The sequence below is a fragment of the Mesomycoplasma hyopneumoniae J genome (assembly GCF_000008205.1).
In the GTDB taxonomy this organism is placed as follows: Bacteria; Bacillota_I; Bacilli_A; order Mycoplasmatales; family Metamycoplasmataceae; genus Mesomycoplasma; species Mesomycoplasma hyopneumoniae.
The window spans coordinates 115,344-230,686 of the sequence record NC_007295.1; the positions used below are offsets into that span (position 1 = coordinate 115,344).

Sequence of the window (115,343 nt, forward strand, 5' to 3'; positions counted from 1 at the left end):
CCGCATTTCTTGTCGCTCATTAATAATCCGGGAGTTATCCCGAGAGATAGTCTCACCGTCAATATAAACCGGATCACAAGGAATTTTTTCATTTGTTTTATAAATTTCTTGATTGTACATTTTAAAAACTTGACCGTTTTCAGGGATAATTACATTTTTTGGATCAACTCCGGATTCAATTGCGGTCCGCGAGTGGGCAAGGCACATTCGATATTCACCATGATAAGGGAAAAAGTACTTTGGTTTTGTTAGTTGAAAAATTTTTTCATGTTCGGCTTTATAAGCATGACCGGAGGTATGAAGATAACCATCAGGTCCATTTTCCTTAATAATTGCGCTTAATTTATATAATCTATTGATCAAATGTTCAATTTTAATTTTATTTCCAGGAATTGGCGAAGAGGAAAAAATAATTAGATCCCGAGGTTCGATGCTGATTTTTGGATGTTTTCTGTTTGACATTCGATCCAAAGCTGCAAGTTGTTCGCCCTGGGATCCTGTTGTTAAAATTAACATCTGATTTTCCTCAACACCTTCTAAATTTTTACCAAGAAAAACATTATCATCAACATTTATATATCCTGAACGACGACCAATATTAATTCCGTTTACCATCGAGCGCCCGAAAACAAGGATTTTTTTTTCTAATTTTATCCCAATTTCAATTAGTGCTTTAATTCTTGTTAAATTTGAAGCAAAAGCGGTGATGATAATTTTTCTTGTAGCAGATCGCATATGCATTTCAATATCACCCAGAATATCCCGTTCAGAAGGTGAATGGTTTGGCCTCATTGCATTTGTTGAATCAGAAAAAAGCACTGTTAATTTTTGGTTCCCAATTTCTTTTAGTCTTTCAAAATCGGTATAATTTCCAATTGGGGTATAATCAAAACGAAAGTCGCCTGTGCACATAATCGAACCATGTCTAGAGGTTATTCTAATTCCAAAAGCATCCGGGATAGAATGCTGGGCGGTTCAGAAATCGACTGTAAAACTTTCAAAACGATGAGTATCGTTCTTGTTGATTTCGATAAATTCAATCTTTGGCCTAATTTTTTGGTCCTCAAATTTTGCTTTTAAATATTGAATAGCGATTTTTGGGGCAAAAATCTTTTTAATATCCACTTCTTGAACTAAAAAAATTATTCCGCCAATATGATCTTCATGACCATGAGTTACAAAAAGACCACGTATTTTAGCTTGTTTTTCTTGCAGATACTGATAATTTGGCACCATTCCTCTAATGCCGGTATGAAAAAGGTTGGCAAATTTGATTCCAGCATCAATAATTACAATATCATAATCATCCTCGATAACTAAAGTTGACTTACCGATTTCCTGCATACCACCAAGGCCGAAAAAACGTGTTGGATTCACCATTAAGGACATAATTTTCCTAACAATATTATCTTTTTTTAATTTTTTTATAATAATTTATAAATTTATAAATAAACATCAGCAATAATAACTATCATTTCAAAAAACGATAGTTTAAAGTTTTTTAACTTCATAATCATAAACTTAAGGTAAAACTTTAAGATTAGAACATATTTTAGCAGATTTTTTTAAAGAAAGTAGCAAAAATTAGTTTTTACAGACGCGAATTAGTCCTGGATTATGTAAATCTAGCTTAAATTGACCTTCATAAGACCGCAAATTATCAAGAATTTGCTCATAAAGATGGCCAAAACCAATACCAGAAATTAAATTAATACATCTTATTTTTGAATTTTTTAATTCAAAAATAAGATTTTCAACAACAGCCGCTGTTTTTTGGCGATCAAATCCATGAAAATCAAAAGTTTTTTCATTATAAGGATAAAAATCCTTAATATTAGAGTTGGATTTGATTGTTAATTTTTGGATTTCATCTCAATAGCCAAAGTGAAATTTTTTCTCTTTCTTTCCAAATTTCATTCTTACTTGGATTTCATATTTTATAATATTTTTTTTGTTTTAAATCAAAAATTCAATTAAATAATTATACCATAAAATTTAAAAAATTTATTAAATTCCATTTTTATTTTTATATTTTAAAAATAAAATAAAAAAAATTGGTAAAATTACAACAAATGGAATCAATTAAAAACAAAGAAATAAAGGTTAAATTAGTCGATAGCGGGACCTTAACCTACAAACTTTTAGAAGCAGGCAATCCTGGTGACTGATTTTCGCTAGTAAGTGAGATTCAAAATTATATTGAACAAAAAACTAAGGAAAAAATAAAGCAGAAATTAGAATCATTTAAATCACAAATCCGAAATGATATTTTTACAAACGATGATGAAATAAAGCAAATGAAGGAAACAATTCGCAAACTTAGTGATGAAAATAGTAGCTTAAAAAGTGAAAACCAAAAAGAAACAGCAAATTTAAATACTACTTTTACTCAAACAATTAGTAAAAAAGATATCGAAATAACCAATTTAAGAAATGAAATTGGCAAATTTCTTGATGAAAAAGATAAAATGCGAAGTGACATTCTTGCAAATGATGATGAGATAAAGGCGATGAGGAGTGAAATTTCTCAACTAAAAGAAGCAAATGCCAACCTACAAAATGTCAAGTTAGAAGAAATTTCAAATTTAAAACTAGAACATAAGGACGAAATTAATGAAAAAGACCGTAAAATTAGTTATTTAGAGAATAAATTTAACGACTTGGAAGAAGAAAAAAATAATTCAATTCAAAATGCTGTAAGTCAAAAAACACGAGAAATAAAGGAAAAAATTGAAAAAGAGCTAGAAATTAAATGGGAAGAAAAAATAAAACAGGAAAAATCAGATTTAAGAGAAAATTTTAAGGAGCAAATTAATAAACAAGAAGAAAAAATTCAAGATTTAGAAGAAGAATTAAATAAATATAAAGAAAAAAATATAAATTCAAAAGAAATTGGTGAAAATTTAGAAAACTGAATTTTAGAACGTTATAAAAGTGTTTTCCCACTTGACCAAGAAAATGATGAAACGATTAGTTTTAGTCTAAAAAAAGATACAGAAAATCTTCGTGATGAAGGTGAAAAAAAAGCAACTAAAGCAGATTTTATTTTTACCATTTTTGACAAGGAAAATGGGATTAACGAGACTGTAATTCTTGAGGCAAAATCTGAGTCAAAACAAAAACCAGGGAAGCAGAAAAATAAGGATTTTTTCAAAAAGCTTGAAAATGATAGGATAAAAAAGCGAGCCCGTTATGCAATTTTAGTAACAGAACTTGAACCAGATCAGTACATCACGATTGAAATTGCGCCTAAATTCCCAAAGATTTTTATTTGCCGCCCCCATTTTTATCTAGCACTTTTAATGATTCTAAAGTCAATGATAATCAAAGAAAAAAAATTAACTAAACACGTTGAAAATCTTGAAGAAAAAGAAAAAATAATTAAAGATTTTGAGGATTGAAAAAATAACAAAGTGGCAAAAACAGCCGAAAAAATAAGAAAAAAATCTGAAAAAGCAATGGAATCTAGTCAAAAAATAATCGATGAAGCTACAGAAATCCAAAATTCTTTAAATGAAATCTCAAATACTTTAATTAGAAAATTAGAAAATACAATCAATAATTTTAAAATTACAAAACTCGCTAGAAAAGTTGAAAAAATTAAAGAAAAAGAGATTCATTCTTCTAATTTTGTTTAATTTTTATCGTAAAAATACAATTTTAATATTGATTTTTTATTCTTTCAAGATTTTTTGCATATTTTTCAAGGTATGCTTGTGTTACTTGATCAATATTTCAGTTTAGTATTTCGATAAAACCTAGGAAAAATTCAAATAATTCTATTAAAATTTTTTGATTTTTTTCTAGTAAAAATTGAGAAGCTAAGATAAAAACCCGTTTAAATTGATTATTAATATCTTTATTTTGAACAAATTTTGTTTCAAAAATTTGTTTTGTTTTAAAATGAATACAAGCTGAAACTAAAAAGTGAATTGCATCAACAAATTCTTCAATAGTTTTTTCATAATTTGATTTTTTATTAACTTTTCAATATTTAAAACTTTCAATTTCGTTGGCAAATTCGGCAATTTCTACAATTGCAGCGATTATGACTTTGTCCTCTCATTTTGAATCAATTCCGGATTCTAAATCATTATGAGAACTATATTCAGCAAAAAGATTGTCTAGAATTTTTTGTTTTTCAAAAATGAGTTTTAAATCTAAAGTCATAAGGAAAAAGTTTTGAAATAATCTATAATAAATATAAATTATAGCATATTTTTTATTTTTTGCAAGTTTTTTTGTCAATTAAACTTGGAAAACTTGCAAAATCTTGAGTTTTTTATTTAGTTCAAGATTTTTAATATTTTTTTAAAATTTTAAAAAAATATAATTTATTAGAAAAACTAAAAATCTCGCTAATTTACAAAAATCCTTAATTTTATAGTATAATTAAGATAACTTGGGGGTTTAGTATAATGGCAGTACCATGGACTCCAAACCCATCAGTGAAGGTTCGAATCCTTTAACCCCCGCCAGTTTTTTATCTTTGAGGATTTTATTTCTCGATTTTTTTTTTGATTTAAAAAGTAAAATTATTTCCTAATTTTAATTTTTTTACTTTTTAAATCAAATAAATATTTAATTAAAAAGCAAAAAAATTTTAGGTAAGGTAAATAATGCAGACAAAATTTAAAAATAAATCATATAATTTAGTATCTTCATTAATTCAGCCAGGGCAAAAACTAGAATTTTCTGTAAGTGATACAAATTTTGATGTAGTTGAATTTAATTCCTTTGGCAAAACAACATTAATTTCGGTTTTCCCATCAATTAATACCAAAATTTGTGATTTTCAAACCGTTTCAATTCGTGACTTATCAGTAAAATATCCACAATTTCGGTTTATTTCAGTTTCCTTGGACCTTCCTTCTGCGATTGCCCAATGAAAAGATGCTAATTTAGCGGATAATTTAGAAATTTATTCAGATTATCGTCTCCGCAGTTTTGGTCTTGCAACTGGGTTTTTAATCGAGGATGTATTTTTATTAAATCGCGGGTATATTATTGTTGATTCTGGTGGTAGAGTTTTAGCCGTTGAGTCTAATTCAGATGTCCATGATCAAATTGATTTTGTTAAATTAGAAGAAAATCTAAAAAAATTTTCCTAATTTTTTTAAGTAAAAAAATAGGAAATTCTAAATTAAAAATTATTTACTTTTAAAAAAGCACTATAAATTACGTGCTTTTTTATTTTTTAGTAATTTATATTTTACTTATTTGAATGCAAGATTTAACTCTAAATTTTGAAGTTTGTTTCATAAAAAATTTCAAAATATATCGTTAAAATTTGATTAGTCCTTTTATTAATTAGATTCTCCAATCGATCAAAATTGTATTTATATTATTCTAAATTTAGATTATTTTCATCTACTTCATAATAAATCTGCTCACAAATATTTTCCCGACAAAGTGGCTCTAATTTACTATAAATTTCTTCGGTTAAATTTGTTTTTGTAATATTTGCCCAAACTCACTTACATCCATCATTACTTTTTTTACTATTTGTATCCTTATTTAATAATATTAAATTACCAATTTTACAATTATTTTATTAAAACCAAAAAAAATTGATAATTATTTATCTAAATGCTTAATTAAAAAATAAAAAATGGTATAATTATTCAATAAAAAAGTTAGTGCTAAAATAAAAAATGACAGATAATACAAAAATTCCACCGGATTTAATTTCAGAACGCCCTTTTAAACAAGGTGAGGCTTTTTGGTTAATTCAAGATTGGGTTCCAATTTATGCTCTTACTATGGTTTTAGGTATGGTCGCTTCAATTATTACAATTTATTTTTTCTGAAGACGGGAAGGTTATAAATTTGATTATTTAGCCATTTTAATTTTTATTACAGTTCCAGTTTCAATCATCGGGGCTCGTTTTGGATTTATTCTCGAGAGATTATTTTATGGGGATTTTAATTCCTTAAAAAATTGGTATAATATCAGAAGTGGTGGCCTTTCAATTCAATGGGGTGTTTTTTTTCCAACATTTGCAAATTTAATCTATATTTATCGTAAAAGAAGCATTCTTGACTGACGTAAGTGTTTTTCCATTATTTTACCAGCAGTTTTAGTTGGGCAATTTATCGGAAGATGAGGAAATTTTACTAATCATGAAGTTTATGGTCATCTTGATCCAGAAGGTAAAACTGTTAATTGATTAGGCAGTTTTATCTATAAAAATATGTTTATTAGTGATGAGATCGCTCCTGATGGACAACTCCGGGTACCCTTATTTTTCTACGAATCTCTAGCTTCGCTTTTTGGATATCTAGTTCTTGTTTGAATTTTTAACCTTTTTTCTTGATTAAAACCAGGTTCAACGGGCGCTTTATACATTATTTATTATGGGATTGTGCGATCTTCAATGGAATTTTTACGTCAAGAATCTTATTTATATTATTTTATAATCGCAATTTTGATGGTTTTTTTTGGTTTGATTCTCTTTATTCGTTTTCAATTTTTGACAAATTATTATTTAAAAATTGAAAACAAAAAGTTAAAACTTGCTTTTTTTGAGCGCTACACCAAAGAAAAACAAAAATATGTAAATATTCCTTGAGTTTATTGAAACCGAAATCCTTTGAATTTAGATAGACACCCAAGAATCTAAAAAGTTAGTAGAAAACTTATAATTTATACTATAAATAGTAAAAAATCAAAGTAAATTTGAAAAATTTTCTACTATAGTAATTTTTTCCGATTTTTAGAATAAAAATATTATAATTTGTATATAATTTATTATAATATTTTTATGAAAGGTGCTTTGCTATGGAAAATTATGATGTAATAATTATTGGTGCAGGTCCTGCGGGTCTGACAACCGCCCTTTATGCCTCTCGTGGCAATTTAAAAGTGTTAATTCTGGAAAAAGGTGCCCCAGGTGGAAAATTAGTCTCCCAGTCAAAAATAGAAAATTGACCAGGGGATGAGATAATTGATGGTGCAACATTAGCGCTTAGAATGTATAAACATCCTTTAAAATTCGGCGCAAAACACCGCTTTTGCGATGTCGATTTTATCGAAACTGAAAATGAATTTGACCATAAAGTTTATTGTAAAGACGGAAAAATTTTTCAAGGCCGAGCAGTTGTAGTTGCTTCAGGGATGGTCGAAAGAAAACCGCTTGATATAAAATATTACCTTGAATATGAGGGAAGGGGTGTTTCATATTGTGTTGTCTGCGATGGTCCTTTTTATGCAAATCAACCTGCAATTGTAATAGGTGGTGGGAATTCTGCTGTTGAAGAAGGTAGTTTTTTGGCTTCAATTGCTTCAAAAGTTTATATTTTGGTTCGTGATAGCCAATTTAATGCTGAGCCAATGTTGATCGAAGATCTCAAAAAAAATAAAAATGTCGAAATTTGGTTTAATGCAAAAGTTTTAGAACTTAGGGGAAAAGATCAGTTAGAATCTGCTCTAATTGATCATAACGGTGAGAAAAAAGTACTTGAAATTAAGTCACTTTTTCCTTATATTGGGTTTTTACCAGCTACAAAATTTTTAGAAAAAAACCATAGGCAAGCATTAAATCAAATTAATTTTATTGATGTTGATTCTTATGGTCAGACAAAAATACCCGGAATTTATGCTGTCGGCGATGTAGTTAGCAAAGAAATTCGCCAAATTGTAACGGCAGCAAGTGATGGTGCTATAGTTGGGAAAATTTTAACTAACCGAATTAAATAGAAATTAAAAAGGGGCAATAAGGTTGTGAAAATTGTTAAGAAAATAAAAAAAACAAAATATTTAACAAGAAAGTCAAAAATTTTGTTAGGCCTAGGACTAAGTTCATCTATTCTGGGAATTCTTGGTATTTCAGTTGCAGTATCTTATGGTCTTGCAGTAATCAAAAAAAATTCTTATAATACAACAATTGCCGATCTAAATCGGCTAGCCCAAAAAATTAATGGACTTAGTTTTAATGCCCAAAAAATTTCTCCTTTTTCAACTTATGCAAGTCTAAAAAAAGAGTGGAAAAACTTAGAAAGTAGTGAAAAAAGCGGCGAATTTTTTGATTTTTATACTCTTAATTACAAAAGATTACAACCTTATAAACTTCCCAATGGCATTTGAGCAGAGTTTCTAAAAATTGAACCTGATGATGCAAATCAACAATTTAATGTGGAATTTGTGTTAAAATCCTTTAACGGATCAAGAGTTATAAAATCTGATATCAAAAGTGAAAAAGTAGCCATAAGTCCAAATTCTACCTTTTTTTTAGAGAATTTTTATCAAGCTTTAGAAATTGATCTGAAAAATATTAGCCCTTATTCTAATGGTGATAAAGGTAAAAAAAACCCTAAAAATTGACTAGCAAGTGATTTTTTAACTGAAATAAACAGCCATGAAACTGCTCAAGATGCAATTAAAAGAATTCGTGATTTTTTTAATTTTGACTTTGATTCGGTACTTAAAAACAAAAATTTTGCTATTAAATATAAAGATAATTTAATTTTTCCTTATAAAATCGAAATTCTTAAAAATGATGATGACAGTTGGATAAAACCATCTCAATTAAATCCTGATTTTCTTGAAATACAAGGTAGAGTTAGTTTTACTGATCAAGCAAAAAAATTATTTCCGAAAAGTTTTAACACAAATATTACTAAAAATTTTAGCTTTTTACTTTTTGATTTAGCATTAAATAAATCTGCATTTGCTGACCCGAAAGTTTTTATTAGAATTCCGAAATTAGTTGAGCCAAAAATTGATGAATTTTCAAGTGAAAATCCGCAAGAAAAAATTGATTTGTCGCAAAAGTCAATTTTTTGAATTTATAATTTTCTTAAATATAAGGAAGATAATATATCTTTAAAAACTCCAGAAGAAGCCAAAAATGCACTAAATTCTTTATTAAATAATGATTTAGAGCTTGATTTTAGCCAAAATAACAATTTAGAACCAAATATTAAAGAAAAATTTGAATATCAACTTTTAGTTGATAAAATCAACTTCAATAGCGATCAAAATTCATCGTTTATTAACATCCCTTTTGAAATTTCTTATCCGCTTGATAGCGAAAAGAAAAACAAATTAAAAACAGAAACACAAGTTTTACTAAGAAAATTTAAAAATTCATCTTCATTTGATGCTACAGTTTTTGATCCAAAGAATTTTTCTAGTCTTCCGATAGTCAATTTAAAATTCATTAGTGAAAAAAATCGCGATAAAGACGATATTTTTGAAGCATTTGAAACAGTTTCAAAATTCGAATTGGAAAGATTATTAAACTTAAACCAACAGCAACAAATTTACCAAATCTTAACAGATCCGACAAAATTTAATCTAACTTTTCCGGAAAAAGAGATTCTTGATGCTTGGATTTCAAGTTATAATTTCCCATCAGTTCAAGAATTTAGCAGAAGAACCTTAGTGGCCAAAAAACTTGAAGATGGTAGTCAAAGCCGTCCTTTTTTTGAAAATAGTCGTGAATTTATTGCTTTTACAAAAAAGATTTTATCCCTTGAAAAGGCTGAGGCAAAAAAATATATTGAGCCATTTTTTGAGGCGCTTAAGACTGAGATTTCCGAAAAAGAGTCAAAAAAACTAGAAAAAAAAGCAACAAATTTAAACCAAAAGACAGCGAAAAATAGTTCTACAACGGCAATTTCTTCTGAAAAAAATGAAAAACCAGAAAAATCAATGTCTGAAACACAGCCCGAGTTAGTAAAGGTTCAGCAAAATCAGCCAAAAACCGAAGAAGAACCAAAGCAAGAAACTGATAAACAAGAAAAATACAACGACCAAAAAAATCCAGAACAAGCTAAAGATAGCAAGGAAAAGGAAAAAAACGGGAATTCGTCTTTAAAAAGTCCGAATTTACCTGCGGAAAAATCCTCAGATTCCCAGGATGAAGGTCCAAAAACTGATAGATTACAGCAAGAAAATGAACAAGCCGCTTTTAATGATAAAATAGTTTCTATTCTGCAAAATCAGTATGAAATTTCATTAATTAAAAATCTAACTAATCAAATTGAGGCATTAAAAAATAGTCCAGAAAGACAAAAAGTCACATTGGATGCGGCTAGTTTTACTGATTTATTTATTGAAACTTATAAAAGCAATGATTTAGTTTCGCAATTTGACAGTTTTGCCGCTGGTCTTAATTATAAAATTGTTTTTGTAGCAAACCAAGATGATGAGATAATTGATCAAGTTCAACTACCAGAACCAGGAAAATCTAAAAAAGCAGAAAAAACCCCGGATTTTAAAGAAGAATCTGAGAAGAAAGAACTTGAAAATAAAGAAAATTCTCCTGCCGTTGGACAAAAAAGTGATCAAAAAATTAGCCTAAGTTTTTTTCAAGAAGAAAAAAATAATAATCAAAATCAGGGCCAAGAAGAATCTGACAAAAAACAGCAGACTCCAAAAACAGCTCAAGAAAACAGTCAAAATTTAGTTCAACAACCAAAACCAGAACAAGAAACTGAGATTTTTAAACTTGGTTATTATTACATTTTTACTGCGCCTAATAGTGAAAAAATTGTTTTCCGCACACCAATTAAGTCGTTAAAATTAAAGGTTTTTTTAGCTGAAAAAGGTGGAATTACACTTGAAAAACTATCTTATAATATGCTAAATTTCCCCCAGTCCTTACTGAAATTAGAGCTTGCTGATAGTAATTTTACCTCTGCTGAAGCTCTGAAAAAACAACCTGAAGACATTCTAAAAGCTGAATTTAGTTCTCAAGATAAGGATTTTAAAGCAACAATGAATAGTTTCAAAAAGCTTTTTGGTAATAAAACATTTATGAAAATTTATCCTTTACTTAGCGGAAATGGACTTATTTACAAAGCAAATAGTGTTTTTAAGGACAAATTTGGGAATTTAAAAATTAGATTTGCAGTTAAAGACTTAGATGCAAGTGAGAAAAAACAGATTGTTTTTCCAAATATTTTGGAACCAGAACTAGAAAAAAAAGAACAGGATGTTAGTCCAAAAGCAACAGAAGCTGAAAGTAAACAAGAAAAACAAGAAAAATCTCAATTAGCTTCAGATTCTAGTCAAACTTCAATAACATCTAGCCAAAACCAAGAAAATAATCAAAAAAATCAGCTTGAAATTTTCAAACCCGCAGAAAAAGAAGCAAAATATCCACTTGTCTTTACAGTAATTAAACCAAATCGACAATTTAGGAGAAACTAGTTAGATCTATGAAAGAAACAAAAATTAAAACTGTTGAAAAAGTTTCAAATAAAAGAGCGCTGATGATTATGGCGACATGACCAGTTGTTGCTGGAGCTATTTTTGGTTTTTCTTATCTAACTTATGCAGTAAGCGAGTCAAAATATTTTAAAAAGGTTGATACGCGAAAATTAGAAACAACAGATTTAAGTCAAATGGGAATCGACCTAACTAATAAAAAGTTTGGCGAAATTATCGACAAACTTGAAATTGACAAAGATTTTGTCAAGTATTCGGCTAATCAAATTCTTGAATTATCTCGTAATTTACAGTCTAATTTTCATTTAGTTAACCTTTTTAACCTTGCAGATTTTAGTACAAAATACCCATTTTTAAAACTTAATATCAACCCGATTGATAACTCTGATGTTGATGATAAAAATTTGGTTACAAAAGTTGTAAATAACAATTTAGTTAACGTTGTTTTTTCCGCTCATGATCAATTAAGCAATAAAGTTTATTCAAAAGTTCATTCAATTCGTGGTTTTAGTGGTAAAGGTGAGATTCCTTTTGTGAATTTTAGTGTTGATCAGCAAAAATCCGCTTTTGTTTTAAAGCCTGTTGAGATTAGAAAAAAATGAAACGCACTTTCTTTGATTGATAGTTTAAATAATGACTATAAAAAAACTCAGGATGCCAAAAAAACCCTTGAAAAATACGGATCTTTTTTATTACTAGATTCAAATAATACAATTATAAATTTCCCAGAAAAAACTCACTTTGATTTTAAAAAGGATGAATTAGGTGATATAGTTTTTAAAAATCTAGAAGATCCAAATGGAAATTTATGAATATCATTTGATATTTTTGATGAAAATAACAAAAGAATTCGTTCTTTTGATCTCAAAGTTACAAATTTACTTAATTATCGTGAGGTCACAAATTATCTTAACAATTTATTAAAAAAAGAAGATGATTTAATTGAGCTGAAAAACGAAAAAATTGAGGAAATTGTTGCCAAAAATGTTTCTTTATCAACTTTTTTCATTAGTGCAAAAGGGGTTGATCAATTTTTTGATATCTCAAAATTAGAAGCACTTTTTACTAATTCATTACCAAATTTTGCTATTAAATTATTCGCGACCAACACACAAATGGATCGCTTAAGCGAAGTCGAACTGCTTGTTCAAATTGATTTTCAAGCAAGAAAAGGTTTAATTGCTGACCAAGATCAAGCCCAAAATAGTATTGAGTCTGAGCAACTTGGTCCTAAAAATTTACAAAATAAGCAGGAAAATCCAAAAGATATTACTGTTTCGAACCAAGGACAAAATAAATCTGAAAATCTTAGTGCTAAAAAAATCGAACCTGTTTTATTCCAGCAACAAAACAAAGCTAGAAGCACTCAAGCGAAAGGCCCAATTGATAAAGACGCTGAAAAACTCAAAACTGAGATAAATTACCGTAATTTCAGCTTTGTTTATATATTAAAACCTTTTAAAGATTTAGCACAACGCTATCTTAACAATGTAATTAAAAATAATAATTATTATATCATAAAAAATAATTTTAATTATTTTAGTGGTAGTGAAATTATTAATAATTTAAAAAAAATTAATGCTAGTTTTTATTCTTATGAGGAGAATAAAAACACAAATAAAGGCTATGAAATTGTTAATTTAGCAAGCAGCCCAACTTATGATAGTCTGGCCAGTCAGAAGGCAATTGTGTCCTGATTTAAAGACTTTTTTAAGGATGCCCTTGAATTTCCAGTTGAGAAAAATACTGATAAAACTCTTAAACCTGAAGAAATTTTAGCAGAAATTTTCGCTAAAATGAATAATATAATTAATTCCAAACAAATTTTTTCTTATGGAGTTAAATATAATTTATTCTTTGATAATATTAGCCGAGAATTAAAAATAACAATTAGTATTCAAGATCGAACTAATAAAATTTTAGGCCAAAAAGATATAAAAATTGCCGGACTTGCCCCATCAAATCCGCCGCTTTTTGTTGCAAAACAAAATTCTGCTAGCTTTTATTTTGATGGAGGGGGTGGATTTGAAACTTTTGATCAAAATAGTTTAAATCCAAAGATAATTAAAAGTTTTAAATCAATTACAAATCCGCAAGTTTCTTTAATTCCAGATAAAAAAAATACTGGTGATCCAAATCCGAACGCGGTAAAAATAGTTAAGAATTTAGGGGCTTTATATCCGAGTTTAAATGATGTTGGGCTTAAATTTGTTTATAAGGATCCTGCAAATCCGGAGGGTTCTGACTGAAAAGACGTAGAATTTGATCCGCAAAAACCATTTTTTTATGGTTTTTCAATTCAAAATAATTTAGATGTAAATAAATATAAAATTGTTTTGAATTTTACAACCCAAAAAAATCAAGCACAAAACATAAATAATTCAGAAAGTAATCTAATTTGGGTCAAAAAATTATCAAAAAAAAGCGAGATTAACTTACAAAATCAGCAAAATTATTCCGAAATTCCCGATAATACTCCAGTTTGGCTAGTAGGCATTTCCAAAAAAAGCGAAATTGAGACAGCAACTACAACTGAAAATTCCGTTAATTCCAAAAAAATTATCGGAATTTTACCTGTTTCAAAAGGTGACTTTACTAATTTTGTGCTTTCTTATAATGGATTTAATCAAGATTCAAATCAAAATAACGCCTCCACAAATAAAAAGATTCTTATAAAAGTCGTAAATTTAGAACAAAAAGATCAACCGGGCATCGAATTAGAAGAAAACTTTTGGCAAAAAAACCCCCAAAATTCTGATACTTCTAGTCAAAACGAGAAATTATCTTTAATTCTTGGGGATTCCGAAAATAACAAAAACCACGTAAATACCGAGGTTTTGTTTAAATTTTTCACACAATTTGATTATCAGTTTGAGGATAAACAAACTTTTAGAACAGCTTTGGAAAATTCTTTAAAATAAAAGATTAATTTTCGCTTTCATTAAGATGCAATTTATCATTTTTAAAAGATAAATTGTATTTTTTATCTTTTAAAATTTCTTCGGCCACTATTTTTTTGGCAACAAAATTTTCAATTTCTTTCTTAATAAAGCGCTTAATTGGCCTGGCACCAAAATTTTTATCATATCCAAACTCTAAAATTCAATTTTTGACTGATTTTTCAAATTCAATCTCAAAATTATTTTCCTTTAGACGATTTTGCAAATCCTTTAGTTCAAGTTCAATAATTTCAAAAATTATATCATAATTTAAAGGATTAAATACGATAATTTCATCAATTCGGTTGAGAAATTCTGGCTTTAAATATCTTAAAAGTTCCTTTTTTGCCTCAATTTCATTCATCTTTTTACCCTCAAGAATTTTATTAGCACCGATATTTGAGGTCATAATTATAATTGTATTGCGAAAATTTACTTTTTGTGACTTACTATCAACAATTTCACCATTATCAAGAATTTGTAAAAAAATGTTGATTACTTCCGGATGAGCTTTTTCAATTTCATCAAGCAAAATAATCGAATAAGGATTTAGTCTTACTTTATTTGTTAGATTACCACCTTGTTCAAAACCAATATAACCCGGAGGAGCCCCAATTAGCTTTGAAACACTATGTTTTTCCATATATTCTGACATATCAAGACGGATTATTTGGTTTTTATTATTAAATAAATTAAGAGCTAAAGCTCTAGCAAGTTCAGTTTTTCCCACCCCAGTTGGTCCCATAAAGAAAAATGATGAAATTGGGCGGGATTCATCATTAATTTTAGCTTTAAACCGCAAAATCGCATCTGAAACAGCCTTAATTGCCTGATTTTGACCCTTAAGCGATTTTGCTAAATTTTTTTCTAAATTCAAATATTTTTGAATTTCTGATTCTAAAAGTTTTTCAATCGGAATTTTTGTTCAATTAGAGACAACCTTTGCGATCTGACTTTCGTCTAGAACATTGGAAATTTCCTGCCTTCTTGCTTTAATTTCGCCTAATTTTTTACTTATTTTGGGAATTTTTCCGTATTTAATCTCGGCGGCTTTTTGGTAGTCTCCTTGTTCCATTAAGTAATTTTGTTGATATTTTAGTTTTTCAAGTTCCTGGGATAAGCTAGCGATTTCAGAGGCTGATTTTTTTGATTGATCCCATTGATCTTGTAATTTTTTTACTTCATTTTCAAGATTTTCAATTTTGGATTTTAATTCTGAATTATCTTGTTTTTGCGAGTTAATTTCTTCCATTTTTAAATAAATTAGCTCGCGCTTTGCTTTTTCAAGTTTTTCTGGTTGGTAGTTGATTTCAACTTTTAAAGAAGCAGCAGCTTCATCGACTAAATCGATAGCTTTATCAGGTAGAAAGCGGTCAAAAATGTAACGATTTGCCGCTTTTGTAGCAAAAACAAGAGCAGAATCCTTAATTTTTACTTGATGGAAATTTTCTAGCCTTTCCTTAATTCCCCGTAAAATATTAATTGTATCAATAACTGAAGGCTCTAAAATTTCTACTTTTTGCATTCTTCTTTCAAGGGCGCCATCTTTTTCGATATATAAGCGATATTCGGAATTTGTGGTAGCCCCGATTAATTTAATCTGTCCGCGAGCCATAATTGGTTTTAGGATATTGGCAAAATCCATTGAATCAGTCCCAGAAGATCCTGTTCCAATTAGAAGGTGAATTTCATCAATAAAAATAATAACTTGATCGGAATTTTGCTCAATTTCTTGCAAAATTGCCTTAATTCGTTTTTCGAATTCACCTTTAAAAGAAGCACCTGCAAGAATTAAGGTTAGATCTAATTCAAAAATTTGTTTATTTTTTAAATTATCCGGTACTTGATTTGCAATAATCTTTAGAGCCATTCCTTCAACAATTGCAGTCTTACCCACTCCAGGATCCCCGACAAGGACAGGATTATTTTTTGTTTTTCGGGATAAAATTTTGATAATCCTTCTAATTTCGTCATCGCGGCCGATAACAGGTTCAATTTTATTTTCTTTTGCTAATTTTGTTAAATTTCTTGCGTATTTTTCAAGATTTTCGAGTTTTTGTTTCATTTTTTTCCTTTTTAATTTTTTATTTTTCTTAACAAAATAAATTATAACATATTTTTTGGCACTTAAAAGTAAAGAGTGCCAATTTTTTTTCTTAAATGAAAAAATACTTTAATTTAAAGGATAATTTAAATTTTTTACCTTTAAATTAAACGAAAAAATGATATAATTGATTAATATTTATTATGAAAAAAATTATTATTGGAAATTGAAAAATGAATAAAACCGTAAGTGAAACACGTGATTTTATTCAAAAATTTGACATTTTCTATCAGGAAAATGTGGGCAAAATCAAAGAAGATTTAGATTTTGCAATAGCTCCAAGTTTTATATCTTTATCACTAATTTCTAAGTCCTTGACTAAAAAATTAGAAATTGCTGCTCAAAATCTTAGTCAGTTTGATTCAGGAGCCTTTACTGGGGAAATCAGTGGCAAAATGCTGCAGGATTTAGGGACAAAATATGTAATTATTGGGCATTCTGAAAGAAGAGAAATTTTTAAAGAAAAAGATGAAGAACTAAAAAATAAAATTTTACAAGCACAAAAATATGATTTAATTCCTGTTTTTTGTGTTGGTGAAAGTCTTTTAGAATTTGAAGCCGGCCTAACTAAAAAAGTGATAATTTCGCAGATAAATGCTATAAAATCAGTTCTAAATTTTCAAAAGGCAATTATTGCATATGAACCAATTTGGGCCATTGGAACTGGCAAAACAGCAACGGCTGCAATAGCAGAAAAAGTTTGTGGACTGATTAAGGAAAATTTTGGGAAAAATACAATGGTAATTTATGGAGGCTCTGTTAATTCTAAGAATATTAACGAGTTAGTATCCCAGAAAAGCATCGATGGCGCCCTTGTAGGTGGAGCCTCTCTTGATCCAGAAGAATTTGGAAAAATTTTAGTTAATAGTTAATTTTTTACTTTTTTATTGTATAATTTAGAAAGATTTGATTTATTACTTGGTTTTAATAGTTTTCGCGGATTAATACTAGGTTTTAAATTTTTAATTAAATTTTTGAAAGGATTTCAAAATGATATCAAAAGCGAGAAAACAGGAAATTATCTTAAAATTTGGGAAAAATCCAAAAAATACAGGAAATACAAGCGTTCAGATTGCACTTTTAACTGAGGATATCGAAAGATTAAAACTCCATTTTTTAAAAAATAAGAAGGATAAGCATTCAATGCGCGGTTTTATTGCCAAAGTTAATAAAAGAAAAAAACTTTTAAATTATTTAAGAATCAATAGTTTTGATACATATAAGGAAACAATTGAAGCCTTAAATATTAGAAAATAAATTTTTTCTTGTTATAAATTTCAAAAAAATAGTGGTAAATTTTAACCACTATTTTTTTATTTAATTTAAAAAATAAGTTTAATTATTTTTATATAAAACATCTTTAATTTTATATGGTATAATTATAATTTGCACAAGTCAATTGCAGATATAATTAAATATAATAATTTTTTTATAATTGTTATATTTAACAAATTTATATTTGAGGAAAGTCCGCGCTAGCACTACCTGAGATGGTAGTAGTGTTCATGTTGGATCTAATAAATCCAAGCTTTAGACGACCAGTGCCACAGAGACGAGTTTATTTATTAATTTGTTTATATTAAAAAATAGTTTAGAATTTTTAAATTAATAAATAAGGTGAAACGCGGTAAACTCCATGAGCTAGAAACCTAAATTTTGGTAAGGGAGCCCAATTTCGGGAAACAAACTTTAATTGGGAAGTTCTATTATAATATTTTTATAAAGAACTTAGATAAATGATTGATTAATACAGAACGCGGCTTATTAGTGCAAAAAAAACAGCGAATCTAGACGCTGTTTTTTATTTTTGAAAAATATAAACTATTTTTTTGTTTAATTCTTATCAACTATATAAGCATCAATAAGCGCTTGGCGAATTTCTTGATTATTAATGTTTGATCCAAATACTAAATTTTTATCATTTGACATCATAAACGCTTTGAATGTTACTGGTGCCTTTTGAGTTTTTGGATCGCTATCAGTAGCTCCAATTTGTAATTCATTTAAAATATCAGTAAAACTTGGGATTGGGCTTACACCTTCTTTGGCTTTGTCTGCTTTTTTATAATGTAAACTTCTATGCATTCTACTTTCTATAATTTGTTTATGATTTTTTCCTGCTTGAGAAGAAAATACTGAAACAGAAAGTCGATCATTGTTTTCTACAACCTCTAAAAGAATTTTTGTATTCGCCTTGATAAATTCAGTATTTTTTTTGTTTTTATACTTGTTAAAATCAATTAAAAGTGAGGGTGTGTCCAAAAAACTACTATTATTTTGGTCCTGTTTTCATCCAAAAATAAATTTGATAAAACCGTCGACTAGATCAACAATATCAGTAATAAAATTATTTTCATTCCTTCCAGGATATTCTAGTCCTAATTGATAACCAGTTTCATCCTTGACCTTGTATTTGTTAAGAATTATTCCATTTCCTTTTCCATCGGATATTAGATGATGATTTTTGAAATCTGTTATATTATTAACTTGAAGCGCTAGTCAAAACACTCCAATATCATCCTTTTTATTAGTCTTTTGTGAAGTAGTAGAAGAAGAGTTCGTTGTTGGGCTTAATTTCAAAGGTTTCCTTAGCTCTAAACCTTGATCAGTTTGAATTGCATCTTCTGATTTAAATATTAATTTATTATCACTTAAATCTTTTAGGATAAATTCTTTTTTATCTTTTCCTTGATCTTGATAATTAATTGTTCCATCTAGAAATACATCGGGATTGAATTTCTTAATTATATCATAGGCAGATTTATTAGAATTAATAATATTATTAAGACTAATTTTGGACTGGGCCAAAATTAGATTTTGATTAGTTTTATCAACTAATTTAAAATCAAAAAATAGCTTATTTCCTAAAGTTGAGATCTCATATTCGCTTTTTGTATTTTCAAGTTTATAAATATTAGCGAAATTAAAAGCTGTTCAAATGCTTGTCCCAAATTTTTCATTTTCTAAGGTTAAATTCGTACTGCTTGTGGAATTAGAATTCGAATTTTGACTAGTTTGAGGGGATGAAGTGGAAACTGGTTGTGTTTGCTGACTTTGACTTTGTCCCTTAGCTTCTTCTGCAAAAGTGCTTACCTTGACTGTTTTTGCTGAATTTTCTGTTGTTTTAGCTAGTGAAACCTCTGGTTTTTTCGGTTGTGTGGGGCTATTTTTTTCTGTTTTTTGAGTATTTGCCTTTGATTTTAAGCCCTCAATCACAGTTTTTACTCTTGTTTTACTTTTTCCTGGTCTTGGTCAACTAAATATTTTCCCGTATTTAATAAATAAATGCTTTTAAGAACTTCTTCACTTGGATTTTCCAAATTAGTCACTGTTTTTGCTAGTTCAAAAAGTCGATCAACTCGCTGTTTTATTTCATTTGAGGATAAAGTTTTTGCATCTTGATCTTCAGGCATTGAAAATTCTTTAACTGCTTTTATCGTTCCAAACATTTGGGCAACAGCGGCTTGGTATTTATTAAAATCAACTTTTAGATCAACAAAAACTGGAAGATCCTGGATGATAAATTTTTTATCAATAGCTTTTCGTTTTAAAGAAGCAGTAATTTCAAAGCGAATTTTTTGATTTTCAGCTAGTTTTTTCTTATCAACAACAGAAATCTGACTTGGATCTAAAAGTTTGGGAATAATACTTAAATAGACAGTTCCGATTTTGGTATTAAGAAAAAAATTTGACTCACTTAAATCAAAAAGATCTTTAAATTCTTTACTTTTTGTTAAAATTTGGGATGTATTTACTTTTGAATTCGGAGATCCATATCAATAATCAGAGAGGCTAATTTTATCTTTTACTAGTGCCATTTGCAAATCATCTTTGGTTTTTAATTTGCCTTGAAGATTTGTTTCAAGTCAGGATTTTAGAATTTTAGAAATTTCCTGATTTGAAATCGCGCCGCGAACTTCAAGATTTAAATTCATAGTTTTTTTAGTTGAAATTTGCACTAAATTAAGTCCAAGAACTAATTTTCCATCTTTATTTAACAAAGTTAATAATTTTTTTCGATCCAAAACTGGGTCTAATTGATAATCTGGACCTAAAAATACGGGTTCTCCTAAGGAATTATAAAGTGAAAGACTCGCTTTTGATGCAACCAAGGCTCTTTCAAGTCGTGAAAATCAATTACTTCCTCTTTCATTTTCAAAATTTTGGGCAAGCAAAATTTGGAATTCCATCAAAGTTAGATTTGCCCTTGAAAGATCGACAAAAGACTTGCTTGAATCAATTTGGCTAAAATCAAAATTAGTTCTAGCTTGTTCTGTATTTCCAAAGCCTTTAAGTACAATTTGTTTTGAATAAGTTATTTGATCCTTATCAGATTTTGCATAAATAATAACATTTTTAATTGAATTTTGATCAACTACTGCATTTTCAAGATCAAAACTTACTAAATAATCATTGTTTATTAGTTCACTTAAATCAAAAGCAGAAACAAGATTATAACGATAAAGATCACTTTTGGCAGCAGTTAAAACTGTTTTTGCCGATCATTTTTTAAAATTATCTTTAATTTTAAGATTTAAAACAATTGAATCAAATTTTTCCTGACTAATTTTAGCTTTTTCTGTTACTTTTAGCTGACTTGGGATCTGATTTAGATAAGAATAATATGATTTATTATAAGAATTAATTCCGACAACTATACCAACAGCGGCTGATAAACTAAGACTAATTCCGGCAATTGTTGTTATTAATCAAAAAGGTTTTTTAAGTAATTTTGCTAACTTCATAGGATAAATACCTCCGGGTTTTATTTAGATTGAGGAGATTATGCTGGTAATTTACTTTAAAAAGTTTTTTTATTGAGCTCGAAAAAGGGAAAAATTTGCTTGTCTTATATATTTAAATTATAACCTTTTTTTTATTTTTTTTGTATTTTTTGTTAAAAATTTAGATTACAAGCTTTTTTATAGGTATATAAATTTTTTAGACTTAAAAAATTTATGAAAAATTATCTAAAAAATATTATTTTTGGAAATTATACCAAATTTTATTAATCTGAGAAATTTTATCAAATTTTTCAGCTTTTTGGCTAATTGCTTTTGAAGTTAAAAGCGCAGTAAAAAATGAACAATACTCAGTTGCATAAATTTTATTACCTTGGAATTTATTAAGCCCGACAATCATTGTATATTTTTCATTATTTCAAACTAAACCTCTAAAAAAATAAAGTTTTTTTGTATATAAAACTTCTTGAAGCACTAGTGTTTGTTTATAATTTCCTTCTAGAAAACCAAGATAATATTCCCATACTAACAATTTTGCTTTAATTTGATTTAATAAACTACGGTTTTTTTGCAAATCTCATTTTTGAAAACTGATGAATTTTTGCTGTAATTTTCCATTATAAATTAAAGTAAGAATTTTTTTTGTCGGTCAGTTTTTTAAGAATGGTATTTTTCTTAGACCTATCCCGTGCGGAAAATCAAGCAAATTAGGTCTAATTGCAAATATTTTTTCAGTTTGACTATAAGCAATTGCAATTGTATATAAATTCTGAACAACATTTTCGTATCTTTGAAGATTTAGCTCAATTTTATTAATTCATAGACTAATCTTGTTCATCTGCTATTATAAAATAAAAAAATCCTTTAATAATCAGTTTATCAAATTTAAGGAAAAATTAGGCAAAGGCAATAAAAAAGGAAAAATTAGAAACTTTTAGCTAATTTTTCCTAAATTTAGTAATTTTGCTCTGAAAAGAATATAATAAAATATCTAATTTAAATAAAAAATCTCCAAATTAATATTTGGAGATTAAATTTGCTATATTTTTATAGATTTTTATTAATTATTGTTTTATATAATTACTAATAAAAGCATTATTTATTAAACGCATTTTTTCTGTATCGTTTGTAAATGATTTTTTATCAAATAATGCTATTGCTTTTATACTTACAGCTGGCGGTTGGGTTTTTGGGTTTTGAGGTTGACTATCTCCAATTTTATTAGGACTAAATAAAGAATATAATAATGAACCTTGAACTGTATAACCTTGAGAGGGAAATGATTTTCTATTTTTTATTTTAACAATCTTTTCTTTGTTATTATCTTGTGCTGAAGGTAGTGAATAAAGCTCTGTTACAATATCTTTTTTTGACTTATAAACTACTAATAAATAATCAGCGTTTTGACGGAGAATAATTTTTTTCTTTGATCGAGGATCAATTGAACCACTTGCATCTAATATCGTATCAGCAGCCTGAAATTGTTTATCCCTGAAGTCATCAGGCTCATATGAATCAATTCTAATCTCAAAAGCGTTTGGTTCTTCCTTATCTTGATATCTCTGAATGAAGACACCTTTATCATTTTTATCTCTTATTAGATAATGAGGTTTATAATCATTTTTATTGATATTATTAACGGTAAATGCAATATAAATTAATCCTGATCTAAGTCCTGGTAGAGGTTTTTTTTGCTCTGCTTGTGTTTGTAATTCTAGTTTGAGTACATTTTCTTGTGGATTGGATCCAGTTTCTGGTTTATAAACAAAGCCATTACCCATTAAATCTCTTAACGATTTTAAAGTATAATCTTTTTTTGCTTGCTTTTTATAATCAGGTTGTTCTCCTATTGTTGCATCAAGGAAAAGATCTGGGCTAAATTGTTTAATCTCATCATAGGCAGACTTATCAGAATTAATTAGACCACCAAGACTAATTTTAGATCCTTGATAAATAATTGCTCGATCTGCTTTTGATACAAGCATAAAGTCAAAAACTAATTTATCATCCTCTGTTGAGATTGTATATTGCCCTTGGGTGTTTTCAAAATTATAAATTTGCGCTGTATTTAGTAACTTTCAAATTGTATGTCCAAATTTTTCTTCTAAAGCTATTGAACTTTGTCCACTGTTTTGGCTAAGACTTGATTTTGGACTCTGACTTGTAGAAGAAGCTTGGACCTGACCGTTCTTAGTTGTTTGTTCAGGTTGGTTTTTCATACTAATTATATCAGAAAAAGCACTTACTGAAACTTTTTTTTCTGTCCCTGTTGATGTCTTAGTAGTTCCACTAGAAGTTGCAGATGTAGTTGGTTTTTGAATAGGACTAGGCACTTTTGGAGCCAAATTCTTGGTGTCAGCTTTCATTCGGGCTTGTTCTATTATTTTTTTAAGATTAGTTTTTTCTTGCTGGATCTCATCATCAAAAAGATATTTCCCTGTATTTAATAAATAGACAGCACGAACAACTTCATCACTTGGTTCGGATAAATTACTAACTTTTGCGGCAAGATTTGCTAATTTATCAATTGTTTCTTTGATTTCTTTGGTTGATAACTTGGCTCTATCTTGATATTCTTGCATTTTAAATTCTTTGGTTGTATTTGTTGAATTAAAAATTTGACTTAAGGCTATTTCGTATTTATTAGAATCAAGGCTTAGGTCAACTAAAACTGGAATATCACTGAGAACATCTTGTTGATCGAGTGCTTTTCTTTTTAAGGTGGTTAGAACTTCAAAACGGATTTTTTTATCAGCTAGAAGTTTTTTCTTATCTTCTTGACTAATTTTTGCAGGTTCTAAAAGTTGGGGCTTAATTATTACATAAAAAGTTCCAAATTTTGTATCCTGTCAGAATTTTGCTGACCTAAAACCAAAAAGATCCTTTAATTCCTTAGCTTTTTGTTTTACTTGATCAGTTTTAGTTCTTTGCTGTGGACTTCCGTATAAATACTCAGAAAAACTGGTTCTATCATGGAAAAGAGCATTTTTTAGTTCAAGATTTAGGCTAAGATTTTGGTCTAAATTTGATTCAAATAAAGTTTTTAACTCACTAGTAAATTCTTGATTTGTTAATAATGGACGGATTTCTAGTGTTAAATTAATTTTCTTTTGGCTCTCTTTTTCAACTAAATTAAGTTCTAAATACAATTTCTTATTTTTTTCTAGTAAATTTAATTCTTTTTTTGAATTCAAAACTGGTTCTAAGCGATAATTTTCATCTAAAAATACTGGTTGCCCTAAAGAATTATAAAGTGAAAGACTTGCTTTTGAGGAAATCAAAGCATTTGCCAATCTTGTAAAAGAATTTGCATTTCTTATTTGTCGATAATTTTCGCTAAGAATTCTTTGAAATTCAGAAAAAGAATAATCAAATTTATAAAGATTAACAAAGGATTTTCTTTGATCAATTTGGAATTTAACAAGATCGCCTGCAGCTTCATCATCTTGAGCAAAACCTTTAAGTTCAATTTGTTTTGAATAAGTTATTTGATCTTTTTCAGATTTTGCAAAAACTAGCACATTTTTAATTGAATTTTGATCAACTACTGCATTTTCTAAATCAAAACTAATTTGATAGTTGTTAGTTTCTAAACTTGAAAATTCAAAAGCCCGAACTAAGTCATACCGGTATAAATCATTTTTTACCGCTGATAAAGCTGTTTTTGCTGATATTTTCTTAAAATTATCCCTAATTTTTAAATTTGAGACTATTTTATCAAAATCTTGTTGGGATATTTTTGTTGTTTTAGTAGTTTTTAGCTGACTTGGATTTTCATTTAGATAAGAATAATATGATTTATTATAAGAATTAATTCCGACAACTATACCAACAGCGGCTGATAAACTAAGGCTAATTCCGGCAATTGTTGTTATTAATCAAAAAGGTTTTTTAAGTAATTTTGCTAACTTCATAGGATAAATACCTCCGGGTTTTATTTGGCTTGTTTATTTTCTTTTTTTCTAATGAGAACGCGAACATAAAGTGTTGATTTTTTTGCTGCCGGGGAACTAACGGGTTTAGCCGCAACTGGTTTTGTAGTTTCAGGCTTTGCTGCTTCTGTTTTTGGAGTTTCAGGTTTTGGAGTTTGTTCTACTAATGCAAAGTCAAGGAATTTATATCCTCCAGAAAATGCTTCTATAATTTTTTCAACCTCAGCAGAGTAGTTTTTTCCTTTTGATTTAAGGGATTTTTCTACTTTTGTACCTAATTCTTGAATATATTCTGTTAGCTTATTGCTATTTTCCTCTGGTTTTTTAGATTGATTAGGAGCGCCTTCGGCTTTTTTACCTTGATTTGGAGTTCCTTCACTTTTTTGGGTTTTGGGAAAAGTTAAAGAAGAAAATGCAGACTCATCTAATCTTCATTCTTTAAATTCGCTTTGGAGTTCTAATACCGTTTTATCTAATTCTTTGATAATTTTATTTTCTTGATAATCTTTATCGGTCTGAAGTTCTAAAAATACTTTAATTTCCGGTGTTTTTAACTCCGATTTTGCTCCATCACGATAAGAAAGTTTAAATTCAAATGAAATTGGAAGATAATTTCCTTCTAATGAAGACGAAGAAACTGAACTTGTTGTTGAGCTTAAAGGTTTTGCAGCTTCTGGTTTAGCCGCCACGGGTTTAGCTGTTTCTGATTTTGGCGGAACTGGCGCCGGTGAACTAATTTTATCTGTTAATTCCTTAACTTTTTTATCAATTTCAGCTTTTTTGCCCTCTTTTTCTTGATCTCCTTTTTTCGGCACAAACGAATATTTAAGATTATCATCTAATTTTGCTCACGGAGCAAAATTATTAAATTGGGCAGCCTTTAGGAAAAAGGCTTTTAATAAATCACCAAAATTTTCAAAGTCTTCCCCTTCTAAAAGCTTTTTGTCAATATTTCTAGTTTTAAAGCCGGAAGAATCAATTAAAGAATGTTTTTTTAATTCTGCAAAAACTTCAGCATCAGTTTTATTTGCTAGTTTATCCTTGATTTCTTTTGGCAGAACTAAAGTAGCATAAAATCCTTGACCCTTTTCATTGCGATATAGACCATTAAAAGTAAGTTTGGTTATTTTTCTAAAATTTTCTTTACCTTTTTTACCCACTAGGAATTTATACTGTGTTGCTTCCTCAAAAATGTTTTTTGCATTTCTAAATTTTCAGCGTGGGAAATTAGCTGTATTTGTATGAAGTCCCCATTTTTTACCTAATTCATAAAGAGTTTCTATAACTGTTAGCCGATCTTTTGTTAGTAAATCCTGATAAAAACTAGCAACTTGATGCCCATCTAGGAAAAAATCACGTGATAAAATTTCAGCAATTCCGACTTCGGATACTGCCGCTTTTTCATTTTCCCTTAAGGCTTTAATGTTTTCAAGTTTTGGCTGTACTAAATTTCCTGTTCAAGAATCAAGTAAAGACTGATAAGGATTAAATTGATAATTATAATTAGTTTCAAGTACTTTATGAATTGCTTCTGGTTTGTTTTCTTTAAAAAGTGCATCGACTTCAACTTTAGCAATTAAAAGAGGACCATTTATCGGTTCACCCCCAAAATCAACTAAATCTTGATTTTCCTTACCTTTTTCAAAAAATGGTAAATATTTTGTTTTATAAATTTCTTGATTTATTTTTGGAAGTTGATTATTGAGCCCTTGGTCAAATCCGGTTAGTTTAAAAATTCCATCTTTTCGAGCAATGATATTCTCTGGTAAATTAGTTGAAGTTTTGAAAAAACTTTCATCAACTTTTAGACGAAAAGGAATTAAAATTGTTGATTTATCAGTTTTATCAAGACTTGCCCTTTTTACATCTAGATAATATTGAAGACTTTCAGAATTTCCCTTGCCAGAAAAAATTGAATCTAACTTGCCAAAATCAAATTTAATTTTATTTTTTAATATTTTATTAATTGATTCTTTGGCTTGATCAGAACGAAGATCGTTATTATCAAAAAAACCAGACCTAATTGTACTAAGAATTTCATAGGCCGAAGTTTTTAAACCTTGCTCATTAAAATCAGTTTTGGTAATATCTTTTAATTTTAAGTTGGCTAAAAACTGATTAAAATCTAAAAAGTAGGAGGAATTGTCTTGTTTTTGTAGTTTAATTGATGAAACTATTGGGCGAAAATTAAAATCTTGACCAATTAAATCACGAGCACTTTGACTAAGATCTGCTTCTAAAAATAGAAATGGAATTTGGTTCTGAACGCTGACATATTGATTAGTTGCCTGTGATCTGCGAAGACTAAATTCGAAAATATGCCCAGAATTTCCGGGTAGTTTATTTTCTGAAGATTCATTTAGCTTTGTTATTAAATTATCAAGTGAAGGAAAATAAATAGCAAGTTTTTTGACTAATTCTTCGGAATTTCGTGCCTGATTTAGATCTTCTTGAAAATCAAGTACGCGAAAACTTGCCGGATTTTTATAAGAGGATGTCGGTTTTGTTAACTTTGCTAAATCATCGGCAAAGTTTGTAGATTTTAGGGATAGATTTCCTACTTGCTGATTTAATTTATCAGTGATTTTCTTAAGTGAAAAATTAAATTCGGCAACTAAAAGATTTGACTGCTTTAAAAAAGCGACACTTTCTTCTTGATAAATATCAGATTTTGCTATATCCCCGTTTGCAAATTTTTGTCATAATTGAAATTTGACTTTAAAATTTTGATTGACATCATCAGGGATAATTTCAAGAATATGAAAGGAAATTCCGGCATTTTTATATTCTGGATCTTCAAGGTTAATTTTTTCTAACTGATCACCGTTTTTAGAAAAAAAGGAAAAGGATTTTAGAACCTTTTCGCTATTTTTGATTTGGTTCTTGGAATCTAAAAGGTGATTTTTGATTGTTCAATAGTCAGAATTAGCAAAAAAAGCATCCGGACTAAAGGATAAAGTTGAAACTTTTGTAGCAAAATCATTTACAACTTTCCGTGGATGCTCTGATCTGTATTTTGCCAAGCTGCTAAGTCCGACAGTTAGACCAAAAACTCCAAGACCAATAATAGACCCAACCAAACCAATTTTAAAAGTTTTCGATTTTGTCAATTTACTCATATTTAACCTCTTTTTTTGGTGGTATTTTTAAATAATTTTTTAGTTTTTTGTTTTTTGCTTTTTTTATATATAATATAAATTAAATAAAATTGTTAAATTTTTATTATTTAATTTTCTTATTTTTTATTTAAAAAACTAAAAAATTATTCAAGCTGTACAAACAAAATTATACCTTTTTTTTTTTTTTTTTTTTGCAACAAAAAAAACAAAAAAAACAAAAAAATGCCCATTTTAAGGCACTTTTTTCAAAAAAGTTTAAAAATTTAAACTAGTAGATCTAGATATCAACTTTTGCATATTGCGCATTTTCTTCAATGAAAATTTTGCGCATTGTTACGTCTGTTCCCATTAACGAATCAAAAACCTGGGCGACTACTTCAAGATCATGAATTTGAACTTGATACATTCTTCTAGTCTGGGGATCCATTGTTGTCTCTCAAAGTTGTTCCGGATTCATTTCGCCTAAACCTTTATATCTTTGGATAGTAAATTTGGAATTTTCCTTTAAAATTTCTGTTAAATATTTTTCTTTTTCTTTTTCATTATAGGCATAAAAAATTTTTTTTCCTTGACTTATTTTATATAAAGGCGGGATCGCAATATAAACAAAGCCAAATTCAATTAGCTTTTTAAAATAACGGAACAAAAATGTTAATAAAAGTGAACGAATATGCGACCCATCTGAGTCAGCATCCGTCATAATAATTATTTTTTGATAGCGGATTTTACTAATATCAAATTCAGGACCAACTCCTGTTCCAAAAGCGGTGATCATCGATAGAATTTCTTCATTTTTAAGTACTTTTTCAAGCTGAAACCGTTGGGAATTAATAACTTTTCCCCGCAAAGGTAAAATAGCCTGAAAATGTCGGTCACGCCCCATTTTTGCACTGCCCCCGGCTGAATTCCCCTCAACAATATAAAGTTCGGCGATCTCGGAATTTTTTGTTCCACAATCTGCAAGTTTTCCTGGAAGAGTCCCAATATCAAAAGCAGATTTACGTTTTATTGCCTCACGGGCAGATTTTGCTGCTCTGGCTGCTTTTTGTGCAAGCAGATTTCGGGCGATAATTTTCTTGGCATCCTCAGGATTTTCGGCTAGATATCTTTGAAAAACCTCGCTAAAAGCTTTATTTACAAATTGACGAACCTCTTTGTTGTTTAATTTTGCCTTTGTTTGACCTTCAAAAATTGGGTTAGTATGTTTAATTGAAACGATTGCAATTAGGCCATCTTTTATATCTTGTTTGACAAATTTATCAGTTTCGGATTTGATAAATTTGTTACTAAGTGCATAATTATTTAGAATACGCAAAAGGCCATCACAAAGCCCATTTTCGTGACTTCCGCCTTCAGGGTTATGAATATTGTTTGTATAACTTTTAATTTGACTATGATCTTCTTGGACATAATTAAGGGCAAATTCAACCTTAATTGTATCCTGATTATGCTCATATTGATTCTCGCTATAAATGATTGTATTAGTTAATTTCTTAAAATTTTTACTTAATTCTTCGACATAATCAGAAATTCCGCCCTCAAAACAGAAAGTTTGGGAAAAATCACTCCGTTTATCAATTAGTTCAAATTGGATTCTACGTGTTAAATAGGCTGTATTTTTAAGACGGTTAAAAATTGTAAGTAATTGAAAACTGTTTTTTTCAAGAATCTCAAAATCGGGGCTAAAAATAATTTTAGTCCCACTTTGGGAACTATCAAGATTAGAAATTACACTTAGGTCTGCTGTTTTTTGGCCGCCGTTAATGAATTTTTGGTATCAAAGTTTGCCATCCCTTTTAATAAAAACCTCTAATTCCTTGGATAAAGCATTAACAACCGAGGCCCCAACTCCATGAAGACCACCTGAAACCTTATAGGATTTACCATCGAATTTTCCACCGGCATGTAAAACTGTAAATACAACCTCAGCGGCTGAAATCTCATATTTTGGGTGAATTCCAGTCGGAATGCCGCGACCGTCATCCTCGATACTGATTTTGAAATCATCCAAAATTGTAACTTTAATTTTGGATGCAAAACCTGCAAGAGCCTCATCAACTGCATTATCAACAATTTCTCAAACCAAATGATGCAACTCGTTTATTCCGGTCCCGCCGATATACATTCCCGGGCGTTTGCGAACTGCTTCTAAACCTTCTAAGACAACTATATTTTCGGCTTGATAATCTTTTGACATTAGCTTCTCCAGTATTTATAAATTAATTATTATACCACAAAATTCCAAAAAGCCAGGTGGTTTTTTTATATAAAGGAATAAAAATGCTTTAAATTTAAAGTGTTTTTTCTTTTTGGAATTTTCAATTTTTTAATATCTTGGCTTAGCCTCATGAATTTTTTTCTTTAAAATTCAAGAAGAAAAGCCATTAAAACCTACTGTTTTTTCTAAAATTTTTTTTAGAAAATTAGAAAAAATTTAGAAAAAGAAACTAAATTATTGATTTTTTTTAATTATTGATTTTTTAATAAAAATTAAGAGAATAAAAGGCTTAAAAATTAAAAAAACCTTTAAATTTAAAGATTTTTTTAATTTTGTTGAGCTAAAAGTTTTAACTTCGCATTTGCTTTTTTTGCCGCTTTTGAAGTTTTAAGTCTTCTTAGTTCACGTCTTTTGGCCATTTTTAATTTTACTATTTTTCGCATTTTAATCCTTTAATTTTGATTGATTTTATTAATTTCAAGCACTAAGTCGTTTGTTTTTCTAACAGGTTTTGATACTACTTTCGCAATATCAAAAGTTTGGATTTTACCATCTAAATAACTAATTGCAAGACCTGATTTATCTTGATTAATTAATTCCATAGCTTTCATTGCCATCTTGGCTGCTAAAATTCGGTCAAAAGCTGAAGGCCTGCCGCCGCGCTGGGTATGTCCAACTTCTAAAGAGCGAGTGGAAATTTTTGTTAACTCCTCAATTTTAGCCGCAAACTCTTTTAGGTTTGGTAAAATATTCTCTGTAATTGTTACTATCACGCTTGGTTTGCCTTTTGCAAACTGTTCTAAAACTTTTTGACTTACCTCTTCAGGGGTTAAAATATTTGTATTAGTAATTAAAATTTCGCTTCCAGTTGCCATTGCCGAATATAAAGCTAAATCTTGACAATGTCTCCCCATAACTTCAACTACAAAACAACGACGATGAGAATTCGCCGTATCCCTTAATTTATCAATAGTTTCAACTATCGTATTCAAAGCAGTATCAAATCCAATTGTATAATCGGTAAACTGGATATCATTATCAATGGTTCCTGGTAAAGCGATTACTTTTATTCCTTTTAAATGTAATTTATAACCGCCATTATAGGTTCCATCGCCACCAACTACCACAAGCGAACTAATCCCAATTTCACTTAAAATTTCAACGGCTTTATTTTGAACTTCCTCTTTTTTAAATTCAGGAAAGCGACTTGATCCTATGGCAGTTCCGCCAAAACTAGAAATTCCATTATAAGGAAAATTTTTTGCTGGCAATATTTTTCTTGCGATTATTCCAGAATAGCCATCAAAAATTAAATATGGCTCAAAACCTAAACTAAGTGCTGATTTTGCCAAAAAACTTATTGCAGAATTCATCCCAGGCGCATCGCCGCCTGAAGTTAATATACCGATTTTTTTTGACATTTTACCTTAAATAGAATTCCTTTTTTAGATATATAAATAAAATAGGACAAAAAATTTGAAATGGTACGCCCTAGAGGATTTGAACCTCTGACCCAATGATTAAAAGTCATTTGCTCTACCTGCTGAGCTAAGGGCGCATTTGGTGCTCGAAACTGGACTCGAACCAGCACGGGATTACTCCCAAAGGATTTTAAGTCCTTTGTGTCTACCATTCCACCACTCGAGCTGCTAATAATTTTCTGTTTAGGAATTATACCATAAACTGAAAATAAAAGCAAAAATTTATTTTTTAATTTTAATTATGTATGACTACAAAAAAATTATAACATAAATTATTTTTTTTTCTAAAATTTTTAATAATTTAATAAAAAATTAGTAAATTAAGATGTATTTTACTAATTTTTAGTTAAAAATTAAAAAATTTTTAAATTATAGTAAAGTGAAATGAAAATGAAAATTTGAATTTTTTTAAAGTTATTTTTTTTCCTACCTGCTTTTTTTCTAAGTAGTTGCTTTAAAATTGACTTTAATCTTTTAAATTCTGGTTATAAAAAAAAATTAAATTCCACTTCAAAATTAGGAGAAACCTTTATTTTTGATTCTGTTATGAAAGGTCTTTCAAAAAATTTTAAAAAACCGCAGACAAAATACAACGGATTTTTAACAAAAGAAGTTATTCAAAATTTAAAAATTGGACAAATAAAAGGTGAAACTAATGAAAAACCAGATGAATATTTTGGTCTTGAGGAGGTCATAGTAAAATTTTTTAATACACTTGAAAATAAGGATAATTTTGAGAAAAAAGAACAACTTTTTTTATTATTAAAACAAAAAATTGAGACTACAGATTTCAAACTTAATTTAGAAATCAAAGATGATAAGGAATATGTTAGCCAAAAGGATGCCAAAATTAAAATAGAAGATCCAATTTTTAATGATCAATCCGATAGGGATTTTTATATTGAACAAAAAGAATTATTCGAATCTGATAAAGATTTGAATAAATTTCTTGAAAAAAAGAAAAAATACCTTTTTCTTGAGGAAAAATTCATAAATGAAGAAAAACAGTGGAATCCTGTAATTAAATTAATTTTTCAGTTAAATATGGCGCGTTTTCACCTAGATTTTATTCAGGCAACCCAAAATATGTCTAAAAACATTATAGTTTCAATAATTGATTATATTATAAATTTTGAAAAAACTAAAAAGCAAGAAGAAGAAAAACAAGCCGAAATTAATATACTTTTAAGAGAAAAAGAGCGAATAGAACTTAAAATTAAAGAAAAAACCTCAGAAAAAAGTAATAAAAATGATGAAATAACTAGAAAAATTGAAGAAATAAGTCAAAAAATCATTAATTTAAATGGCATACTTGAACAATTAAAGCAAAAAAACTTACAAATTTTAAAGAATAATGTCAGAAAAATTTGTGATTTTTTGACAAATTTTTTTGACCCGATTTATCACTATTCAATGAAAAGTGACTATGTTTTCCAGAATGAATCTGATCTAAGAGTTAATAATCAACTTGCTTTTAGCAAATTTTTTAGTTTTTTTACAAAAAATTTAAAAGAAAAACTAACCAAATACGGTATCGAATCTCCCTTTGCAATTTTAGAAGAAGAAAAAACAAAACTAATCGAAAAATATTTTCTACCCTTGATTTAAATTTAAAAAAATTACATTAATTTAAAGTGTTTTTTTAAAATATGGTATAATTAATCTTCCAATTTGCTCAAAGGGGGAGATAAGATGGAACCAGCATTAGCAAAAAAAAACAAGTCACAGAAAATCACCTTTTTTGGCGCTCTTTTAATCGTGCTTGGCGCAAGTATTGGTGCTGGAATTTTCTTTAAATCAAAGTCTGTTTTGGAAAATTCAGGTTATAATTTGGCTCTTGCAATCGGAAACTGAATTATTGCTTGTTTTTCAATTGTTGCAATGGCCATTGCTCTTGTTGAAATTTCATCAGCAACAAAAAAATCTAATTTATCTATTATTATTTGAAATAAAGTCTTTAATTCTCAAGCTTTTTTTCAAATTTCAAAAAATTTCATTATTTATCTTTATCTACCATTTACTTATTTTGTCCTCCCTGTTTATTTTATGCAAATTTTCCAGGACGCAATTGCGGCTTTTCGCCTTGATTCAAGCGGGCAATGAAATATGAATTCAGACTGAATTATTGTCCTTGCTGTTTCAATTTTGATAACAATTTATTTTTTTATCATTGGATTAAATACAAAAATTGCAGAATTTCACAATAAATTATTTCTTTTTGCGAAATTTTTACCAATTTTGGTAACAATAATTGTTGGTTTTGTATTTTTTTTTCAAGGGGGATCAAGTAGATTATCCAATAATTTTGATTTTTTACCGATAGAAAAAATAAAAACAGAAGGAGCATCAATTGCCTCTAGTTTGCCAGGAGTTGGTGTTTTAATTTCGATGTCAGGAATTTTCTTTTCATATGAAGGATTTTTTACTGCTGCTGGTTTACAATCAGAAATGAAGGAACCAAAAAAAACACCAATTGCTATTTTATTAGGTATTGCAATTGCAACGATAATTTACCTTTTTATTGCAGTTGCAACTTCAATTGTTGGGGATGGATCAATTTCATCTTTTATTCAAATTGCAAAAAACGAACTAAATTGGTCAGGTTTAACTATTAAATTAATTTTAGGAACAACTTTTTTGCTAATTGGAGTCAGTTTACTCGGAATTATTAATGTTTTTACTTTATGAGGTCCACGTGCCCTTGAAGAATTAATTATGAGAGATGAATTTTCCTTACTAAAAAAATGGAAAAACCGTATAAATTTAAATAAACCTAAGGTTTCTACAGTTTTTTTATGTATTTTTTCTGTTATTTGCTTAATTATTTTTACATTGATTGGTGTTTTTGCTTTTGATGATCAAAGTTATGGTAATTATGGTGAAAAATTAAATAATTTATATTCATTTGCAGATATTACTGGAAATTGGGCGGCTTTAATTAGTTTTCTATTAATCGCCGCGGCAATTTATGGTTGCATTCGAAACCGAAAAACGCAAAAAATAGCCGTTCAGAAGCAGCGTTATTTTCTCTTTTTTGGCTATATTTCAGTAATTTTTATTACTATAGTATTAATTTTTGCAATTTTTGCCCCAATTATAGATTTGATTTTAATTTTTAGCTATAAACCTCCAATTCCCGAATTTAGTCAAATTCTAAAAACGCGAATAACTATCGTTATCGTGCTTTTTTTGTTTATATTTGTCCCGGTTTTGCCGGTTATTTGAAATTGATGGCAAAAAAAATTAAAAATTTTCAACAAAAGACAAAAAAATAGTTTATAATATAAGAAAGTTATGCAAATTAACTTAGAAAAATATATTCGAACCGTCGAAGATTTCCCTAAAAAAGGAATTAGTTTTAAGGACATTTCACCATTACTTGCGGATGGAAAAGCACTCAATTATACAATTGTCGAGATGGCCTCACTTGCTAAAGATGTTGATATAATTGTTGGGCCTGATGCAAGAGGTTTTTTATTTGGCACACCAACAGCCGCTTTTCTTTCAAAACCATTTATAATGATACGAAAAGCTGGTAAATTACCAGGCGAAGTTGAAGAATTTGCCTATGAATTAGAATATGGTTCAGCAATTCTTGAAGTTCAAGTTGATATGATTAAACCCGGACAAAAAGTAGCGATTATTGATGATGTGCTAGCAACTGGAGGAACTGTAAAAGCAATCACCAAAATGATCGAAAGAGCTGGAGCAATTGTTGATAAAATCATTTTTTTAATTGAACTTGAACAATTGCAAGGTCGTAAAAAGCTCGAAAATTACGATGTTATTTCCCTAATAAAAATAAGTTAAAAAATTTTAATTAAGTTTAAATTTTTAAAGTTTTGACTTTGTTTATAAGTCAAAACTTTTTTTATATAAATAATAAAAACTTTAAGGTATAATTTAAATGTAAGTTTATTTTTGAACTCGAGTGAAATTTTTTCTTATATTTTCTCGAGTTTTATAAAAACTACGAACAAAATATAAAAAAGGAGATATATGGACAAATTTCGCTATGTAAAGCCTGGTCAAATTATGGCAAAAGATGAAGAAATGATTCGCTTTCTTGATATTGATGGTAATCTTTTATCTTCAACTGTTTTTGGACCAATCGACGAAACAAATGATATTCGCTTATCAAAACAGGAAATCAAAAAAGCTTATGAATTTATGGTTTTATCTCGCCAACAAGATACGTATATGACACAACTACAGCGACAAGGTAGAATGTTGACTTTTGCCCCTAACTTTGGTGAAGAAGCTCTTCAAGTAGCCTCAGGGATGGCGCTAACAAAAGATGACTGATTTGTCCCAGCTTTTCGTTCAAATGCAACAATGTTATATCTTGGCGTGCCAATGATCTTGCAAATGCAATATTGAAACGGTAGCGAAAAAGGTAATGTAATTCCCGAAAATGTTAATGTTTTACCTATTAACATTCCGATCGGAACGCAGTTTTCCCATGCTGCCGGAATTGCTTATGCAGCAAAACTAACAGGTAAAAAAATAGTTTCAATGAGTTTTATTGGAAACGGGGGGACTGCCGAAGGCGAGTTTTACGAGGCGCTAAATATTGCAAGTATTTGAAAATGACCAGTTGTTTTTTGCGTAAATAACAATCAATGAGCAATTTCAACCCCAAATAAATATGAAAACGGTGCCTCAACAATTGCTGCAAAAGCAATGGCAGCCGGAATTCCTGGAATTCGTGTAGACGGAAATGACCTTTTAGCTTCTTATGAAGTAATCAAGGAAGCTGTTGATTATGCTCGTTCTGGAAACGGTCCTGTTCTTGTTGAGTTTGTAACTTGACGTCAAGGTGTTCATACCTCTTCTGATAATCCACGAATTTATCGTACTGTTGAAGAGGAAAAAGAACACGAAAAATGAGAACCAATGCACCGGATTGAAAAATATATGTTTGACCGCGGAATTCTTGATTCTGCCGAAAAACAAAAAATTTGAGATGAAGCGCTTGCGATTGTCAAAGAAACTTATGAAAAATCTCTTGTTGGGCTTGAGTCAACAATTGATGAAATTTTCGATCATACCTACAAGGTTTTACCACCAGAACTTGAAGAACAAAAACAAGAAGCGCTTGAATTTTTTAAAGGAGTAAAATAATGGCAAATTCAGATAAAATCGCTCTTAATAACATCGGTGCAGTTACAAATGCTCTTGATTTAATGATGGAAAAGGATTCTCGCGTTGTTCTTTGGGGCGAAGATGCCGGATTTGAAGGTGGGGTTTTTCGAGCAACTGAAGGTCTTCAAAAGAAATACGGGATTGAACGCGTCTGAGATTCGCCAATTGCTGAGGCTTCAATTTGTGGAGTTGGAGTCGGAGCAGCAATTGCTGGACTTCGTCCAGTCGTTGAAATGCAGTTTCAAGGATTTTCCTATCCTGCATTTCAACAACTTTTTGTTCATGCAGCTCGTTATCGAAACCGTTCTCGCAGTCGGTTTAGTGTTCCGATGGTAATGCGAATGCCGATGGCTGGTGGTGTTAGGGCTCTTGAACACCATTCCGAAGCAATTGAAGCACTTTTTGCACATATTCCTGGACTAAAAGTGGTGATGCCTTCAACCCCTTATGATACAAAGGGACTTTTAATTGCCGCAATTAATGACCCGGATCCAGTTGTATTTCTTGAACCAAAAAAAATCTATCGTGCTTTCAAACAAGAAGTTCCAGCCGGAATTTACGAGGTTCCAATCGGAAAAGCGAATGTTATAAAAGAAGGTTCAGATCTTACTCTGGTAACTTATGGGGCACAAGTTCATGAAGCAATTGCCGCAATTCAACAACTTCCAAATACAAAGGGACTTGAAGAAGTTGATGTTGAACTAATTGATCTAAGAACTATTAAACCATTGGATACTGAAACAATTATTGAATCTGTTAAAAAAACTGGAAGAATTTTAATTGTTCATGAAGCAGTTAAATCCTTTTCGGTTTCAGCTGAAATTATTTCCCGTGTAAATGAAAAAGCATTCGAGTATCTCGAATCTGCACCTGCTCGACTTACCGGTTATGATATTACTGTTCCACTTGCAAAAGGTGAGAATTTCCATTCAATAACAAAAGAAAAAATTATTGACAAAATTCGCAAAATTATGGAATCATAATTTAATTTCGTTTAAAAACTTAATAAAAACATTCAGAATTCAATTTTTTAATTCTGAATGTTTTTTTTTTTTTTTTTTTTTTTAAGATGAAGAATAAATAACGGACTCTAAAAAGAGAAATGGGGCGGATGACGGGGATCGAACCCGCGAGTGTCGGGACCACAACCCGATGCGTTAACCACTTCGCCACATCCACCAAATATGGAAACCTTATTTATTATACCATATTTTTTTTAATTTGATAATCAAATTGTAAAAAAAATTAAAAAACACTTTAATTTGAAGGGGTTTTTACTAATTAAATATGCAAAAAACGAATAATTCTTATTAAATATTAAGTTGAAATTTTTGATTTTCAATAAAAAAAAATTAAATTTTTATTATTTTTTGGTTCGTTGTTTAGTTAAGAACTTACTAAATCATTGAAATTTCTAAAAATTTCAATGATTTTTATGTTGTATTCACATTTTTGTACCTGAAAATTACCAGCTTAAATTTGTCTTTTTTTTTTTTTTTTTTTTTGATTTTTCTTACCTTGATATGTATGTTAACAAATAAAAAATACTTTAAATTAAAGTATTTTTTAAATTAAAGTTAATTAAGCCACAAAAATTTATAACAAAAAACTATTTTGGGTAATATTTACTAATATTTTGGATATATTTAGTATTCAACAAACAATTTTTCATTACTTTTGTTAAATATACCATAATCTTTAATCTAATTAATTTTTATAAATCTTTGACTTTTAAAAATAAAAAAAATAATAAACAATCTAAAAATATTATTGTATAATTATAATATTAAATTTATAAATAGAGGTTCCATAAAAAATGAAAAGTTTGGAATTAATAAATATTTTAAGCTTGGGAAATGTTGTTGTATCACAACCTTATGAAAATCAAAATTTAATGCTTAAAAATTATTTTCTCAAAGCTGAAGCTTATTTTTTAGATCAAATTCAAGATGAAGAAACAAGAAATTTATGAATAAAAGAGTTTGTTTATTCTATAGATTCTTTAGATAGTTTTAATTATAAAGAATTAAATTATATCTTTAAAAATAAAATTTTTAAAGATCAAGATCAAAAAAATGCTATTTTCCAAAAAATCAGAGAAAATAGTAAAATTTATAAAACATTTCAAGAACAAAAAAATAAAAAATCTCGTAGAGGAAAAAGAAGTTTATTCACCGAATATCAACGTTTAACTATTCAAGATTGGATTGATATAATCCAAACAGCTATCGATGATAAAAAGGGAGACGCAAGACAAGCTAGAAGTGATGGAACCTCTTATATAACCTCTGGAATTTCAACTATTACCTCAACTTTTGTTGGCGGATTATCCAGCCCATTTTTGTTTGCTGCATCCACAATGGGACTTTATGGAACTATAGTGGGTGGGGGACAACTAATAGCTGGAGGTGTTTTTGGTGGTTATTATTATAATAAAAATTGATATACCGCTGAAAAATTAAGTAAAAAGCTGACGGAATTAAAAAGAATTTTTAGAATCATTAAAACCTCAAATAATACAAATTTAGAAGAAAAATTAAGAAAAGATATAAAACAAATTATAGATAAAATTAATGAATTAACCGGAGATATGATAGATTTCGATGATTTTGACAACGAAAAAATCATCGAAAATGGATACTAAATTTGCAAATGAAATCTGTTAGTTTATTTTTTCGGGTAATATTTCTAAGTAGTACACCATTTAAAATCATTCTAATAGTGTTTCTTTCGGGATCAATAGGGTGTGTGTTTGGTATTTCATTTTTTGGTGGATCATTTGAAAAAGGCGAACTTTTAGAGCTTCGAATCCCAATATATGCAATAATTGTGTGCAGTTTAATTTATATTTTGATAAAAGCTTTTCTTTTTCTTAAAAGATACAAAAAAGAAGCTTTATTTTTAACAAATAAGGAATTTGAAGAAAAATATTATAATTTAACAATAAAACCAATAATTTGACCAGTTTGATTGCACCGTTATGATGTTCTTATTCGTGAAATTGAGCAAAATCCGGATAAAATTGAATTTAGTAAGGAAAAGAAAGAGTTTTTATTCAAAATTCACTATAGAATTTATATATATGAATTTATACTTATTTTTTTAGGTTTAATTCTTATTATTTTACTATCGATTATAGTTGAAATGATTCCGAATATAATCAAAAAAACGTTATTTCAATATTATGATAACCAAAAAAACCAGACTAATAATTCACTAAAAGGACTGCCACTTTTACTTATTTTTATAGGATATACTTTTTTTACATTCTTAAATTTTGTGCTTACAAGAAATTTTCTAACTCATATTTCTTGTAGTCTTATTAAAAGTCAAATTAAGCATGTTTATAACTCATACAAAAAAACACCCGCCATATTTTTTATGCCAAAACCCAAAATTTAAATTTTTTAATCACTAAATTTTTAACCTCAAAAATAAAAAAGTACTATAAATTTATAGTACTTTTTTAAATTCAGAGACTAAATTAGCTTCTATTCTTTACCATCATCAGGACTTAGATAATTAACTTTGATGTTTTCAACATCAAATGCAAATTGGAAAGAGTTACTATCGCCTGCACGAATTCGGTTAATAATTCAGTAAGTATCAACCTCCATAATTGGGATAATTGGGACAAATTCGCGGATAATTTTTTCAAAAATAACTATAAAATCAAAAACCTTATTTTGGGTCCAACCCTCTTTTTTCTCATGTTCACTAAAAAGACCATTAAAAAAAGCATCAATCCGAGCATTATATTGATCAAGACTTTCTTCATATTCAGGTATTAGAATTGGCTTTTGATTAATATCTAGTGCTTTGTCTTTTAAATTTTTATTTAGAAAAACCTCTTTAAAAATCGGATTTTTTTGATTATCTAGCCTAATTTTTCGTATAATTAACTCCTCAAATTTTGCAAGATAAATAGGAGAAATTTCATCTGATTAAAAATGTTTTTCAAATTAAAGTTAATTAGACCATAAAAATTTATAAAAACAAAAACTATTTTGAATATATTTAGTTTTGACAAACAATTTTTCATAACTTTTGTTAAATATACTATAATTTTTAATTTAATTAATTTTTATAAATCTTTGACTTTTAAAAATAAAAAAATGATAAACAATCTAAAAATATTATTGTATAATTATAATATTAAATCTATAAATAGAGATACGGTAAAAAATGAAAAATTTGGAACTAATAAATATTTTAAGTTTGGGGAGTGTTGTTGTTTCCCAAGCTTATGAAAATCAAGATTTAAGACTTAAAAATTCTTTTCTTAAAGCTGAAACCTATTTTTTAGACCAAATTCAAGATGAAGAAAAGAAAAATCTATGAATAAAAGAATTTGGGTATTCTATTGATTCTTTAGATAGTTTTAATTATAAAGAATTAAATTATATCTTTAAAAATAAAATTTTTAAAGATCAAGATCAAAAAAATGCTATTATCCAAAAAATCAGAGAAAATAGTAAAATTTATAAAACATTTCAAGAACAAAAAAATAAAGAATCTCGTAGAGGAAAAAGAAGTTTATTCACCGAATATCAACGTTTAACTATTCAAGATTGGATTGATAGGGTTCAAATGTTTATAAACAACACCAACAATAGATCAAATACATCTGAATCGATAGCTGGTGGTATGGGTGCTGCGGCTGGAAGTTCGCTGGTTACACTTATATCTACACTTAGTTCTCTCACTGGTCCTATAGGATGGGTTGCTGGTTTAATATCAGGCGCATTAATTATTGGATTTTCAGGTTTGAGTGGACATTATATTGGGCAATCACTTGGTGAAAGAGACAAAGCTAATGACGTCGCAATTTTACTTGACGAATTAAAAAAAATTTTAAGAATTGCATTAACATCGAATGATAAAAGAGAGGAGGGGAATTTAAGTCAACGACTTAAAAAAGTTATTGATGAAATTAATAAACGAGCTAATTATATAATTGATTTTAATGATTTTTACCCTCAATTTCGTAGCATTAATACTGTATTAATACAAGATATAGGAAAAAATGAAAGCAATAAGTCTCTTCTTTTATTCTAGCGTTATCCGATCAGGCGGGTTAAAGGTTTCAGCTTTTATTTTAATTATTGGAATGTTTTCTTTTAATTTATTTAATATTTTTGCTTCTTTTAGCCAAAATGATTTATTGTGAATTAGATGTATATTTTACTTTTTCTTAACCTCTCCAGTACTTTATATTGTTACTAAATATTTTCGATTTATCAAAAAATATAAAAGTGAAGCTTTAGTCTTATCCGATCAAGAATTTACTGAAAAATATTATAAACTTGTAACAAAACCTTTAAGATACACGCGTTTTAATGCGATAATTCGGGATTTAGAAGAATTTAATGAAACAATTGAGGATGAAACTCAAAAAAAACAAATCTTATTTAGAGCTCACTATCGAATTTTTATTTTAGAAGCTTTGGTAATTTTAATTGGTTTGGTTTTGTTTTTGCTTTGAATTAGTTTGACTGAAGCTAGTCTAATAAATTTAAGTGTTCTTCCAAAGGAATACGATAAAAATCATTCACTTCGAGGCGCTTTTTCATCTATTATTTTTTCTTTTTTATTATTATTTTTAATTATCATTAGCGTTTTTACAAGAAATTTTTTACATTATATTTCAAGTAATCTTCTTAGATATTCCATTAAAACTATTTTTGATTACTATAAAAAATCACCGTGACGTTTTTTTATGAAATAGTAATAATGAATAATCAAAAAACACTTTAATATAAAGGATAATTTGTAATTGCTTTTTTCTTCTCCTAAATAAAAATATTATAAAAAATAAAAACTCCAATAATTTTGGAGTTTTTTAAATTCAATCGCTTTTTTTTAAAATTTCTAATTTTATGAACTTAAATTTTAAACGTGACCTCATTTACGTAATGTTTTTTTAGTTTTTGCTGATACTTTAAGTCGAATTTTTTTTCCTGAGGCTGTTTTTAGTGTTATTTGTTGTAAATTAAGGTTAAATTTCCTTTTTGTTGCATTTAGAGCATGCGAGCGATTATTTCCACTTAATGGTCCGCGGTGAGAAATTTGGTCTTTTCTTGCCATTTTTACTCCTAAAAATTTAATTTTAAAATTTGCGCTGCCTAAATTAGAAGATTATTTAAGCAGATTTTGCAATTGCTAATTTAACGATATTTTCGAAATCACTTTGGTGATGAATTGCCATTTCGGCTAGCATTTTTCGGTTAATTTCGATATTTGATTGCTTAATTTTATGCATTAATTGCGAATAAGAAATCCCTTGGTTGCGCGCTGCTGCATTAATTCGACTAATCCATAATTTACGAAAATCTCGTTTTCGCTGTTTTCGATCACGAAAAGCATAAGTTCAGGATTTAACTACTGCCTGTTTTGCTGTTTTAAAACCAATCGATTTATGCCCTCAATAGCCTTTTGCTAATTTTAATCAACGGCGACGACGCTGACGTGTTATACTTCCGCCTTTAACTCTCATTTAAAATATCCTTTCTTTTTATGTATTTTTCTTAAAAGTGTTTTTTAAATTAATTTTTTTAGTCTTTTAAAATCAGAATTATTCATTAAAGTTGATTTTCTTGATTGACGTTTTTGTTTTGTTGTTTTACTTTGAGCGAGATGTGAACGATAAGCATGGCCATGTTTAACTTTTCCTGTTCCCGTTACTTTTATCCTTTTTTTTAATGCTGATTTTGTTTTAAATTTGATTTTAGACATTCTCTTCTTCCTCTTTTTTTTGTTTTTCGTATTCGAGTAATTCTTTTAGTTGTTTTGCTGAAATGAATTTTGGGAGTTTTTTGCGATCACGTTCAAGATGCATAACTAAAAAGTTTCCATTTTGTGAAATTTCTTTACTTTTTTTAGCAATATATTTTAACTGATCATAAAAGATATCAAGTGTTTTTCTGCCTTGATCAACCCTAGTAATTTCACGACCGCGGAAACGAAGGGCAATTTTAACACGATCACCATCAAGAATAAATTCACGAGCTTTTTTCGATTTAACTAATATATCCTGGAAATTTATATTAAAACTAACGCGAATTTCACGATTATTAGTAAAAGATTGCTTTTCTTTTTCTTCTTTTTTTTTCTTTTTTATATCATAACGAAATTTACCATAGTCAAGAATTTTTGCAATTGGAACTTTTTGAATTTGATTATCTTTAGTTTTAACTTCCTTAATCGAAATTAAAACTAAATCAAGACCTTTGGATTTAGCTAACTCAATTGCTTCTTTTGTTGCGATTTTCCCAATTTTTTCATTATCAGTTCCAACTAAAAAAATGTTGGGAAAAAGTATATTTTCGTTAATTTGGTGGTCTTGTAATGGTTTTTTCTGGAAAGGGGGTCTGTGATTCAAAATTTAAGTTTTACTCCATTTTAGATCGTTTAGTAAATTTTTTTTTAAAAAAATTTACTAAAAAACGAATTTAATTTTAATTTTGGACAAAAAAATAATAATTTTTGTTTGTCAGGTAAACCCAAGATCACTAACATCTTCAGGTGAGATATTATCTACTTTCTGCAAATAAAAATTTGCATATTATATTATACAGGAAAAACAAAAAAAATATTAAAAAAATAAAAAATTAATAAACAAATTGTACCATTTTTTCGTTTTCTACCACTAAAAATGTATCACCTTTTTCAACCCCAAAGGGTTCTAATACATTTCTTGCTAGACTAAAATCATTTTTAATTGCTGTAAATTCAGAAATTGAGTTAATTGAGACAAAAACGGAGGATGTAATTCCAAAACCATTAATTAATTTTTCATTATTAATCACGCCAATTACGGCTGTATTTGGTCTAAATTTTGCAATTTCCCTTAAAAGTTGGCCAGTTCGAGATAACACTACTGTGTATTTTATTTCTTTTTCATAGGCTAAATGCGCTAATTTATGGGCTATTTTTGCTCTTAGTCCCCTTGAATTTTCCGTAATTACTGCCAGTTGCTTTGCATAAAAAAGTTTGTTATAAAATTCTTTTTCTGCTCTTTTATTAATAACTGCCATTACCTGAACTGACTCGATTGGGAACTGACCCTGGGCAGATTCACCAGATAGCATTGTCGCATCCGCGCCTAATTCAGTTGCTCAATAGACATCAGTTACTTCTGCTCTTGTTGGTTGGGATGATTTCTCCATTGAATCAAGCATTTGCGTTGCAACTACAACAGTTTTACCGGCAAAACGACATTTGCGAATAATTCTTTTTTGTTGAAATGGAACTTCTTCATAAGGCACTTCAAGACCTAGATCGCCACGGGCAATCATAATTCCATCCGATAATTCAATAATTTCATCAATATTTTCAAGACCAAGTCTTGACTCAATTTTGGAGATAATCTGGATATGTCCGCCGCCGTTTTGATCTAAAAGTGTGCGTAATTCACGGACATTTTCACCTGAATTAACAAAGGATGCAGCTATATAATTAACATTTTCATTAATCCCGAAAAGAATATCATCAATATCTTTTTGGGATAAAAAGGGTAAGGAAAATGCTACACCGGGTAAATTTAGTCGCTTATTTGACTTTAAAATATGTGAATTTTTAGTTCTAACTACAACTTTTCCGGGCTCAATTTCGATTACAACTGATTGTAATTTTCCATCATCAAATAAAATTTTATCACCGATTTTTAGATCCTTATCAATTTGATGAGAAACAGTAATTATTTGGGCTGTTCCTTGAAAATTTTGATAAGAATCTGAATCTGTTAGGACAGTTAAACGTTGGTTTGCAAGGATTTTTTGGGAGCCTTCTAAAATTTTGCCAATGCGAATTTCGGGTCCTTTTGTATCTAACATAATTGAAATTGGAATCTTAAGTTCATTAGAAAGCTTCCGGGCGCTGTCAAATTTTTGTTTTTGCTCTTGATAATTTCCATGGGAAAAATTTGCCCGAATTACACTAACCCCAGATAGTACTAATTTTTTTAGGACCTCATAATCCTGCGTTGAAGGGCCAATTGTTGCGATTATTTTTGTTCTTTTTGAAATATAATTTTTCATATCGTTCATTTTTTTGATGGCAACTTTCTCGTATTTTGTATTTTGAAATGGTTTAAAAAGTGCAAATTAATTAATAATAATTATAACTAAAATTAAGAAATTTACTAATAAATTTCTACTATTTTTTTAAAAAAAACATTTCCTAGAGCATCAAATTGCATTCTCTGAGTCATTTTAGACTTATTTATGAAGATCTCATAGTGTTTTTTGCCTTGATTTTCGGGAATAATGAGGTTAATTGTTTCTAAATTTTCCCAATTAAATGATAACAAAATTTGCATAAGAGACAAATTTTTAATTTCAAGTTTAAAACTATTATCAAATTTATCAAAATTATTTAAAAAATCAAATTTAAATTTATAAAAATCAAAGATTTCTTCACCATTTTTAGCACTAAAACTAGCGAAAATATCGACCTGTTTTGGTGAGTTCCCGACAAAGGCATATGTATTAACACTAATATTTTCAAAATGAAATTCAAGTTTTTCAAGCAAATTATCTGCAAAACAATCAGAGGCAATTTCTGAAATTGTACTTGGAATTATAAGGTTTTTTATTTTATTATTAGCAAAAACAGAGCTATTTAACTTACGAATCCCCTTTGGAAATTCGATTTTTTTGACCATATTGGACTCAAAAGCTGAATCCAAAATTGTTTCTAGATTAGCGCCAAAAACAATTTTTTCAATTTTATTTAGCATAAAAGCTGACTCGCCAATTTTTAATAGCGAGTCAGGTAAAATCAATTTTTTTATTTCCAAATCCATTCCCGAAAAGGCAAAATCAGCAATTTCTTCAAAATTCAAAGAGGATAAATCAAGAATTTTTCCCGAAAAAAATTCTTGGTTTTTAATAATTTTAATTGCGATTTCACGGTTAAGTAGTAAAAACTGCACTTTTTTCCTAATTTTTTCCTTTTTTTAACTAATTTGGTTTTTTTACTTAATATTGACTGAAAGGAGGTTGAGAGATGAAAAACCAACCAAATCAAAATTTAGTTAAATTAAGCGAGAAAGACAAAACTGAGAATGGAGGAGCTGGAGTTCTTGCAGGAATTTCTGGTCTTGCAACAGCAATTTCAAAATTAACTCCTGCAATTCTCGGAATTGCTTCGATTTATCGAACTTTTACCACCGGTTCAGGTGAGATAAAAGCCGATGGAAATACTGTTAAATGAGATGATTCAAAAATGGCTAAAGCAGAAACTGAAAAAGTTGGAAAACAGCCAATTTACTTTATTTATTAGTTAAGAAAAATTACTATTTTTCAGGCTATTATTTATATATTAACTCTTGATGTTCTTTTTGGCCATATTCAAGAATGAAAGCTTCGATTAGATCAACTGCGGCTTTAATATCTGATAAACTAATTAGACCATAAGTTGAATGGAGGTAACGCTGGGGAACAGAAATACTTACTGTTGGGGTCCCATAACCTGAATATTGTAATTTTTCAGCATCAGTTCCCCCTCCTTGTGAAACATAACGATAAATCGGGATGTTTCTTTCCTTGGCAATCCTAAAAAGAATTTCAACTAACCGTGGGTCCATTAAAGCGCCTCCATCGGCAATATCAATTGCCACTCCTGCACCTAGTTTTTGAACACCAGGAATTGCGCCTTCAGTATCATGGGATGCTCCTGTATCGATTGCAAAAGCAACATCAGCATTAATCATTTTTGCAACCATTTTTGCCCCACGGGAACCAACTTCTTCTTGGACAGTTCCTACTAAAATCGGATTAGATTTTAATTCCTTATTATATAATCGATGTGCTAATTCATCAATGACAACCACGCCTGCGCGGTTGTCAATTGCTTTTGATGCAAAAAAATCTTGATTTTGCATCAAAAAACTAGGATTATTAAAATAAATTCGATTACCAATTTCAACACCTAAATCCTGAGCTTCTTTTTTAGATCTAAAACCAAAATCAAAAAAAAGATCCTTTACTAGTAAGGCTTTTTCAATTTTAGATCTCTCCATAATATGAATTGAAGTATGCCCAGCAACCCCAAAAAACTCCTGACCTGATGAACTAATTAACTTAAATCTTGCCCCTATTACCGCATTTCCTCAAATTCCGCCAATTGATTTAACCTTGATAAAACCTTTTTCAGTAATATCTAAAACGATAAAACCAACTTCATCCATATGCGCGGCAATGACTACTTTAGGTCCAGAATTTGGATTTTTTTTCTGCATAATTAAGGAACCAAAACCATCACGAGAATAGACAAGATCAAGTTTTTCTGTTGATCTTTTTAATTCAGCAACAACTTCATCCTCATAACGCGACATACCATCAATGTCGCAATATTTTTTCATTTTTTCTAATATTGACATTTAAAAAATCCTTTCTTTTATGATATAATTTAGAAAATTATACACTTTTTTTTATAAATTCCAATTAATTTCTAATCGTTTTTTTTCTTTTAAAAAATCGTTAATTTTGCGGAAAACCATAGAATTTTTAAGCGATTTGGCGAAACTAAAAGGCGAAGGATGTGAATAGGCAAAAACTTTTTGCTTTTCAAGGTTAATATTTTTAACTGCTAATTTTGCTTTTTTACCCAATAATAAAAAAACAATATCAACTTTATTTTTTACAATAAAGTTGATTAAGTTAGAACTAAAAACCTCCCATCCAATATTTTTATGTGAATTGGGACTGGATTTTCGCACGGTTAAAACGTGATTAAGTAATAAAACGCCTTGTTTTGCCCAGTTTTCAAGATTCCCGTTTTCTTTTGAAAAGTTTGGGTAGGCATTTTTTATCTCCAAAAATAAATTTCGAAGTGAAGGGGGCAAAATTTTTGTTCTTGTTGAAAAAGCAAGTCCATCGGCTTGACCTTTTTTATGATAAGGATCCTGGCCAATAATAACAATTTTTAGAGTTGCAAAATTTGTTAATTCAATTGCGCGAAATAAAGCTTTTTTATTTGGAAAAACTTGATATTTTTCATATTCTTCATCGAGTTTTTCCATTAATTTTTGAAAATATGCTTTTTTAGACTCATTATAAAAAAAGCTTTCAAACTTAGTTTTGATTCCATTTTCAAAAATTATAGCAAGAAAAAAATTTTTTTATTGCTTTTTTTAGAGAAAATGCTATAATTTTAGCGTTTATTCAAACCATCTCATACCAAAAAGGTTTAAATCTGAAAATTCAGTACCTTTAGGAAAAAAATCATAAGGAGAAGCTTATGTTTGCAATTATTAAAACCGGTGGTAGACAACTTAAAGTTGAAAAAGATCAAACAATTTTTGTCGAAAAAATCGACAAAAACGAGGGAGAAACTATAACTTTTACTGATATTTTATTTATTAATGGTAAAATTGGTACTCCTTATGTTGAAAATGCCAGTGTTACTGGTATTATTGAAAAACAAGGAAAAGCAAAAAAAATTGTTGTCTACCGCCATAATCCAAAATCTACCCATAAAAGAAAATTAGGGCACCGCCAACTATTTACAAAAGTAAAAATCACGGAATTGAAAGGATAATTTAAAAAATGGCAAAGACCAAAGCAGGTGGTTCGACCAAAAATGGCCGTGATTCGGCTGGGCGAAGATTGGGACAAAAAATTGGTGATGGCCAATTTGCTCTTACAGGTTCAATCATTTATCGCCAAAGAGGAACGAGAATTTATCCAGGTAAAAATGTTGGAATTGGCAATGATGATAGTTTATTTGCCCTTGTTGATGGAATTGTTAAATTCCAAAAAATAAGAAAACGCAAATACGCAACAGTAGTAATGGCTAAATAATTATTGTCTAAAAAATTATTTTAAAAGAAGACACTTTTGTGTCTTTTTTTAATTGTTTAAAAATCAGAAAAATACTATAAATCAAGGAATAATTTAGTTAGGTAGTTTAATTTTTAAGTCTAAAAGCAAATAAATAATTATAATTAATAAAAATTTTAAATTATTTTAAAATAAGAAAATTTGGTTTTTAAAACCAAGTTTTTAATTTTCAAAAATTTAAAAACTTAGAAGTTGCTTTATAAAAAAACACTTGTTTTTATAGTGTTTTTTTTATAAAGTCACTAAAAATTTGATTAAAATATTCAGGATTTTCGCTATAAATTAAATGCCCTGTTTTAGGAATTATCTCTGTTTGAACCTTTGGAATTAGTGACTCAAAATATGTTTTTGTCTCTTGCTGTAATACAATTCCATCTCTTTGACCTAAAACTAAAAGTGTTGGGATTTTTATTGATTTTAGGGCTTGCTCAATTTGGTCCATCATATTATTTTTTAGCAGATTTTGTGCTAATGAAACAATATTAAAATTATTAAAATACTCGTAATTATAGAGACTTTTTGCTCATTTTAAATATTTAGGATCTTTATATTTTTCTTTGTCATATTCATAAATTGGCATAAATTCAAGCATTTCTTCTGGTGTTTTTGGAAAAAATTTTTCATAAAAAAAATCTTTTAGGGGTAAGTTTGCCTTATTCATTGGTGCAATAAAAACAATTTTTACTATCATTTTAGGGATTCTTTTATAAATTAATGCTGCAATTGCTGCTCCCATCGAATGTCCGACTAAAATAACCTCCTTTAAATTTAATTTTTTAATAAAACTAACTGTTAAATCCGCATAATATTCTAAATAAAGTTGGTCTTCGCTAGCTGGTGTTAAATTATTTCCAGGGAGAGTAAAACTATAATAATTTAGTGGGATTTTTTTACTTATTGAGTCAATTGTGCTTGAAAATACGTTATGATTTGAATTAAAACCATGACAAAAAACAATATGAATTTTGCTAAAGGGATTCCTGTTAATTACAAAAGGGTAATTTCAATTATCTAAAATGTTATTACTTTGTGAATTTATCATTGTATTTCCTTGTTTTTTCTTAATTTTTTTTATTTTAATTATATAATATTATTCTAATTTTTTTAGCATTAAATTTTTCCAAAAAAAATTAGAAAAAACTTTGGAAAATTCAAAAAATATGGTATAATTAATATGCCACTAAAATAATAACCTTGTAACCTGGTCAGGATAGAAATATAGCAGCCATATCGAGAAGTGTTGTGTTTAGTGGTTTTTATATATATTTAATAAAAAAATAGGTAAAAATCACTATGGCTTCTCAAGAAAATAAGGCATTAAAAAAGGGCTCCTGTCATTGCCCTAGTCAAAAAAAACACAATTTTGCCAGATGCCTAAAAAAAAGGCTAATTACACGTGCAGAACGTGAAATTTTTCAATTTAATCAAGATAAAATTAACCTTAAAAACTTTTGAAAACGAAAAACCTTATCAATTACAATGATGGCTTTTTCATCAATTCTTTTTACTTTAGGTGTTGCTTTTTTTCTTGGATTTGCAAAAACGGTGCCAACTGGCTTATCGGCAATTCCCGCTTTAATTACAATAATTGTTAATTCACGTTACAATGTTGATGTTAGTTGATCTTTTGCGGTAATCTATTTCGCAATTAATCTTCCTTTATTAATTTTTACGCTAGTAAAAGTTTCAAATAAAAGCTTTTCATATCTTACTTTTTTTTGACTTTTTTTTCAGATTATCTGAAATCAAGTGTTTTCACTTGATAGTCCAATTCGGGATTTTTTTGTTAAAAATATTCTAATTAAGGAAATAAAAGATTCCTGAACTTTATTTTATTATACAATTATTGGAGGAATTTTATCAGGCTGGTCGATTGGAATTGCCTGAAAATTTGGCGGTTCAGGAGGCGGAACTGATTTTATAACTTATTTTATTGCTTTAAAATACCGCAAACCAATCGAAAAAATAATGTTTAGTATTTCGATATTTTTTGGACTTTTTTCACTTGTTTTACTATATTTTTTCCAACCTGCTCAAGTTAATGGCCAACTTTTTGGGCAAAAGTTTTTTGCTCTTTTTCTCTATCTAATCGTATCTTCTACGATTGTAGGCCGAATTTATCCAAAATATGGTAAATTACTTTTACAAATTTATACAAACGAACCCGAAAAAATTATTAAGCATTTTAAATCAATCAAATACTGACACTCCTATAATATTTGAGAAGGAATATCCGGCTATACAAGTCAGAAGCAGTGACGTGTAGAGACAATTATTTTTACAATTGAAAAAAAAGCAATCCTAGAAGAAGTTGCTAAATCAAAGGTGAATTTTTGATATTCAGCTACAAGAATTTTACAGACAACAGATCGTTTTGATACAACTAAAATAAATTAAATTAAATTAAAAATAATCAGTTAAAAAGCTAAATTTATCCTGAATTTAAATATAATTTTATTCATAAGCTATTAAATTTCTGAATAAAATTATATAAAAAATCATTTTTTGTTAATTTTGAATGATTTTTGCTATTTTTTAAGTTATAATTACAAAAGGGGGCGAGATTAACCCCCCTTGTAATTAAATGTTAGAATTTTAAGAAATCATAAATTATATGAAAAAAAATTTTATTTTAAACTTCGCGACAAAAAACGTAAAAGAAAAAAAATTAAGCTTTGGAGTTGGAATAACTTTATGAGCTTTAATCGTTTTTGCTTATATGATTTTTGTAATGAATTGAGGTTTTGCCTCTGCCGGACTTAACGGTAAAGCGGGAATAAGTGGTTATTTAGGTCACTTTTTTCCAAATGCTAATGAAGCCCCAGGAACCGTTGTAAATCAAGCAGTTAACTGGGGTATCACAATTGGTCGTGGAATTGGATCAGTTCTTGTTGGTTGATTAATTGTGAAAATTTCGCATAAATATACAGTAATTTTGTCTTTATTTTTTATGCTTTTTGGAATTATTGCCCCTTATTCACCAACTTATGCCGGGTTTATAATTCTTAGAACAATTTTTGCAATTGGCGGAACAATGCAGATTATTTTAATTCAACCAGTTGTCTCAAATTATTTAAATCAAAGGCAAAAAGCTGTTATTTCACAGTTTTCCCCTTTTTTTTATCCAATTGGAACAATAATTACGCTTATTCCTTTTGCAGGAATTATTGGTCAAGAGGCTCAGGAAGCTTTTCGTGATAATTGACAAATTGTCTTTTTAGTTATCGGGCTTCTTACCTTAATTCCATTAATTGGATATATCATTTTAGGTACTAAATTTGATCTTTATCCTTCAAATATAGAAAAAAGAAACAAACAGGAAAAACTGAGTTTAGCTACATTTTTCAAACAAAAAGATACTTGATATTGAACAATTTTATATGGTTCATGACTTGTGGCAGTCGTTTTTCCTTTTACTTTTTCAAAACCAATTTTTCATCGGTTAATAGGTGATAGTGATGGAACTTTTAATGATAAAATTTCTGTTTTTCTAATCTTCTTTCTAGCAGGAATGTTTCTTGGACCTTTTACAATCGGACTTTTATCCAAATATCAGCTACAAAGACGTAAATATATATCAACAATTATAACTCTTGGCGTATTTTTTTATGTGCTTGCAACTGTTGTTTTTGTTTTAAAAGTTGGAAAAAATTATGAATATGCAAAATCTTATACGGATGGTTGAACTTGATTGTTCTTATTTTTGGGCCTTTTTATGGGAATTTGTCTTTGAGGAATTCAAGGTGTTATGCTAAATTTACCTCATGAATATAAAGGCTCAAACCCTTACCGTGTTGGTTTTCAGTTCGGTCTAATTTGGGGTCTTGGCTATACCGCTTTTACAATCGCAACGATTATTACATCATTAGTTAACACGCCACCAGGAATTGATCTAAAAAAATTAGAACTAAATAATGTCGATGGTTATGCTCTTGGAGCTTATATTCTCATTATTATTTTCTCACTTGTTTCTTCAATTGGTTTAGCCCTTTTAAAGGAACCAAATCCAGAATATAAAAAATTATTAAAAATACGTAGTTTTTCTGAAATTGAACGAATCAAAAAATAAAAAAAATTTCATTTTTGATTCGTTTTAATTAAAAATAAGAAAAAAATTATCATTACTTGTTTTTAATTAAAAAAAATTAAATCTATCAATGAAAAAATTTAACAAAAAAGGAGAAATCAAACTTATGAAACCTATTAAAATAGCTCTAATTGGTGCTGGAAATGTCGGAAATTCCTTCCTTTATGCAGCAATGAATCAAGGACTTGCATCCGAGTATGGAATTATTGATATTAATCCTGATTTTGCCGATGGTAATGCTTTTGATTTTGAAGATGCCTCAGCTTCTTTGCCTTTTCCGATTAGTGTCTCCCGTTATGAATATAAAGATCTAAAAGATGCTGATTTTATTGTAATTACAGCGGGAAGACCACAAAAACCGGGTGAAACTCGGCTTGAATTAGTAGCTGATAACATCCGAATTATCCGGGAAATTGCACTAAAAGTCAAAGAAAGTGGCTTTAGTGGAATAAGTATTATTGTTGCTAATCCTGTTGATATAATTACAAGGGCTTACCGGGATGCATCTGGATTTTCCGATCAAAAAGTTATCGGTAGTGGAACTGTTTTAGATACAGCAAGGCTTCAATTTGCAATCGCAAAAAGAGCAAAAGTATCGCCTAATTCGGTTCAGGCCTACGTGATGGGTGAACATGGTGATTCATCTTTTGTTGCTTATTCAAATATTAAAATTGCCGGTGAATGTTTCTGTGCTTATTCTAAACTAACCGGAATTGATAGCTCAAATTACGAAAAAGAACTTGAATATCCAGTTTCTCGCCGGGCTTATGAAATTATTAATCGTAAAAGGGCAACATTTTATGGAATTGGTGCAGCTATTGCCAAAATAGTTTCTAATATTATCAAAGATACAAAAAATATTATGATTGCCGGAGCAAATTTACGAGGAGAATACGGATTTCACGGAGTAAATATCGGAGTTCCAGTTGTTTTAGGAGCAAACGGAATTGAAAAAATTATTGAGATTAGTCTTAATGATAAAGAAAAAGAAAAATTTGCCAAATCAGTTGCAATCATTGATAAAATTTATCAGGATGCAATTAAAAATATTTAATTTTTTAGGAAAAACAGTTTAAAAATCTCTCTATAAATTTAATATTTTTATCCTATGATTTTAAAAAAGTACTATAAATTTATAGTACTTTTTTAATTTTTAGCAAAAAAATTAAAGCTTAAAAATCTTTATTTTTTCAAGGCTAAATTTGAGCTTGGAAAAAATAAAATTAACCCTTTTTTAATTTTTCTTATTTATATAATTTAAAAAAAATTAAAAAAAGGTTATAAAAATTATTTTGGTGGCTCATATCGGACTCGAACCGATACGCATTGCTGCAGCAGGTTTTGAGTCTGCCGTGTCTACCATTCCACCAATGAGCCTTTGTGAAAATCAAAAAAAATATCAAATTTAACTTAAATTATATTATAATTATACCAATGATGGCTAAAAAAGAAAAGAAAACTTGAAAAAAATTTTTATTTAGAATTATACCGCTACTAACAGCGCCATTTTTTTTGACTGCTATAGGTTGCACGCCTTTTGGAGCGGTCAAAAAAATAGGTGGATTAGTTGCCGAGATTGGCGAAAATAATCCTTGAGATCAAGAACTAAATCCTAAAAAACCACTAGATTCAATTATTAGTGGGCGAATTAGGTCAAGATTTGAAAAAATTAAGGCATCTGAATTTTTAAAACAAATAACTTTCTTAAATAATGAAAATAGTCTAAATGAAATTAATTCACAAATTGCTAAGGAAAAAGGTAAGCTTTTAAATTCAGCAATTCTTTGAAGTTTTATTCCGGGAGTCGATAATTATGACCTTAATAAAAAATTTGATATCCAAATTAAGGCTGATCCTAATTCGGTAAATGATGATTATGGGGCCATTAAAATTAAGGTTGATGCTTTCGAAAAAGGTTCAGACCGGTTAGTTCAAAGCAAAAATTTTCTCATTTCGGGATTTAAGACAGAAATAACCGGAATTTTTGCATATAAACAGCGAATTGCAACAGCTTTTCAGAATATTAATACCCTAACTTTAAAAGATGAAAAAAATTTTGATGTTAATAAACTTGATTCTAATGCAGATATTTGGGATTTTTTAAATCTCCCATCCAATTTTGAAAAATTGGATATTAACAAGTTGCGAAATTCTGATCAATTTGATGTACCTGAATCTGATGTCTCAGCGCCTAATATTGCCAAAATTGCCAAAAATCCTTACCGTTTAAGGGTCAAAAATTTCTATTATCTAAAAGCTACCATTCTAAAAAATTCCTATGATAAAAACACTGGTGAAATCGATGTAATTTTATCAATTTATCATGATTCTTTTAATAATTATGTCTCAAAAATTGTAAAATTAAAGACCAAAGCAAACCCTGGATTTAATAAATTAACCGAAAATAAAAGCTTTAAATTAAAAGAAAAATATGCGAATTTTTTACCTTCTTTTCTTATAAATTCTCACATAAATCAGAGTCAATCACTAGCTGAATTTATTAATTTTGGTGATTTTAACTATCAAAATTATGATATTAAAATTGTTCCTTCGCTTGCAAATGACCAAAATGGTGATTTTTATATTATTTTAAATAAAAAAGAAACTAGTCTAACTTCTGGATCAATCAGTCCGGGTCAGGTAATTAAAGTTGAAGGTTTTAATTCCTATGATAAAATTTTTTCAAGTGAGGAATTTACTAGGGAAATTGACTTTGACTATCTTGATTCTTGATATAAATTACCAAAAACAGCCGATCTTGCTGAAAAACTACAGAGTATTTCCGAAAGTTTAAATTCTTCAAGTGATTCACTTTTATGACCGCTTTTTGGCAAAGCAGTAGAAAAAGCGCTTTCATCAGAGGAATTATTTAAAAACACTAATAATTTGAAAAGTTTTGAAAAATTTAACTATAAATTTGCCTCATTAGTTGATTTTAAAATTGATGAGACTGGTATTAGTTTCTATTTTGGAAATTCACTTCAGGATTATTATCAAGTAAAAATTAAATTTAGCCAAAAAACTGAAAGTAAAAATATTATCGCTGATTTTGGGGCAAAAGTTCTTGAAAAAGATTCAATAAATAGCTCGCTTCGTGCAAGATCGCTTGTAATTCAACTCCGTTCGAATGAATATGATCGCCAAACAAAAACAAATACAAGCAAAATTACATCAGGAACCGCTTGAGTTTTTGATCGAAAATTAAAAAAAGACCCAAAGAATCCAGGAAAATTTCTACCAACAAATACTTATTATTTAGCGACAAATTTACACGTTATTGCTGATTTACTCAATAAACCTGACCAAGTTTATTCATTTTCATACCTCCTTGATGGCAGCCTTAAAAATCTTGATACAATCAGTTTTGATGATACAAATTTATTCCGTCGTTTTGATCGTGTTGCAAAAACTGCAAATAAAAAAGATTATCTAGGACCTGAAGGTTTTCAGTATATCACTAGTGAATCAAAGAAATTTTGGGAAAATTTAAAAATTAATCCAATCGGGCTTAATATGCCTGACAAGGATAAATTCCGTGATTTTGCAATCATCGAAATTACTTTTCCAGAAGATAAAGTCAAAAAAAATTCTTTTAATTTCGGCATCCCTTTTCTTGATCTTGATTTTTTTGGTCAACCTTCATATATAAAAAATATTCCTGATGCAGTTAAAAATTATCAAAAATCGCCGCTTGATTTTTTAGTTACTGATAAATTAGTGCCTAATTTTACAAAGGCAACCCAAGAAAAAATTACAGACAAAATCAAAAAAGCACTACCCTTACATGCTTATTTAGGTGGATTTTTAGGTGGATTTACTTGAATTACCGACAACAAAAATGCATTTATTACAACTAATGGAATTCTTAAAGAAACTGATTTTCGCCAGGAGGATTCAATAAAAAAATTTCAAGGGGCCAACTCAATTTCGCTCCCTGGTCTTCGTGGTGGTCATGGAATGTCGGGTTCGCTTGTAGTCAATGAATATAATCAAGTTCTTGGAATTTTTTGGGGCGGATATTTCCCGCCAACTTTACCTGGTCAAAACCAGCTTGTAAAAGGAATTGGCCAATTTGATCCAATTGGTCTAAAAACTGACTCAAATCCGACAATTTTAGCAAAATGACTCGCACAGACTCAGGATATCCAACCGATCTTGATGCAAGACAGGAAAAAGTTTTTAGCCTTGAGGATCCAAAAGAACTCGAAAAACTCGCACATTCAGCAAGGTGAATCAAATTTGATAATTTCATAGAAAAAGAAAATTCAAACATTTAGTTTTGGCTTTTAAAAAAACAAAACTAAATGTTTTTTAACTAATTATGGAAAAAAAAATGTTTAATTCTCTGATGAAAATTCATCAGAAGTATCAGGATTTAAAGCAACTTTTAGAAACAGATCAGATCCTTAATGACCAAAAACAGTATCTACAGATTGCAAAGGAGATTGCTAGTATTAGTGAAATTATTGAAGTTTTTCAAAAATTTCTTGATGATCAAAAAGTTCTTGAAGATGCAAAAACTATTTTAATTCAGGAAGATGATCCAGAATTAATCCAGCTTGCAAAAGTAGAAATTGCAACTATGAGCAAGAACATCGAAGAATATGAAAAAAAATTGTTAATTTTAATGCTCCCAAAAGATAAAAATGACGAAAAGGACGTAATTGTTGAGATCCGCGGGGCGGCTGGCGGCGATGAGGCAAACATTTTTGTCGGCGATCTTTTTAAGATGTATCATAAATGAGCTGATTCCCAAAAAGCAAAAGTAAAAGTTTTAAGCTCCTCACTTGCTTTAGCAGGCGGGTTTAGTCAAATTATTTTTCAAATTTCAGGTCAAAAAATTTACTCAAAACTAAAATTTGAATCTGGAGTTCACCGGGTTCAAAGAGTTCCTGCAACTGAAACAATGGGGCGAATTCATACCTCAACTGCAACAGTTACGGTTATGCCAAAAATTGATGAAAAAATTGAGATTGAAATTAACCCTTCTGATCTAAAAATTGATACCTATCGATCTTCAGGAGCAGGGGGTCAATCGGTAAATACAACGGATTCAGCCGTCCGGATAACCCATATTCCCACCGGTATTGTCGTAACTTCACAGGATGAAAGATCGCAAATTGGGAATAAAGAGATTGCAATGGGAATTCTCAAGTCCAAAATTTATAATCTTGAACTGCAAAAACAACAGCAAAAACAGTCAGATTTTCGTAAATTAGCAGGTTCAGGAGCTCGTTCTGAAAAAATTAGAACTTATAATTATCCCCAAGATCGACTAACAGACCATCGAATTAATTTTTCTACCTCACTAAAACCAATAATTCAAGGGAGCCTAAATCCAATAATTGAAGCCTTACTTGCCCAAGAAAAAACGGAACTAATTCTACAAAATTATGCTAATAAATAAGCGCAAATTAGAACTTTTAAAAGAAAAACAACGATATAATTTACCTCTTAAGATCTCAAAATTGGAAAATTTAAAGTTAGAACTGGACTATCCGATCCAAAAAATTATTGGATTTATTGAAATGGAAGGCGTTAAAATTTTCCTTGATCAAAAAGTTTTTATCCCGCGTTATGAAACCCAGGAATTAATTCTTAAAATAAAAAAAGTAATAAAAAAAGGTGATTTGGTCCTTGATTTATGTTCTGGATCAGGTTTTATCGGTCTTGCGCTTGCTAAATTTATTAATGCAAAAATAACTCTGGCAGATATAAGTGATGAGGCAATTCTTCAGGCAAAGCTTAATGCAAAATATAATAATTTAGAGCTAAATATCATAAAATCCGACCTTTTTGCGAATATTCCTGAGCAAAAATTTAATATAATAGTTGCAAATCCACCTTATTTAAAAGAGGAAAAACTAGCTAATTCAGTGCTTAATTTTGAACCAAAAACCGCCTTGTTTGCATGGCCTGAGCCTTTTTCATTCTATGAAAAAATTCTTGAAAAAATTGATAATTTTTTAGCCGACGATGGTTGAATTTTTTTTGAAATTGACTATAATAGTCAAGATTTTTTCAAGAAAAACTACCCTGATTTTATAATTGAAAAAGATATAAATGGGAAAACAAGATTTGCTTACTGACAAAAAACGGCAAAAAAGTAAAGAATTTATAACATTTTTTAAAAATTAGTTTTTAAAAAATTTGACTTTGAAAGGAATTTAATGAAAATAAGAACTCGCTATGCTCCTTCACCGACCGGATTTTTACACATTGGTGGGGCCAGAACTGCGCTTTTTAACTACCTTTTTGCAAAACATCATAACGGGGATTTTATTTTACGGATCGAAGACAGTGATAATTCACGAAATATCAAAGATGGAGAAAAGTCGCAGATCGAAAATCTTTTATGACTTGGGATAATTCCGGATGAAAAACCGGGTTCAGAAACAAAATTTGGGCCTTATCGTCAGTCAGAAAAATTAGAACGCTACCAAAAATTAGCCCAAGAACTTATAAAAAAAGGTTTTGCCTACTATGCTTTTGATAATCAAGAAGAGCTTAAACTTCAAAAAAAAGAACAAATTGCAAAAGGGATTTTTAGTTTCCGTTATGATCAAAACTGACTAAAAATTTCAGATCAAGAAAAACAAAAACGCTTAAAAAACAAGCATTTTGTAATCCGATTTAAGGTTGATAAGGCCAAAAACTTTTGCTGAAATGACCTAGTTCGCGGACAAATTTGCTTTGAAGGAAGTGCAATTAGTGACTGAGTAATTATAAAATCCGATGGTTTTCCTACTTATAATTTTGCTGTTGTAGTTGATGATTTTGATATGGAAATAAGTCATATTTTTAGAGGTGAAGAACATATTTCAAATACCCCAAAACAAATTGGAATATATCAGGCTTTTAATTGAAAAACTCCTAAATTCGGGCATCTTACAATAATTACTGACAAAAATGGCAAAAAACTGTCAAAACGTGATAAAAATTTGTTCCAATTTATAGAGGATTACAAAAATCAAGGTTATCATAGCGAGGCATTTTTTAATTTTCTAGCACTTTTAGGATGAACAAGTCCTGATTCACAAGAGTTTTTTGACCATAAAAGTCTAATTAAGGCGTTTGATTATAAAAGACTTTCAAAGGCGCCTTCTCATTTTGATATTGAAAAATTAAATTGATTTTCAAAATCATATATTTCTAAAATGCCAGTTGATAAAATTCTTGAAAATTTAGAACTCTCTGATAATCAAATTTGAAACCGATTTTTTGTTGAAACTTTTCAAAAGAGTAGTATAAAATATGCTGACTTTTACAAAAATTTTGAATTTTTTCATAGACCAAAACAAGAGATGGATGAAAAAATGTTAGAAATTTTTGAAAAACTCGACAAAAAACCGGTTAAAATTTTTGCCAGCAAAATTGATTATCAAAATTGAGATTATACAAAAATTAATGATTTAATCAAAGAAATTGGACAAAAACTTGAAATTACAGGTAAAAATTTGCTTCTTCCAATCAGACTTGCAACAACTTTTACAAACTCAGGACCAGAATTGGCAAGAGCAATTTGGCTTTTAGGAAAAAAGATAATTGAAAAAAGACTATTAAAATGAAAGTAAAATTTTTTTCAGGCATTAATCTAGATAGTAAAATTGAAAAAATAATTGAATTTATTAGCCCAATTACTGTCACAAAAGAAAAAATAAATAATTCGGAAATGCTTGTCTATGAAACTTTAAACCCCGAAAATAACACTATGATAAGGCTTGAAATTTTAGATGAAAATTTAACTGTATTTTCCGGGGAAAATACTTTATTTTTTGAACTAAATAAGGAAGTGGACAATGTTTTTTTTAATAATGGAACCGAAGTGATGGTTAGTACTTTTTTGAAAAAATTTGAGCATAGCTCAAATTTAATTTTGCTTGAATATGATTTTTTTCTAAAAGGAAATAATAATAATAATAATAATAATAATAATAATAAAATTGCCACTTATATAACAAATATGGAACTAATAAATGATTAATATTGTTTTATTTCAACCCGAAATTGGCCCTAATACCGGCAATATAATTCGTTCTTGTTTTGTTGCTGGACTAAAACTGCATATTATTATGCCGATTGCCTTTGATTTAGAGCCAAAACACTTAAAAAGACCGGCTGCGGGAATTTTATTATCTGAGATTGAGCATGAGATACATAAAAATTGGCAAAATTTTTCTGAAAAATACGGTCAAAAAAATCTATTTTTTATTACCCGTTATGGCCAAAAATTGTACACTGAAGTTGATTTTTACACTGAAATCGAAACAAAAAAAGATATTTTTTTTGTTTTTGGCCGTGAATCTACCGGCATTCCAATTGAAATTTTGAAAAAAAACAAAGAAAAATGCCTCAGAATACCAATGATCGCGAAAGCTCGTTCATTAAATTTAGCAAACACAGTTGTAATTATAGCATATGAATTCCACAGACAATTAAATTTCAAAAAATTATCACGATTCGAGGTACAAAAAGGAACAAATTATCTTGATGAAAATTAAAAAAATTACTTCTTATAATAACCCAATTATAAAAGAAATAGGTAAATTAAAATTAAAAAAATACCGTAATTTATGAAATAAATTTGTAGTAGAAGGTGAAAAAGATATTGAATCAGCTATCAATGCAGGTTTAGTTTTGAGAATTCTTACAACAAAAAATAATGTTGAAAAGTACCAAAAAGTTAATGTTGATGTGGTAATAGTTTCTCAAAAAATTCTTGAAAAATTATCCCAGCACAAAAGTCCATCAGAAGTAATCGCAGTTTGTAAATCAAAAAAACAACGTAAAATAAAGGATTTTTTAGACTCAAAACGACTTGTAATTCTTGAAAATATTCAAAATCCGGGAAATTTAGGAACAATTATTCGAAATTGTTATAGCTTCGGTTTTGACCTTGTTTATTCAGGTGTTGATCTTTATAATGTTAAAACAATTTCTGCCTCTAAAGGCGCGATTTTTATGGCAAATATTTACTTTTTAAAAAATATTTCAGATTTTTTTAAATTTGGGCCAAAACAAGAAATTATTATCAGCTCACTTGAAAAAGATGCTCAAAATCTTATGGATTTTAAAGTAATTCCAGAAAAATCATATACAATAATTTTTGGAAATGAAGGTAAAGGAGTCTCAAAAAAACTAAATAAACTAGCGGATAAAAAAATTTATATACCCATAAATTTTGAATCATTAAATATTGCGAGCGCGAATGCAATTTTTTGCCATTTTTTTCAATTAAAAAAATAAAAAAAATGGCAGAGGTGACAGGAGTCGAACCCGCAACATACGGGGTTGAAGCCCGTTGTTCTACCATTGAACTACACCTCTAAACCAAAAATTAATTATACCACATTTTTTAAAAAATAATATAAAATTTAACTAAATTATGAATTTAAATTCAACTAAAACATCAAAAATTAAAGATTTTTTTATTTTTTTATGATTTATTATTAAAATTTCACTAATTTCTTTTGGCGGCGGAAATGCGTTAATGCCAATCATTTACAACCAAGTTGTTACAAAAAAACAATGGATTTCAAAGTCTGATTTTGATCAAGGACTAATTTTGACAAATTTACTACCTGGGCCTTCGGTTGTGCAAATGATTTCGCTAATTGCAATTAAGAGATTAGGAAGTTTTTTGGGGGTTATTGTTACAATTTTGGGAATTTTACCCCATATTTTCCTGTTTTTATTGCTTATTTATGTAACAAAATTTCTCCCAGAAAGATATTTTATTATTTTTAATTTGGCTGTTTTTTCTACAATTATTGGTGTTTTATTAGGTTTTTCATATATTTATTGGAAAAATGATAAAAAAAATTTAAATTCGGCTGTTTATTTTAGTATCTTAATTGCTAGTTTTGCCTATTGCTTTTTTGTGCCAAACCCTTATAATCTAGCGCTTGTACCTCTTTTTTGTGTTATTTTTATTTATTTTATCTGATTTTTAATCAAAAAATGGAAGAGAAAAAATGATACTAATAATTAGTTTGGCAATAATCGGGCTTGTTTTAATTAGTCTACTAGTTTTTGGCGGCGGTCAAGTTTTTATGCCTGTTTTTAGCTGGTTTTGAGAACAACTAGCTCACCTGGGTCTAAAAATTGATCAGGAACAAATTAGTCAAATTTTTACTATTGCTAATTCAACTCCGGGGGTTATCTCACTTAAATTAGCAGGAATTACGGGCTTTTTAATTGGCGATTATGGTGTTTTGGGTTGATTTTTAGCCATTTTTTTTATAATTATTTTTATTTTGCCGGCTATTTTTTTAATAATTTTTTGATTGAGAATTAGCAAAAAAATAGCTATCAAAAACAATGTTTTTTGAATAAATTTGATAAAAATTTTTCGGCCGGTGATTGTCGGAATAATATTAGCACTTGCTTTCCAATTACTTACCAATTTGATTTTTATAAATTATAGTTTTAATTCAAGTAAAGGTTATTTTTTAACAAAAAAAAGCAGTGAATTTTTAGAGGGTTGAAGATTTTGGGTTTTTATTTTTTTTGGGACCTCATGGGCTATAATTGTTTTTATTTCTTACTTAAAGAAAAAAAACATATTTTTACTAATAATTTTAGGAATTATTTTGGCCCTAACTTGCCTTCAACCTTGAATTTAAAGGAGCTTTATGGATTCTACAAGAAAATTTTATCATAAAAAAGACTATTTTATTGACTATGAAAATCAGGTTTTAATTCTTGAAAAATCATTTCATAAAAAACTGTTAAATAAAGAATTTGCTTTTAAAACTGGTTTTAAAAAAATTGGTGGGACTTTAATTGGTGAAGTTCTCGGACTTGATAGTTTTAGCTCACCTTTTCGGGCGTTTATTAAAATCGCAAAACTAGATATGCCGATTTTGGATAGAAAATATATTGATGCTGGAATTGCAATTGAACCACTCGTAATTAAAGCGCTTTCTGATAAATTAAGGCTTGAAATTGAAACTTTCCCACCCGAAAAATTTAATTATGACTATTTTAAAGAAGATTCAATAATTGGCGGAATTCCCGATGGATTTATTCCAAAAACTAATACAATAATTGAAATTAAAACAACTGGTATTAAAAATTTAGAAAAATGAGGCCAAAAAGGGGAAAATTTACCCCAAAAATACATAAAACAAGCACAATTATACTCTTTTTTAAAAAAAGCAAATAAATTTGTAATTGTGGCCACCTTTCTTAAGGACTCAGACTATGAAAATCCTAGTAATTTTCCTATTAAAAAACGGCATATCAAAGCTTATAGTTTTAATGTCAATAGTCAACAAGTTCTTGATGATATCAAAAAAATCAAAGAATGATATAATTATTATACAAAATTAGGAACCTCACCTAAATTTTGCTTAGTTAATGATGCCCAAATTCTTGAATATTTAGCCTGCGAGAATGAGGATCAATGGAAAACTCTTCTGGAAAAATGGCTTAAATCAAATTAGGAAAATTTTTTAATAATGAAATCACAGTCAAAAATTTATCTATATAAAAATGTTTTAATAATTGTCTCTGAAATGAGCCAAATTATAAATGAAGCAATTAAAATTCATCAACTTGATAATATTAACAGTCTAGTTTTGGCAAGTGCAATTAATGTTTTTGGGCCGCTTTCATACCTAATTAAAGAAGAAAAAGGCGGATTTTCAATTAAAATATTCTCTAAAAACTTAGAATCATTAGTGATCGAAACTAACAAAAATGGCCAAATTCGGGCAAGTTTTAACAATAAAAACTACAAAATACCAGATGAATATTTTAAAAAATACAACCCTAACGAGTTAGTAGGTTCATTTGTCGGGAATTCTGGTTTTTTAAAAATTAATAAATTTGGTCAAAAAAATGATTATTCAGGACAAGTGCCATTACAAGTTGGTGATTTTGTCAGTGATTTAGCTTTTTATTTTTATCAATCACAACAAACAAGATCAGCGATAAAAAATTTAATTGAAATTGATCAAAATTTAAAAATCACTAAAGCACAATCATTAATTATTCAACTTTTACCTAATTATTCAGAGAGCGAAATTCAAGAGGTTGAAAGCTGACTAAAAAACAAAAAGATCAAAGATTTTATAGAGTTTTTTGAAAATTTTGAATTAATTGGAAGTAAAAATTGAACTTATTATTGTGGCTGTGATAATAAAAATTTAATTGAAAATTTAAATTTATTTACTGAGAAGGAAGTTGATGATTTAATTAAAAATTACCAAAAAATTGAGTTTGTCTGTAATTTTTGCACAAAAACTCAAAGTTTTACCAAAAAAGATTGAGTTTTTGCCAAAAATCCATTTAGCCTTGCAACTGTTGAATCCTTAACTGGAGGCGCACTTGCAGCTGAAATTGTTAAAACAAAGGGAGCAAGCAAATTTTTTGCCGGTGGAATTGTTTGTTATCAAAATAAAATTAAGGAAAAAATCGGAATTAAGACAGAAAATGGAGTTACTAATGCAAAAACAGCGCTAAAAATGGCTGAATTTGGTCAAAATTTTTTCCAGACTAAATACGTAATCAGTCTAACAGGAAATGCAGGCCCAGAAATTCAAGATGGAAAATTAGGCCAAGTTTTTATTGCTCTCAATGAAAAGGTATGAGAGCTTAATCTTGAAGGTGATCGTTTGAAGATAATTAATGATTGTATTAAATTTGCAGCGGAAAAAATAAATGAAATTAGACCAAATACTATTAAAATTTAAAGATTTATATTATAATATATTTACATTATACTAAATTAAGCAAAAAATAATGATAAAATATAAGTATTTTTATTATTTTTTTTAATTTGAATTAAATTTACTTAATTTAGATTATAATTATACTTATTTTTATTTTTTTACTTAGATTTTGAAAATTAACAAGGTTAACCAAATTAAATTGAGGACGAATTTTTAATGATAAAACGTGAATTTTTACCTGAAAGTGCTGAGCTAAAAATAAAGTTAACTGCAGATTCTAAAAAATGAGCTGAATTCTACCAAAAAGCTGAACAAAAACAGGCAGCAAAAGTTTCTTTACGAGGTTTTCGCAAAGGAAAAGTTCCTCTAGAAAAAGCAAGAGCTTATTTAAATCCGCAAGCTGTTTTTGAGCTTGCCCTCAGAATGTTTCTTCCCGAACTTGAAAAACAGGCGGCAACAAACATAATTGATAGTGACAATGTTATTGAATCACCAATTTTTAACATAGTTAATATGGATAAAAATAATTTAGAAATTGAATTTCTTTATCCGGTTTACCCAGAAATTAAATTGCCTGATTATAAGAACCTTAAAACCAAATTTGCCATTAAAAAAATAACAAAAGAAGATATCGAGCTGCAAAAACAAAAACTTTTGGAAGCAAAAGGAAGGTTTATCGAAGTAAATAGACCTGTAAAAATAGGAGATGTTATTAACTTTAACTTTAAAGGTTTTATTGATGATGAGCCTTTTGATGGCGGTGAAGGAGAAAACTTTGACCTTCGAATAGGTTCTAATAGTTTTATTGCCGGATTTGAGGAACAACTTGTTGGTCTTGAAATCAAAAAAGAGGCCGATATTTATGTAACATTTCCAGAAAATTACCAGGTTCATACCTATGCAAATAAAAAAGCACGTTTTCGCGTAAGGATTAATAAAATAAAGGAAAATCAGCCAGCAAAATTAACAAATGAATTTGTTGCATCACTAAAAATTCAAAATGTTGAAACAATTAGTCAGTTAGAAGTTTATCTAGAAAATCTTACAGAGCGCGAAAATATCGAAAGAGCAAAAATTGATTTCCAAAGAAATGCACTTACTGAAATTGGAGAACAGGTTGAGGTTCCCTTGGCTAAAAAATTAATTAACTTAGAAATTGAGCGACTTAATGAAGTTTTCCATTCAACACTCAAACAACAAGAGATTCCACTTAAAGAATATTTGAAAATCACTAAATTTACTGAAAAAGATATATACGACCAATTCGAAGTAGAAGCAAAAAAATTGCTAAAAAATTCTTTCATTTTCGCCGAAATTGCAAAATTAGAAGGACTTGTGCCAACTCAGCAAGAATATGAAAGCCATGTTGAAAAGTTAGCAAAATTTACTGGAAAATCAGTTCAGGAAATAAGCGAAACTGTTTCTTATAACGAAATTCAGATTAATATCACTAATCAAAAAGTAATTGATAAATTAATCGAGTTCAATCATGAGGCAAAAGATGAGGAAATAGTTAATAAAAACCAAAATGATAACGAAATTGAACAGGATAAAGAACAAAAGGACAACAATGAAGAAAAAATAAAGCAAGAAAATAACTTAGAAAACAAATAAAAAATTAAAATTGTTCTTCTAAACTTTATTTTTTACAAATTTTTAAAAATTAATAAAATCATAAAAGGAGGAATATGTCACGATTTACGCGTTTTTTTTCAACAGTTTTAGCGGTTATAATCGGAAATGTTCTTTTATTTGGGATAATAATCGCTACTTTATATTTTTTATTTAAAAAACAAATAGAAAATTTTAAATTTGATAAAATCACAAAAACAATTAATGAAATCCAGGAAGCAGTTGGGAAATTAGATTCAGCCCAAATAAACAAATTTCAGGAAGGGCTTAATAAATTTACGAGTTTGGATTTTGATGCCTTGAAAAACCAATTCGAATCAGTAAAAACAATACCTTCTAAATTAGACCAAATTCTAAAACAATTACAAGAAATTTCTGAATCACTGAAAAAAGTACAAAATGGCTCTGTATCTCAAGCTGCTCATGCGCTTGTAAATACAAGTATTTTTGAATTTATTAATCGAGTTAAATTTTTATAAATTTTAAAAATAACAGTTTTACAAACCCAATTTATGGAAAAATTTATAAATTGGGTTTTTTTATTAATTAAAAAATTAATTAATTAATTAATTAATTTTTTAATTTTTAATTTTGTTGGTTTTTCAGCTAAAAAAGTTCCGACTACAATAACGTCAGCCCCAGAATCAAAAACCTTTTTTGAATTAAAATCCTTAATGCCACCATCAACTTGAATGATAATTTTATAATTATTTTCTTGAATTATTTTGGATAATTCTTCTATTTTTTTATAAGTATTTTCGATAAAAGCCTGACCGCCTTTGCCAGGTTCAACTGACATTATTAGAACTAGCTGAATTTCGGGTAATAAATCATAAATTTGTTCTATTTTTGTCTCAGGTTTTATTGCTATTCCTATTTTAATTTTTCGCGAATATTTTGATATTATCTCTTTAATTTGAGCATAATTTCTACTTTCAAAATGAATTGTTGCAAAATTCACATACCCTAGTAATTGCTTAATTTGCTCTTCGGGATTAACAGACATTAAATGAACATCAGAGATAAATTCTTTTGATTTTTTAATAATATTTTTGATTTCTGGAATAGATATTGCTACATTCTTAACAAATATACCATCCATAAAATCAAAGTGAAATCATTTTATGCCAAGATTCAAAAAAATTCTTGTTGATTTTAGCCGACTAGATTTTTTTATATTCAAAAGCGAGGGGCTAATAATTTTTCTTTTCATATTTTCCTAAAAAATAAAGATAATTTTTATAACGATTTTCTGGTATTTTTCCATCTTTTAGCGCCCTTTTAATGCCGCATTGATCAGTTTTCTCCTGAAAATGAAAGCAGGAACGGAATTTGCAGTCTGATGAAAATTTTTTAAATATTTTAAAAGCATTGCGAATTTCATTTTTGGATATCTCGCTGTATGAAAACGAGGAAAAACCGGGGCTATCAATTATCCGAAAATTTTCCTTTTCAATAATTTGGACGACTCTAGTTGTATGCTTTCCACGGTTTAGTGTCTGGGAAATCTCTTGAATAGCAAATTTTTTATCTAAAAAATTATTAATAAAACTGGTTTTTCCGACACCGGTTTGACCGATAACAAAGTTAAGTTTTTTTTCTAATTCGGCTTTTAATTCTACAGGAATTTCATTTTTTTTATTATTAATAAAAAAAATGTTATAATTCATTTTTTGATAATCAAGTAATAAATTTTCAAAATTAGAATCAAGATCAATTTTAGTAACTAATAAAATTACAGGAATATTTTTTGCTTCAATTACCAATAAAAATTTATCTAATAATAAGCTTGAAAAATTAGGTTCTCTAATCGAAATAAAAACTAAAGCTTGATCAATGTTGGCTACTTTTGGACGAATTAGCTGATTTTTTCTTTCATAAATTTTTTTAATAAAGCCTTTTTCTTCAAAATCAACAAAGTCACCAACTATTGGCGATGTTTCATTCAACCGAAGAAGGCCAGAACCTCTTAAAAGCGGGTATAATTTTCGGTTTTTAGGATCGACAACATCATAAAAACCGGCAATAATTCGAACAACTTGCCCTTTCATCTAAGTTTTTTGGATCTCTTTACTTATAATTTTTTCTATTTGGGCAACACATTCTTCTAAATTGTCATTAACCACTTGAAATTTGAACAAATTTTTAATTTTAATCTCAGCTTTGGCTTTTTCTAGTCGTTGATTTATTTGAATATTTGTTTCTGTTAGACGTTTTTGAATCCGGTTTTTAAGAGATTCAATGGAAGGAGGGAGGATAAAAATAGTTAAAAGTTGGGATAATTCACCTTTATTTTTGTAATTTTCAATAATATTTTTAGCACCTGTTGTATCAATTTCCAATAATGGGATAAAATTTTGAGACTGAATAAACTTAATCTGCGATTTTAGGGTCCCATAATAATTATTAAAATGACAACTTCATTCAATAAATTCATCATTTTCAATTTTTTCTTTAAACTCTTGAACTGTTAGGAAAAAATAATTAACTCCGTTAATTTCGTCTCTCCTTTTTTCTCGAGTTGTTGCAGAAATTGCTAACTTTATTAATAAATTTTTATTTTTTAATAAAAGTGATTCAATTGTGCCCTTGCCAACCCCTGAAGGTCCAGACAAAATTATTAATTTACTCATTTTTACCTTCATTGTAATATTTTAGGAAAAAAACGCTGTTTTTACCGTATTTTTTTATTTGATGGATTGAAAAAATGTCCGGAATTAGTTTAGAGCCTAAATTTGTTTTATAAATTATAAGTCCATTTTTTGCTAATAAATTATTTTCTGCAATTTTTCAGAAACATTTTTTTGTAATTTCTTCTTCACTATGGGGAGGATCTAGGAAAATGAAGTCAAATTTTTTATTTTTAAGATCATTAATTAAAAAAATTGCACTTTTATTAAAAATTTGATAATTTTTAATATTATATTTTTTACAAAAATCTACTATATTTTGGTAAGCTTTTTGGTTTAATTCGGTTGCTACCACCTTTTTAGCGCCACGAGAAGTCGCCTCCAGCCCAATCGCTCCAGTACCGGCAAATAAATCAAGCACCTTAGAATTAGGAATTTCAAATTGAAGTTGGGAAAAAATTGCTTCACGACAACGACTAGACATTGGACGCACCACTGAAAATTCAGGATTTTTAATAACCGCACCACGATAATTTCCGGAAATAATTCTAATCATAAATTTTTAAAAATTATACCAAAAGTTTATAGAAAAATGTATGAATTTTTATTTAAAAATAATTTTAAAACATCAAACAAAGAATAAATATAATAAAAATCAATTTTTTCTAAAAATAAATCTAAACTAAAATCTGATCAATAAATAATTTCTAATTCTTTTGGATTAAAACGAATTAAAGGTTTTAAGCTTCGATGGCGAAAACATTCCATCCCCCCAGCAAAATCAAAATTCACTAATCGTTGGTTGGTTTTGCAAACCTTACAACTTGTAAGATTTGCAATTCAACCATTAAATTTAATCCAGTTAATAATTGTATAAACCTTAATTGCATCAGCATTTTTGGCGTTAATTTTAAAAAATGCTTGTTCTAAAATTGGAAAAATTTTAGGTTCAAAATTTTGCTCATGCATAATTTGTGAGGAAAATTTTCAAAAGTTATAAATATTTTTATTAACTAAATCCAAATGCAGAAAACATTCGCCCTTTTTTAATTTTGATAATTTATTAGGATTTTTTGCTAAAAAAATCTCAAATTCACCTAAACAACCAAGATTTAGTATATAAATATTTTTGCTTGTTGTTTTTCTAACGCCTAATGCTACCATTTTTATAATGCCAAAATTAGTGGCTAATTTAATTATTAGATCAAAATCACGAAAATTAAGTCGATCAACAATAATTCCTTTAATAATTTTTTCAGCCATATTCTAAGAAAAAATTCCTATATATTAGTGATAAAAAATAAGTATTTAAATTTAATTTGGATTTTAATATTAATTTAATTAAAAAAATTTAAAAAATTTTTAATTAATTTTTGTTAAAAAAATAAAATTTGGTATAATTATTTTTGGTTAGTAACAATTAAAAGTTACTAACCAATTACAAACATTTAATTATTTCTCTATTTTACTATTTTTTCTTATTTGTATTTGGTAAAAATTACTTTATTCTAATTAATAACATATTTTACTCCAAAATCCTAGTATTTTTTTTATTATTAACTGCCTTTTGTTGTTACTGTAAATTTTATTTACATTGTATTTGGGAAAGTAGTTAGGGTAGATTTAATAATTCCATTTTCATATATTTATTTCCTTCTAATTAAATGAAATAAAGTTAGTAACAAAAACAATTTTAGTTGCTAACTTTATTTTATTTAATTAAAATATAAAATAAAAATGACTTAATACCCGAATCTTTTTATCATTTTAGGGTTATTAAATCATTTTTTCGCTATAGACACGCGGTTTTTTAGAACAACTTTTTTGCCGAAAATCTCTTCAAGTTCTCTACGGGCATCTGTTCCGATTTTTCCTAAAACCGAACCACCCTTACCAATTATTATTGGTAAATGTGATTTTTTTCCTACATAAATTGTTGCCTCAATTTTTACAAAACGGTTATCTGATTCATCAAAATTATCAATTAAAACTGCGCTTTGATGGGGGATTTCGTCTTCAAGATTTAAAAGTATTTGTTTTCTAATAATTTCTTTGGCAAAAAAACGTGAACTTTGATCAGTAACATCCAAATTACTATAAAAATGTTCGGATGGATAAGCAAACTTTTCAATTTCTAATAGTAAATTAATACGTAAGTCTTCTGAATTTGTTGAAAAGGGTAAAATTTTTTCAAAATTAAGTTCACGAAAATTTTTCTCCTGAATTTTAAAATTTAATTTATCATTTTCTAGGTCAGTTTTAGTTATCAAAACAATTTTATTCATATTTTTAGCAATTTTTTTTGCCAAAAATCTAGTATTTTGGTCAACTGGTTTATCAACCGGGTGCAAAAAAAGGACCAGATCAATTCCTTCAAGTGTTGAGTTAATCGCATAATTTAAGGAATTACTTAAATTATTAATTCGCATATGAAAGCCGGGAGTATCGACAAATAAAATTTGAAGATTATCCTTATTATAAATTGCATTTATGGCATCGCGGGTAGTTTGTGACTTTAAACTTACAATTGAGACTGGAAATTCCACAAGCGAATTTATAAGTGAGGACTTACCAACATTAGGTAAACCAACAATTGCTACAAAACATGTTTTTTTTATATCCATAAATTATTAAAAGAAATCCTTGTTAAACTGGTTTGGCAATAGTTGATTTAATGTTCTTTCCCTAAATTCTGACTTGGAATTATAAAGAAAAATACTAACTTTTTCTGAAAAAAATTCAGCACAAACTTGCAAACACTGACCACAAGGGATAATGAATTTATCTGTATTTGGGCTATAAATGTGAATTTCTTTGAAAGTTTTAGGTTCAATTTCGCTTGCAATTGCCTGGGTTATTGCAACCCTTTCAGCGCAAATTGTTGCGGGAAAAACGGCATTTTCAACATTTACGCCTTTAAAAAATTGGCCAGAAGTAGTCACTAAAATTGCAGCAACGGCAAAACCTGAATAAGGACAGTAGGCTTTTTTACTTAATTTTTCTAGTTCTAAAAAAATTTTTTTCATTATCGATTAATTCCTAAATTTATTAAAATATTTTCAACTTTTTCATCCATTAACTTATTTGTTTTTTCATCCTGGTGATCAAAGCCAAGCAAATGATAGATGCTATGAACAAAAAGATAAGAAAACTCACGCTCTTCTGAGTGGCCATATTCATTTGCTTGTTTTATAATTTTTGCTGGGGTCATAAAAATTTCTCCTAGAAAATGAAGGCGAAAATTTTTTTTAGCAATTATTAAATTACTTGGAAAAGACAAAACATCAGGGATATAATTGATATTTTTGAATTTAATGGCTAATTTTTGAGCTTTTCTTTGAGTTATTAACATCAAATCTAGACTAATTTCACCTGTTATTTGCTCTTTTTCGACTAAAAGTTTAAAAATTTTCCTAAACAACTTTAAATATTTAAACTTAATTCTGCTTTGATTAAGGAAATTAATTTTTGCCTTCATTTAATATAATTTTACAATTATTTTATAAAAAGATCAAAAAAATTTCCATTATCCTTAAGAAAAAGTACTGCCGGTATTTGTGTTTTCGGTTTAAGTAAGAGTGATTTTGTAAATTCAATAATAAATTCATTTTGTTTTGTATTAGTTATTTTTATAAGTTCAAGTCTAATACTGCGGTCCTGAAATTGGAATTGAGCAAAGGAATCTTTATTTAACAAATAATAAATATCAGAATTTATTTTTGCAAAAGTTTTGTGTTTTTCATCAATTTCAAGTATAAAATTAATTGTTTTATATGTTTTTATTTGGAAAAAATAATAAAGACTAATCGACATTAAAATTAATAAAATTATACTAATTAATAATGAAATTTTACTGTTTTGATATATTTTTGATATCAAGTATTTCTCCTTCCTCGTTTATAAATCTTTTTGAGTGGGAAATTTCGATAAAAAAAGCATTTTTTTGATAATTTGTAATAACTTTTTTTAAAAATTCAAAATTTTTTTCATCAATATTTTCAAAAGCCTCATCAAGTAAAATTAAGTCAAAATCTTGTGTTAATAATTGCAAAAGTGCGATTATTTGCTTTTGCCCACTTGAAAAATTTGAGCCATTATTAACAAATTTTGCATCAAGTGAAATTTGTCATTCATAAAGCATTTCCTGAATATCAAAACGCTGAAAATTATTTATTAAATTCTGAATTTTTTCAGGATTTTCGTTTGTAATAAAAGAAAGAACCGAAATACTTGGAAAGTAATTATGGGATTTTATATAACAAATTCTTTTGCGAAGTTCGTTTTGGTCATAATACTTTAGATCAAGATTATTAATTAAAAACTCGCCATTATAGACAATATCTTGATTTAAAAGTCTTAAAAAAGTGGATTTCCCACTTCCATTTTTCCCAATTATTCGTAAATTCCCGTTAATCCGCATTTTATCAATATAAAAAAGTGTCTTGTTTTTATAGTAACTAACGCTTAAATCTTTTAATTTAATATCAGAAATTTTTTGGTGGTATTTACCTTTTGCTTCCTTGTCAATATTTAAAACAAAATTTAATAGTTCTAATTCTCTTAAAAATATCGGTAAATTTGTAACTATATCGACAAAAGATGAGAGTGGATTGATAAAAAAACTAAAAAAACTTAAAAAAAGCAAAAGTTCTCCAATCGATAATTTTTTATCAAAAATTCAAAATGAAGACACTAAAACAATTAGGATTGGCGAAATTGAAAAAATAAAATTATTAAAACTTGACAAATAATTTTCTTTTTTTCAAATGTTAAATTCAGTATTTTTATAACGGTAGTATTTTTCATCAAATTGACGCTTTAAATTTTTATAAACATCATCCCGCTTTAAATTTTCAATTGAAAAAATTAAATCATTAGTGCTTGTAAGACTATTTAATTGATCTTCCATTAAAAATCGATGGTTTTTTGTGATATTTTTTCTAACAAATATACTAACTAAAAGATAAACTATACTGATAGCAATAATTAGCCCAAAAATTTTTACATCAATTCAAATAAGAATAAAAAATGAAATTAAAAAAGTGATTAATTCATTAAAAATATGGTAATAAAAGCTAGCAGAAAAACTAGCAAAACTAGGAATTAAATTTATTCGTCGAATATAATCATGATTATCTAATTTTAAAAGTTGAAAATTTTCCCCTGTTTTTAAGGCGCTAAAAAATCGATCAAAAATTTCCTTTTCAATTTTAAGTTCAATTTTATGAATATAAGTTTTTTTAAAAATATCTTGTAAAATCCGCCAAAAAGCAATCCAGATAAAAAAAATACAAACTTTGACCAAAAGCGAAAATTCAGTCTGCGGGAAAACTTTATCAATAACAGTTTTCATAAATAATGAGGAGACAAAATTACTAACCGCAGTAATAAAAAATAAAAAAAGTAAATACCAATTACTTTTTGCCTCAAGGAAAAACCACCAATTATTTCAGCTTTTATCTTTTTTTTTTGATTTTTTATAATCAAAATCTTTTTGGGCAAAAATCACGACGTTTTGGAAAATTTTCTGCATTTCAGTTTTAGTAATTTTCATTTTTCCTTTTAAAGGGTCGATAATTTCAAATTTCCTTTTTGTAATTTTTGTTAGTAAAACATAATGATTTAGATCGCCTGTTTTAATTAAAATAATTGTTGGTTTTCCGAGTTCTAGTTCTTGTAGATTTTCAAATGATCCGCCATATGATTCAAGAATAATGCCAAAATCCTTGGCAACACGTTCAAGATTTGCAATATTTATGCCATCATGTGAATAAAATGCCTTTGTTTTTAGGTCATTTATTGAGATTTTTTTATCATAAAAATGATAATAAATTGATTGGAGAACCGCAAGTCCGCAATCCCTTAAGTCTTTTTGCAAAAATAATTTCATTCTCTGTTGGAAATTATGATAAAAATAGTAAAATTATAAAAAAAAGTGAAAAAAATAGGAAAAACAAAAGTAAAATTATGAAAAACTATAAATTTAAAAGAATTTTTTTAATTGTAACTGACTCGCTTGGAATTGGTGATGATGGTTTCCAAAAAAAATTTAATGATCAAGGCGCAAACACTTTATATTCTGTCTCTAAAACTGGGGAACTAAAAATTCCTTTTTGAAAAAAAATGGGGATAGGAAATATCGCCAAAATTGAAAATTTTGGCAAAAAAAATAAACAACCACTTGCTTATGTCTCAAAAATAATCGTAAAATCCAAAGCAAAAGATACTCTTGCTGGCCATCTTGAAATGATGGGAATCGAAACTGTTAAGCCTAGCCCAAATTTTGATGATGGATTTCCAGATGAATTAATTAATGAACTCCAAAAAGCCTTTGATAATCGTCAGATTATTGGTAATAAATCAATTAGTGGAACTGTTATTCTTGCAGAATTAGGGCAAAAAGCAATTGATGAAAATAAAATAATTGTTTATACCTCACCAGATTCGACTTTACAAATTTGTGGACATGAGGAAAAATTAGGGCTTGAAAATCTTTATCGGTATGCAAAAGCGGCCCGAAAAATTTGTAGCTCTCGGCCAGAATGAAATGTTGCTCGTGTAATTGCAAGACCTTATATAGGTGAAAACGGAAATTTTAAACGCACCTTCAACCGGCATGATTATGCAAATATTCCGCCGAAATCAATTCTTGATTCCTTACAGAAAAACGGAATTGAAACTATTGGAATTGGAAAAATTGGGGATATTTTCTCAAATCAAGGTCTAGATAAAATTTTTGGGCCTAATAGTGATGAAAATAATATGGATATCGCAATTGATATTGCAAGTCAAGAAAGTGAAAATCAATTCATTTTTGTTAATTTAGTTGAATTTGACTCAAGTTATGGCCACCGTCGCGATGTTATGGGATATTGTCAAAATTTAAACAATTTTGATATTAAATTAGCTAAACTAACAAATGCCCTAAAAGATGATGATTTACTAATAATTTCATCTGATCATGGAAATGATCCTTGTTTTCCCGGGACAAATCACACCCGCGAGGCGCTACCGCTTACAATTTTTTCAAAAAAATTTAAATCAAAAACTAAAGAATTAAAAAATCCAATTTCTTCACTGGCCACAATCGGCAATTTAATTGCAAAAAATTTTGGAATTGAAATGGCTGAAATTGGCGAAGATATTTTTGATTTCCTAGACTAAATTTTTAAATTTTAACTAATAAAATTGAAAAATTATGTTAAAATAGTTTAATCTATTGAATGAAGTTTTTCAATTTGTTTTGTAAAAATTCAAAAGAAGTAAAATTATAAACATCTAAATTTATTATTTAATTTGATCAAAATTAACTAAATAGAGCGGACTGAGATGAAGGAATCGGAGATAAAGTATTTTAGCAACAAAAAAAATCAACACAAAAATAAAGTCAAAAATAGTGAAAAAATAGTAAATTTGTCTAAAAAATTAAAGGTTAATTTTAATGTTGAAAAAAATTTAAAAAATAATGTCTCTAATTTTAAGGAAAAAAAATTAAAAAGCAAAAATAAAAAAAATATTAGTCAAGTAAGAAAAGAAAATGAAATTAGTGTAAAAACTGAAAAAAAAACTAAAATTTTAGCTAAAAATAATCAAAAACCGAAAAATGCTATTGAAAAATTAGATAATGAAAATTTTAAAGCTAAAGCTATAGAAAATAATAAAAAAATAGAATTTCGAAACTTAACTAAACGACGTTTAGGACGAATGGGGGTTATTTCTGTAATTTATATTTGACAACTTTTTGACAAAAATATCGATATTAAAGAGATAAAAACAAAATATTTTGAACTAACAATTGACCAATTAAAGTTGCTTAATTTTATAAAAAAAAATTATAGTTTTTTAAGAAAAGTTATTAATTTACAGTTAAAATCCAACTGAAATTGAGAAAGAATTTTGCCATTAATTAGGTCAATTTTACTAGTAGGTGCCGCGGAGTTATTTTTTGTGCCTAGTCGAATTGTTTTTAATGAGGCAGTTGAGATAACTAAAATTTTTAGCATTGCTGGTGACAATGAATTTTGCTTTGTAAATGCTGTTTTACAAAAAATATACAATTATTATGAAATCAAAAATCTTTTTAGAAATTAAAAATAAGTCCGAAATTAAGCGTTTTATTAAAAATGAAATGAAATTTAGAAATTATCGTCGAATTTTAGGTAAAAAATTCAAATTTTTATTTTATAATTTATCAAAAATTCTTGAAGTTGAAATTTCAAATTATAAATCTGCGATTCTTGATCTAGAACTAATTAAAAATATTAATAAAATTAGTAATTGGATTTTTTGTATGAGTAAATTTTTAAATGAAAATTTAATTATAAATTTTCGTATTTATAAAAATTTAGCAATTTTTTTATATTATAGTTGAAAAATACACCTTAAAAAATTTAAACTGCATACAAAATTAACAAATTACGAAGACAAGCGCCGGGACGCTTTTAATGCCTTATCAATTGAATGAATTAAAGTTGATTCGGTGTTTAATCTTAAAATTATTGCGATTTTAAAGAGGTGAAAATAAATGACCCTACTCGAAAAGGTTTTAAAAATGGGCTTTGAAAAGGCAGAATCACTAATTCGTACAGGTTATGTAAAGCTCAATAATCAAACTTGTTATTTTCCAGGTCAAAAAATTTCAAATTTAGATTCCATTAATATTAAAGAAAAACAAAAATATGTCTCTCGGGGCGCCTTAAAATTACAAGCCGCATATGATTATTTCAAACTTAATTTTCAAGATAAAATTATCCTTGATATTGGCGCTTCTAAAGGGGGTTTTACTCAATTTTGTCTTGAAAAAGGAGCTAAAAAAGTTTATGCACTAGATTCAGGGACTAACCAACTTGATTATTCACTGCGAATTAACCCTAAAGTTTGTGTAAAAGAAAAGACAAATATCAAATTTGTTGATAAAAGTTTTTTTAATGATGAAATTGATCTAATAGTTTGTGATGTTTCGTTTATTAGTCTTAAAAAAGTTTTAGTGGTAGTTAAAAATTTGTTAACACAAGGTAAAAATTGTATCACACTTTTAAAACCGCAATTCGAAGCAAATTCAAAATATGTCCAAAAGGGTGGAATTGTTCCAAAACTATACCATAAATTTTTAATTAATAGAATTATTGAATTTGCAAAACCAAGTTTTGAATTTCTCAATTTTTTTGAATCACCAATTAAAGGACAAAAATCCAAAAATACAGAGTATTTTTTACATTTTATTAGAAAGAATGACTAACTTTAAAAATAATTTTCCTTTTCTTAACAAGGTTACTTACCTTGATTCTGCAGCAATGATGCAAAAACCACTTTCTGTAATTAAAAAAATTAGTGACTTTTACTTAAATTCAGCTATAAATATTCATTCACAGAATTCAAAAATAGGCTATGAAAATAGTGATAAAATCGGAAAAATTAGGGAAAAAATTGCCAGATTTATCAATGCCGAATCAGAAGAAATTATTTTTAATTCTGGAACAACCGAAGCAATTAACTTATTTGCTAATATGATTAAAAAATTCCTAAAAAAGGGTGATCAGATTTTACTTTCGCCTCTAAATCATTCATCAAATTTAATAATTTGAATAAAAATAGCAGCTAAAATAGGTGCCGAAATTATTTATAGTAAAAAAATAATTGATAAAATTTCACCAAAAACTAAAATTATTGCTTTTTCACAAACGAATAATTCAATTTTAGTTAATCTGAATTTGGTGGAGATTTGGAAAAAGGCTCTAAAATACCACGCTTTTGTATTTAATGATGCTACTCAGGCAATAAATTATCAAAAAGTTAGTCTGAAATTATGCCATGGCCTTGCTTTCAGTTCAAATAAATTTTATGGGCCAACCGGCCTTGGAGTCTTAGCAATAAAAAAGGAACTTCTTAATAAATTAGAGCCAGTTAAATTTGGAGGAGGAACAGTTGCAGAAATAAATTCTAAAAATATAGTTTATTATAATGGTTATCGAAAATTTGAGGCAGGAACCTTGAATTTAGCAGCAATTTGGGGGCTTGGTGCTGCAGTTGATTTTATAAATGCTATCGGAATTAAAAAAATTGCCAAAAAACTACAAGTTTTAAGTATTTATTTATACGAAAAACTTGAAAAAATTGAAAAAATTGAAATTTTTTCTAAAAAAGGCAATCATATTATAATTTTTAATATTAAAGAATTTAACGCATCGGATGTTGTCTCATATCTAGGAAATAATAATATTTATGTTCGCAGTGGGACGTTTTGCGTTCCTTTTTTAGAAAAAATACTAAAGAAAAGAAGCTTTATTCGTGTTTCACTAGCATTTTACAATGATTTTAACGATATTGATAGACTAATTTCGGTTTTAGAAAAAAAGGAGTTTTTGAATTTTGTATAAGGATTTCAGCAAAAGGCGTGATATTATTTTAAGTTCAAATAAAAAATTTAATGAAAAAAAACGAATTTGTCTAACAAAAAATAGTCAAATAAATGAAAATTGTGATGATAGGGCAAGTCTTGATTTAGAAATTTTTGAGAAAAAAATTGAAAAAATTCAATTTTGCGCTTCAGGATGCAGCCTTTTGATTGCAAGTTGTTATTTATTTGAGAAAATTCTAATTAAAAAAACTATAAATCAAGTCAAAATTTTACTAGATAAATATGAAAAAATGATAAATTTTCAGGAAATTATTCCTGAATTAGACAGTCTTAATGCTTTAGTTATGGTAAAAAATCACCCAAATCGCCTAGTATGTGTGAATATACCAGTAAAATTATTAAAAAATCAACTAGGAAATTATGAAAAAAATCAGAATTAACAAATTTTTATCGGAAATGGGGGTTTGCTCGCGTAGGCAATCTGAGAAATTAATTTTACAAGGTCGGATAAAAATAAATAACGAAACTGCGAAAATTGGACAAATAATTAGTCAAAATGATGTAATTGAACTTGATCAGCAAAAAATTACTAAAAAACCACCAATTTTTTGATATGCATTAAATAAGCCAAAAAATTACATTACAAGCCGGTTTGATCCAGAAAATAGACCAACAATAATGGAATTTTTTAGTAAAAATGAATATCTTTTTCCTGTTGGAAGATTAGATTTCCAAACTACCGGGTTAATTTTGATCACAAATGATGGAAAAACTACAAATAAATTATTACATCCAAGCTCAAAAATCGAGAGAACATATTTAGTAAAAACAGATTTTAGTCTCAGTGATAAAGAAATTCGCTTCTTAAATGATAATAAAATCCAACTTGATAGTGTTAAATCCATCCAAAAAATTAAAAAATGTAGCTCCAGAACTTACCTTGTAACAGTTTGGCAAGGTTCTAACCATCATATCAAAAAACTATTTTTGTCAATAAGTAAAAAAGTTCTAAAGCTGAAGAGGGTAAGTTTTGCAAATATTAAACTAGATAACATCAGCGAAGGCAAGTACCGAAAACTAACAAATCAAGAAATTAAATCACTCGAGAATCAAGTAAAAAATACGACTAGATTAGGTGACTAAAAAATTAAAAATTTACATCAATTTACGTATTCTTTTTGATTTTTATATTAAATTTTTTGATATAAAAATCAAAAAGAATAGGAAAATTTGCCTCGCAACCCTAAAGGTTTTTTTTCTTTAATTCTTAAAATAAAAATTATTATATAAAATTAAAAAAACACTTGTTTTTAAAGTGTTTTTTTTACTTTATAAGCACTAAAAGAATTATCTAGACTAGTTCAATTATTGCCATTTTTGAATTATCACCTAATCGACTTGGAATTCTAACAATCCGAGTATATCCCCCGTTTCTTTCTTGATAACGAGGTGCGACTTTGTTAAATAAATAAGGCATAACTTTAACTCCATCTCTGGTTTTTAGGCCATAAAGGAAGCTAAGAATTTGCCGACGGGCGGCAAGATCGTTTTTTTTTGCCTTTGTAATTAGTTTTTCAACTACCGAACGAAGTCGTTTTGCGCGATCAAGGGTTGTTTTAATATGTCCATGTAAAATTAAAGAGGTTGCAAGTGAACGAAAAACTTGGCGATCTCAGGCCGCATCATGCCGATAAATTTGATGTGGATTTGCCATTTTTAATTTTCTCCTTTATTTTCGTTTTTATAGTTTTGTAGTTTTTCCATTATCTCTTGCACCGATTTTCGTCCAAGATTTTTAATATTCTCAAAATCATCTTGACTAAGTTTTTCAATATCTGAAATTTTATAATACTGCGCGCGACGAAGGGCATTAAGTGAACGCACAGAAAGATCAAGTGCATCAATACTATTTGAAAAACGGCGGATAGGTTCTTCTTTAATCTCTTGATCACCAAAGAAATCAGCACTGAATTTATTAAGGTTTTCAACATCGGCAAGCAAATTAAGGTGGGCAATAAGAATTTTTGCCCCCTGCGAAAGAGCATCTTTTGCAAAAATAGATCCATCAGTTTTAATTGAAAAATTTAGTTTTTCTTCAATTATTGGACTTGCTGAGTTAATTTCAACAGCTTGATAATTTGCATTTAATACAGGCGAAAAATCACTATCAACGGCTAAAACAGACCCTTCAATTTGGGACTCAAGCAGCGAAATTACCTCATTTACATACTTTTTGTTTGTTTCAAAATCTACAAATCCTTTACCATTTGTAATAAAAAGTTCAAATTTTAAAGCTCCTACTTTGGAAACATCAGCAATATATAAATCCGGATTTACAATTTTAAGACCACTGTGAGATTCAATATCACGGGCATAAATTTGCCCTGCTTTTTGACCTAAAAAACTTGCCACGTGGATTGAATTTTGACTAAAAACACTTGGATTATAGAAAAAACGTACTCTTTTTAAATTATTAAGAATTGTGACAACATCTTCAATTACATCATCAAGAACGGTAAATTCATGTTTTATTCCCTCAATTTTAACCCCAAAAACTGCACAGGAAGGAATTGACGATAAAACTGTTCGGCGAAGCGCATTTCCTAAGGTATTACCGAGTCCGCGTTCGAGTGGTTTTATTTCAAAGCTTGTTTCAAATTCATTAACTTGTTCAACAAGATTTTCAGAATAATAAACTTTTGCGTGTTTTTTCATAAGTTTTTACCTTTTTTCCTGGCGTTTAAATCATTTTCGAGGTGGGCGTGTTCCATTATGTGGAACTGGAGTTACATCTTTTGTTAATAAAATGTTAAGTCCGGAGGTAATAATTTGTTTTCGGGCCGCTTCTTTGCCCTGTCCTGTCCCTTTTAGTTCGACAATCACCTCCCGAATTCCATGTTCGCGCGCTTTTTGAGCCGCTGCAGCAGTTGCTAAAGTTGCTGCATAGGCTGTCTTCTTCTTTGTTCCTTTAAATCCAACTGATCCTGAAGATGCCCAAGAAATTACATTTCCTTGTTTATCAGTAAAAGAAATAATAGTATTTTGGTGCGAAGAATGAATATGAGCGATGCCGACGGTAACATTTTTTGGACGAAGTTTTTTAACTTTTTTTACATTAGTTGCCATTTTTATTTACCTTTATCCTTTTTAGCCATAATTGTTTTTCGCGGTCCTTTACGAGTTCGGGCATTTTTTTGGGTAACTTGACCACGAACAGGTAAGCCTTTTCGGTGGCGAATTCCACGATAACATTTAATTTCAATTAATCTTTTAATATTTGACTGAACCTCGCGGTGAAGATCACCTTCGGTCTTATAAGTTTTAGCAACATCACGGATGACTTGTAAAACTTCTTCATTTATTTCTTTTACCTTGGTGTTTTCGGTTAAAATTGGGAATTTTTTTCCAAATTTTTCTTCCTGTAACTTTGCCGTTTTTTCAACAATTTCTGTTGCCAGCGATTTACCAATTCCAAAAATGCTACAAAGAGCAATCACAATCCTTTTATGATTTGGAATTTCAACATTTAAAACACGTGCCATTTTGAATATTTAGTTAAATATTTCTCCTTTTTTTAGATTTTTGTAAAAAATGAAATTTTTTTTAAAAATCAAAATTTTTTAGTTTTTTTAAATAAAAAAATTTTTGATTTCTATTTGAAAAAGATTAAAACTATAAAAATCTAGCCTAACCTTGTCTTTGCTTATGCTTTTTTATTAAACAAATAACACGATTAATTGAGCGTCGTTTAATAATTTTACAATCTTTGCAAATTTTTTTAATACTTGCACGAACTTTCATATTTTTATCCTTTAAAATTTATTTAAACAATTTAGTTATATAAATTATTTAAACCGGTAAACTATTCTTCCTTTTGATAAGTCATAAGGCGAAATTTCCACCTTTACCATATCACCAATAATAATTTTTATATGATGAATTTTCATTTTTCCCGCGATATGACAGTTTAATTTAATCCCATTTTCGAGAGTTACCTCATATTCCTGGGCATTAAAAACGTGGGTGACTTTTCCCTGAAATAATAGTTTTTGTTCTTTTGGTAAATTTGCCATCTAGTTTTGAGCCATTTCTGTAAGAATTATCCCTCTACCATCCTTAATTAAAATTGTCTCTTCATAATGGGAGGTTTTTCTGCCATCTTTTGCTTTTACCGACCATCCATCCTTTAAAATTTTAATATGCGGCGAGGTTTGTAGAATCATTGGTTCAATGCAGATAACCATATTATCAACTAACTCTATCCCTTTTTTGGGGATGCCGAAATTATAAATGTTTGGATTTTCGTGTAATTTTTTGCCTATCCCATGACCAGAAAATTCATAGGGAGTGAAAAATCCATAGGATTTTATTACGTTGTTAATTGCAAAACCGATATCACCTGTTTTTGCTCCAGGTTTTATCGCTTTAAAACCGGCAAAAAATGCTTCTTTTGCGCAGTTAATTAATTTTTGATTTTCTTGATCTGGTCCAAGTGATTTTGTAAATGCACTATCTACAAAAAAACCATTATAAGAAAGTCCTAAATCGATTGAAACAAGATCATTTTCTTTAATGACATATTCACTGGGGATTCCATGGATAAGAATTTCATTAACACTTGCACAAATTGTTGCCGGAAAACCGTGATAATTTAGAAAAGCTGGTTTTGCATTTCGGCTTTTAATCTCTTCAAAAGCTATGGCATCCAGTTCTTTTAAAGAGATTCCTGGTCTTACAAAGTCATAAATTTTTGCCTTAACTTCTGCCAAGATTTTGCCAGCAATTTTCAACTGGCTTATTTCAAATTCATTTTTAATTATAGCCATTTTTCAATTTCTATAACTGTTTCTTCAAGGGTTTGCTCGGCATCTAGATAATATATTATACCACTTTTTTTGAAAAATTCAACAATTGGAATCACTGAATTATTGAATTTTTCAATTCGATGTGTGATAATTTCGGGACGATCATCATTTCTGGTAATTAAATCGGTGCTATCAAGGTCACATTTTAGTTCGTTTTTCGGTTTTGCAAGCAATAAATTATAAGATTTTTGACATTTTTGACAAAAAAGTCGCTGAGAAAGACGCGAAATTATCGTCTCATTTTTTATTTTTAGATAAAAAACACAATCTAGATTGATGCCATTTTTGATCATAAATTCCAACTGTTGAAGCGTTCGAGGATAACCATCAAGAATATAACCTTGATTTTTAGGGATTTTTTTGATAAAATCAGCAACTAATTTATTTGTTATTTCATCAGGGACATAACTTCCTGAACTTAAATAATTTTGAATTTGTGCTGCAAATTGGGAATCTTCACTAATTTTTTTTCGAAAAAGATCACCTGTAGAAATATGAACTAACTTGTATTTTTCAACTAAAATTTTTGAAATAGTTCCTTTACCTGAGCCAGGAGCTCCTATAAAAAGAATTTTTTTATTGCTTTTCATTTTTAAGTTTGCCTTCTTTTAATCAAAAATGTTAAAAATTAAATTTTACCATAAAAGATCCTGATTTGAATCAATAGAAGGAGAATTTTTTCGAACTTGTAAATTTTTGCGGATCTTTTTACTTTGTTTTAGAACTTTTTGTGCATCATAACGGGCTTTGATCTGCGAAATCGTTTCAAGTGTAGTTGTTGCTAAAATTATTATCGAAGTTCCTGAAATTGTGATTGCCGAAGGAAGACCTAACATAATTTCAACAGGTTGGAGAATTCCTAAAAAGGTAAGATAAATCGCACTGAAAACTGAAAGTCGCAAAACCACTGAAATTAAATAATCTTCAGTCTGTTCTCCTGGGCGAATCCCAGGGATAAAAGTTGAATTTTTGGCAAAATCCTGTGCAATTTTATCAACTCGGGATTGTTGTAAGGACATTATTATTGAAAAGGAGACATTAAAAACAATAAAAATGATAAGACCGATTGGGTGATAAATTTGCATATTATTATCTATTCAATTCCGAACTGCTGAGGTATTTCTATCAAGAAATCCGCTAAAAAGTGTCGGCAGTGAAACGATAATTAAGGCAAAAATTACAGGCATAATTCCAGCAGGATTTAATTTAAGGGGTAGGATTGAAATTTCCTTAATATTTTTTGACATACCTGATCCGGTTTGTTGAATTGGAATTTTTCTTTCAGCTAAATACACATAAATCGCAATTAATAAAATAAGTAAAAATCCAAAAATATAAAGAATAAAACTTAAAACCTGAGAAATTAGCGAAGAGGAGAAACTAAGATCGACAAGATACTCAAAAGCGTGTTGAAAACGACGAGGTAGACCCACTACAATTCCAGAAAAAATTAGTAACGAAGTACCATTTCCAACGCCTTTATCCGTAATTTGTTCGGCAAGAAATAAAGAAAAAAGTGAACCTGCTACTAAAACAAGCGGCAAAACCAACCAGATAAAAACTGGTGTATTAATTTCGAGGCGAACAAACCCATAATCAGGATTAAGAATGACTGTTCGTATTAGCACAACAGCCTGGATAACTGCCACTAACAAGGTAAGAAATCGCGTTATTATGTTAATTTTTCTTCTACCTGCAGGGCCTGATTGTGATAGCCGATGGATTGGAGGGAATAATTTTGTCTGGGCAATTAGCATAAATAAAGATGCCGTAATGAACGGGCTAATTCCAAGAGCAACTACTGAAAAATTCAGCAACCCGCCACCGCCGACGGTATTTATAATTCCTAAAAAGGAATTAGAATCAAGTTGAAACTGTAGCAATTTCAACCCTGGGATAGTAATTGTACCACAAACTATAAAAATTACAAGTAAAAAAAATGTAAAAATTAATTTGCGGGCTAAAATTTTTTCCCTATAGGCAAAATAGGCTCGATTTTTCAGACTAACATAGGCAGAATTTATTCCAAGTCAAACCTTAGCCAATAATTTTAGCACTAGCGAACCTCGATTTTTCCACCCTTTTCTTCGATTTTTTTCTGCGCGGCTATTGAAAAAGCATTCGTGGTAACTGTTAACTTTTTAGTTAGATCCCCGTTTGCAAGTAATTTAGCTTTCATATTTCGTTTTTTGAGGACCTTTTTAAGATACAATGACTCTAAACTAACAGTATCCCCGTCTTGGTAGCGGCTCTCAAGGTCACTAATATTGAAAATTTCGTATTCTTTTTTGTTAAAGTTTCGAAATCCTCTTTTTGGAACCCGGCGAAACCAAGGATTCTGACCTCCCTCAAATCCAAGACGGACTGTTGAACGTTTTTTTTGCCCCGACTGACCTCTACCGGCTTGTTTACCTTTTCCGGCGGCATGTCCACGTCCTTTTCGGTGTTTTTCTTTTCTTGCCCCAGGGGTATAACTAAGATTTTCAAGTCTAATTGACATTTTTCTTCCTTATTTTCTCTAAGTTTGATAATTATACTGTATTTTTTTAAAAAACCAAGTTTTTTTTAAAAAAAAGGAAAAATTTGGGAAAATTAGCCAGTTTTTCCAAATTTTAAACTTTTTGCGCCTGCGCTTGCTGTGGGCTTAAATCACGTAATTCGGCTACTTGATTAATTGTTCTTAGTTTCAAAAGTGCTTTTAAGGTTGCTCTGACCACGTTGATTTTTGTTCTTGATCCGTAAGTTTTTGTATAAATATCGGTATATCCGGCAAGTTCGACTACAGCTCGCACTGTATTTGAAGCCACAATTCCTTTTCCTCTTGGAGCTGGTTTTATTAGAATTTTTGAGGCTAGATACTTAACAGCAATTTCATGAGGAACAGTGGATTTTCGATAAATTGGTACACTTACAAGGCGATTTTGGGCGTCTTTTATTGCTTTTTTAACTGCATCTTGGACCTCATTAGCTTTGCCATGACCAAAACCGACTCTTCCTTTTTTATTACCAACTACCGCAAAGGCACTAAAAGAAAAGCGACGACCACCTTTTACCACTTTAACAACACGGTGAATTGCAATTACTCTTTCTTCGAATTCAGGTTTAGAATTTTTATCCCGCGAATTTTTTCTAAGCGGTCTACGCCGTTGAATTGGTTTAACTTCACGTGAATTTAAAGGGTTTTTTGCAACTGATTGGGAATTTAGTTCTACTTTTGGATCTTGATTTAGTAGATCTTTTTGGTTTTCAAGTTTTCTATCCATACTAGAATTTTACTCCTTGATCTCGCAGGGCATTTGCAAATGCTTTAACCCGACCATGAAAAAGATAACCACCGCGATCAAAAATATAAGACTCATTTTCCAAATTAAGCTTTTTCATCTTTTTATATAAATCAGGGGCTAAACTTGAAGCTGAGACAATATTACCTTTATATCCATTTGACTTATCAAGAGTTGAGACCGAAGTTATTACCTTATTTTTTCAAGGATCAAAAATATAAGCATAAAAGTTGCGTAAGGATTTATAAATACCAATTCGATATTTTTGCTTGTCTTCACGGTTTGATTTTAATTTTTTCAAAATCCGGACATGTTTTGCTTTACGATAATAGTTACGTGATTTTTGCATAATTATTTTGAAGCTTTTTTCCCTTCTTTGAGTTTAAGAATTTCATCTTGATAAGAAATTCCTTTTCCTGAATAAGCATTTGGTTTGCGCACTTGTCGAATTTGGGCAGCAAACTGACCGACTTTTTGTTTGTCGATCCCTTTGATTAAAATAGTGGTTGGATTTGGAACTAAAACATCAAGTTCTTGCGGAATTCTGATCTCAACAGGATGAGAATAACCGACTAAAAGTTCAATTAAATTTTCTTTTAGACTTACTTTATAACCAACCCCTTTGATTTTTAATTCTTTCTGAAATCCTTTAGAGACCCCGATTATCATCGCAGATAAATGCGAATTTGTAGTCCCATGTAGTTGTTTTATTTGTTTTGTTTCAGAATTTCTTGTTGTTTTTAGACTTTGATTTTCAAGTAAAATTGTTATTTCCTTTGCAAATTGTCTTTCGAGGATACCTAAAGGTCCTTGAACTTTGACAGATGATCCTTGAATTTCAATTCTAACTTGTTCAGGAACTTTCAAAATACGATTACCGACTCGTGACATAATTTTTTACCAAATATAGGCGATAATTTCACCACCTACATTTTCCTTTCTTGCTTGTGAATCAGTTAGAAGACCTTTTGAAGTCGAAAGAATTGCAATTCCAAAACCTGATTGAACAAAAGGAATTTTTGATGCACTTGTATAAACCCGCAAAGAAGGTTTGGAAATTCTTTTAAGACCAGAAATGGAAGAAAGATTTCCTTTGTATTTAAGCTCAACAGTGATATTTTTTTTAAGATCACCTTCAACTTGAAAATCCTTAATATAACCAGCTTTTTGGATAATTTCTAAAATTTTTACTTTTGTTTTTGAATGCTGAAATGAAACATTTTTATGTTTTCTAATTGTTGCGTTCCGAATTCGGGTGAGCATATCAGCAATTGGATCTGTTATAAAAGCCATAATTTTTACCAACTCGCTTTCTTAATTCCAGGAATTCGTCCTTGGTGCGCTAAAACTCGAAAACAAATCCGGCAAATTCGAAATTTTCTTAGAACTGAATGAGAACGGCCACATAACTGACAACGAGTATAGGCGCGAACTTTGAATTTGGGAGCCCGATTTGCTTTAACTTTTCAGGATGTTTTTGCCATATTTTTCCTTTTTTTTTATTTAAAATTAGTAATTTTATGCTAAAAATTATACTTTTTTAGCAAAAGGGAAACCTAATAATTCTAGTAATTTAAAACCTTCTTGATCATTTTTTGCACTTGTAACAATTATTACATCAAGTCCCCGAATTTTGCTGATTTTATCAAAAGTAATCTCAGGAAAAACGATTGATTCTTTAAATCCAAGGGCAAAATTTCCATTTCCATCAAAAGATTTCGGGGAAAGTCCACGGAAATCACGAACCCTTGGAATTGCAATGTGCAGAACTTTTGCTAAAAAGTTTCACATCTGCTGTCTTCTTAAAGTGACTTTACCACCCATTGGCATTCCTTGGCGTAATTTTCAAGTTGCCAAGGATTTTTTTGCTACAGTTTTATAGGCTTTTTGGCCGGTGATTTTTGCTAGATCTTCAAGAACAGCTTCAATCGCTTTGGCATTACTTGACTGGTTTCCGGCGGTCATATTGACGACAACTTTAGTAATTTTTGGCACTTGCGAAGGCGATTTGAAGTTAAAATGTGCTTTTAATTGACCAAAAACCTTTTCATAATAATGTTTTTCAAGTTCTATCATAACCTAAATTGCCTTTCCGGTTTTTTTTGCAATGCGGATTTTTTTCTTATTTTCAATCTTAAAACCAACTCGGGTAGGAATTGCGGGCTTATCTTTTGTTGCTTTTTTGGCAACTAAAGCCAATTTTGAAAGCAAAATTGGGGCTTCAAAAGTGATAATTTCGCCACTTGTATTTTTATTTGAAGGTTTTCTGTGTTTTGTTTTGATATTAACTCCTTTAACAATCGCTGCTTTTTTTGCTGGGATTAGTTCTAAGACCGCGCCTTGCTTTCCTTTATCATCACCAGATAAAACCACAACTGTATCATTTTTACGAATTTTTCCCATTTTTTTATAAAACCTCCTGCGCTAATGAAGCTATTTTAAGATAACCTTTTTCCCGAATTTCCCGGGCAATCGGACCAAAAACCCTTGTTCCCCGGGGAGTTCCGTCCTCTTTTATGATCACCACAGCATTATCATCAAATTTTATATGAGTTCCATTTTTTCTTCTAAGTCCATAAGTTGACCGAACAATTAAAGCTTTGACTACTTGACCTTCTTTGAGCATTCCGTTAGGAATTGCTTTTTTAACAGAAACTACAACAATATCACCAATATTTGAAGTTTTTTTTACCGAACCACCTAGATTGCGAATTACACCCACGATTTTTGCACCGGTATTATCGGCAACATTAAGGCGCGAAAGTTCTTGTAGCATTCTAGATTTCTCCTTTTTTCTGTAAGACTTCGACTAAACGGAAGTGTTTTGTCTTTGAAATTGGCCGACATTCGGCAATTTTGACAAAATCACCTACTTCTGCCAGGTTTTTTTCATCGTGAGTGTTAAATTTTTTGCGCTTTTTAAACCTTTTTGCATAAAGTTTATGTTTGTAGGCGGTTTCAACTTCAACCATAATTGTTTTTGGGGAGGTTCTAATGACAATTCCTTGTAAAGTTTTCCGAAGATTTCGGGTTTGAGCTTTTTTTTCTAAAGTTAAATTATTCATTTTCAGCACTCATTTCTTGCTTTTTAACTAGATTTTTTTGAATTTTTGGGACTAAAAGTGGTTTTAGTTCATCTCTAAAATGGGACTTAAGTGATTTTGGCTTTACCAAAGAGGAAATTTTTCCCACCTTTTTCGCTTTTTTTCTTGGTTTTTTCAGCTTTGGTACTTCTTCAAGTTTTCTTTGGGAAATAATTGTTAAAACTCTGGCAATCATTTTCCGCATCTCGCCAATTTTATGACTTTGATCTAAATTTGAGCTTTGATTTTTAAAACGTAAGGTGAATAACTCGGAACGATATTCAAGAAGTAATGAATTTAATTCGCTTGCTGTTTTTTTTAAAAGTTCTTTAAATTCCATAATTTTCCTAAACTGTTGCTACAATTTTTCATTTAAGCGGTAATTTATGTCCGCCAAGTCGTAAGGCATCCCGGGCAATTTCATCTTTTACCCCTCTGACTTCAAATAAAATCGTATTTCTTTTAACCACAGCGACTCAACGATCAACCGAACCTTTTCCCGAACCCATTCTGACCCCAATCGGTTTTGAAGTTAGTGCTAAATGCGGGAAAACCCGAATAATAACTTGCCCTTCACGACCCATCCTTCTAGTAATTGCGATCCGAGCAGCTTCAATTTGGGCAGCTGAAACCCAAGCCGATCCAGTAGCTTGAAGACCATAATCACCAAAAGCAACAAAATTACCAGAATGCGCATCGCGTTTGTCATGATAAAGTCGAAAAGTTTTGCGGTGTTTTGTTTTTTTGGGTTGTAGCATTTCTATCTCCTTTTATCAGCTCGTATAATTGCATCAATATCAGTTTTTTCTTTGATTTCTCCAAGTGAAACTCAAACCTTTACCCCTAGAATCCCGTAAGTAGTTTTGGCGATTGCAGTTGCATATTCAACATTTTGCCTTAAAGTATGTAATTTCATTTCACCTTCAGCATATCCTTCACAGCGAGCCATTTCAACTCCATTGAGTCGGCCACAGACAATCGTTTTCACACCGGTTGCCCCGTTTTTTAGGGCAGTTCGAATTGCAAATTTTTGGGCAATTCGATAGGATTTACGCTGCTCGAGTTTTTCGGCAATTAATTCTGCCATTAATTTTGCATTTAATTCCGGACTTTGGATATCAACTGCATCAACATTTATAACAATTTTGCGATTTTTTAGAGTTTTTCTTAATTTTTCAACTATTTTTTTCAGATTTTCGCCTGAAGCACCAAGAAAAGAACCTAATTTTGCTGTATAAACAAGTACAGTGATTGCATTATTTCGGTCACGGCGAATCACCGTATTTCCAATTTGATATTCACGGGTCAACTTTTCAAAAAAGCGGTGGATTTTGACATCTTCTAATAAATTTATCGAAAATTTATTTTTATCTGCATACCAAATTGCATTATGATTTCTTGTGATTCCAAAACGAAAACCGTTTGGATTGACTTTTTGTCCCATTATTTAACCTCTTTTTCTTGCGCTAAAACCGTGTTTGTGGCATCGTTTTTAGTATTATTATCCGCTAAATCAGTTTTTTTGGCGGTTGTAATACTATTTGTTTTTGCTGATAATTGGGAATCAACCCCATTTTCGGGGTCATTTTGGGGTTGTTCAGCCTGGCTTTGCTGGGAGAGCGCCCCACTTTGGGTATTTTCCGGGGATTTTGAAACTAGATTTTTTTCTGTTTCTTGATATTCTTGATTTTGACTTTCTCCGCCGTTTTGACTGGCTAAAATAACTTTAAAATGGGATGTTCTTTTTAAAATTTGGCTCGCTGCCCCTTTAGCGCGGGGACGAAAACGCTTTAAAGTTGGACCCTCATTGACAATTGCAGCCTTGATAATTAAGTTTGAATGTTCAAAACCGTGGTTGTTAATCGCATTTGCAACTGCTGAATTAATCAATTTTGTAAAAATGGGTGAAGCCTTTTTTTTGGTATGACTAAGAATTGCTAGGGCATCAGAAACTTTTTTCCCCTTGAGTAAAACCGCCACAAGGCGGGCTTTGAATGCGGAAATTCGCTGTGTTTTGAGTGAAGCGACTGCTAAATTATGATTTTCTACCTTCATTTATTTACCTTTTTTATTTTTTTGCCTTATCTTTTCCATGCCCGTGATAAGTTCTTGTTGGGGAAAACTCACCTAACTTGTGACCAACCATATCATCAGTTACATAAACCTCGTTAAAAATTTTTCCATTATGAACCAAAAAAGTTAGTCCAACAAACTGGGGAAAAATAGTTGACCTACGAGATCAAGTCTTAATTGGTTTTCTTGAGTTTTTCGCAATTGCTTCATCGACTTTTTTCAAAAGATGATCATCAGCAAAAGGTCCTTTTTTTAGTGAACGAGCCATTATTTTTTAGTTTCCTTTCTTGAGCGGATTATCAATTTAGTTGAAGGTTTTTTCGGGTTTCTTGTCTTAACTCCAAGTGCTTTTTTCCCCCATGGAGTCAGCGGTGATTTTCTTCCAATTGGCTGTTTTCCTTCACCACCTCCATGAGGGTGATCGTTAGGGTTCATAACCGAACCGCGAACTGTCGGTCTTATTCCTTTATGGCGATTTCTTCCGGCTTTCCCGATATTAACAAGTGAATTTTCTTCATTACCGACAACGCCAATTGTTGCCCGGCAAGTTGCTAAAATCCGACGGTATTCTCCGGATTTTAGCTTTAAAATTACGTATTTTCCGTTCTCATCGCGACCTTGAATTTGGGCTCAAGTTCCTGCTGAGCGAATTAGTTTTGCTCCCGCACCCGGTTTTAACTCGATATTATGAACAAAAGTTCCTTCCGGAATTTTAGCCAGTGGAAGTGCATTTCCCACTAAAATATCAGATTTGGGTCCTGAACTTATTTTTTGGCCCACTTTGAGGTTTTTTGGAGCTAAAATATAACGTTTTTCCCCGTCAATATAGGAAATTAGGGCAATATTTGCTGACCTATTTGGATCATATTCGATTGTTTTAACAATTCCAGTAATATCATCCTTGTTTCTTTTAAAATCAATTAAGCGATATTTTCTTTTATGTCTTCCGCCTTGATGACGAACTGTAATTTTTCCTTGCGAATTTCGACCTGAATGTTTTTTTAGAATTGTAAGCAGCGATTTTTCGGGCTTATTTGTTGTTAAATTTGCCCCAAAATCAAGCGAAGACATATGACGGCGGCCGTTTGTTGTCGGTTTATAATACTTAAGTGCCATTATTTGTTTCTCCTTTCTGAAGATTTTTTTGTCTTTATTTTTCCGAGCGCTAAACTAGACATTTTTTTGGTCTTTTTTAGTTTTTGTGTTTTCTTTTCTTTGAAATATTTTCCGGCTCGGCCTTAATTAGCACTATTTTCCTGGTTTTCGGTTTGATTTTCAATCCTTTTTTCTTGATTTTCGTTAGTTTCAGAATCTTTTTTTGCTAATTCGGCTTGTTTTTTAGCTAATTTCTCTGCAATCTCTTTGTTTTTAGCCTCTAATTCGGCTTTTTTCTTGGCAATTTTTGCTTTTTCTTCAGTATTTTCGCTTACAGTTTCAGAATCTTTTTGATCTTGAGGACTTTCGTCTTCAAAAAGATTAATTGTATAACCGGGCATCAATTTTACAAGCGCCTTTTTATATTTGGTAGTAAACCCTTTTGATTTTCCTAGTTTTTTTTCTTTTTTTGGGACAGTAAAAATATTTACCTTTTCAACTTTTACATTAAAAATGTATTCAACTGCTTTTTTTGTCTCAGAACGGTTAGTTTTTGGACTAACTTTAAAAGAATAAACGCCACTAGACATTAATTGATAAGATTTTTCAGTTAAAATTGGACCTTTTATTATTTCATTTACATTCATTTTTTAGATTCTCTTCTCCAAATTAGTAATTTCATTTTTGGAAATTATTAACAAATCGGCCTTAATTAGTGATTCAACTGTTAGCGAATTCGTTTTTACCAGCTCAACATTTGGTAGGTTTCGTGCCGATAAAAACAAATTCGGATCACTAGAAGCGATTAAAATGTGACGAAGTTGGTCAATTTTAAAAATTTTTAATTGATCAACTAGTAATTTTGTTGAAATTTTATTCATTGAAAAATCATTTACAAGAATTTGTTGATTTTGAGCTAGTTGGGAAAGCGCTGAAATAAAAGCTAATTTTTTTACTTTTTTATTTACTTTTAAATTATAATTTCTTTGGGTAGTTGGCCCAAAAGCCCGACCACCACCTACGAAAATTGGTGATCTTTTAGATCCAGCTCTCGCCTTTCCTGTCGATTTTTGCTTTCAGGGTTTTTTTCCGGTTCCAGAAACTTCAGCGCGGTTTTTTACTTTATGAGTAGAGAGTCTTTTTGAGGCCCTTTCTGATAAAATCGAGTCAAAAATTGCTTGAAAATGTGGTTCTTTTTGCTCAAATAATGACTTGGGTAAGTCATCATTAGCATTAAATTTAACTAAATTTTCAGTTTTCTGACTTTGAATGCTAATTTCTGAAATTTTATTCATTTTTTACCTCTTTATCCGAATTTGGCACAAAAAGACTAACTGGATTTTTTGGATTAGGTTTTTTTATCGCTGATTTTATCACTAAAAAAGATTTTTTTGGACCAGGAACTGAACCTTTTAAGACTAATAAGTTATTTTCCTTATCAACTTTTATAATTTCTAATGATTGTTTTGTAACTTTTTCATGTCCTAAACGCCCTGGCATTGTCATCCCTTTAACAACTTTATTACCAGAGATATCTCCAAGCGATCCAGTTTGACGAATCGGTTTTGATCCACCTCCACCCCCATGGGATCTAGGTCCGATTGCTTGGTTATATCGCTTAATTGTTCCGGCAAACCCTTTTCCCTTTGAAGTTCCGGTTACATCAACAAATTCACCAGGACTAAAAATTGAGACATCAACAGTTTGGCCTAATTTATAACCTTGAAAATCACGGAATTCCTTGATAAATCGCTTTGGCTTTGTATTTGCTTTTGCAAAATGACCAATTTCTGGCTTTAAAAAACGGGACTGTTTTTTATCAAAAGCTGCAAGTTGAATCGCATCATAACTATTTTTTTCTTTTGTAATAATTTTAGTTACAATATTTTCAGGAACCTCAATTATACTTACAGGAATTGCAATTCCTTCTGTTGTAAAAAGTTGGCTCATTCCAACCTTTTTTCCTAGAATTCCTTTCATTTTAGCTTACCTCGATTTCTATTCAAACCCCAGCAGGAAGTTGTGATCTTGAAATTTTTTCTGTTACTAGTTTTTGATTTGTAGGTAAAACTTTCAAAATTACAAGTCTTTTGTGTGTTCGACTTTCAAATTGCTCACGTGATTTTTTATTAATATGCACTGATCTAAGAATTGTATAAATTGCTCTTGAAGTCGGTAGAGGCACCGGCCCCCGAGTTTCTATATTAAGTTCGCGAGCTAGAAGAATAATTTTTTTAGCCGCAGCATCGATTTGACGATGATCAAATGATTTTAACTTAATTTTAATTGATGTTGTATTCATAAAAATATAGTTGAGTTGCTCCTGTTCATAAATTTTGAACGAACTCCACATAAAAACCAATACACGATAACAACTCACTCTCGCGTACTGCAACCTTATGCATCATCATCCTTTAACGGTAAGATTAAATTATACACAAAAAATAAAAATTCAATAATTTTTTTAAAAAATTTTTTTACCCTTAGCAGCTAAAACTAGTAAGTTTGAAAAGTCTGAATATTATTACTATTTTTCCAAATTTTTAAAAAAAAAAAAAAAAAAAAAAAAATTCTCTAAAAATGATTAAAGGTATTGTAAAAATTCCAAAGAAGAGGTTCTTAAAGTCATTTATTTATATTATACAGGAAAATATTTAGTTGATCAAGACCAGAAAAGTATAAAATCTGAGATAAAAAACGTGATTGTCAGCTTAATATCAAAGGTAAATATCCAAAAACTAGAAAAAAATAATGCCACAGTAAGCAAAAATCCAGTGGTTTTGCAAGCTAAATTAAAATCCAAAACTTGTTAATAACAACCAAGTTTTGGATTTTTTGTTGTATAATAATATCAAAATTATTTATAATTTATTATTGGTGATTTTATATGAAAGCTAATTTTTCTTTCTTTTTTAATTCGATTTTTCGGAGAAAATTACAAAAACGCTCAATTTTAGCGCTTATTTTTTGACTAATTTTTTTAATAATAATTGCTGTTGTAATTATTGTTGTTCAAAAAAAAGCTTGATATGATGCAATCTCCATTTGTGGGCTTTTAGCCATCTCGCTTTCTGCCCTTGGCAGCGTTCTTAGACTTGGATTGTTTAGTAGTTTTTCGGTTTCTTATCATAAATGAAGAATTAATTCCCAGAATAAAATTTTAGAAAAACGGGGATTTAAAACAGAAACTCCAAAAATTGACTATGCTTTTATTAAAAAAAAACAGAAAGAACTCTCACTTTTACCTATTTTTTTAGGATTTATTTTTGGATTTTTACTTTTAATTATTAGTCTTCCTTTTTTAATTCAAAATTAATAAAAAAATATAGAAGAAAATTTCCTAGTAAAGTTCTAAAATTATTAAAAAAACAGCATTAAAAACTGCTGTTTTTTTAATAATCCTAATTTTAATATTGGATTATTTATTTAAATTGTTCAAATTTTTTTATACTAAAATAAATTATAAAAGAAGACTGATTAGAAATTTAGAACTATTCAAATCTTTCAAAAAAGTGGCCTAAAAACAATGATAAAAAAATTTCCAAACTTTTTTGTTGCAAAAAAAAAAAAAAAAAGTATAATTTTAATTGTACAAGTTAAATAAATTTTTCACTTATCTTTTTTTATTTTGCAAAACTTTTAAAAAAATTAGATATCTAAATTATATTATATGATTGAGAAAATGAAAAATTTATTTCCTAGAACCAAGATAATTGAGGTTTAAAATATGAGTAAAAAATCAAAAACATTTAAAATTGGTTTGACTGCCGGAATTGTTGGTCTTGGAGTTTTTGGCCTAACTGTCGGACTTAGCAGCTTGGCAAAATACAGATCAGAAAGCCCACGAAAGATTGCAAATGATTTTGCCGCAAAAGTTTCAACATTAGCTTTTAGTCCTTATGCTTTTGAGACTGATTCTGATTATAAAATAGTCAAAAGGTGACTAGTTGATTCTAATAACAATATTAGAAATAAAGAAAAAGTTATTGATTCCTTTTCCTTTTTTACTAAAAACGGTGATCAGTTAGAAAAAATTAATTTTCAAGATCCTGAATATACCAAAGCGAAAATAACTTTTGAGATTCTTGAAATTATCCCTGATGATGTCAATCAAAATTTTAAGGTAAAATTTCAGGCATTACAAAAACTTCATAATGGTGATATTGCCAAATCTGATATTTATGAGCAAACAGTTGCTTTTGCCAAACAGTCAAATCTTTTAGTTGCCGAATTTAATTTTTCGCTTAAAAAAATTACCGAAAAATTAAATCAACAAATTGAAAATTTATCAACAAAAATTACAAATTTTGCTGATGAAAAAACAAGCAGCCAAAAAGATCCCTCAACTCTAAGAGCTATTGATTTCCAATACGATTTAAATACAGCGCGAAATGCTGAGGATTTAGATATAAAGCTTGCTAATTATTTTCCAGTACTTAAAAATTTAATAAACAGACTAAATAATGCTCCTGAGAATAAATTACCTAATAATTTAGGTAATATTTTTGAATTTAGCTTTGCAAAAGATAGTTCAACTAATCAATATGTAAGTATCCAGAACCAAATTCCTTCGCTGTTTTTAAAAGCAGATCTTAGTCAAAGTGCCCGTGAAATTTTAGCTAGCCCAGATGAAGTTCAGCCAGTTATTAACATTTTAAGATTAATGAAAAAAGATAATTCTTCTTATTTTCTAAATTTTGAGGATTTTGTTAATAATTTAACACTGAAAAATATGCAAAAAGAAGATTTAAATGCAAAGGGTCAAAATCTTTCTGCCTATGAATTTCTAGCAGATATTAAATCTGGATTTTTCCCTGGAGACAAGAGATCCAGTCATACCAAGGCAGAAATTAGTAATCTTTTAAATAAAAAAGAAAATATTTATGACTTTGGTAAATACAATGGAAAATTCAACGACCGTCTTAACTCGCCAAATTTAGAATATAGCCTAGATGCAGCAAGCGCAAGTCTTGATAAAAAAGATAAATCAATAATTTTAATTCCCTACCGCCTTGAAATTAAAGATAAATTTTTTGCCGATGATTTATATCCAGATACAAAAGATAATATTCTTGTAAAAGAAGGGATTCTTAAATTAACTGGATTTAAAAAAGGTCCAAAAATTGATCTCCCTAATATCAATCAGCAAATTTTTAAAACCGAATATTTACCATTTTTTGAAAAAGGTAAAGAAGAACAAGCAAAATTAGACTATGGTAATATCTTAAATCCATATAATACTCAACTTGCCAAAGTTGAAGTTGAAGCTCTTTTTAAAGGGAATAAAAACCAAGAAATCTATCAAGCACTTGATGGAAATTATGCCTATGAATTCGGGGCCTTTAAATCCGTGCTTAATTCCTGAACAGGAAAAATTCAGCATCCTGAAAAAGCTGATATCCAAAGATTTACAAGACATTTAGAACAAGTTAAATTGGGTTCTAATTCAGTTTTAAATCAACCACAAACAACAAAAGAACAAGTAATTTCAAGTCTTAAAAGTAATAACTTTTTTAAAAATGGACATCAAGTTGCTAGTTATTTCCAGGATTTACTCACCAAGGACAAATTAACAGTTCTAGAGACTCTTTATGATCTAGCAAAAAAATGGGGACTAGAAACTAACAGGGCGCAATTCCCGAAAGAGGTTTTCCAATATACAAAAGATATTTTTGCAGAAGCAGATAAATTAAAATTTTTGGAAGGGAAAAAAAAGGATCCTTACAATCAGATAAAAGAAATTCACCAACTTTCCTTTAATATTTTAGCTCGTAATGATGTAATAAAATCTGATGGATTTTACGGAGTTTTATTATTGCCCCAAAGTGTAAAAACTGAATTAGAAGGCAAAAATGAGGCGCAAATTTTTGAAGCTCTTAAAAAATATTCTTTAATTGAGAACTCGGCTTTTAAAACTACTATTTTAGATAAAAATCTACTTGAAGGGACTGATTTTAAAACCTTCGGTGATTTTTTAAAAGCATTTTTCCTTAAAGCAGCCCAATTTAATAATTTTGCTCCTTGAGCAAAATTAGACGATAATCTTCAGTATTCATTTGAAGCTATCAAAAAAGGGGAAACTACAAAAGAAGGTAAAAGAGAAGAAGTAGATAAAAAAGTTAAAGAATTAGATAATAAAATAAAAGGTATATTACCTCAGCCCCCAGCAGCTAAACCTGAAGCGGCTAAACCAGTAGCAGCAAAACCTGAAGCAGCTAAACCTGAAACAACAAAACCAGTAGCAGCTAAACCTGAAGCAGCAAAACCAGTAGCAGCAAAACCAGTAGCAGCAAAACCAGTTGCTACTAATACTAATACTAATACTGGCTTTTCACTTACAAATAAACCAAAAGAAGACTATTTCCCAATGGCTTTTAGTTATAAATTAGAATATACTGACGAAAATAAATTAAGCCTAAAAACACCGGAAATTAATGTATTTTTAGAACTAGTTCATCAAAGCGAGTATGAAGAACAAAAAATAATAAAGGAACTAGATAAAACTGTTTTAAATCTTCAATATCAATTCCAGGAAGTCAAGGTAACTAGTGAACAATATCAGAAACTTAGCCACCCAATGATGACCGAGGGATCTCCTAATCAAGGTAAAAAAGCCGAAGGCGCTCCTAACCAAGGCAAAAAAGCCGAAGGCGCACCTAGTCAAGGGAAAAAAGCCGAAGGCGCTCCTAACCAAGGCAAAAAAGCCGAAGGCGCACCTAGTCAAGGGAAAAAAGCAGAGGGTGCTTCTAATCAACAAAGCACAACTACCGAATTAACTAATTACCTTCCTGAATTAGGTAAAAAAATTGACGAAATCATTAAAAAACAAGGTAAAAATTGGAAAACAGAGGTTGAACTAATCGAGGATAATATCGCTGGAGATGCTAAATTGCTATACTTTGTCCTAAGGGATGATTCAAAATCCGGTGATCCTAAAAAATCAAGTCTAAAAGTTAAAATAACAGTAAAACAAAGTAATAATAATCAGGAATTAAAATCTAAATAAAACCCGGAGGTATTTATCCTATGAAGTTAGCAAAATTACTTAAAAAACCTTTTTGATTAATAACAACAATTGCCGGAATTAGTCTTAGTTTATCAGCCGCTGTTGGTATAGTTGTCGGAATTAATTCTTATAATAAATCATATTATTCTTATCTAAATCAGATCCCAAGTCAGCTAAAAGTAACAAAAAATGCTAAAATTAGTCAGGAAAAATTTGATTCAATTGTTTTAAATCTTAAAATTAAAGATAATTTTAAAAAATGATCGGCAAAAACAGTTTTAACTGCTGCCAAAAGCGATCTTTATCGTTATAATCTTGTTTCTGCTTTTGATTTAAGTGAACTAATAAACAATGATTATTCAGTTAGTTTTGATTTAGAAAATGCAGTAGTTGATCAAAATTCAATTAAAAATGTTGTTATTTATGCAAAATCTGATAAGGATCAAATAACTTATTCAAAACAAATTGTACTTAAAGGCTTTGGAAATACAGAACAAGCTAGAACTAATTTTGATTTTAGCCAAATTGATTCAAGCAAGTCTTTTGTTGATCTTTCAAGGGCAAATCTAACTTTGATGGAATTCCAAATTTTACTTGCCCAAAATTTTGAAAATGAAAGAGGAAGTAATTGATTTTCACGACTTGAAAGAGCCTTGGTTGCATCAAAAGCGAGTCTTTCACTTTATAATTCCTTAGGAGAACCCGTATTTTTAGGTCCAGATTATCAATTAGACCCAGTTTTGGATCGAAAAAAATTATTAACTTTGTTAAATAAAGATGGAAAATTAGTTCTTGGACTTAATTTAGTGCAAATTTCAACTAAAAAAACTATGAATTTAAATCTTGAAGTTCGCGGCGCGATTTCAAATCAGGAAATTTCTAAAATTCTAAAATCCTGACTTGAAACAAATCTTCAAGGCAAATTAAAAACCAAAGATGATTTGCAAATGGCACTAGTAAAAGATAAAATTAGCCTCTCTGATTATTGATATGGATCTCCAAATTCAAAAGCAAATACATCCCAAATTTTAACAAAAAGTAAAGAATTTAAAGATCTTTTTGATTTAAGTGAGACAAATTTTTTTCTTAATACCAAAATCGGAACTGTCTATTTAAGTATTATTCCCAAACTTTTAGATCCAAGTCAGATCTCTGTTGTTGATAAGAAAAAACTAGTTGAAAATCAAAAAATTCGCTTTGAAATTACTGCTTCTTTAAAACGAAAAGCTATTGATAAAAAATTTATCATCCAGGATCTTCCAGTTTTTGTTGATCTAAAAGTTGATTTTAATAAATACCAAGCCGCTGTTGCCCAAATGTTTGGAACGATAAAAGCAGTTAAAGAATTTTCAATGCCTGAAGATCAAGATGCAAAAACTTTATCCTCAAATGAAATAAAACAGCGAGTTGATCGTCTTTTTGAACTAGCAAAAACAGTGACTAATTTGGAAAATCCAAGTGAAGAAGTTCTTAAAAGCATTTATTTATTAAATACGGGAAAATATTTAGTTGACCAAGACCAGGAAAAAGTAAAACAAGAGCTAAAAACCGTGATTGAGGGCTTAAAATCAAAGGCAAATACTCAAAAAACAGAAAAAAATAGCCCCACACAACCGAAAAAACCAGAGGTTTCACTAGCTAAAACAACAGAAAATTCAGCAAAAACAGTCAAGGTAAGCACTTTTGCAGAAGAAGCTAAGGGACAAAGTCAAAGTCAGCAAACACAACCAGTTTCCACTTCATCCCCTCAAACTAGTCAAAATTTGAATTCTAATTCCACAACCAGTACGAATTTAGCCTTAGAAAATGAAAAATTTGGGACAAGCATTTGAACAGCTTTTAATTTCGCTAATATTTATAATCTTGAAAATACAAAAAGCGAATATGAGATCTCAACTTTAGGAAATAAGCTATTTTTTGATTTTAAATTAGTTGATAAAACTAATCAAAATCTAATTTTGGCCCAGTCCAAAATTAGTCTTAATAATATTATTAATTCTAATAAATCTGCCTATGATATAATTAAGAAATTCAATCCCGATGTATTTCTAGATGGAACAATTAATTATCAAGATCAAGGAAAAGATAAAAAAGAATTTATCCTAAAAGATTTAAGTGATAATAAATTAATATTTAAATCAGAAGATGCAATTCAAACTGATCAAGGTTTAGAGCTAAGGAAACCTTTGAAATTACAGTCAAAACCGTCTAATCCAGAAAAAGAAATATCAACTTCTTTATATACCGGAGCAATTTATTTAGTTTTTGATGCAAAAAATATTTCTGATGGTAATTGGATTAATCTTTTAGCCGATAGAAAAGGAAAAGGACTTGTAATTAAAGTTAAAAATTCAGATAATAACATACCTAAAACCAAAGAAATTGTTGAAAATGGTACTTATTTATATGAAATTCTTGCTGGTAAGGATTCAATTAAGGTAAATTCTTATTTTTTTCCAACAAAGTACCCAAAACGTGTAAAACGTCTTAATTTCAAGATTAACCCTAAAGACACCTTGCCAAATTTCTTTACTTTAGAATGATTTCATCTTGATTGGTATCAAATCGGCCCAGGCGAACAAAATAAAAAACCACAACAAAACGCTAAAAAAGAACCTACAATTATATTAAAAACGCTGGCAATATTTAATGATAAATCATTTGCAGAGAAAGGAAGTTTAACAAAAAGAAGTGAATTAATTAACGGGTTGATTAGAAACTATGTTAAAAAGTAACGATCAAATTTTTGTTAAAAAACAGAATTTAGTAAAAATTCCAGTTTAAAAAATAAATTAAAATTAAAAAAAGTACAATAAAAACAAAGAAGAATTAATCTCCAAAAACTTATTTGGAGATTTTTTATTTAAATTATAAAAAGCAAACCCTAATTAAAAGTGGAAAAAATTAGGAAAAAGAAGCTATTTTTACTTTTTTTTGATTATTTTATAATTTTTTGATAATATTGGTGATATATTATTAAATCTATTTTTTCGTTGAAAAAGGATGTTTAATAATGCAAATTTTTATAAAAATTTGCATTTCTAGCCAAAATTAATCTTTTATACATTTTGTTAAAAGAAAAATTGCTGCTGTCTCCGATCTAAGAATTCTTTTCCCGAGTGTGATACTTTGAAACCCTAATTTTTCTGCTTGTTGGATTTCAACATCATCAAACCCACCTTCAGGCCCAATGATTATAATTGTATTTTGGGGGTTATCAGGGATATTTATATTATTTTTTGCTCTTTCAAAACTGATTAATTTTACTGGAAAATTTTTGGCTTGTTCTAAAAGATCCTTATAATTTATAGGTAAATTTATTTTCGGGATCAAATTGCGGAAACTTTGTTGGGCGCTATGAAGACAAATTTGTTCTCATCTTTTGAGTTTTTTTTCAAGATCTCCGCTTATTTTTTGGGAAACATTTTTACTATAAAAAGGTCAAATTTCACTAACCCCAATTTCAACAGCTTTCTGGATTGCAAATTCAAATGATTTTGTCTTCAAAATTGCAAGCGCGAGAACAACTTTGTTTTTTGGTTCGTTATTCCCCTTAATTTTTTCAATTATTTCTGCTTTGTTTGAATTAGGCACTAATCTCACAAGGTAGAATTCATTTTGATAAACACAAATAAAATTTTCATTTCTAATTCTTACAGTTTTAATATGGTTTAAGGTTATATTTGTTAAGATAAAGAAATTTTCTTGTTTTTCATTGACAAAAAAGCGATACATAATAAAAATTTTAAAGGAAAATTGATAAACTATTTAAAAAATAGTTTAAAATTATTAAAAAAGAAGGAAAAACTATGGAAAAATTATCAGCAAACAAAATAAGACAACTTTGAATTGATTTTTTTCGCGAAAGAAATCATTTTTTTATCGAATCAAAACCACTTGTTCCCCAAAATGATGACTCACTTCTTTGAATAAATTCAGGAGTTGCCACTTTAAAAGATTATTTTACTGGCAAAAAAATTCCCCCATCAAAACGACTTGTAAACTCCCAAAAAGCCTTAAGAACAAATGACATTGAAAATGTTGGTCTAACCTCGCGCCATCACACCTTATTTGAAATGCTTGGGAATTTTTCAATTGGTGACTATTTTAAAACAGAAGCAATTGACTATGCTTATGAATTTTTAACTAAAAAGTTAAAATTAGATCCCAAAAATTTGTTTATTACTTATTATGATGGTGATGATATAACTTTTGAAAAATGAAAAAGTTTGGGATTTTCTAATGAAAAATTAATAAAAGGTAGCAGAAAAACAAATTTTTGGGATTTAGGTCAGGGGCCTTGTGGTCCTTGTAGTGAAATTTATTTTGACCGCGGGCCAAAATTTGATAGTCGAGGGAGCGAACTAATCAAAAATGAGATTGAAAATGACCGTTTTATTGAAATCTGAAATATAGTTTTTTCTGAATTTAACAATGATGGCCAGCAAAATTATACACCATTAAAATCAAAAAATATTGATACCGGAGCTGGCTTTGAACGGATTGTTTCGATTTTACAAGATGGCCCAACTAATTATGATACCGATCTTTTTCTACCAATTATTGCTGAAATTGAGAAAAACACTGTTTTTCGATACAAAATTGAGAACTATTTTCTAAAAGAACCTCGACAAACACAAATTAATAAAAGTTTTCGCATAATTGCCGATCATATTAGAGCAATAACTTTAGCAATAAATGACGGGGTTCAACCTTCAAATTTACACCGGGGATATATCATTCGCCGCTTGATTCGTCGAGCATATTGGAATGGAAAAGAATTAGGAATTAGTCACCCTTTTCTTTATAAATTAGTGGAAATTGTTGGCAAAACTTTAGATTATCGTTTTGATATTCCAACAATTAGCAAAATTATTCTCAATGAAGAAGAAAATTTTGCAAAAACCTTGGAAATAGGGTATAATTTACTTGAAAGTCAACTAAAAATTAACAAAAATCAGATAAAACCTGTGACTGTGTTCAAACTTTTTGAAACTTATGGTTTTCCGGTTGAACTAACAAAGGAAATTCTTGCTGAAAAGAACATTGATTTTGATCTTAGTCAATTAGTGGAATTTCAAGAAAAACATTCACAGATTTCAAGGGCAAAAAAAACTACTGGGATGCAAAAAGTGATTAATTCACTAACTCAAATTAAAGCTAAAATTTCGGATTTTATTGGTTATCATACTCATCATATTGAGACCAAAATTAGCTTTTTAGCGAATAAAGACGAAGAAGTAGCTGAAACAAACGGTGAAAATTTATCTTATGTAATTTTTGAAAAAACTCCTTTTTATGCAACAGCCGGTGGTCAAAAACATGATCAAGGCTGAATTATTCAAAATAATTCAACAATTGAAATTCTTGATGTTTTTAAAGATAAATTTTTAAATAATATTCATGTCTTTAAAGGGAAAATTGTTAAAAATCAGCCGGTTTTTCTTAAATTAGATACAAAAAACCGGCTGAATTTAGAGAGAAACCATTCAGGCACCCACCTTTTATTTGCCTCACTTAGACAAGAATTTGGCTCTGAGATTAAACAGTTAGGATCTGATAATAATGAAGATCGCCTAACTTTCGATTTTCCACTTAATCGAAAACCAAGTGATCAAGAAATAAAATCGGTTGAAAATCGCATAAATTCTTACATAAATCAGAAAATTAAACGGAAATACCTAGTTACAAATCTTGAAGAGGCCCAAAAACTCAATGCAATTATGACACTGGAAGAATCAGAATATATGGACCCAAATTCGTTACGGTTGGTGATTTTTGATAAAATCACAACTGATTTATGTGGGGGAACTCATATTGAAAATACAGAATTACTTGAAAAATTTACAATTTTAAGCTGCCAAAGCAAAGGGTCGGGAATTTATCGAATCAGAGCAGTTACTTCCTGGAATAAATATTTTGAGTTTTTGAAAGGAAAAATTCAGGAAATTTTAAGTAAAATTTCCGCATTGAAAAACAAAATTAAGAAAATTGAGCCTAATTTTGGCCTAAATTTACCAAATTTAGTTGATTTAGAGCAACAATTTGATTACCTAAAAAAAATAGAAGATGATCTAAGAATTTATTATAAAAAACTTCTAAAATCACAATTAAGAATAGCAAAATCGGAACTTGATGCAAATAAAATAATTGAAATTGGCAAATTTAGTTTTTATTTAGATTTTAACCTTCCACTGCATAATTTAAAGCAAATAGCCGCCACCTGAAGAGAACAAAATCCAAGAATATCCTTTATTTTAGGTGCTAATTTAGTTAATAATGAATTTTTAATCATTGTTTCTTCTGCAATTTTAGCTTCTAATCAAATTCTTGAAAAAATTTTTGAAATTTTTACTGGCTCAGGAGGTGGAAATTATAAGATTGCCCAGGGAAAAATTCAAAAAAAACCAGAAAAAGAGGTGTTCATTAAACTTTTATGGGAAAATATAACCGAATTTTAGCACTTGATCTTGGCATCAAAACTTGTGGATTTGCAATTTCTGATCAAAACTGAAAAATTTCCTATCCACTTGAACAGTTTAATTTTAATCGTTATGATTTTGCCAGTGTAATTTCCCGAATTGCATTTTGAATGAAGGAATATCCAATTTCAATCTTAGTTCTAGGTTATCCTTTAACCTTAGCTGGTAAAATTTCCCCGCGGACAAAAATGGTTGAATACTTTGCTGATTTAGTAAAAAAAAACTATGAAATTAAAGTGGTTTTTCAAGATGAGCGGCTGACTACAAAACAAGCTCAAACTTTTTTATTAGATTTAGGAATTTCCTTTAAAAAACGGCAAAAAGTAATTGATAAATTAGCCGCTCAGATAATATTAGAAAGATTTTTAAATACAAAAAAAGGATAAAAAAAATGGATAAAACCGACAACAAACCAGAAATTAACCTATCCGATGAAGCTCGTTTAATCATAAAACATAACAAGCTCAAGGGAAAACAACCCGTCTATGAGAAATTTTATTTAATTTTTTATAAAGAATTAGAAAATAAACGTCTTTTTTCTGTGATGTTTGATGAAGAAAGAAATATTTTAGTCTTTGAAGTTGATAGTAAAACCTTAGTTCCTATTAAGCCAATTTCTGAATTAGATCAAGAAATTCATCAAATTATTGAGAAGGAGATTCGAGGATTTTTTAAAGACCATTATTTTACTTTTGAGGGCCAAAGAATTTTTCCTGAAATTTTTTTTAATAATTTTGATCCTATTTCCGAATTTGATGATATAATAAATTTTTTGCGTGATGATGAAGTAATTAGCCTTCCAATTTGACTCCAAAAATAAAAAAATAATATAAAAACAAAGGTAAATTTAGAAATGAAACTAATTGTCGGCCTTGGTAATCCCGGGGAGAAATATGCTAAAACCAAACATAATGTCGGCTATTGAGTTCTCGATTTACTAGCGGAAAAATTAGCTCTTAGTTTTGATCAGAAAACCGAAAATGGAATTTATGTAAAACAGCCCGATTTTATTCTAGCAAAACCGACAACTTTTATGAATAAGTCCGGCGATTTTGTCGAGGAATTAATTAAATTTTATAAAATTAATACTCAAGATTTAATGATTATCTATGATGATATGAATTTTGAGGTCGGCCAGGCAGCAATCAAAACAACCGGCAGTGCCGGTGGTCAACGCGGTATGGCCCATATTATCGAAAAATGCAAAACAAAAGAAATTAAAAGGCTAAAAATTGGTATTTCTCGGGGCGAAAATGCAAAAGAATATGTTTTATCACCCTTTTTACCTAAAGATAATGCAAAAATTAAACTTGTAATTGAAGAAGCAGCTAATATTCTGATTTTTTATTTATCTAATAGTTTTATTACAACAATCGAAAAATTTAATGCAAATAAAAATAAAGTCTAAAGAAAAATATTTAATAGGTGTCTCAGGTGGCTCTGATTCAATGTTTTTGCTCAATAAATATAAAAATCAGGATGTAATTGTAGCTCATATAAATTACAATTTGCGCCCTGAAGCAATTTTTGAGACACTTTTGGTTTCAAAATTTTGTCAAAAATACAATTTAGAGCTGAAAATTCTATCATTTGATAGTTTTAAGATTAAAAAAAATTTACAAAGCGGGCTTAGGTTGGGCCGTTATCAATTTTTTGAAAAAATTTATAAAGAATTTAATTGTACTAAATTATTGGTTGGTCACCACCGTGATGATTTTCTTGAGACAGTTTTTTTGCAGAAAAAACAGAAAAAAATTGTCACTTTTTGAGGAATACATAAAAAAAATAACCTTTTTAATATGGAGATTTTGCGTCCTTTTTTGTATTGGAGAACAAAAAAACAAATTATTCAAATTTGTCAACAAAAAAAAATTCCCTATCTTGATGATCAATCAAATTTTACGGGCAAATATCAACGTAATCAAATCAGGTTTTTATTGGAAAAGAAGAGTGATTTTTCACTTTTTTTTCTTTTTTTATTTTATTATTTAATAAACATATTTAAATTAATAATATTAAAAAATCAGAAAAAAATTTTGCAAAATTGACAGAAAACAGGGTATAATATAAATTTCTTTAAGAAGATAAAAATTAAGTCAAAAATTATTTTTTTATTTGTTAATCAAAATTTTGATAATGTTAAATTAACTAGGGGGAAAATTAACGAAATTATTAATTTTATTTGCGGGAAATCGACTAGTGGGGCTTTTTTACTAAAAAAAAACAATTATATTATAAAAAAAAAGTGAAAAATATTGCCAAAATCTAGTAAAATTTAGTAATAATTTGTATTTTATTTATAAACTGGAGGGTAAATTATGGCAGCGAAAACAAGAAAAAAACCTTCAATTGGCCTGATAATTTTTTTAGTAATTACTTTGTCAATAGTAGGTTATATAATTTATCAATATTTGCAGCCGCAACTTAAGGTTGTAAATCTTTCTTTTTTTGAACGTAGATTAATCGAAAATGCTCAAAGTGCAACTGATAAAAACTTTTTTTATGCTGTTATTTTCGATATTAATGACTACAGAATTAAGGTTGTTGATTCCGTTAATGGCGAATTAGATGCCTATACAGTCATTGCTAATCCCCATGTGATTGGTAAATTTCAGGCAGGAAATGCACTAATTAGCCCGGCAATTAAAAATCAACTCGAAAATACCAATATTACAACTTATTCTGAGTTAGTCTCACTTGCAATTAAAACTAGCCCATCAAGTTATACTGGCCTTTCACTTGAAAAAATCAGCGCGCTTAATAAATTATTAGATCTCGCAGGTGGAGAACGCTATTCAAAAAGTTTTCTCCCTTCAATTGCTTCAGCTGACCGCCCATATCCTTCACTTTTTCAAATTATTCTCTCATATCTTCCAGTCGCAGTTACCATTTTTGTATTCCTTTATTTTGTTTTCAGGGTTAATCGTGGATCTCAAGGGGGGGCCGGATTTTTTAATCCTGGTAAAAACCAAGCAATAAGAATTAAATCCGATAAAAAATACACTGATGTTGCCGGAAATGTTGAGGCAAAAGAAGAAATTGCCGAATTTATCGACTATTTAAAAAATCCAACAAAATATGCTGCTGCTGGTGCAAAAATCCCGCGCGGGATTTTATTAGGCGGCCCACCGGGAACAGGAAAAACTTTATTAGCAAAAGCAACTGCTGGTGAAGCGAATGTTCCATTTTTCTTTATTTCGGCATCAAATTTTGTTGAATTATATGTCGGAGTTGGTGCTAAAAGAGTCCGTGAATTATTCAAAGATGCCCGAAATGACTCCCCTGCAATAATTTTTATTGACGAACTTGATGCGATTGGCCGTTCCCGTGGGTCAGGAATCGGTGGCGGAAATGATGAAAGGGAACAAACTTTAAACCAACTTTTAGTCGAAATGGATGGAATGGTGGAAAATTCCGGACTTTTGGTAATTGCAGCAACAAATCGAACCGATGTTCTTGATCCAGCACTTTTACGTCCGGGAAGATTCGATCGATCAATAATTGTTAATCTACCCGATATAAAAGAACGCGAAGCAATTTTAAAATTACATGCAAAAGGTAAAAGAATCTCCAAAAATATTACTTTGGCAAACATAGCCAAACGAACACCAGGATTTTCTGGGGCCCAACTGGCAAATGTGATCAATGAAGCAACTTTACTTTCAGTTCGTGAGCAGACTCAAGTGATAACAAACGAACAAATTGATGAGGCAATCGATCGGGTAATCGGTGGCCCAGCCAAAAAAAACCGGGTTATAACTGAAAAAGAAAGAATTATGGTTGCCTACCATGAAGCTGGCCATGCCGTAGTGGGACTTAAATTAAAATCAGGGGTAAAAGTCCAGAAAATTACAATTGTACCTCGTGGAAACAGTGGTGGGTATAACCTTATGCTTCCAGAAGAGGAAAAGTACAATAGTACAAAATCGGAACTTTTAGCCTCAATTGCTGCATTTATGGGTGGTCGAGCTGCTGAGGAAATTAAGTATGGCAAGTCGGAAATTTCTTCTGGTGCAGCAAATGATATTGAAAAGGCAACAAAAATTGCCCGAAAAATGGTAACTGAATGAGGGATGTCTTCACTTGGCCCAATTCAGTATGAACAGGATCAATCATCCCCATTTTTAGGGCGTGATTATATAAAAAATGCCTCTTTTTCCTCCAAAGTCGGCCATGAAATTGACATTGAAATTCGTCAGATTATCTCTGAATCATATAAAAAAGCTTTTGCAACAATTAATGAAAATTTATTGCTTCTTGAATTAATTAAAGATACTTTATTAGAAAAAGAGACAATTGTTTACGAGGAAATCCAACAATTAGCCGAGACATTAATGCCGCTTCCGGAAGTTAGTAAAACCGAAAATAATGCTATAAAACCCGATGAGATTCTTAATCAAATTCTTAAATCCCAACCAGAAACTAGTCCAGAAACAGGAACAGATTCAAGTCAAGAAAATTTCTAATTACAAAAAAACTCTATTTTTACTAACTTTTATAAATTATTTTTGAAATTTGCAAAAGTTAGTAAAAATTAAAAAGTTTTTTCAAAAAAAGCTTTTTAATTTTATTAAGGTGATGAAAATTATGTCAAAACTAAATGATCAACAACAATTTCGCCGGGATAAGCTTAAAAATTTAGTTAAAAATGGTTTTAATTTCCCTAGTTCAACTTTTGAGCATGATAATTTAGTAGAAATAAATGAAAAATTTAGTCAAAAATCGAAGGAATTTTTCCTTGAAAATCAAGTAAAAATTGCTTTTGCTGGTCGACTTATTCGCCAACGCGGCCCATTTTTTATAATTTTTAGTCAAAACTTGCAATTTCAAGCTTATATTTCAAAAGAATTTCAAAAAAAAAATGAATTTATCTTTGCAAATTTAGATCTTGGTGATATAATTGAGGTTTCAGGTTATCTTTTCAAGACGCAAACTGGTCAACTTAGTATTAAAGTTAATAATTTTTCTCTGCTTACAAAGTCCTTGCACCCTTTACCAGATCAGTATTATGGTATTGAAAATCCAGATGAGAAATACAGGAAACGTTATCTTGACCTGCTTGTAAATTCAGAATCTGCAAAAACTTTTCGACTTAGAAGTAAAATTATCTCCTTAATCCGTACATTTTTTGATTCCCAAGGTTTTTTAGAAGTTGATACTCCCGTTTTACAGCCAGTTTTAGGCGGGGCATCAGCAAAACCTTTTATTACTTATTATAATTCTCTTAGTCAAAATTTTTATCTCCGAATTGCCACGGAATTACCGCTGAAAAAATTATTAGTTGCCGGTTTTGACCGTGTCTATGAAATTGGTAAAATTTTTCGTAATGAAGGTTTTGATTCAACTCATAATCCCGAATTCACCTCAATTGAATTTTATCAGGCTTATGCAAATTTAGAGAAAATAATGGATCAAACCGAAAATTTATTTCGTTTTTTATTTGAAAAATTAAATCTTGATCCGGCAAATTTTGATTTTTCAAATAAAAAAATTAATTTCTTGGAAAAATTTGCCCGTTATGATATGATTGAGATTACTTCAAAATTAATGAACTTCGATTTAAAAAGTGCTAATTTTGCTGATTTAGTCGAAAAAGCAAAAAAAGAAGGGGTGAAGATCGAGCCATTTTTCAAAAAAGGGCATCTAATCAACAAATTTTTTGAAAAATTTGTTGAACCAACACTAATAAATCCAACTTTTATCATAGGTCATCCAATTGAAATTTCCCCGCTAGCCAAGTCAAATCCAAACAATCCTAATTTTACTCTCAGGGCCGAATTATTTATCTGTGGTAAAGAATTTGCGAATATGTTTGATGAATTAAATGATCCAATTGACCAATTAAGTCGTTTTCAAGCCCAAATTATCGAAAAAAATCAGGGAAATCAAGAAGCAAGTGAGATCGACAATGAATTTGTTCAAGCACTTGAATATGGAATGCCACCCGCCGGGGGTTGTGGCATTGGCATTGACAGATTGACAATGCTTTTAACAAAGAATGAATCAATCCGTGAGGTAATTTTATTCCCACAGCTAAAACCAAAAAAGGACTAAAATGAAACTATTTTTTGCTTTTGACCTGGATGGAACTTTATTACGTTATGATAATACAATTCATCCTGAAAATGTAGAGATTTTAAAAAAACTCTATGAATTAGGCCACTTTTTAGCTCTAGCCACCGGCCGAGGACTTTCTGGCTGCCTTGATTTAGCCAAAAAATATCCTTATTTTCATTATCTAGTTTCAAATAATGGAACCTTAGTCCATGATACTAAAACCCAAAAAACCATCAATAATGGTAGCCTTAGCAAAGAAATTATCTTTGATTTGATCAAAGATTGTAAAGCAACTGATTCGATTTGTGCTTTCTCGA

General features: G+C 29.2%; 113 protein-coding genes, 6 tRNA genes, 2 other RNA genes and 1 pseudogene (2 of these 122 cut by a window edge). 57 read left to right on the plus strand and 65 right to left on the minus strand.

All coding sequences use genetic code 4. The features are described from left to right. A protein-coding gene (locus MHJ_RS00510; protein ID WP_044284585.1) for a ribonuclease J crosses the window boundary here: on the minus strand, positions 1-1,389 show its 5' portion. The gene continues 1,062 nt to the left of window position 1, outside the view; only the first 1,389 of its 2,451 coding nucleotides appear in the window; the start codon lies at positions 1,387-1,389; the stop codon falls past the left edge of the window. Positions 1,390-1,584: 195 nt separating this feature from the next. Next, positions 1,585-1,917, minus strand: coding sequence for a hypothetical protein (locus MHJ_RS00515; RefSeq protein WP_014579589.1), 333 nt, complete (start codon positions 1,915-1,917; stop codon positions 1,585-1,587). Between the two features lie 155 nt (positions 1,918-2,072). Between MHJ_RS00515 and MHJ_RS00520 the strand changes: the two genes are divergently transcribed. Beyond that, positions 2,073-3,638, plus strand: a complete 1,566-nt coding sequence (locus MHJ_RS00520; protein WP_237697227.1) for a DUF2130 domain-containing protein — start codon at positions 2,073-2,075, stop codon at positions 3,636-3,638. Between the two features lie 22 nt (positions 3,639-3,660). Here MHJ_RS00520 and MHJ_RS00525 read toward each other — a convergent pair whose 3' ends face one another. Continuing rightward, positions 3,661-4,248: a dUTP diphosphatase gene (locus MHJ_RS00525; protein ID WP_011206121.1), complete on the minus strand. Its 588-nt coding sequence runs from the start codon at positions 4,246-4,248 to the stop codon at positions 3,661-3,663. Between the two features lie 156 nt (positions 4,249-4,404). On the opposite strand from MHJ_RS00525, the gene MHJ_RS00530 reads away from it, so the two are divergent. The 6 genes from MHJ_RS00530 (at position 4,405) to MHJ_RS00555 (ending at position 14,097) form a co-directional block, all read left to right on the plus strand. Then, positions 4,405-4,478: transfer RNA gene (locus tag MHJ_RS00530), tRNA-Trp, on the plus strand. 141 nt (positions 4,479-4,619) lie between these two features. Next, a complete protein-coding gene (locus MHJ_RS00535; protein WP_011206120.1) occupies positions 4,620-5,111 on the plus strand; it encodes a peroxiredoxin in 492 nt (163 codons plus the stop codon). A 543-nt stretch (positions 5,112-5,654) separates the two neighbouring features. Beyond that, positions 5,655-6,623 (plus strand): prolipoprotein diacylglyceryl transferase, encoded by a 969-nt coding sequence (locus MHJ_RS00540; RefSeq protein WP_044284586.1) that lies wholly within the window; start codon positions 5,655-5,657, stop codon positions 6,621-6,623. Positions 6,624-6,781: 158 nt separating this feature from the next. Then, positions 6,782-7,699 carry an NAD(P)/FAD-dependent oxidoreductase gene (locus MHJ_RS00545; RefSeq protein WP_011206118.1) on the plus strand — a complete coding sequence of 306 codons (918 nt, stop codon included), beginning with the start codon at positions 6,782-6,784 and terminating at the stop codon, positions 7,697-7,699. Positions 7,700-7,723: 24 nt separating this feature from the next. After that, positions 7,724-11,158 (plus strand): P97 family adhesin, encoded by a 3,435-nt coding sequence (locus MHJ_RS00550; protein ID WP_011283910.1) that lies wholly within the window; start codon positions 7,724-7,726, stop codon positions 11,156-11,158. Between the two features lie 8 nt (positions 11,159-11,166). Next, complete coding sequence (locus MHJ_RS00555; protein WP_044284587.1) at positions 11,167-14,097, plus strand: P110/LppT family adhesin N-terminal domain; 2,931 nt, start codon at positions 11,167-11,169, stop codon at positions 14,095-14,097. A 4-nt stretch (positions 14,098-14,101) separates the two neighbouring features. Here MHJ_RS00555 and MHJ_RS00560 read toward each other — a convergent pair whose 3' ends face one another. Beyond that, positions 14,102-16,180, minus strand: coding sequence for an ATP-dependent Clp protease ATP-binding subunit (locus tag MHJ_RS00560; protein ID WP_052259107.1), 2,079 nt, complete (start codon positions 16,178-16,180; stop codon positions 14,102-14,104). A gap of 182 nt (positions 16,181-16,362) precedes the next feature. Here MHJ_RS00560 and tpiA point away from each other — a divergent pair, with 182 nt between their 5' ends. From tpiA to rnpB, 3 genes are all read left to right on the plus strand, one after another. Next, on the plus strand, positions 16,363-17,091 hold the full coding sequence (tpiA, locus tag MHJ_RS00565; protein WP_011206114.1) for a triose-phosphate isomerase: 729 nt from the start codon (positions 16,363-16,365) through the stop codon (positions 17,089-17,091). Between the two features lie 118 nt (positions 17,092-17,209). Next, the gene (gene rpsO / locus MHJ_RS00570) at positions 17,210-17,476 is read left to right on the plus strand and encodes a 30S ribosomal protein S15 (RefSeq protein ID WP_011206113.1); all 267 of its coding nucleotides are present in this window, start codon (positions 17,210-17,212) and stop codon (positions 17,474-17,476) included. Between the two features lie 130 nt (positions 17,477-17,606). After that, an RNA gene (gene rnpB, locus MHJ_RS03605) (RNase P RNA component class B) lies at positions 17,607-17,988 on the plus strand. Positions 17,989-18,052: 64 nt separating this feature from the next. On the opposite strand, the pseudogene MHJ_RS00575 reads toward rnpB, so the two are convergent. From MHJ_RS00575 to MHJ_RS00615, 8 genes and pseudogenes are all read right to left on the minus strand, one after another. Next, positions 18,053-20,964: pseudogene (locus MHJ_RS00575) on the minus strand (P110/LppT family adhesin N-terminal domain). Between the two features lie 235 nt (positions 20,965-21,199). Then, on the minus strand, positions 21,200-21,799 hold the full coding sequence (locus tag MHJ_RS00585; protein WP_011206110.1) for a hypothetical protein: 600 nt from the start codon (positions 21,797-21,799) through the stop codon (positions 21,200-21,202). Positions 21,800-22,025: 226 nt separating this feature from the next. Further along, a complete protein-coding gene (locus MHJ_RS00590) occupies positions 22,026-24,875 on the minus strand; it encodes a P110/LppT family adhesin N-terminal domain (RefSeq protein WP_011283913.1) in 2,850 nt (949 codons plus the stop codon). Between the two features lie 20 nt (positions 24,876-24,895). After that, a complete protein-coding gene (mhp271, locus tag MHJ_RS00595; protein ID WP_011283914.1) occupies positions 24,896-28,012 on the minus strand; it encodes a P97 family multifunctional adhesin Mhp271 in 3,117 nt (1,038 codons plus the stop codon). Between the two features lie 277 nt (positions 28,013-28,289). Then, positions 28,290-30,209 (minus strand): DNA gyrase/topoisomerase IV subunit B, encoded by a 1,920-nt coding sequence (locus MHJ_RS00600; RefSeq protein ID WP_011283915.1) that lies wholly within the window; start codon positions 30,207-30,209, stop codon positions 28,290-28,292. A 473-nt stretch (positions 30,210-30,682) separates the two neighbouring features. Then, entirely contained in the window at positions 30,683-31,651 is a 969-nt protein-coding gene (gene pfkA / locus MHJ_RS00605) for a 6-phosphofructokinase (RefSeq protein WP_011283916.1), read from the minus strand. A 61-nt stretch (positions 31,652-31,712) separates the two neighbouring features. Then, positions 31,713-31,788, minus strand: a tRNA-Lys gene (locus MHJ_RS00610). A gap of 3 nt (positions 31,789-31,791) precedes the next feature. Beyond that, positions 31,792-31,877 (minus strand) — tRNA-Leu (locus tag MHJ_RS00615). Between the two features lie 224 nt (positions 31,878-32,101). Here MHJ_RS00615 and MHJ_RS00620 point away from each other — a divergent pair. The 5 genes from MHJ_RS00620 to MHJ_RS00640 all read left to right on the plus strand — a co-directional run bounded on the left by MHJ_RS00620 (position 32,102) and on the right by MHJ_RS00640 (position 37,839). Then, positions 32,102-33,319 (plus strand): hypothetical protein, encoded by a 1,218-nt coding sequence (locus MHJ_RS00620; RefSeq protein ID WP_237697228.1) that lies wholly within the window; start codon positions 32,102-32,104, stop codon positions 33,317-33,319. 84 nt (positions 33,320-33,403) lie between these two features. Further along, entirely contained in the window at positions 33,404-34,993 is a 1,590-nt protein-coding gene (locus tag MHJ_RS00625) for an amino acid permease (RefSeq protein ID WP_052259108.1), read from the plus strand. A 12-nt stretch (positions 34,994-35,005) separates the two neighbouring features. Continuing rightward, on the plus strand, positions 35,006-35,521 hold the full coding sequence (locus MHJ_RS00630) for an adenine phosphoribosyltransferase (RefSeq protein ID WP_011206103.1): 516 nt from the start codon (positions 35,006-35,008) through the stop codon (positions 35,519-35,521). Between the two features lie 189 nt (positions 35,522-35,710). Next, positions 35,711-36,835 carry a pyruvate dehydrogenase (acetyl-transferring) E1 component subunit alpha gene (pdhA, locus tag MHJ_RS00635; RefSeq protein ID WP_011206102.1) on the plus strand — a complete coding sequence of 375 codons (1,125 nt, stop codon included), beginning with the start codon at positions 35,711-35,713 and terminating at the stop codon, positions 36,833-36,835. Continuing rightward, the gene (locus tag MHJ_RS00640) at positions 36,835-37,839 is read left to right on the plus strand and encodes an alpha-ketoacid dehydrogenase subunit beta (protein ID WP_011206101.1); all 1,005 of its coding nucleotides are present in this window, start codon (positions 36,835-36,837) and stop codon (positions 37,837-37,839) included. Before pdhA ends, MHJ_RS00640 begins: the two co-directional genes overlap by 1 nt. A gap of 120 nt (positions 37,840-37,959) precedes the next feature. Here MHJ_RS00640 and MHJ_RS00645 read toward each other — a convergent pair. Continuing rightward, positions 37,960-38,035: transfer RNA gene (locus MHJ_RS00645), tRNA-His, on the minus strand. A 637-nt stretch (positions 38,036-38,672) separates the two neighbouring features. Here MHJ_RS00645 and MHJ_RS00650 point away from each other — a divergent pair. Continuing rightward, a complete protein-coding gene (locus MHJ_RS00650; protein WP_011206100.1) occupies positions 38,673-39,500 on the plus strand; it encodes a hypothetical protein in 828 nt (275 codons plus the stop codon). A gap of 8 nt (positions 39,501-39,508) precedes the next feature. Beyond that, positions 39,509-40,258, plus strand: a complete 750-nt coding sequence (locus MHJ_RS00655) for a hypothetical protein (protein ID WP_011206099.1) — start codon at positions 39,509-39,511, stop codon at positions 40,256-40,258. An 89-nt stretch (positions 40,259-40,347) separates the two neighbouring features. Here the strand turns inward: MHJ_RS00655 and MHJ_RS03970 are convergent, their stop codons facing one another. After that, on the minus strand, positions 40,348-40,473 hold the full coding sequence (locus MHJ_RS03970; protein ID WP_258556638.1) for a hypothetical protein: 126 nt from the start codon (positions 40,471-40,473) through the stop codon (positions 40,348-40,350). Between the two features lie 568 nt (positions 40,474-41,041). Here MHJ_RS03970 and MHJ_RS00660 point away from each other — a divergent pair. Next, a complete protein-coding gene (locus MHJ_RS00660) occupies positions 41,042-41,914 on the plus strand; it encodes a hypothetical protein (protein WP_011283921.1) in 873 nt (290 codons plus the stop codon). Then, on the plus strand, positions 41,883-42,584 hold the full coding sequence (locus MHJ_RS00665) for a hypothetical protein (protein ID WP_011206097.1): 702 nt from the start codon (positions 41,883-41,885) through the stop codon (positions 42,582-42,584). The genes MHJ_RS00660 and MHJ_RS00665 overlap by 32 nt, the downstream gene beginning before the upstream one ends. A gap of 164 nt (positions 42,585-42,748) precedes the next feature. Here the strand turns inward: MHJ_RS00665 and rpmB are convergent, their stop codons facing one another. The 6 genes from rpmB to MHJ_RS00695 all read right to left on the minus strand — a co-directional run bounded on the left by rpmB (position 42,749) and on the right by MHJ_RS00695 (position 46,790). Then, positions 42,749-42,943 carry a 50S ribosomal protein L28 gene (gene rpmB / locus MHJ_RS00670; RefSeq protein WP_011283923.1) on the minus strand — a complete coding sequence of 65 codons (195 nt, stop codon included), beginning with the start codon at positions 42,941-42,943 and terminating at the stop codon, positions 42,749-42,751. Positions 42,944-42,998: 55 nt separating this feature from the next. After that, entirely contained in the window at positions 42,999-43,352 is a 354-nt protein-coding gene (rplT, locus tag MHJ_RS00675; RefSeq protein ID WP_011283924.1) for a 50S ribosomal protein L20, read from the minus strand. Positions 43,353-43,396: 44 nt separating this feature from the next. Continuing rightward, the gene (gene rpmI / locus MHJ_RS00680) at positions 43,397-43,591 is read right to left on the minus strand and encodes a 50S ribosomal protein L35 (RefSeq protein WP_011206094.1); all 195 of its coding nucleotides are present in this window, start codon (positions 43,589-43,591) and stop codon (positions 43,397-43,399) included. Further along, positions 43,584-44,240, minus strand: a complete 657-nt coding sequence (infC, locus tag MHJ_RS00685) for a translation initiation factor IF-3 (RefSeq protein ID WP_011283925.1) — start codon at positions 44,238-44,240, stop codon at positions 43,584-43,586. Before infC ends, rpmI begins: the two co-directional genes overlap by 8 nt. Before the next feature lie 226 nt (positions 44,241-44,466). Then, entirely contained in the window at positions 44,467-45,903 is a 1,437-nt protein-coding gene (gene pyk / locus MHJ_RS00690) for a pyruvate kinase (RefSeq protein WP_020835572.1), read from the minus strand. A 95-nt stretch (positions 45,904-45,998) separates the two neighbouring features. After that, complete coding sequence (locus MHJ_RS00695; protein ID WP_014579648.1) at positions 45,999-46,790, minus strand: leucine-rich repeat domain-containing protein; 792 nt, start codon at positions 46,788-46,790, stop codon at positions 45,999-46,001. 74 nt (positions 46,791-46,864) lie between these two features. On the opposite strand from MHJ_RS00695, the gene MHJ_RS00700 reads away from it, so the two are divergent. Next, entirely contained in the window at positions 46,865-47,140 is a 276-nt protein-coding gene (locus MHJ_RS00700) for a hypothetical protein (RefSeq protein WP_041361572.1), read from the plus strand. Between the two features lie 28 nt (positions 47,141-47,168). On the opposite strand, the gene MHJ_RS00705 is transcribed toward MHJ_RS00700, so the two are convergent. Then, complete coding sequence (locus MHJ_RS00705; RefSeq protein ID WP_011206089.1) at positions 47,169-48,239, minus strand: M42 family metallopeptidase; 1,071 nt, start codon at positions 48,237-48,239, stop codon at positions 47,169-47,171. A 51-nt stretch (positions 48,240-48,290) separates the two neighbouring features. Next, positions 48,291-48,962 carry a uracil-DNA glycosylase gene (locus MHJ_RS00710; RefSeq protein ID WP_318023745.1) on the minus strand — a complete coding sequence of 224 codons (672 nt, stop codon included), beginning with the start codon at positions 48,960-48,962 and terminating at the stop codon, positions 48,291-48,293. A 137-nt stretch (positions 48,963-49,099) separates the two neighbouring features. Between MHJ_RS00710 and rplU the strand changes: the two genes are divergently transcribed. Both rplU and rpmA read left to right on the plus strand, forming a co-directional pair. After that, complete coding sequence (gene rplU / locus MHJ_RS00715; protein WP_011283930.1) at positions 49,100-49,399, plus strand: 50S ribosomal protein L21; 300 nt, start codon at positions 49,100-49,102, stop codon at positions 49,397-49,399. Between the two features lie 8 nt (positions 49,400-49,407). Then, complete coding sequence (gene rpmA / locus MHJ_RS00720; protein WP_011206086.1) at positions 49,408-49,662, plus strand: 50S ribosomal protein L27; 255 nt, start codon at positions 49,408-49,410, stop codon at positions 49,660-49,662. Positions 49,663-49,918: 256 nt separating this feature from the next. Here rpmA and MHJ_RS00725 read toward each other — a convergent pair whose 3' ends face one another. Further along, entirely contained in the window at positions 49,919-50,743 is an 825-nt protein-coding gene (locus MHJ_RS00725) for an alpha/beta fold hydrolase (protein ID WP_011206085.1), read from the minus strand. Between the two features lie 127 nt (positions 50,744-50,870). On the opposite strand from MHJ_RS00725, the gene ffs reads away from it, so the two are divergent. The 4 genes from ffs (at position 50,871) to MHJ_RS00740 (ending at position 54,842) form a co-directional block, all read left to right on the plus strand. Continuing rightward, positions 50,871-50,967, plus strand: an RNA gene (gene ffs / locus MHJ_RS03615) — signal recognition particle sRNA small type. A gap of 27 nt (positions 50,968-50,994) precedes the next feature. Continuing rightward, positions 50,995-52,098 (plus strand): YitT family protein, encoded by a 1,104-nt coding sequence (locus tag MHJ_RS00730; protein ID WP_044284590.1) that lies wholly within the window; start codon positions 50,995-50,997, stop codon positions 52,096-52,098. A gap of 217 nt (positions 52,099-52,315) precedes the next feature. Beyond that, positions 52,316-53,770 carry a hexose phosphate transporter gene (locus MHJ_RS00735; protein WP_016340193.1) on the plus strand — a complete coding sequence of 485 codons (1,455 nt, stop codon included), beginning with the start codon at positions 52,316-52,318 and terminating at the stop codon, positions 53,768-53,770. A gap of 124 nt (positions 53,771-53,894) precedes the next feature. Continuing rightward, entirely contained in the window at positions 53,895-54,842 is a 948-nt protein-coding gene (locus tag MHJ_RS00740; protein WP_011283934.1) for an L-lactate dehydrogenase, read from the plus strand. A gap of 239 nt (positions 54,843-55,081) precedes the next feature. On the opposite strand, the gene MHJ_RS00745 is transcribed toward MHJ_RS00740, so the two are convergent. Beyond that, positions 55,082-55,165, minus strand: a tRNA-Leu gene (locus MHJ_RS00745). A 57-nt stretch (positions 55,166-55,222) separates the two neighbouring features. Between MHJ_RS00745 and MHJ_RS00750 the strand changes: the two genes are divergently transcribed. The 7 genes from MHJ_RS00750 (at position 55,223) to MHJ_RS00780 (ending at position 63,034) form a co-directional block, all read left to right on the plus strand. After that, positions 55,223-58,042 carry a DUF31 family protein gene (locus tag MHJ_RS00750; protein ID WP_237697229.1) on the plus strand — a complete coding sequence of 940 codons (2,820 nt, stop codon included), beginning with the start codon at positions 55,223-55,225 and terminating at the stop codon, positions 58,040-58,042. 67 nt (positions 58,043-58,109) lie between these two features. Next, positions 58,110-59,195 carry a peptide chain release factor 1 gene (prfA, locus tag MHJ_RS00755; protein ID WP_011283936.1) on the plus strand — a complete coding sequence of 362 codons (1,086 nt, stop codon included), beginning with the start codon at positions 58,110-58,112 and terminating at the stop codon, positions 59,193-59,195. Further along, positions 59,182-59,898 (plus strand): peptide chain release factor N(5)-glutamine methyltransferase, encoded by a 717-nt coding sequence (locus MHJ_RS00760; protein ID WP_020835579.1) that lies wholly within the window; start codon positions 59,182-59,184, stop codon positions 59,896-59,898. Before prfA ends, MHJ_RS00760 begins: the two co-directional genes overlap by 14 nt. Before the next feature lie 60 nt (positions 59,899-59,958). Then, positions 59,959-61,362 carry a glutamate--tRNA ligase gene (gene gltX / locus MHJ_RS00765; RefSeq protein WP_044284591.1) on the plus strand — a complete coding sequence of 468 codons (1,404 nt, stop codon included), beginning with the start codon at positions 59,959-59,961 and terminating at the stop codon, positions 61,360-61,362. Further along, positions 61,353-61,772: a hypothetical protein gene (locus tag MHJ_RS00770; RefSeq protein ID WP_044284592.1), complete on the plus strand. Its 420-nt coding sequence runs from the start codon at positions 61,353-61,355 to the stop codon at positions 61,770-61,772. The genes gltX and MHJ_RS00770 overlap by 10 nt, the downstream gene beginning before the upstream one ends. Next, a complete protein-coding gene (locus MHJ_RS00775; protein ID WP_044284593.1) occupies positions 61,765-62,289 on the plus strand; it encodes a tRNA (cytidine(34)-2'-O)-methyltransferase in 525 nt (174 codons plus the stop codon). Before MHJ_RS00770 ends, MHJ_RS00775 begins: the two co-directional genes overlap by 8 nt. Beyond that, positions 62,276-63,034 carry a TrmH family RNA methyltransferase gene (locus tag MHJ_RS00780; RefSeq protein WP_081430763.1) on the plus strand — a complete coding sequence of 253 codons (759 nt, stop codon included), beginning with the start codon at positions 62,276-62,278 and terminating at the stop codon, positions 63,032-63,034. Before MHJ_RS00775 ends, MHJ_RS00780 begins: the two co-directional genes overlap by 14 nt. Positions 63,035-63,040: 6 nt before the next feature. On the opposite strand, the gene MHJ_RS00785 is transcribed toward MHJ_RS00780, so the two are convergent. Continuing rightward, positions 63,041-63,115, minus strand: a tRNA-Trp gene (locus MHJ_RS00785). Between the two features lie 58 nt (positions 63,116-63,173). Between MHJ_RS00785 and MHJ_RS00790 the strand changes: the two genes are divergently transcribed. The 6 genes from MHJ_RS00790 (at position 63,174) to MHJ_RS03785 (ending at position 68,576) form a co-directional block, all read left to right on the plus strand. Then, on the plus strand, positions 63,174-63,779 hold the full coding sequence (locus tag MHJ_RS00790) for a chromate transporter (protein ID WP_044272343.1): 606 nt from the start codon (positions 63,174-63,176) through the stop codon (positions 63,777-63,779). Further along, the gene (locus tag MHJ_RS00795) at positions 63,763-64,413 is read left to right on the plus strand and encodes a chromate transporter (RefSeq protein WP_011283943.1); all 651 of its coding nucleotides are present in this window, start codon (positions 63,763-63,765) and stop codon (positions 64,411-64,413) included. Before MHJ_RS00790 ends, MHJ_RS00795 begins: the two co-directional genes overlap by 17 nt. 9 nt (positions 64,414-64,422) lie before the next feature. After that, positions 64,423-65,235: an MAGa7180 family putative nuclease gene (locus MHJ_RS00800; protein ID WP_011283944.1), complete on the plus strand. Its 813-nt coding sequence runs from the start codon at positions 64,423-64,425 to the stop codon at positions 65,233-65,235. Positions 65,236-65,250: 15 nt separating this feature from the next. Then, on the plus strand, positions 65,251-66,486 hold the full coding sequence (locus tag MHJ_RS00805) for an Hsp33 family molecular chaperone HslO (RefSeq protein ID WP_011206071.1): 1,236 nt from the start codon (positions 65,251-65,253) through the stop codon (positions 66,484-66,486). A gap of 195 nt (positions 66,487-66,681) precedes the next feature. Next, the gene (gene tig / locus MHJ_RS00810; protein ID WP_044284594.1) at positions 66,682-68,079 is read left to right on the plus strand and encodes a trigger factor; all 1,398 of its coding nucleotides are present in this window, start codon (positions 66,682-66,684) and stop codon (positions 68,077-68,079) included. Between the two features lie 74 nt (positions 68,080-68,153). Continuing rightward, positions 68,154-68,576 carry a hypothetical protein gene (locus MHJ_RS03785; RefSeq protein ID WP_044284595.1) on the plus strand — a complete coding sequence of 141 codons (423 nt, stop codon included), beginning with the start codon at positions 68,154-68,156 and terminating at the stop codon, positions 68,574-68,576. Positions 68,577-68,659: 83 nt separating this feature from the next. Here the strand turns inward: MHJ_RS03785 and MHJ_RS00820 are convergent, their stop codons facing one another. From MHJ_RS00820 to MHJ_RS00865, 10 genes are all read right to left on the minus strand, one after another. Beyond that, entirely contained in the window at positions 68,660-69,310 is a 651-nt protein-coding gene (locus MHJ_RS00820) for a ribulose-phosphate 3-epimerase (protein ID WP_011206068.1), read from the minus strand. After that, positions 69,291-70,148 carry a ribosome small subunit-dependent GTPase A gene (rsgA, locus tag MHJ_RS00825; RefSeq protein WP_011283948.1) on the minus strand — a complete coding sequence of 286 codons (858 nt, stop codon included), beginning with the start codon at positions 70,146-70,148 and terminating at the stop codon, positions 69,291-69,293. The genes MHJ_RS00820 and rsgA overlap by 20 nt, the downstream gene beginning before the upstream one ends. Further along, entirely contained in the window at positions 70,149-70,742 is a 594-nt protein-coding gene (gmk, locus tag MHJ_RS00830) for a guanylate kinase (RefSeq protein WP_011206066.1), read from the minus strand. It abuts the gene before it with no gap. Next, entirely contained in the window at positions 70,723-71,283 is a 561-nt protein-coding gene (rsmD, locus tag MHJ_RS00835) for a 16S rRNA (guanine(966)-N(2))-methyltransferase RsmD (protein ID WP_011283949.1), read from the minus strand. Before rsmD ends, gmk begins: the two co-directional genes overlap by 20 nt. Positions 71,284-71,309: 26 nt before the next feature. Continuing rightward, positions 71,310-71,990 (minus strand): DNA repair protein RecO, encoded by a 681-nt coding sequence (gene recO / locus MHJ_RS00840; protein WP_011283950.1) that lies wholly within the window; start codon positions 71,988-71,990, stop codon positions 71,310-71,312. A 479-nt stretch (positions 71,991-72,469) separates the two neighbouring features. Beyond that, the gene (era, locus tag MHJ_RS00845; protein WP_011283951.1) at positions 72,470-73,351 is read right to left on the minus strand and encodes a GTPase Era; all 882 of its coding nucleotides are present in this window, start codon (positions 73,349-73,351) and stop codon (positions 72,470-72,472) included. Positions 73,352-73,357: 6 nt separating this feature from the next. Then, a complete protein-coding gene (gene cdd, locus MHJ_RS00850; RefSeq protein WP_011283952.1) occupies positions 73,358-73,753 on the minus strand; it encodes a cytidine deaminase in 396 nt (131 codons plus the stop codon). Continuing rightward, positions 73,753-74,205: an rRNA maturation RNase YbeY gene (gene ybeY / locus MHJ_RS00855; protein WP_011206061.1), complete on the minus strand. Its 453-nt coding sequence runs from the start codon at positions 74,203-74,205 to the stop codon at positions 73,753-73,755. Before ybeY ends, cdd begins: the two co-directional genes overlap by 1 nt. A 17-nt stretch (positions 74,206-74,222) precedes the next feature. Beyond that, positions 74,223-74,606: an MAG1140 family protein gene (locus tag MHJ_RS00860; RefSeq protein ID WP_220200845.1), complete on the minus strand. Its 384-nt coding sequence runs from the start codon at positions 74,604-74,606 to the stop codon at positions 74,223-74,225. Next, on the minus strand, positions 74,578-76,617 hold the full coding sequence (locus MHJ_RS00865) for an Mbov_0121 family peptidase domain-containing ABC transporter (protein ID WP_011283954.1): 2,040 nt from the start codon (positions 76,615-76,617) through the stop codon (positions 74,578-74,580). Before MHJ_RS00865 ends, MHJ_RS00860 begins: the two co-directional genes overlap by 29 nt. Positions 76,618-76,694: 77 nt before the next feature. On the opposite strand from MHJ_RS00865, the gene MHJ_RS00870 reads away from it, so the two are divergent. From MHJ_RS00870 to MHJ_RS00900, 7 genes are all read left to right on the plus strand, one after another. After that, positions 76,695-77,891 carry a phosphopentomutase gene (locus MHJ_RS00870; protein WP_011283955.1) on the plus strand — a complete coding sequence of 399 codons (1,197 nt, stop codon included), beginning with the start codon at positions 76,695-76,697 and terminating at the stop codon, positions 77,889-77,891. Between the two features lie 165 nt (positions 77,892-78,056). Continuing rightward, positions 78,057-78,818 (plus strand): transcription antitermination protein NusB, encoded by a 762-nt coding sequence (locus MHJ_RS00875; RefSeq protein WP_044284596.1) that lies wholly within the window; start codon positions 78,057-78,059, stop codon positions 78,816-78,818. Further along, complete coding sequence (locus MHJ_RS00880) at positions 78,790-79,251, plus strand: hypothetical protein (protein ID WP_044284742.1); 462 nt, start codon at positions 78,790-78,792, stop codon at positions 79,249-79,251. The genes MHJ_RS00875 and MHJ_RS00880 overlap by 29 nt, the downstream gene beginning before the upstream one ends. Beyond that, the gene (locus MHJ_RS00885) at positions 79,252-79,965 is read left to right on the plus strand and encodes a TlyA family RNA methyltransferase (protein WP_011283957.1); all 714 of its coding nucleotides are present in this window, start codon (positions 79,252-79,254) and stop codon (positions 79,963-79,965) included. Beyond that, complete coding sequence (locus tag MHJ_RS00890) at positions 79,958-81,103, plus strand: aminotransferase class V-fold PLP-dependent enzyme (protein WP_011283958.1); 1,146 nt, start codon at positions 79,958-79,960, stop codon at positions 81,101-81,103. The genes MHJ_RS00885 and MHJ_RS00890 overlap by 8 nt, the downstream gene beginning before the upstream one ends. Continuing rightward, positions 81,096-81,524: an iron-sulfur cluster assembly scaffold protein gene (locus MHJ_RS00895; RefSeq protein ID WP_014579622.1), complete on the plus strand. Its 429-nt coding sequence runs from the start codon at positions 81,096-81,098 to the stop codon at positions 81,522-81,524. The genes MHJ_RS00890 and MHJ_RS00895 overlap by 8 nt, the downstream gene beginning before the upstream one ends. Further along, on the plus strand, positions 81,505-82,227 hold the full coding sequence (locus MHJ_RS00900; protein WP_044284597.1) for a pseudouridine synthase: 723 nt from the start codon (positions 81,505-81,507) through the stop codon (positions 82,225-82,227). Before MHJ_RS00895 ends, MHJ_RS00900 begins: the two co-directional genes overlap by 20 nt. A gap of 208 nt (positions 82,228-82,435) precedes the next feature. Here MHJ_RS00900 and rplQ read toward each other — a convergent pair whose 3' ends face one another. The 29 genes from rplQ to rpsJ form a co-directional block, all read right to left on the minus strand. Beyond that, positions 82,436-82,798 carry a 50S ribosomal protein L17 gene (gene rplQ, locus MHJ_RS00905; RefSeq protein WP_011283961.1) on the minus strand — a complete coding sequence of 121 codons (363 nt, stop codon included), beginning with the start codon at positions 82,796-82,798 and terminating at the stop codon, positions 82,436-82,438. Between the two features lie 2 nt (positions 82,799-82,800). Further along, complete coding sequence (locus MHJ_RS00910) at positions 82,801-83,799, minus strand: DNA-directed RNA polymerase subunit alpha (RefSeq protein WP_011206050.1); 999 nt, start codon at positions 83,797-83,799, stop codon at positions 82,801-82,803. Positions 83,800-83,805: 6 nt separating this feature from the next. Continuing rightward, positions 83,806-84,210 (minus strand): 30S ribosomal protein S11, encoded by a 405-nt coding sequence (gene rpsK, locus MHJ_RS00915; protein ID WP_011283962.1) that lies wholly within the window; start codon positions 84,208-84,210, stop codon positions 83,806-83,808. Between the two features lie 2 nt (positions 84,211-84,212). Then, positions 84,213-84,626, minus strand: a complete 414-nt coding sequence (locus tag MHJ_RS00920) for a 30S ribosomal protein S13 (RefSeq protein WP_011206048.1) — start codon at positions 84,624-84,626, stop codon at positions 84,213-84,215. Between the two features lie 145 nt (positions 84,627-84,771). Next, on the minus strand, positions 84,772-84,885 hold the full coding sequence (rpmJ, locus tag MHJ_RS00925; protein WP_011283963.1) for a 50S ribosomal protein L36: 114 nt from the start codon (positions 84,883-84,885) through the stop codon (positions 84,772-84,774). Positions 84,886-84,929: 44 nt separating this feature from the next. Continuing rightward, positions 84,930-85,157 (minus strand): translation initiation factor IF-1, encoded by a 228-nt coding sequence (infA, locus tag MHJ_RS00930; RefSeq protein ID WP_011206047.1) that lies wholly within the window; start codon positions 85,155-85,157, stop codon positions 84,930-84,932. Beyond that, positions 85,158-85,910, minus strand: a complete 753-nt coding sequence (gene map / locus MHJ_RS00935) for a type I methionyl aminopeptidase (RefSeq protein WP_011206046.1) — start codon at positions 85,908-85,910, stop codon at positions 85,158-85,160. Next, positions 85,901-86,539, minus strand: coding sequence for an adenylate kinase family protein (locus MHJ_RS00940; protein ID WP_011283965.1), 639 nt, complete (start codon positions 86,537-86,539; stop codon positions 85,901-85,903). The genes map and MHJ_RS00940 overlap by 10 nt, the downstream gene beginning before the upstream one ends. Positions 86,540-86,584: 45 nt before the next feature. Beyond that, the gene (gene secY / locus MHJ_RS00945; protein ID WP_011206044.1) at positions 86,585-88,006 is read right to left on the minus strand and encodes a preprotein translocase subunit SecY; all 1,422 of its coding nucleotides are present in this window, start codon (positions 88,004-88,006) and stop codon (positions 86,585-86,587) included. Next, positions 88,006-88,449, minus strand: a complete 444-nt coding sequence (gene rplO / locus MHJ_RS00950; protein WP_044284598.1) for a 50S ribosomal protein L15 — start codon at positions 88,447-88,449, stop codon at positions 88,006-88,008. Before rplO ends, secY begins: the two co-directional genes overlap by 1 nt. A 112-nt stretch (positions 88,450-88,561) precedes the next feature. After that, on the minus strand, positions 88,562-89,212 hold the full coding sequence (gene rpsE, locus MHJ_RS00955; RefSeq protein ID WP_011206042.1) for a 30S ribosomal protein S5: 651 nt from the start codon (positions 89,210-89,212) through the stop codon (positions 88,562-88,564). A gap of 1 nt (position 89,213) precedes the next feature. Beyond that, entirely contained in the window at positions 89,214-89,579 is a 366-nt protein-coding gene (rplR, locus tag MHJ_RS00960) for a 50S ribosomal protein L18 (protein ID WP_193325078.1), read from the minus strand. A 2-nt stretch (positions 89,580-89,581) separates the two neighbouring features. Beyond that, entirely contained in the window at positions 89,582-90,121 is a 540-nt protein-coding gene (rplF, locus tag MHJ_RS00965) for a 50S ribosomal protein L6 (protein ID WP_011283968.1), read from the minus strand. 6 nt (positions 90,122-90,127) lie between these two features. Then, on the minus strand, positions 90,128-90,523 hold the full coding sequence (rpsH, locus tag MHJ_RS00970; RefSeq protein WP_011206039.1) for a 30S ribosomal protein S8: 396 nt from the start codon (positions 90,521-90,523) through the stop codon (positions 90,128-90,130). A 5-nt stretch (positions 90,524-90,528) separates the two neighbouring features. Next, positions 90,529-90,714, minus strand: coding sequence for a type Z 30S ribosomal protein S14 (locus tag MHJ_RS00975; protein ID WP_011206038.1), 186 nt, complete (start codon positions 90,712-90,714; stop codon positions 90,529-90,531). Positions 90,715-90,760: 46 nt separating this feature from the next. Continuing rightward, a complete protein-coding gene (gene rplE, locus MHJ_RS00980) occupies positions 90,761-91,306 on the minus strand; it encodes a 50S ribosomal protein L5 (protein ID WP_011206037.1) in 546 nt (181 codons plus the stop codon). Between the two features lie 3 nt (positions 91,307-91,309). Then, positions 91,310-91,633, minus strand: a complete 324-nt coding sequence (gene rplX / locus MHJ_RS00985; protein ID WP_011206036.1) for a 50S ribosomal protein L24 — start codon at positions 91,631-91,633, stop codon at positions 91,310-91,312. 4 nt (positions 91,634-91,637) lie between these two features. Continuing rightward, complete coding sequence (gene rplN, locus MHJ_RS00990) at positions 91,638-92,006, minus strand: 50S ribosomal protein L14 (RefSeq protein WP_011206035.1); 369 nt, start codon at positions 92,004-92,006, stop codon at positions 91,638-91,640. Position 92,007: 1 nt separating this feature from the next. After that, positions 92,008-92,295: a 30S ribosomal protein S17 gene (rpsQ, locus tag MHJ_RS00995; protein ID WP_014579611.1), complete on the minus strand. Its 288-nt coding sequence runs from the start codon at positions 92,293-92,295 to the stop codon at positions 92,008-92,010. Then, a complete protein-coding gene (gene rpmC, locus MHJ_RS01000; protein WP_044284599.1) occupies positions 92,288-92,653 on the minus strand; it encodes a 50S ribosomal protein L29 in 366 nt (121 codons plus the stop codon). Before rpmC ends, rpsQ begins: the two co-directional genes overlap by 8 nt. A 7-nt stretch (positions 92,654-92,660) precedes the next feature. After that, positions 92,661-93,071: a 50S ribosomal protein L16 gene (gene rplP, locus MHJ_RS01005; RefSeq protein WP_011206032.1), complete on the minus strand. Its 411-nt coding sequence runs from the start codon at positions 93,069-93,071 to the stop codon at positions 92,661-92,663. Between the two features lie 2 nt (positions 93,072-93,073). Further along, on the minus strand, positions 93,074-93,757 hold the full coding sequence (gene rpsC, locus MHJ_RS01010) for a 30S ribosomal protein S3 (protein ID WP_011206031.1): 684 nt from the start codon (positions 93,755-93,757) through the stop codon (positions 93,074-93,076). Beyond that, positions 93,757-94,368 carry a 50S ribosomal protein L22 gene (rplV, locus tag MHJ_RS04015; RefSeq protein ID WP_044284600.1) on the minus strand — a complete coding sequence of 204 codons (612 nt, stop codon included), beginning with the start codon at positions 94,366-94,368 and terminating at the stop codon, positions 93,757-93,759. The genes rpsC and rplV overlap by 1 nt, the downstream gene beginning before the upstream one ends. 13 nt (positions 94,369-94,381) lie before the next feature. Continuing rightward, positions 94,382-94,654: a 30S ribosomal protein S19 gene (rpsS, locus tag MHJ_RS01020; RefSeq protein WP_011206028.1), complete on the minus strand. Its 273-nt coding sequence runs from the start codon at positions 94,652-94,654 to the stop codon at positions 94,382-94,384. Continuing rightward, positions 94,654-95,502 carry a 50S ribosomal protein L2 gene (rplB, locus tag MHJ_RS01025; RefSeq protein WP_011283973.1) on the minus strand — a complete coding sequence of 283 codons (849 nt, stop codon included), beginning with the start codon at positions 95,500-95,502 and terminating at the stop codon, positions 94,654-94,656. The genes rpsS and rplB overlap by 1 nt, the downstream gene beginning before the upstream one ends. A 122-nt stretch (positions 95,503-95,624) precedes the next feature. Continuing rightward, complete coding sequence (rplW, locus tag MHJ_RS01030) at positions 95,625-96,128, minus strand: 50S ribosomal protein L23 (protein ID WP_011283974.1); 504 nt, start codon at positions 96,126-96,128, stop codon at positions 95,625-95,627. A 3-nt stretch (positions 96,129-96,131) separates the two neighbouring features. Beyond that, on the minus strand, positions 96,132-96,776 hold the full coding sequence (gene rplD / locus MHJ_RS01035) for a 50S ribosomal protein L4 (RefSeq protein ID WP_011206025.1): 645 nt from the start codon (positions 96,774-96,776) through the stop codon (positions 96,132-96,134). Next, on the minus strand, positions 96,769-97,461 hold the full coding sequence (rplC, locus tag MHJ_RS01040) for a 50S ribosomal protein L3 (protein WP_011283976.1): 693 nt from the start codon (positions 97,459-97,461) through the stop codon (positions 96,769-96,771). Before rplC ends, rplD begins: the two co-directional genes overlap by 8 nt. Before the next feature lies 1 nt (position 97,462). Then, positions 97,463-97,783, minus strand: a complete 321-nt coding sequence (gene rpsJ, locus MHJ_RS01045) for a 30S ribosomal protein S10 (protein WP_014579601.1) — start codon at positions 97,781-97,783, stop codon at positions 97,463-97,465. A 585-nt stretch (positions 97,784-98,368) separates the two neighbouring features. Here rpsJ and MHJ_RS01050 point away from each other — a divergent pair. The 3 genes from MHJ_RS01050 to MHJ_RS01060 all read left to right on the plus strand — a co-directional run bounded on the left by MHJ_RS01050 (position 98,369) and on the right by MHJ_RS01060 (position 105,222). Next, complete coding sequence (locus MHJ_RS01050; RefSeq protein WP_011283978.1) at positions 98,369-98,797, plus strand: DUF3899 domain-containing protein; 429 nt, start codon at positions 98,369-98,371, stop codon at positions 98,795-98,797. A 411-nt stretch (positions 98,798-99,208) separates the two neighbouring features. Beyond that, entirely contained in the window at positions 99,209-102,487 is a 3,279-nt protein-coding gene (gene mhp183 / locus MHJ_RS01055; protein WP_011283979.1) for a cilium adhesin P97, read from the plus strand. A gap of 20 nt (positions 102,488-102,507) precedes the next feature. Next, positions 102,508-105,222: a multifunctional adhesin P102 gene (locus tag MHJ_RS01060; protein ID WP_011283980.1), complete on the plus strand. Its 2,715-nt coding sequence runs from the start codon at positions 102,508-102,510 to the stop codon at positions 105,220-105,222. Positions 105,223-105,538: 316 nt separating this feature from the next. On the opposite strand, the gene MHJ_RS01065 is transcribed toward MHJ_RS01060, so the two are convergent. Beyond that, the gene (locus tag MHJ_RS01065; RefSeq protein WP_011283981.1) at positions 105,539-106,222 is read right to left on the minus strand and encodes a 16S rRNA (uracil(1498)-N(3))-methyltransferase; all 684 of its coding nucleotides are present in this window, start codon (positions 106,220-106,222) and stop codon (positions 105,539-105,541) included. Positions 106,223-106,296: 74 nt separating this feature from the next. On the opposite strand from MHJ_RS01065, the gene alaS reads away from it, so the two are divergent. The 8 genes from alaS to MHJ_RS01105 all read left to right on the plus strand — a co-directional run. Beyond that, positions 106,297-108,948, plus strand: a complete 2,652-nt coding sequence (alaS, locus tag MHJ_RS01070) for an alanine--tRNA ligase (RefSeq protein WP_044284601.1) — start codon at positions 106,297-106,299, stop codon at positions 108,946-108,948. After that, positions 108,924-109,355, plus strand: coding sequence for a Holliday junction resolvase RuvX (gene ruvX, locus MHJ_RS01075; RefSeq protein ID WP_011206016.1), 432 nt, complete (start codon positions 108,924-108,926; stop codon positions 109,353-109,355). Before alaS ends, ruvX begins: the two co-directional genes overlap by 25 nt. Before the next feature lie 5 nt (positions 109,356-109,360). Further along, the gene (locus MHJ_RS01080) at positions 109,361-109,789 is read left to right on the plus strand and encodes a hypothetical protein (protein ID WP_011206015.1); all 429 of its coding nucleotides are present in this window, start codon (positions 109,361-109,363) and stop codon (positions 109,787-109,789) included. Between the two features lie 33 nt (positions 109,790-109,822). Continuing rightward, positions 109,823-110,377: an aminoacyl-tRNA hydrolase gene (gene pth, locus MHJ_RS01085; protein WP_011206014.1), complete on the plus strand. Its 555-nt coding sequence runs from the start codon at positions 109,823-109,825 to the stop codon at positions 110,375-110,377. Then, on the plus strand, positions 110,355-111,248 hold the full coding sequence (tilS, locus tag MHJ_RS01090; protein ID WP_044284602.1) for a tRNA lysidine(34) synthetase TilS: 894 nt from the start codon (positions 110,355-110,357) through the stop codon (positions 111,246-111,248). The genes pth and tilS overlap by 23 nt, the downstream gene beginning before the upstream one ends. A 39-nt stretch (positions 111,249-111,287) precedes the next feature. Next, positions 111,288-113,435 carry an ATP-dependent zinc metalloprotease FtsH gene (gene ftsH, locus MHJ_RS01095; protein WP_020835608.1) on the plus strand — a complete coding sequence of 716 codons (2,148 nt, stop codon included), beginning with the start codon at positions 111,288-111,290 and terminating at the stop codon, positions 113,433-113,435. A gap of 121 nt (positions 113,436-113,556) precedes the next feature. Beyond that, positions 113,557-115,023, plus strand: coding sequence for a lysine--tRNA ligase (gene lysS, locus MHJ_RS01100; protein ID WP_041361598.1), 1,467 nt, complete (start codon positions 113,557-113,559; stop codon positions 115,021-115,023). A 1-nt stretch (position 115,024) separates the two neighbouring features. Beyond that, positions 115,025-115,343: the beginning of a Cof-type HAD-IIB family hydrolase gene (locus MHJ_RS01105; RefSeq protein ID WP_011283987.1), read on the plus strand. The gene runs 512 nt beyond the window's last position; 319 of the gene's 831 nt are visible here — the first part of the coding sequence; its start codon is at positions 115,025-115,027; its stop codon lies beyond the right edge, outside the window.